The sequence below is a fragment of the Sphingobium chlorophenolicum genome (assembly GCF_000722875.1).
GTDB lineage: Bacteria > Pseudomonadota > Alphaproteobacteria > Sphingomonadales > Sphingomonadaceae > Sphingobium > Sphingobium chlorophenolicum.
Genome location: NZ_JFHR01000003.1, coordinates 1 through 113187 on the forward strand (window position 1 = coordinate 1; position 113187 = coordinate 113187).

Consider the following 113187-nt stretch of genomic DNA (forward strand, 5'->3'; position numbering starts at 1 on the left):
CTCGGGCGGGGACTGGCCGCAGTTCGAAAAGCAGATCGCCTCGCGCCTTCCTGCCGGCGTCGCGCTCGACCGTCTCTGGTTGATGCCGACCACAGGCACGAAACTCTATCGGTTCATCAATGGCGCTTGGCTGAGAACGGCAGAGGAATATTCGGCCACGCTAGCTGTAGCTGCTCGCAATCGGATGGGCTCCTGCTCGCAAACGGATCACCTTTCTGCTCGGATTAGCTGACAGTAAGCGCGCGCGCCTGCTCACGCTTTTCGATAATGTGCTCGCGATCTCCGTAAGCGTGGTCAGCAGGCCGTCTTGCGGTAGCGCCGGTAGCAGGGATGCTTGTCGCCTTTGACGAGGGCGCGGCGGTGCGGGAAGTTTTGGGTTCTACGACCAGTCATACGAGCACTCGTATGACTGGTCGGATGGAGGTGGTTGGCCGGGTGTCAGGCCGGCGCCGATGGTCGGACACGGAGAAGCTGGAGATCCTGGCGGAGGCGTTCCGACCGGGGGGTCGGGTCTGCGATGTCATCGCGCATCGCGAGGTATCGAGCAGCCTGATCTACACGTGGCGCAAGCAGCTGCGCGAAGGCAAGTTGGCCGGGGCGATGCCGTCGCTGCCGGTATTTGCCGAGGTACAGGTGGCGGAACTGACGCCGCCAGCGCCACAGCCGGCGCCATATCCATCGGGGCTCATCCAGATCGAGTTGCCGGGCGGCGTGCGGGTGAGTGTCGACGCAGGCGTGGATGCAGATGTGCTTGCACGGGTTTTGTCGGTGCTGCGATGAGCCCGGTGCCAGTGCCGTTGCCGACGCGGGTGTTCCTGGCGTGCGGCGTGACCGACATGCGCAAGGGGTTCGATGGCTTGGCGGTGCTGGTGCAGCAGGTGCTGGCGCAGAACCCGCATTCGGGTGGCTTGTTCGCGTTCCGTGGCAAGCGGGGGCATCTGGTCAAGCTGCTGTGGTTCGACGGCCAGGGGCTTTGCCTGTTTTCCAAGAGGCTCGACCGTGGCCGTTTCGTCTGGCCAGTGACAGCGACCGGCACGGTGACGCTGACGCCAGCGCAATTGTCGATGCTGCTGGAAGGCATCGACTGGCGGCGCCCCGAGCGGACGTTCACGCCGACGCTGGCAGGGTAGGAACGGCGGTTTTGCGCCACTTTCTCTCGCTCGCCGACCTGCAATCTGCTATGGAAACGGAGTGTCGGAAGCGCCTGTTTCCCCTGCTGATGCGACCGCGCGGATCGCCGCGCTGGAGGCTTCGCTCGCCCGGGCCAATGCCGCGCTTGCCGCCCGCGACCTGCTCATCGATACGCTGCGCGGACAGATCGCGCGGCTGCGGCGAATGCAGTTCGGCGCGTCGTCCGAAAAGCTGGGGCGCGAGATTGAGCAACTCGAACTGGCGCTGGAGGAACTCGAGACCGAGCGCGATGCGCCTGGGCCTGAGATGGTTGACCCTGGCGTGGCGGTTCGGCCGGTGCCCGTCCGCAGTCTGCCCGGACATCTGCCGCGCGAGGAGGTCGTCCACGAGCCGGCGTCGGGTGCCTGCACCTGCCCGGACTGTGGCGGTGCGTTGCGCGCGCTCGGCTTGGACACACACGAGATGCTCGACATTGTGCCGGTGCGCTGGCGCGTCGTGCGCAACGTCCGCCCCAAATACAGTTGCCGGGTATGCGAGAAGATTGTCCAGGCACCCGCACCGGTGAGCGCTGTGGCCAGAGGCAAGGCGACCTTCGCGACGCTGGCGCACGTCGTCGTCTCCAAGTTCGACCACCATCTGCCGCTCTACCGCCAGGCCGAAATGATGGCAGCGCAAGGTATCGACATCGACCGCTCGACATTGGCGAGCTGGACCGGACAGGCCGCAGCACTTCTCGACCCCATCGTCAGCCGCATCCGCGACGAGGTGCTCAAGGCCGACAAGATCCATGCCGACGACACGCCGGTGCCGGTGCTCGACCCCGGCCGGGGCAAGACCGCGACTGGCCGGTTATGGGTGTACGCGGCCGACGACCAGGCATCCGGCAGCACGGCGCCGCGCGCGACCTGGTATCGCTTCACGCCAGACCGCACCGCCGCGCACCCGCTGTCTCATCTCGCCGGCTTCCGCAACTTCCTGCAGGCGGATGCCTATGCCGGTTATGACGGACTGTATCGGGGTGGCGTCACCGAGGTGGCATGCTGGGCACATTTCCGGCGCAAGGTCTTCGACCTGCACGAACGGTCGCCTACACCGCTGACCACCGATATCCTCGAGCGGATCGGCACGCTTTACGCTGTCGAGGCCGAGGTCCGTGGCCAACCACCCGACGTGCGATGGCGAGCCCGACAGGAGAAAAGTCGACCGCTGGTCGACGCCTTGCGCGAGGTGCTCGACGCCAGCTTGCGCCGCCTGTCGTCGAGGTCCGACATGGCAAGGGCCATCGCCTATGGCACGAAACGCTGGCTAGCGCTGTCGCGCTTCCTGGGTGATGGTCGCCTGGAGATCGACAACAATATCGCGGAGCGTGCGCTGCGCGGTGTCGCGGTCGGACGCCGCAACTGGCTGTTCGCCGGTTCGCGCGCAGGCGGCGAGCGGGCCGCGGCCATCTACACCATCATCCAGACGTGCAAGGCGAACGGCGTCGACCCACCGGCGTATATCGCCGATGTCATCGCCAAGGTGGCCGGTGACTGGCCAGCCAGCCGCTGGGACGAACTCATGCCGTGGAACTGGTCCCCCGAACCTGCCAGACTGGCGGCATGAGCGTCGAGACCATCGCCCGCCTGCATATCATCCTCAACGACATCGAACCCGCCATCTGGCGCCGGGTCGACGTGCCGGCCACCGCCAGCCTCAAGATGCTCCACGACATCGTCCAGGCTGCGATGGGTTGGGAGGACTATCATCTGTGGCATTTCGAGGCCGCCGATCGGCGCTACGGCATCCCCGACCCAATGTGGCCGGAGAGCGGCATGACCGCTGCAAAGAACGTGAAGCTCGCGACGCTCATCAACCGGGGCGTGCGGGAGTTCGTCTATACCTACGACATGGGCGACGACTGGCGGCACACCATCACCGTCGAGACGGTCGGCCCCGGCGAACCCGACGTCAAATATCCGTGCTTCGTCGACGGGGAACGGCGCTGCCCGCCCGAAGATGTCGGCGGCTTGCCCGGGTTCGAGATGTTCCTCGATGCCATGGCCGACCCCGGCCACGAAGAACACGACCGCTTACGTGAATGGTATGGCGGCCCCTACAACGCCGACGACATCGACGAACGCTTCACCCGCCGCGCCGTCGCCGCCATCGCCATCCGCCGCCACGCCGGCAAACTCGCCTACCAAAAGAGCCGCACTCAATAGCAAGGCGGTCTGCTGCCCACGCTTACCGATCTCCCGCGGCTGCTCGCAATCAGCGCGCCGCGCTCACGCTTAGCGCTACTGACGGGAATGGTCAGAATCTGATCCCCTCAACCAACCGAGCTGCGGCCTGGCAGTTCGCGGTGGTGGCGCACCAAGCCCTGACTTCAAGGCCCGGGCTCCGAACACGACGACGTTGCGCCTCCGCATCGAGAGGGACGATAGCGGCGTAGAGGAGATCGGGCTCTTTCTGTCCGGGGCTTGCTGGCCTGAACTTCCGGAGAGTCACCCCATCGATGTTGAGCGTCGAGGGCGCGGCCGCGGAAAGGGGCCGGCGAGCCAGGCCGTTCCCGAACGAAATCTCCACCCGATAACCGTCCCCCTCGACCATGCGGCCGTCCACGTCGCCCTCCAGCTTAGTGGTTCGCGCCTGTCCCACGTCGAACGTGCAGCAGCCGGCGATCAGCAGGCGGTCGCCGGCCACATTGCGGGGGTGGATCGAATACTCGGTTCCGACGGGGCCGGAGAGCTCGGTGGGCCGCGGCTCCTTCTCGGAGCCGCGGTCGCACCCTGCCAGGGCGATGAAGGCCAAAAGCCATCCCGCCCCGGTAGAGGCTTTGCCTCGGTCAGCCATAGAACCCGACCAGCAGCGCCCGCTCGTCAGAGCATAGGCTCCGCTTGATCTGCCCAGGGTTGAGATAGGTCGTCATCAAGCATGGCCCTGTCGAACCATCGGTGCGGTGGTCCATTCCTTTCACGTGACCCATCTCATGCGTCATCGCGGACTGCCAGTCGATATGCTGGCCGATGTTGCTCGGCGTGATCGACGAACCGCAGATCAAATCGGTCGATTGCGCCGTGTCGCCCGTGTCGTAGTAGATGCGGTCGGTATTGACGTACACGGTCGCGTCGATCGCCTGCGCAGGCGCTGGCCCGGAATAGCCGTAAATGATGGTCCGCATGATCGCCGACATGCTGGAGCCGTCCTGGATGTTGATGAAATCCGGGTCCTCGGTCGCCGAGTAGTAAGTCGACGTGTAGTTCTGCGTCGTTCCGGTGAGCTGGAACGAGCGCCCTGCGGCGTTGATCGTGTCGACCGCGGCCTTGGTGTTGGCGTCGCAGGCGGCCGGAAGCGCATAGTTGATCTTCACACCCCGCGACCCGTTCGGGAAGTAATAGGGTTGCGGGATCGGCCCGGCGAACGCCGGTGCGGCGTTGGCGAGGGCAAGCACGCAGGCGAGCAGCGCAGATTTCCTGATCATTTTTCCTACTCCTTACTTCGTGGCAGCGGTGAGGGCGTCGAGGGTGGTGGCGGTCGGATATCCGCCGGTCGGAACCAGCGACTGTCCGTTCACCAGAAAGACGGGCACGACCTCGACGACACAGCTGGGGCACCGCGCGCTTCCACCCTGAGGAGCAAGCTCCTTTTCGTAGCGCGAGCGCGACGCGAGCAGGGCAACCGGCGCACCGTTCGCCAACGGATCCTCGTCGCTTGCCGAGAGCCGCCGCCCATCGGGCAGCTTACCGCTCGTCCGCCGAAGCTTGAGCGTGTCGCCCACCTTGGCCTTGCCCCTCAGCACCTGGTCGACGACCACCGACACAGAGGACGACGCACCGTCGTCGAGCTGCTCGGCTTCGTCGGTTCCCGAGACATGACCGATCACCACCGCTCCAGATCGAGATGCATCTCACGCTCGCGTTCGAGCAGGGGTTCCGGCTCGACGCCAAGCCGGTCACTGCCGACATCGTCGAGCAGGTGCTCAGCCGCGCGATTGACGACCTCGAGCCCACGCTGACCCGCAACGGCTACGACGCGACCGCGATCGCGCAGCAGTTCAACGCCAAGCCGTCGGAAGTGCGCGCGTTCCTGGCGGGCTCGCTCGACCCGGATCGCGGCCGCGAGCTGACCGAGCAGCTCCGGCAGGCGGGCGTGCCGGTGTGAGATACCCCGTGTTGCTCGGGATCATGGTAAGCGTGGCGTGAGGACCGCAGTTTATGCGGCTTGGGCTGTTGGCTGATCTGTCTGGGGCACCCAGTTCCACGGCATCAGCTCGTCCCAGCGGGTGGCGGGCCAGTCGCCGGCGACCCTGGCGATGACATCGGCGATATAGGCCTGCGGGTCGACGCCGTTGGCCTTGCAGGTCTGGATGACGGTGTAGATGGCGGCGGCTCGCTCGCCGCCTGCGCGCGAACCCGCGAACAGCCAGTTGCGCCTTCCCACGGCGACGCCGCGCAGGGCCCGCTCCGCGATGTTGTTGTCGATCTCCAGACGCCCGTCACCCAGGAAGCGGCACAGCGCCGGCCAGCGTTTGGTGCCATAGGCGATGGCTTTGGCCATGTCGGACTTGGGCGACAGGCGGCGAAGGGCAGCGTCGAGCACCTCGCGCAAGGCGTCGACCAGCGACTGGCTTCGTTCCTGTCGCGCTCGACGGCGTACATCCGGCGGCTGACCACGCACCTCCGCCTCGACGGCATAGAGCGCGCCGATGCGCTCTAGGATATCGGTGGTCAGCGGCGTGGAGAGGCGCTCGTGCAGGTCGAACACCTTGCGCCGGAAGTGTGCCCAGCATGCCACCTCTGTGACGCCACCGCGGTACAGGGCGTCATAGCCCGCATAGGCATCGGCCTGGAGAAAGCCGCGAAAGCCGGCGAGATGCGCCTGCGGGTGCGCCGCGGTGCGGTCGGGCGTGAAGCGATACCATGTTGCGGGCGGTGTCGTGCTGCCGGACGCCTGGTCGTCGGCGGCGTACACCCACAGCCGCCCGGTCGCGGTCTTGCCACGGCCGGGTTCGAGCACCGGCACCGGCGTGTCGTCGGCGTGGATCTTGTCGGCCTTGAGCACCTCGTCACGGATACGGCTGACCACCGGGTCGAGCAGTGCTGCAGCTTGCCCGGCCCAGCCCGCGAGCGTCGAGCGGTCGATCTCGAGCCCCTGCGCGGCCATCATCTCGGCCTGGCGGTACAACGGCAGATGGTGGTCGAACTTGGAGACGACGACGTGCGCCAGCGTCGCGAAGGTCGCCTTGCCCCGCGCCACAGCGCTGACCGGCGCGGGTGCCTGGACGATCTTCTCGCAAGACCCGCAGCTGTATTTGGGGCGGACGTTGCGCACGACCCGCCAGCGCACCGGCACGATGTCGAGCATCTCGTGCGCGTCCACGCCCAGCCGGCGCAGCGCACCACCGCAGTCCGGGCAGGTGCAGATACCGGACGCCGGCTCGTGGACGACCTCCTCGCGCGGCAGATGCTCCGGCAGACTGCGGACCGGTGCCAGGCGCGGCGCTACTCCAGGCACCGCAGTCTCGACTTCCGAAACATCCCGCTCCGTTTCCAGCTCTTCCAGCGCCAGCTCGAGCTGTTCGATCTCGCGGCCCAACTTCTCGGAGGAGGCACCGAACTGCATCCGCCGCAGTCGAGCGATCTGCCCGCGCAACGTGTCGATGAGCAGATCGCGGGCGGCGAGCGCGGCATTCGCCCGGGCGAGCGATGCCTCCAGTGCGGCGATCCGCGCGGTGGCATCAGCAGGGGAAACAGGCGCTTCCAGCACCCGCATTTCATAACAGATCACGCATCGACGGGCGAGAAAAAGCGTCGCAAAACCGCCGTTTTCACCCCGCCAGCGTCGGCGTGAACGTCCGCTCTGGGCGACGCCAGTCGATGCCCTCCAGCAGCATCGACAATTGTGCCGGCGTCAGCGTCACCGTGCCCGTCGCGGTCACCGGCCAGACGAACCGACCCCGGTCGAGCCGCTTGGAGAACAGGCACAGGCCTTGCCCATCGAACCACAGCAGCTTGACCAGATGACCCCGCTTGCCCCGGAACGCGAACAACGCGCCCGAGTGCGGGTTCTGGGCCAGCACCTGCTGCACCAGTACCGCCAGGCCATCGAACCCTTTGCGCATGTCGGTGACGCCACACGCCAGGAACACCCGCGTCGGCAACGGCGTGGGGCTCAACGCAGCACCGACAACACTCGCGCCAGCGCGCCGGCGTCCACCGACCCGTCCACGCTCACTCGGACGCCACCCGGAAATTCGATGCAGATGAGGCCAGACGTGGATGTCGCCGGCTGCGGCGCAGGTGCGGCGACATCGGCCACGCGCACCTCGGCGAATGCCGGCAGCGCAGGCGCGACCCCGCCCAGCTTGCCCAGCCGCGCCTGCTTGCGCCACGTATAGATCAGGCTGCTCGACACCTCGCGCCGGGCGATGACATCACGGACCCGCACGCCCGGCCGGAACGCCTCGGCCAGGATCTCCAGCTTCTCCGCGTCCGACCAGCTCCGTCGGCCCGATAGCCGGCCGACCACCTCCACACGACCAGTCGTACGAGCGCTCGTACGACCAGTCTCAGAACCGAAAACTTCCCGCACCGCCCGCGCCCTCGTCAAAGACGATAAGCATCCCGGCTACGGCCAAACGGGCAAGGCGGCCCTCAGGCCACGCTTACCATGCGCGCGACCGCGCTATGGATGCTTCCGTCGGCGGAGACCAGCTCGGCCGCGGTCAGCGTCAGGGTCTTCACGAAGGCATTTGCCTCCTGGGCAGTTGCACCGATGATGTGCATGACCTCTGTTGAGAGCTCGCCGATCGTCGTCGCGGTGCCATGGAGATCCGCTGGTGCCGAAATCGCTCGCACGTCTTCCTGTCGGAGGCGATAACCGCCGTCGATCAGATTGGCGACGGCCATGAAATGGGCCTCGTCAGCACCTTCGAAATAGGTGTGAGCGAAGCCGTAATTCTCGGGGCTGTGCGGCAGTCGATGCTCGTCGAGAAAATCGACAATGGCATGACCCGACTCGTCAGCTGGTGGCCTTTGCCGCATGTCCGTGGTCCGCTGTCTCGTGGTTTGAAGCCTCGGGTTCGGCCAGCGATGGTGGCGAACGGAAGCCCTCTGGCCCTAGAAATTCGTATTTGAGATATCGATCGGAGTCGATGCGCTCGAAAACCGCGTTGATGACAGCTTCCCTGGAGCCGAGGCCCAGACGATCCTGAAGTCGCTCTGCGATCGCTAATGCTACGGGCGACAGCGCCACGGTCGACCGCCGGTACCCCGCATTGTCTTCCCGCTCCTTTTTCAGGCGCATGGACCGCGTGCTTTTTTTGATCTCGGATGGGTCGCTGGGCATAAGCAAGCGTCATTCTGCCACTCGGACCCTTAGCGCAAGGTGATGTGACGGTAAGACGGGGCGGTACATTTCGAGACTGGTAGTGTCGACGACCGACTTCAGCCGGTCAGCCCAGTTCGACCGATGCCGCGTTCGGAGCCAGTCACTATCTCGGGGATGTCGGGATCGGAAAGGATTGCCGAGAAATACTCGAGGCTTTCGGTAACTGCGGTCGCGAACCTCGGGCTGTAGTACACCATCGGCTCGTGAAGGATGTCGACGGCGATATAGGCGCGGACAGGGTCGATCTGCAGGATATCAACAAACTGGTCGATCAGTCGCCCTGTGAAGGGCGTTTGGCCGGCTCGGATTTTGTTGACGAGGCTAAGGCTCTTGCCGAGGCGGCGAGCCATTTCGGCATTTGTCACTTTCTTCAGACGCCACTCAGCCATGAACAACGCGTGAAGACGTTGTTGCCGATCTTCGCAGACTGAAGCCTTTGTAGACTGGTGGTACATACTGCGACCCCCGTTAGGGGTCTAATACGCATCTATCCGTTCACGTTGTCAACCACCGCCACGCAGCGCGATTCATGACCTCTCCGTAAATGTTCCATGAAATGCGGCGAGTAGCCCGATAATGAAGGTGAGCCGAATTGGCGCAAGCGATCCGGATGCGTCGCCAGCATGGGCACGCGCGCGCTGAAACAGGTCATTCTGGTGCATCTGAATGCGTAACGTGACCCGAATCGGACCGGGGATGTCGGCATCTCGCGCCTCGTGAACAAAGGGGGCAGGATCACGGCAAACGACGAAATTCTCCAACCCCTTCATAGAGGTAGCGGAAACAGTCTCAAATCCGCATGTGGCCAATGAATGAATGCGCATCGCATCCACGGCGAGGCGGAACAGCGAGTGATCCACTTTGAAGGTATAAAGCGCCTGGGGCATATCGGACCGTACGACAAAGCGGCGGGTGTCGCCATCGGCCGCATAAAGCCGACCAGATGCGGTACGATGCGTAACCGGATCTCCTCCGGCAAGGCGCATCAACAAATAGTGTAATTCTTTTACACTGATCCAAGTCATACCGCCTTAGAATCCGCAGTAGGCGGGGCGTTGTTCCGGGCGACCAAGATGTACTTGGCGCGAGACAAATAGTGTAATTTTTTTCCATCTTGCGGGAGTCAGTTTCTTCCTCCCTTTTAAGGGTGACGCAGCAATCCGCTTCGTCTTTCAAGGGGAAAGAGCATGTCTGCACTTTCAATGCCGAAGGGTGGCCAGATCAATGGCGTCCTTCTCGGCCTGGCGATCATCGCGATGGTGATGGTCCTGGGCGCGTCGGCGGCGTTCGCCGGCGCCGATACGACGTTCAATACCGCGCTGACGAAGTTCACGGACTTCCTCGAGGGCTCGGGCGGCAAGATCATCACCGTCATGAGCCTGGCCGGCGGCATCGTCGCGCTGGCGTCGGGCCGCTTCAGCCTCGGCCAGGTGGCCGTTCCCGTCGCCGTCGGTGTCGGCGCGGGCACGGGTATCCCGATCGTCACCTCGACCGTCACCGCGACGATCTGAGGCGTCGGCTGGATCAACCGCTGGGAGGGCGGCTTAGCTTATGGACCGGTACACCATCCCTTCGCATCTCGACGACCCGGAGCTGATCGGCTTCTGGACGCTGGACGAGTTCCTCGCGATGGCGATCCCCTTCATCTGGGGGATCCTGTCGCAGCACGTCGTGATCGGATTGATGGTCTCGTTGCTCGGATGGTGGGGATTTCGGAAACTCAAAGCCGGCAAGGCCACGTCGTGGATTCTCCACATGGCCTACTGGCACCTGCCGTCGAGTTTTACCGGGCTGAAGGCGACGCCGCCCTCCCACCTTCGCGTGATGGTGGGCTAAATGGATTATTCTGTCGGTCTCGCGCAGTCGCAGCGCGTCCTCAAGCAGCGCAACATGCTCGGCATCGTCGCGCTGGTCCTCGCGGGCCTCGTGGTGCTGCTGTTCCTGGTCGGCGCGACCCGTGACCGGGAGATCGTCCTGCAGCCGATCGTCCGCTCCCCGTTGACGCTCTCGTCGAGCGGGGTCAGCGAGCAGTATCTGGAGATGGTCACGCGCGACACCGCGCTGATGACGCTCAACCGCTCGCCCGAAAATCTCGAATACTGGATGGACTCGATCCTGGCGATCGCCACGCCGGAAGCACATGGTTCGCTCAAGCGCGACCTGATGAAGATCCTCAACGAGCAGCGCGGATCGAGCATCAGCCAGTATTTCACGCTCGCCGGCATGAAGGTCGATCCCGAGAAACTGACCTCGGAAGTGACCGGCACGCTGCACACCGTCGTCGGCTCGAAGTCGGTCACCGCCGAGCCGAAGACCTTCCGCTTCTATTGGGCGTATCGCGGCCTGACCCTCCAGCTCAAGGGCTTCGGGATGGTCACCAAGGCCGACAAGGACGCCGCGGCAACCATCGGAGACGACGCATGACCGCCTGGGTCGCAGTCGGGCTGATCGGGGGCGGGACCGCCTTCGCATCGCGCCTGTGTTCGCTATCGCGCCTGATCGGGGCGGGGATGATCGTGGCGGGCGGCGTGGTCCTCGCCGCGCCGGCCTTCGCCGACGAGCATGTGCTGGCAAAGGACAACAGCGAGGTCGCCTGCACGATGTCGAAGTCGGGGCTGACCCGCGTCAGCCTCAAGGACGATCGCTTCGCCAGCGTCTCGAAGCTGACCACCGGGGTCGATACCGACGATTTCACCGTGGTCAATGAACCGACCCGGGGCGACATCTATGTGTCGGTCCCGGAAGCCTATTCGCGGCCGAACGTGTCGTTCTTCGGCACGACGTCGAAGGGTTATGTGTACAAATTCTCGTGCCGGCTCGCCGGCGACGACGCGCAGCAGGTGTTCGTCGAGAACAAGGATATCGGTGGCGCCGCGGAAACGCAGGTCGCGGCCGTCGCGGCATCGCCGCAGGAGGCGTCCGCCACGCTGGTCCAGGCGATGTTCCAGTCCGCGCCGCTCGAAGGGTTCGAGGTCAGGCCCGCGGTCACCGACCCGGTGATGATTGGCTCGCTCAAGGTCCAGATGGTCGCCGAGTATCGCGGCGCCAGCCTCGCAGGCCGCACGCTCAGGATCGAGAACCGGGGCAAGGTTCCGGTCGCGCTGGGCGAGGGAACGATCGCACCGTCGAACGCGATCGCGGTCTCGGTCGCCAACCCCAACCTCAAGCCCGGTGAAGCCACCACCGCCTATATCGTCACGCCTTCGGGCCTCGCCAACGGAGTGCGGCCATGAGCCTCAAGGACATCTTCCAGCGTAACCGTGCCAAGCAGCTCGATACCGAGCCGGAGGAGGGCGGGGACAGCGAGCTGATGGCCGGCAACGATGCCGTCCGCAAGAAGCAGCTGCTCTACCTCGGCTGTGGTGGCGCCGTCGCGCTGGTGCTGGGCTCCTGGTACGTCATGGGCGACGATGCCAAGCTGAAGCCGGTCGGCACCGACGGGAAGGAGGTGAAGATCACCACCGACGACATGGTCAACCGGAACATGTCGCAGCGTGAATGGCAGGCCGCATCCGAAGCGCAGATGCAGTCGATCAACAATCAGCTGAAGGGCGTCGACGGCCAGCGCGCGCAGATGGAGCAGTTGCAGGCGCAGATCGCCGCGCTCCAGGGCGAGAAGCAGTCGATGGCGAGCGATGGCCAGCGGGTCATGAGCGCCTATCAGCAGGAGAACGACCAGCTTCGCCAGCAGATCGCGCAGCGTAACGCCGCGCCGGCCGCGCCGGCTCCGACGCAGATGTATGGCCCCGGCCAGCCCAATTACCGCACTCCCGGCGCGCCGATGACGGCGGGCGAGGCGGCAGCGGCTGCGGTGTCGCAGTCGCGCTCGATCAAGCTGGTGTCGTTCGAGGGCGGCCCCTCGGGCACCGCGACTCGGATCTCGGGTGGCACGACCAGCTACACCGACAGCCCCAATTACCTGCCGCCCAACTCGATCGCGAAGGCGAAGGTCATCGTCGGCGTCGACGCCTCGGCGGGGGTGCAGTCGCAGACCGATCCGCTGCCGGTGATCCTGCGCATCACCGGCCCGGCGCGCTCGGTCTACCAGAACGGCAAGCTGCTCACGACGCGGATCGAAGGCTGCGTCATCAACGGCGCGGCGCGCGGCGATCTCTCTTCCGAGAAGGTCTATGTGAAGCTGCAGCGGATGACCTGTCCGCAGGCCAATGGCCGGTTCGCGGTGTCGGACGTGAAGGGCTTCATCAGCTTCGCCGGCAAGACCGGCGTGCGCGGCCGTGTCGTCAGTCGCGAGGGCTCCTTGGCGATGCAAGCTTTCTTTGCCGGGCTTGTAGGTGGTGCAGGCAATGCGCTGAACACTGCCTTCAACCAGCCACTCGCAACCTTCGAGACAGACGGCAAAGGAGGGATCAATCGCACCCCGAGCATCGGCAACGTCGGTTTGCGCGCTTTGGGCGGCGGCGCCGACGAGAGCGGTCGAACAGTTTCCAAATACCTGATCGAGCGCGCCGAACAGTACCAGCCCATCATCGAGATGCCGACCGGCATCGATGTCGAGATCGTCTTCCTCGAAGGCGTCTTCATCCAGAACTGAGCCCGGAAGGAGGCGGTCACATGGCAAATACTATCATGATCGGCGCGATGGCGGGGGCGGCGATGCTGCTGACCGGCTCGGCCGAAGCGCCGATCGGCGCGCAGGTCCAGGTCGCGCTGCAGAAGCGGCTTCCCAAGACCAAGGTCGATGCGATCGACTGCTCCAAGGTCGACGGGCTGTGCGAGGTCGTGGCGGGTGCGAACTTGTTCTACGTCGACAAGTCGGCGCGCTATCTCGTCATCGGCCGCGTCTATGACATGGAGACGCGGCAGGATCTGACCGCCGCCAAGCTGCTCGCGCTCAATCCCGATATGCTGGTGGGCGGCGCGGCGAAGGCCAATGCCACGCCCGATGCGCCCGAGGCCGGCGCGGCGCGGGCGGGTGCGCGAGTCACGACCCAGCCCGCCGTCGCCCGCACGCTCGATGTGACGCGGCTGTCGAGCAAGGGTGCGATCGCGTGGGGTTCGGGCACGCAGACGGTCACCGTCTTCTCCGATTTCCACTGCGGCTACTGCCGCGCGCTCAGTCAGGCGCTCGAGACGATGAACGTGCGCGTCATCGAGCGCCCGATCTCGGTGCTGGGAAGCCGCGAGATCGCCGACCAGGTGCTGTGCGCCCGCGATCGTCATGCGGCGGTCCGCGCGGCCTATGCGCAGAACCCGGTCCCGGCAGGCGCGAAGTGCGACACCAGCGGTCTCGATGAGAACGAGGCGTTCGCCAAGGCGCACGGCATCAACGGGACGCCCGTCATCGTCCGCTCCGACGGGGCGGTGATCGAGGGCTTCAAGCCCAAGGCCCAGCTCGTCGAATGGTTGAAGGGAGCCAAGTCGTGACCCGATCCGTGATCCGCCTGCCGGCCTGCCCGGTTTCCGACTATCGCCCGCACGCCCGCGCCAAGCGTATCGCCGCGCTGGCGATGACCGCGAGCCTGGGACTGCTCGCCAGCTGTACGACGCTGGGCACCAACATCTCGGGCAAGTTCGCGTGCGGCGCGCCCGAGGGTGGCAGCTGCTCGCCGGCGACCGTCATCGATGACAAGGCGCTGGCCGAGATCACTGGCGACAGTGGCTATCATCCCGCAGGACCGTACCAGGCACCCGCGCGCAACAGCGGTGGTACGCAGCGGATCGCCTATGCCTCGACGCCGGTGCCGGCGCAGGCGGCGGGGGTCGGGCCGCAGAAGGTCTTGCGGATCGTGTTCCCCTCGCATGTCGACGCGGCGGGGCGGTTCCACGAGACCGCGGTGGTGCAGGCGGTGGTCGACAACGGCCAGTGGCTCGCGGCGACCGATGGCCACGGCTCCGCGCTCGCCGCGACGCAGACGCTCAACGTCAGCCCCGAGATCCTCTCGCAGCTCGGCGCGCCGATCGCCGCGCTTCCCCCGGTGCCCGCCGAGGTCGCCCAGGTCGCCGCCCCGGCAGCGGCCGCAGGTGCGGCGAGCGCGGTCGGCGCACCGAGCGCGGCGGCGGTCGCGGCCGCGCGGGCCAAGGCGCGCGAGGCGGCTGCTGGCAAGGGTGTGCCGATCGCCGCGACGCAAAAGCCGGCGTCGCCCGAACTCGCGTCGAGCACGCCGGGCAACCGTCCCGCGACCTACTCGCCGCGTGTGGAGGACTGATCGTCATGGCGAAGACCGGCTTCATCGCGCGCCTGCTCGGCGATACGCGCGCACCCGACCAGGGCACGCCCTCGCACGGTGCGCCGATGCTGTCGCAGTGGCTGCCGTATCGCAGCTATGACGCGCGGCACGACCTGTTCTACCAGACCGACAGCATCGCGTTCGCGCTGGAACTCGCGCCATTGATGGGCGCGGACGAACGCACCGGCGAGATCATCGCGCAGATGCTGTCAGAGAGCGTCCCGCCCAGCGCGCGGGTTCAGCTGCTCGCATTCCAGAGCCCGCGCGTGGGCGCGCTGATCGCGCAATATGCGCTGCCGCGCTACAAGGCGGGCGGCATCCATCGCAAGATCGCCGAGCGCCGGTCGGCGTTCCTGCGCCACGGCGCTTGGGTGTCGATGTCGAAGGACGGGCCGTTTCACGTCCGCAACCATCGCATCTTCCTGTCGGTCTCGATCCGCAGCGGGAAGGCGACACCCGAGGAGCTGACCGGCGTTCGCGACAGCATCGTCTCGACGCTGCAGTCGATCGACATGCCGGCAACCCGGCTGAGGCCGGTCGATCTGATCGCGCTGATCGACGACATCACCGCGCCGGCGTTCGACGTCTCCGACCACGTTTCGGAATATTCCGACCTCGATCCGATCGCCGACCAATGCGTGCGGCGCGACGTCCAGACCGTCGTCCAGGCCGACCGCCTGCTGGTATCGGTCGAGCCGCTGCGCGCGGTGACGAACCTGTCGGGCGAGACGCAGTATCAGGAGATCCGGCCCGACACGTTCGACTATCGCTTCTTCTCGGTCAGGAACCTGCCGAACCGCTGGGCGCCGTGGGACGTGCAGAAGCTGATCGGCGACATGTTCTCCGACAAGCTGCGCCCGGGGTGCCCGACTCTCACGTCGCTATGCCTGTGCTACCAGGACGAACAGGCCGCCTCGTCTAAGGCCGGTTACAAGTTCATGCGTACGTCGAGCCTGGCGGACTCGAAGTCGGCGCGGCTGCTCCCGCAGCTGAAGGACCAGAGCCGCGAATGGGAGCATGTCACCCAGGAGCTGCGTCTCGGCAAGAAGCTGGTGCAGGCCTATTATGCGGTAGGCATCATCAGCCCGAAGGGGCAGGGGGACGCTAACGAGCGCACCGTCAAGTCGATGTACAAGGCGGCCGGGTGGGACCTGCTCGACGAGCGGTTCCTCCAGATCATGGCGTTCATGTCGTGTCTGCCGATGACGCTCGGCAACGGGCTCGACAGCGACCTGAAGCGCATGAAGCGGCTGCGCACGATGCTGACCTCGACCGCGGCGAATATGCTGCCGATCCAGGGCGAGTATCTCGGCGGGCATCTGCCGCACCTGATGTTCATCGGGCGGCGCGGCCAGCCCTTCTTCTGGTCGCCGTTCGAGAACAAGGCCGGCAACCACAATGTCGCGGTGTTCGGCAAGTCCGGCTCGGGCAAGTCGGTCGCGCTGCAGGAGCTGTGCGCGGCGTTCGCCGGCGTGGGCGCCAAGATCATCGTGATCGATGACGGCCGCTCGTTCGAGCATATGGCCAAGAGCCTGGGCGGCAACTTCGTCGAGTTTCGCCTGCGCGACGGGTTCAGCCTCAATCCGTTCTCGATGATCGACGAGACGCTGGTGGCGCAGGACGAGGATTATCTCGTCGACGCGCTGGCGATGCTCAAGTCGATCATCGGGCAGATGGGCCGTCACATCGACAAGCTCAACGACACCGAGCGCGGTCTGATCGATCGTGCGGTCAACCAGGTGTGGGAGGCCAAGGGCAGGGGAGGGTGCGTCGACGACGTGATCGAGGCGCTCGGCTCCGACGGCTCTGTGCAGGGGACGGATCTCGCGATCGCGATGTTCCCGTTCTCGGGAAAGGGCACCTACGGCAGCTTCTTCACCGGTGAGGCGTCGGTGGACATGTCGAACGCGCTAACGGTGTTCGAACTCTCGGACCTGTCGAGCCGCGAGGAACTGCGCTCGGTCGTGCTGACCGCGATCATGTTCATGTCGTCGCAGACCATGCGCCGCATGGACCGCCAGATCCCCAAGGCGCTGCTGATCGACGAGGCGTGGCAGATGCTGCGCGGTGGGTCGATGGCCGATTTCGTCGAGACCTACAGCCGAACCTGCCGCAAATATGGCGCCTCGCTCATCACCGCGACGCAGAGCCTCAACGACTATTACAAGTCGGAAGGGAGCCTCGCGGCGCTGGAGAACTCCGACTGGTCGGTCATCCTGATGCAGAAGCCCGACACGATCTCGGACTTCCAGAAGCACGGCCGCTTCGACATGGACCCCTACACCGAAAGCCTGCTGCGTTCGCTGAAGCGCAACGGCGCGGAATATTCCGACATCCTCATCAAGGGGCCGGAATCGATGGCGGTCGGGCGGCTCGTCCTCGATAAATATTCGGCGACGCTCTATTCCTCCAGCCCGCAGACCTTCGCCGATATCGAGCATCTGATCGACCTCGGCTGTTCGATGGACGAGGCGATCGAACGCGTCGCCTTCCCCGAGGAATATCGCGACAATCCTCCGGGCGAGCCCTGGGTGGAGGCGGCGGAATGAACGCCTTCACGCACGAGCGCGACTGGCGTACGCCGACCGCGACCGACTGGAAACGCACGGGCACGCGCGCGATCGGCGACGCCTGCTACATCCTGTTGCGGGTGTCGGGCTGGATGGCGATGACGCTGCTCGCGACCTTCGGCGTCGCGATCCTGTTCTTCCTGATGCTAGGCGACTTCACCGCGCTCGGCTTCTTCTCGCAGGTCGCCAACCTCGGCACGCGCTTCGTCGCGGCCGACCAGGCACGCCGCGCGGCGTTCGGCGACCAGCTGTTCGTCGTGTGGCTGGTCGCGTTCGGCATCGTCGCCGTGACCCGCGTGCGCCTGCTCGGCGCGATCATCACTTCCACGAAAGGCCCCCGTCATGGTTGATGTTCTCGATCGTCCCGAGGTCGCGTCCGCGGCGGTGCAACCGTCCGCTCCGGCCCCGGCACCCCGTGATGACGCTGCCGGTGCGGCACCGCGCCGTCCGGTCGCGGACAAGGTGGATCGCCGCAAGCCGCAGGGCCTGCCCGTCATCGCCTATGTCGCGGTCGCGCTGGCGGTCGCGGTACTGCTCTGGGGGGCGTGGGTGACCAAGCATCTCCTTGCCCCGCCCGCGACCGTGCCGATGGCGAGCGTCCGGCTCGAAGGCATCGTCTCGGAATATGTCCAGGCGCAGAGCCACAGTAACGGCCAGCCCCAACAGGTGGCCGCGCAGACCCAGGCCTTCATGTCCGCGCTCGACGACGAGATGAAGAAGGTCGGCGCGAGCGGCACCACCGTCCTCGTCGGCGAGGCGGTCCTCTCGAAGAACGTCCCCGATATCACCGACCAGATCCGCCGCGCGGTCTTCGCGCGCGTGCCGCTCCCCGCGGCCGCGCCGAACACCCCGGCCGGTCCCGCGGTCGGTGCGATGCTTCCCCAAGCCTCCGGGAACGTCGCGCCGGCCGCGCCAGGGGCGGCGGTCCCGACCGCTTCGCCGTTCGGGCCTGCGCCGGTCTCGCCGGTCGAGGCGACGGTCACCCAGTCCGCGCCGGGAGGGGTCGATGGCAGCGGCAACTGAGGCGCTGGCGCGGGTCGGTCATGCGGCTCCCACGGCGGTTGACGTCGCCGGGGACCGCGCGGCCCGCAAGGCGCTGATCGTCAAGCGGGTCCGCCAGTGGAGCGCGGTCGCGCTGCTCGGGATCGTGTGGGGCGGCTACAACTCGATCGCCGCGTGGCGCGAGACGCACGCCTTCATGATAAACGCGAGCGAGAGCCTCCCCAACTGGGCGTTCTTCATCCAGCGCGGCCGCGTGCCCGCCAAGGGCGACTATGTGTTCTTCGCGCCGCCCGAGGGCGAGCTGGTGCGCCGCCACTTCGGACCGGATTCGGGACCGTTCGGCAAGCGCGTGATCGGCGAGGCCGGGGCGCTGGTCGAGCATCGCGGGAAATGGGTCTATGTCGACGGCGTCCGCGTCGCGCACATGAAGCCGCGCTCGCGCTTCGGCGAGGTGCTGACGCCGGGACCGGTCGGGCGCGTTCCCGAGGGCTGCTATTATGTCGGCACCGCACACCCCGACGGGTTCGACAGCCGCTACGGCGAGATCGGCTTTGCCTGCGCGAAGCAGATCATCGGCACCGGGACGCCGATCCTGTGATCCGGCGCGCGGGCCTTTTCGGCGGAACCCTGGGCGTGGCGCTGGTCGCCTCGTCGTCCTGGCCGATCGTGCAGGGCGCGCTCGCAAAGGATCACGGCGTGATGGGCCAGACCTGGGCGATCGCCGAGCCGGATCTGCTGGCGACGATCGATACCCGGCTGAAGACGCTGCAGGCCAATGGCGGCATCGAGCGCATGCAGACGGCGCTGCGTGAAAAAACCGAGGAACGTGTCCGCAACCCGATCCCCGTCGCCGGCATCGGCGCGGTGCGCGAGAGCCGCAGCTGGACGTTCGACCCGACGATCGTGCTCGATCAGGACATCCAGGACCAGAAGGGCCGGCTCGTCGCGCGCGCCGGGCAGCGGGTCAATCCGCTGTCGTTCGTCGCGATGAAGACCGACCTCGTGTTTATCGACGGCCGCGACGATGCGCAGGTCGACTGGGCGCTGAAGCGGTGGACCGCGCAGAATGCCAAGATCATCTTCGTCGCCGGCTCGCCGTTCAACCGCATGGGCGAGAAGAAGCGCCGCTTCTTCTTCGACCAGCAGGGCAAGCTCACCAGCCATTTCGGGATCGCGCGCGTCCCCGCCGTGGTCGAACCGGCGGGCCAGGTGCTCAAGATCAGCGAGATCGAGATGTCGGGAGCGGGCGCATGATGTGGCTCGATATTCTCAGGACGCCGATGGCCGCGCCCGAGACGCCGGCCCTCAAGGCGATGCGGCTCGCGATCCTGTGGTCGGCGATCGGGCTGGCGATCGCCATCTGCGCGTTGCAGCCGCTGCGCGCGGTGCTCGGCGCCGGGGCAGGGGGCGCGCTTGCCGGACTGGTGCTGGCGCTGGTCGTGCTGGTGCCGGTGTATGTGATCGCCAAGAACCGGGCCGATAACGCTTTCCTTGACGCAAGCCTCGCGGCGCAGCCGGACGGGGAGGGCAGGGCATGACGACTGAGCGCATCAGCCTGATCGCGCGCTACGCGCTTCTGTGTGTCGCGGCAGTCGGCTTCGGGTGGACATATGTTCTCGCCATATTCGCGCTGTTCCCGGCCTGGATGTTCTTTCCCGTCGTCGCCTTGTCGATGGTCGTATCGATCGCGACCGTGGCGTTGCTCTCGAGCGTCCCTGCGCTGCTGTTCCTGTCCCGCGTGCATTGCGAGATCGAGTCCCTCGTACGAAGGCTTCTCGGGGGCCGTGCCGATCCGGTGACCGCCGCGTCGATCGGAAACGAAATCGATGTCGTCCTTGCCGAAAGCGGGCGGACGATATCGGTTGGCAAACGCCGTGCGCTGGTGCGCGCGCTGGCCGATCAGTCGATAAGCTTCGATGGACGCGACCGCGCCCGGATGGTGCCCCTGGTCATCGCTTTCTCCGAGGAGCCCGGCGCATGATCCGCCGCCTGCTCACCCTGCTCGGCATGATCGCCGCGTTCGCGCTGCTGCCGGCGCCGGCGAGCGCGCTCCCGGCCAACTGCACCGGCAAGTTCGTCAACCCGATCACCGACGTCTGCTGGTCGTGCCTGTTCCCGCTGTCGGTGGGCGGCGCGCACATCTGGCCGGGGAGCCGACCCGATACCAAGAACCCAAGCCTGCCGGTCTGTGCGTGCGGTTCGCCGATCCCGCGCATCGGCATCTCGATCGGCTTCTGGGAACCGGCGCGGCTCGTCGATGTGACCACCAAGCCGTGGTGCTTCCCGAATCTCGGCGGACTTCGCCTCAATCCGGGGCTCGATATCGGGCAGGGGCAGTATACCGGCCCGCTCATCAAGGGCGGCGCGACCCAGGCCAGCGCCAACTGGCAGGCGCATTATTACGTCTATCCCTTGCTCTACTGGATGGAGATCCTGACCGACTTCCTGTGTTTCGAACAGGCGTCGTTCGACGTCGCCTACATGACCGAGATCGATCCCTTGTGGAACGACGACGTGCTGACCACGCTCATCAACCCCGAGGTCGCACTGTTCAACAATCCGATCGCGGTCGCCGCCTGCGCGGCCGACTGCGTCGCGGCGAGCGCGAAGCTGCCGATCGACCCGATGTTCTGGTGCTCGGGCTGCAACGGCTCGATGTTCCCGATGAACGGCAACATCGCGGCGCACAATTCGCCGGTCCAGTCGTCGCGTCTCGCGGCCGAGCGGCTCCTGTTCAAGATGCACCGGCAGGGGCTGGCGTGGGGCACCGCGGGATCGAAGGCGCTCTGCAACAAGTACGTCATGCCGATCCTGAAGAAGTCGCAATACCGCATCCAGATGACCAATCCGACGCCCACGGTGAGCGGCAAATATGCCTGCTCGCCGATCGGCGCGACGACGCTCCCGCCCGACGCGGGCCGGGCCTTCCCCGTCAAGGGCGAGGACTTCGGCTACCTGCTCTGGCGCAAGCGCAACTGCTGCATGCTGTGAGGATCTGACATGAAGAAGTTCCTCCTTTCCGCGCTCGCCATCGCCTCGATCGGCACCGGCTGCGCCGTTCTCGCCCAGACCGTCGAGGGGCTCGATCTCGACGCGATCCGCGCGCGATCGGCCAAGTCCGAACAGGACGCGACCGCGCTCGTGAATGAGGTCGAGCGCCGCGGCGACGCGTTCCGCAAGGATGCGCAGACCGTGCAGGCGGTCGCGCTGGAACAGATGCGCACGATCGACAAGGCGAACCTGCCCAGGGGGCCGGCGGGCGCGGTCGACTTCGACGAGATGATCCAGGCCGCCTCGGCCAACCTCAAGGAGGCCCAAGGCACCGCGCCGCAGTTCATGGTGTTCGTGTCCACCTCGATGCCCGAACAGGCGCTGAAGCGGATCATCGCCGATACCTCGGCCGCTGGCGGCGTCGTGGTGTTCCGGGGCTTCCCCGGCAATTCGGGGAAGGCGTTCATCGCCGCGCTCTCCAAGGTGGTCGAGAAGGACCAGCAGTTCGCCTCGATCGGGATCGACCCGCGCCTGTTCCGAGCGTTCGACGTCACCGCGGTCCCGACGATGGTGGTCTCGTCGAGCGACTTCACGCCGTGCGACGGGCTCACCTGCAAGACGACGCCGCCTCCGTTCGATCGCATCGAGGGCAATGTCACCGTGCGCTACGCGCTGGAGACGTTCGCGGGCGAGAACGGCCCCGGCGCGCTGGTCGCGCGGACCGCGCTCGCCAACCTCGGCCGGAATCCCTGAGCCATGCGAGGGGGGCGCCTCCTCATCGGTCTCCTGGCGCCGGTCCTGGCAGCGCAGGCGCTCGCCCAGGCCCAGTCCACCCAGCAGGGCCAGCAGGGCCAGCAGGGCACCGGCGACTTCTACGGCCTGGGCGATTACACCTACTTCAGCGACACGACCCCCAAGCCTACCCCGACCCCCACACCCTCATCCGCGCCGGTTGCAAAGACGACGGTGACCAGTGTCGCCGAGCCGAGCGCGGCTCCCGCGCGGACCACCGCCAGCACCGCCCGCACGGTGCAGCCCGCGGCATCGAGCAATGCGGTCGCGGCCGAGCCGAGCGCGCAGTCGAGCAGTTCGACCTATACCTATCCCAAGGGGGATATGGCGGGCGCGCGCGCCGAGGCGAAGGCCCTGGCGACCCCAGCGCGACAGGCATCGGGCGGCATCATCTCCTCGACCGACCTTCCCTCGACGATCCCGGGCTTCAGCAGCGGCACCCAGCCCGGAGAAGCCTATGCCGACGATCCCGACGCGCTGATCGCGGCGGGTGGGTCTGCCGCTGGCGCGAACGAGGCATGGCAGCTCGTCACCGATCCGGGCCGCAAGGTCGTGACCGTGCCCGCCGGCGACCTCACGCGCGCGCAGGACGTGGAGAAGGACCCAAACAGCTATCTGGCCGGTCAGTCGGTGGGCGGCACGGAAAGCAGCTGCAAGCCACTGCCACCCAATGGCACCACCGATTATTATGAGGCGACCTGCAACAAGGGCGCGAAGGTCGAGGATACGCCGGCGACCTGCACCGGCAGGATGGACCCGGTGATCGTCGATACGTTGCGGTACTTCTACTACGGCGTACGTGACCAGAACGAAGGTAACGGGTTCGCCCGCAACAGCGTGATGCAGGCCAAGGTCAGTGCCGGCATTTGCCGGGTCGAGGCGGGGACGCCGCATATCTGCGATGCGCAGATCGAATTGGGGGCGGGCGGCGGCAACGTCGAAGACTATCGTCGCTGGTGCAAGAGCCTGTCCTCAATGCGCACCACCGCGCAGCTTTATTCGTGCTCGGCCGAAATCCCCCAGGCGGAGATCCCGGCGCACCAGAATTACGCGACCGGCACAGTGTATCTCAGGAAGGAAGGTACGCGCGAGATCACGCTAAAGCGCAACGAGGGAAGCTGTCCGGCGCTGGTGGCCGACACCGCCTGCACCGCGACGGGACCGGAGGTCTGCACCGAGGGGCCTGAGACGCGGATCATTGACGGTGTGTCGGTCACGGCATCGTGCTGGGCGTGGTCGCGCCCGTTCACCTGCCAGCGCATCACCCAGGCGTCCGATTGCAGCGATCTGGAGAACGGCGGAAAATGCACGTTCCTGCGTGACGAGTGCCTCGACGATCCGCAGGTTGGTGCGTGCCAGGTAACCACGAAGGTCTACAAATGTCCGGTTCCGTCGCCTCCGACGAACGATCCAAAGCAATATATCTGTGGTGACGACGTCTACTGCATCGACGGTGAGTGTGAGCCGGTCGAGCGCGAGGCATCGACCGAGTTCAAGGACGCCGTGGTCGGGCTGCACGCGCTGGGCCAGGCCAATGCCGAATTCGACCCTGATACGCTGACGCTGTTTTCGGGCAAGCGGCAGACCTGCCACAAGCCGGTGTTCGGGCTGGTCAACTGCTGCGCTGGCAAGGCGTCGGGCCTCATCACCACGGCTGCCGGCGCGGCCGCGATCGCGGGCGGGCCGGTGGCGATCGCCGCGCTCGCGACGCCATTCCTCACCATGTTTATGTGCTCGAACGACGAGAAGCTTCTCGACGTGCAGGACCGCATGGGGATGTGCCACAAGCTGGGCGACTATTGCTCGGACAAGGTGCTGGGCATCTGCACATCGAAATCGACGGCCTATTGCTGCTTCGAAAGCAAGCTGTCGCGCATCCTGCAGGAACAGGGACGCCCGCAGATCAACAAGCCGTGGGGCAGCGCCAAGAAGGAAACCTGCAAGGGGTTCACGCTCGACGAATTCTCGCGGCTCGACCTGTCGGTGATGGATTTCACCGAGGTCTATGCCGAGTTCGTCGACGCCGCGAAGCTGCCCGACGAGATCGAAACCTCGCGCCAGATCCAGGAGCGGATCAAGGCCTATTACGACGCGAAGAAGAGCAAATGACCGGCGTGACGCAACTGTCGGACCATCGTCCCTTTCCCGACCTGTCGGTCGCGGAATTTGCGGTCCTGATCGCGCTCCTGCGCGCCGGACCGCACCCGGCCGGGTTCCTTATCCCGACGCTCGACAGCTGGTTCGATACGAAGCTGTGCGTGGCCGATCTCGAACCGACGATCGCGCGGCTGATCCGCGCCAACCTCATCCTGCGCCGGGGCGAGACGCTCTACCCGCGCCGGCACGCCCGCAACCTCATCATCGGGGTGTACGGCAACCTGTTCCGCATCCTCGCCGACGACATGGCGCAGCTCGTGTCGCTCAAGGAGCCGTCGCTCCTCGGAACGCTCAAATCCTACCTCACCCGCCGCGAACAGGAAGATCGCGAAAAGCAGAAGAAGAAGGACGACTGACATGCGCAAGGCCCTGACCCTCGCTCTCATCCTCTCGGTCGCATCGCCCGTGCTGACGCCGGCGACGGCGCAGGAGCTGACGCCGCTGCCGGATTCGGTGTCGTCCACCCGCGATGCCGGTGACGACGGCCGCGATGGCGGTCAGGATAGCTATGGCAGCGCGGACGATCTCGGATCGGCCGACCGCGTCGCGGCGCAGACCGGCGACGACTTCTACTGCCGCGAACGGCGGCTCGGCACCTGGTTCTACTGCGACAAGCCCAAAGCCAAGCCCGCCGAGCAGCGGTCGGCGCAGCCCGCGCGGTCGTCGGCCGAGCAGCTTGCGGCGATCTCGAAACAGCTGGAGGAGTTGAAGGCGCGGGCGATCCTCGAGCCGACGCCCGAGAACATCAGCCACTATATCGCCTTCCAGCGCGAGCAGCTCGATCGCGCCTCGTCGTTCGCCGACATGTGGCAGCGCACGGTGTGGCAGAACCCCGACCTCGACTACACGCTCCAGCGCCCCGTCAGCCAGCTGGGCAAGCGAACCTGGCTCGACACGCGCAACGCCGATCGCGAGCGCGTGTTGTCGCAGATCTCCCAGCGGTACGGCGTGTTCTATTTCTACTCGTCGGCCTGCGCCGCGTGCGAGACCTTCGGGCCGATCATGCGCAGCGTCTCGGATCGCTTCGGCCTGACCGTCATGGCGATCTCGCTCGATGGCGGGCCGACCCGTGCCTTCCCGAACTACACGGTCGACACCGGGCAATACAAGGCGATGGGCATGCGCGGCCAGCAGGTGCCCGCGCTCGTCCTGTTCGACACCGTCACCAAGCAGCCGATGCCGATCGGCTACGGCGTGATGGCGGCCGACGAGGTGATGAACCGCATCTTCACACTGACCAGCGTCAAGCCCGGGAGTGACTTCTGATGGTCCGCTCGATCGTCCGCTTCTGCGCCGCGGTTCTCGCGCAGGCCAGCATGATCCTCGCGCTTGGCGGTCTCGTCGCGACGCCGGCGATGGCCGACGTCCAGGGCGAGATGAACAGCTATTTCAACAAGTCGGGCGCGGCCGCGAACGTGACCGGCCCGACCGCCTTCCAGGGGCAGTCGGCGGGCTATTACTCGGGTGGTTCGCTGTGGAGCCGCTTTCCGCAGAAGTCGATCAACCCGGTCAGCGTCGCGCTCCCCAGCGCGCGCGGCGGCTGCGGTGGCATCGACCTGTTCGCGGGGTCATTCTCGTTCATCAACGCCGACGAGATCGTGGCGATGCTCAAGGCGACCGCCAACAACGCGATCGGCTTCGCCTTCCAGCTCGCGATCGACAGCATCTCCGCGCAGATCGGCGGGGTGATGAAGGACATGAGCCAGCGCGTGCAGCAGCTGAACGCGTTCAACATGTCCTCCTGCGAGGCGGCGCAGCAGGCGGTCGGCTCGCTGTGGCCGGCGATGGACGGGGCGTCCTCGACGATCTGCCAGCAGGTCGGCGGGGCGAAGGGCTTCTTCTCCGACGCGGCCGCGGCGCGCCACGGCTGCACCAACAAGGGCGAGCGTGAGGATACGATCGCGCGTGCCGGCGACGACGCCGAGCTGGTCCAGTCGAAAAATTACACCTGGTATGCGCTCAATGCGAAAAGCGCGACCAAGCCGTCCCGGGAATATGCCGAGTTCCTCATGACGATGGTCGGCACGATCATCTACGACGCCACCAAGTCGGAAAGCAGCATGGGCGCGTTCCAGTTCATCGCGCCGGCAAGCTGGGACACCTATCAGGCGCTGCTCGACGGCACCGCCTCGGCACCAACCGACGTGTGGCAGTGCGACACGACCGACGACAAGGGGTGTCTGAAGCCCACGCCCACCAAGCTGAGCATCTCGACCAACGAGGCGCTGCGTACGCGCGTCCTGAAGGCGATGGACAGCATGTCGGGCAAGATCCGCTCCAACGCCGCGCTGTCGGGTGACGAGATCGCGCTGCTGGGCATGACGTCGATCCCGCTCTACAAGATCCTCGTCGTCAACGAGGCGGCGCACATGGGCCTCTCGGGCGGCGATCGCGCGACGCTCGCCGAGATGGTCGCGATCGACATGCTGATGTCGATGCTCGACCGGATGCTGGACACGATCTCGCAGGCGCAGGCGGGCGCGAAGTTCGTCTCGACCGACGAGTTCAAGGCGTGGCGCGCCCAGGTCGACAGCGTGAAGACCGAGCTGTCGCGGCGCAGCGAGAAGATGGCCGGGCAGATCTCCAATACCTACCGGGTGATCCAGTACACCCAGTTCATGGAATCCACCCTCAAGAACACCATGAGCCCGCAGTTGTCGGCTTCGCTCCGGTTCGGACGCGGCCTCAGCGCGCAGGGCTTGCGGTAAACGGCGGCAAGGGAGCGACGGCGATGGGCGGGCTCGAAGTCTTCACGATCGGCGGGGGCGAATACATCGTCAACGTCTTCAATGCGGTCGCGGCATGGACCGGGGGCGGGGGCTATCGCTCGATGCTCCAGGTCGTGATGGTGATGGGCTTCATCTACTCGCTGTTCGTCGTCGCCTTCTCGCTCGACTGGCGGGCGTGGTTCAACTGGTTCCTCCAGTCGACGCTTATCTACATGATGCTGATGGTCCCAACCGTCACGGTGAAGGTGACCGACCGGATCAACCCCGCGCTCGCGCCGGCCGTGGTCGACAATGTGCCGCTGGGGCTTGGGGTGATGGCCTCGTTCACCAGCCAGGTCGGCGACTGGATGACGCGGTCGGCCGAGACCGTGTTCGTCATGCCCAACGCGCTCGCGCTGACCAACAACGGCATGATCTACGGCGCGCGGCTGATGGACAAGGCGCGCACCTTCCAGATCACCGACAGCGTTTTCCGCGCCAACCTCGACGAGCACCTGAAGCAATGCACCTTCTATGACGTACTGCTCGGCTTCAAGGCGATGGACGACCTGACCAAGACCAATGACCTGTGGGCGTCGATCGGGCCGGGGTCGCCGGCGCGCAGCCAGCGCTGGATTACTTCCACCGGCCCCGGCACGACCGAGAATTCCATCATTCCGTGCAACGAGGCATATTCTCGCATGGATGCGCAGTGGCGGGCTGCCTACGACAAGGATCTGCTGCCGTTCGCGAAGAGCGCCTATCCCGGCATCGCCGACACGGTCGCGGCCCAGCGCATCCGCGATGACCTGCCGATCGTCGCGGCGCAGATGCACGGCAGTTCGACCGATGCCTATTCGTACCTCAAGCAGATCTCGATGATCGACGCGTTCCTGGCCGCGCGGGAGAGCTTCTCCGACGCCGGGTGGGACGCCTACGCCTCGCAGCGCGCGGATGCCCAGGCCAAGAACACCTACACCTCGATCGCGACGCAGGCGATGACCTGGGTGCCGCTCCTCGGCATCGTCCTGACGGTCGTGTTCTACGCGATGTTCCCGGTGCTTTTCCCGCTGTTCCTGTTCCCCAGGACCGGCCTGCAGACGCTCAAGGGCTATGCGACCGGGTTCTTCTATCTCGCCTCCTGGGGGCCGCTCTACGTCATCCTGCACATGTTCGTGATGAGCAGGGCGGCGAGCCTTTACCATGCGGCATCGCCGATCGGGCCGACGCTGCTGGTCTCCGACGGCATGGCGAGCGTCAATGAATCGATCTCGACGCTCGCCGGCTTCCTGATGATGAGCGTGCCGTTCATCGCGGGCGGGATGGCGCGCGGCGCGATGGCGATCGCGGGCCATGCGACCTCGATGCTGCAACCGGCGCACAGCGCGGCCGAGCAGGCGGCGACCGAGCGCACGACCGGCAACTATTCGTACGGCAACACCTCGTTCCAGAACCTGACGTCGGGCATGACCCAGGCGAACAAGTTCGACGATCAGCCCAAGTTCAATTCGGGCTATTCGGTCGGCACGTTCACGAACGCCGATGGCGGGGTGACATACGGCTTCGCGGACGGGACCAACGCGTTCGATACGCGCCAGGGCATCTCGAACCTCGCGTTCACGCCGACGCGGACCGCCGGGTTCGACAGCAGCATGAGCCGCGCGCTCTCGGACGGGCAGACGCACACCCAGTCGCTCCGCAGGGCGGCATCGCAATCCTGGAACGCTACGGCGACGACGGCGACGGATCTGTTGACGGCCGCTGAGCATCGGCGGGGGAGTTCGACCGAGACGGGGTCGGGGTTCAATAACAGCATCACCAGAATGACGGAGGCATCTCGGAGCCTTTCCACCGGGCTGACCAGTCGCTTTGGGCTTAGTGAGTCCGACAGTCAGAGTATAGCACGAGCGACCCAAATGACGGGAAGTGCGGATGCAGGCCTTTCGATTGCGGCGAAGTTGTGGAAGGTCGATACAAAAGCAGGCTTGGCAGCCAAGATCGCATCAATCGCCAGCGAGAATACGGACAGACGCATTTCGGGCGAACAGGCGTATTCTGAGCTCTCGGATTATCTTACTAAGGAGACGAATTCGACGCAGGCCCGGGCAGCACGCGACGAATTCATGCGTGAATCGAGCACGAGCGGAGATAGCGAGGTTCGGTCGCTGTCGCAGAAGCTCGGCGTCAGCGTCGGGGAGTCGCGGTCGGCGTCGTTGGAAGCAACTCGAGCCGAAGAGACGTTCCAGCGGGTCAGCAATGATGTGAGGGAGTCCTCGGCGCGGGGCTGGTCCCTCAACCGGAACGAGAGCCAGGAGTTTGTCGTGTATGCCCAGGAGCGGCTTCTCGGCGACGACACGCTGTCGCAGTTCGGGTGGACGCCGGGCATGGTCATGCCGCGCACGCCGCAACAGGAACAGGTGCGCGATATCCTGCTGGGCGAGTTCATGGAGCGCCGCGTCGCTTTGGTTCGCGACGAACTGGGTGTAAGCGTGCCTGAGCGCCTTTCCGGGCAATTGCATGGCCCTGCATCGGCGACGCCGGGTGCGGTACAACAATGGGGCAATCAGCGGGCAGCGGGTGTCAGGGCGCAAGGGCCAGATGTTTCGATCCGCGAGAGTTCGCGCGACCTTGACCTGGCCGGCAACGTCGCTGACGCGATTCCGAACGCGTCAGCGCGCATCACGCGTGGCGCATTCGAGGTCGGCAATGGTGTCGACGAGGCGAGAGGGACGGCGGGTCAGCTAGTTGACCATGTCCAAGAGCGCAATGACGCGTGGATCACGACGACACTTCCGGGTGTTGAGGGCGCGCGCAACTGGGTCCGTGACAATCTGGGCATAGGTGCTCGCACCAGCCATGTTTACGAAGTCCCTCGCGGTGAGCGAACGATGCTGCCGATTTCGGGGCGGCTGAGTTCGGGAATGGGTGGTCGGATCGATCCGGTCACGGGCGAGCCTGGACGGCATCACCGAGGGGTGGATATTGCAGCGCCAGCCGGGACGGAGATCCGCGCGCCTGCATCGGGTCAGGTCATTCGGAACGACTTCCAAGCCAACGGTGCCGGGAATTATGTGGTCCTGCAACACGGCGACGGCTCACAGAGCAAATACTTCCATATGCAGGACCGGTCTGGCTTCCAGGTAGGAAGTACGGTCGAGGCCGGGGCTGTGATTGGCCGCGTTGGCAGCACAGGGAAATCGACCGGGTCGCACCTTCATTATGAATTATGGAGGGATGGCGCTCCGGTCGATCCGAGGCGGTGGCAGTTGAGAAACTAATGGAAAGGAAAAAAGAAAACGATGAGGATTACGGCAATAATTGCCATCGCGGTCCACTTCGAATTCCCGTGACCCTCAACCACAGCCGAGTTTGACGGATAAGCCTCATCCATCAGCTCTCGGCCGTAAGGAGTGGACATATCATACATGTTCTGCGGATTGATGTAATAGGACGAAGGCGAGGGAGGGGACCCACCGATCGGATACCGATCCCAGTCCATTTGGCCAGTTTCGTGGTTCAACATGGCCGCTCCTTCCTTAATCCGTAGCTGACCGAGCTGGTCAGAATTAGGCTTGCAAAGCCTAGCATATCGGATTGAGTCTGACGAGGATTTTCACCCGCACTGACGGAGTGAAGCATGACGGAGCAGAGCGGCGCGAACCCGCGCACGGTCGAACGCTACGAGGCGCTGCTGCGCGATCATCTGCTGTTCTACGATGCGCTGCGTCTGCGCGAGCGCCGGCCGAGGAGCGCGGCGCAGCGCCAGTTTCAGGACGTGGCGTGGGGCAAGGCCCCGCCGGTAACCGATCACGAGTGCGCCTATGTCTGGCACCTGAAGGCGCGCGGGATCGCGCCGTTCAACACGCCGGCGCCGGCACCGCATATCGACGACGTGATGGCCGGATTCGACGTCGGCGCGCGGCCGGTTAGTGGCGACGTCGGCACGAAATGGGATAATGCCTGGCGCGAGTATCGTGGTGGCCGGGAGTTCTTCTAACCTGGGCACGATGAAGGAGCCGATCGATCTGCAACCGATATCGCCTGAGCGCCAAACAGGCCGCGGTGATGCGGGCGGTCGGATTCGAGCCGCCTTATCCCGAGGACGAGACCTACCCGGTGCCGCGCGAGATCTTCCCGACGGGCAAGAAGACAGCGCGCTACGGACTGGTCGTCAGGCGGGCAGGGGAGGGTAACCGTCCGCTCGAACCGGTCGCGATGGAATGGGGCTTCCCGACCAAGGTAGCGAGCAAGCGCGACCCGGCGGTCAAGCTGGACAAGTTCGTCACCAATGCGCGGAATCTCGCATCGTCGATGTGGAAGCCGTCGATCGCGAATCCCGATCGGCGCTGCCTGGTCCCGTTCACGCACTTCGCCGAGCCGCATCCCGACGGCGGGACGGGCGACGATGGCAAACCCCGCCAGATGTGGTTTTCGCTGCCCGACCAGCCCATCGCCTTCTTCGCCGGTCTGTGGCGGCCGACCGAGCGCGGCGATGCCTATGCCTTCTGCACCACCTCTCCCAACCCCACCGTCGATCCCTGGCATCCCAAGGCAATGCCGGCGATCCTTCACCCTCGCGATCTACGGCATGGCTCGACGGCAGCTATGAAGACGCCCTGAAGCTCGTCCGCCCCTACGAGGGCGAGATGAGCGCGCAGGAGGCAACTCCCGATGGCGGCGCGACGTGAACCGGGCTAAGGCCGGTCCAATCATTCACCACCGGGACGTGTTCATGACGACGACATCCGATCTGGCCGAACAGCTCTCCAATACCCATGGCCTCGCAAAGGCGGACGCCAGGAAGGTCATCGATGCGATCCTTGCGAACATCACCGCGGCTGTCGCGACCGGCGAGGAAGTCAGCCTCAACGGGTTCGGCAAGTTCAAGCTGAAGGACACCCCAGAGCGCCAGGGGCGCAACCCGTCGACGGGCGAGGCGATCACGATCGCGGCGTCACGCAAGCTGACGTTCGCGCCGGCGAAGGCGGTCCGCGATCGGATGAACGGCAAGTGATAAACGGGCCAGGGTTTTAGAACGCTGGCCTAAACTGAGGGGACTTCATGGCCGATACCGCAGCCGACTACCGCGCGAGGGCAGCGGCCGACCTTGCCGAGGCCCAGCAGCTCGTTCTGCCCCATGCTAGGGACCGTATGCTGCATTCGGCCGATCGCTGGTCGAAGATGGCTGATGCGGCCGATCGCCGTGTCCGGTAACGAAAGCACGACGGTCGCGCTCGACGTGGCTAACTGGTCAGCGGTCCAGGCAATGGTCGAGCGTCTCGACGACAGGGCTGTGATAGCGATCTACGAGCTGGCCGAAGGCGCTGGTCCGGTCGCGGACCTCGCGGCCGCACAGATGGAAAAACGCAACCTCGACTATTGAGCCAAGTTAAGAGTTCGGCCGCTGGTTAAGCCGCTGTTGCCAAGCCGGCACAAGCCACGTTCCTGTTGTTCCTGTCAGTTAGAGAAGACACGTTCTTCGCCAAGTAGACATGACACCGTCTGGTAGCAGCGGGGGCAGCGTGGAGCCATCCAAACAGCGCAGCGCTGCCCCCGCTGATGCGATGAACTTGCGGCTCCTGCCCCCGGACCCGCTGCGCCAGCAGCGGGCTCGGTCACGCCAGTTTTCGAGCGCTCGAGCTTTCCCGAAACTCCGTCTCCGACGCCGCATTTCGGGAAAAGGCAATCGGGAACATATTTCGGGAAAATCAGCCCCGGACCCGCAAGGCGTAGCCGGTTTGCGACCCAGGATCTCGATCGCCGTTCGTTTGAGGGGGCACCTCAAGGTTTGTCATATGGACAGCGGCAGTCGGAACAAATGGTCAACAAAGGCCTGAGCGTTGCCGCAAAGTATATTAAGTTTCGTGGGTTTGTGAGGTTGGACGAGTTGGAAGTTACCGGATCACCTCTCGTGATGTTTCACCCGCGGAGCTCGTAGTAGACGATCTGCCATCCATTCTTGGGACCGCGCCACTGGGTGATCTGAAAGCTATGGGCTTGTGCAGACCCGTCCAGGACGCGGCTACTCCACCGTAGCGTTTCATCGTAACTGCTTCCGGACGATAACGCACCCGCTATGCGCCGAATGGGCAGCTTGGCGGGGAGCCTGCGGATGCGTCGGCCATCGTTGCCGACAAAGATAACGTCTTCGGCCACGCTTCGTCTTGGAACAGCCAACCAGTCGACCTGTTTGCCGGCCTGCTCCTGTCGCAAAACAGACGCGATCTCTTTCGCATCGCTAACGGCTTGGATTTGGAGCTGTTCATTGGTGAGTTTTGCCGAGCACTCAGGTTCGATCGCTTGTAAACTTTCTGCCGCTAATGCCTTCGATCCATCCCGACGATAGTCGTCGATTTCCCAGCGCCACCCCTCAGCACTGTTCCGCCAAAGCGTCTTATATGATCCAACTCGATTTCCGCCATCGTACAGCCCGCCGATAACAACTGCCGACCCGCTCGGATCACAGGACGGAAAGACAAGTTCGGGTCTGCGCTCGGCATGGCTCTCGACACTCATCATTGTGAGCCACCACCTTCGGCTACTCTCGGCTGCTTGCAACATGCTGGCCACAGATGGAGAGCGCGCGGTTTCGGGCGCATGTTGTATTGGCCAGGGGTCGCTTTGTGGACCGAAACTGCGTGCCGCTGCCTGACGGCCACTGGCAAGTACAGCTTCCGAGTAGGCCCGCTCCGCCTCCAGCGCGGAATTCGGCGAACTTGCCGCTAGTAGAAGCGCGAAGATCATGGCGAAATCCTACTCCTCAATCAACGTGTCGAGCGATGTACGGGCATCTGCGCCGGATGGTTGAGCGCCCGATAGAGCGTGGCATGATGACACTTCAGCAGCTTCGCCGCTTCGCGCACCGATGTGCCTTCGCCGACGAGACGCTGTCCGAGCGCGATCTGGTCCGGAGTGAGCTTGGGCTTACGCCCGAACTTCACGCCGCGCGCCATGGCTGCCGCGCGGCCGGAACTGGTACGCTGGTGGATCAGCTCGCGCTCGAACTCCGCGATGCCGGCGAACACGGTGAGCACCATGCGTCCCGCAGGCGTGGTCGTGTCGGCCCAGGGCTCGGCGAGCGAGCGCAGCCCCGCTCCCGCCTCGTTCAGCTTCTCGGCGATGTCGAGCAGGTCGCGCGTCGACCGCGCTAGGCGATCGAGCCGGGTGACCACAACCACGTCGTCGTCGCGCAGCTGCTCCAGCATCCGGTCGAGTTCCGGTCGGGCGCGCTTGGCGCCGGACACCTTCTCCTCGAATGTCCGCCGGCATCCGGCCGCCTTCAGTGCCGTCTTTTGAAGCGTGAGATCCTGATCGTCGGTAGATACGCGCGCATAGCCGAGGAGCATGTCGCAGATGTGCATTGGAACACGGCTGATTAGCAACAGACATTTGCGACAGCGTCCGCCCTCGTGGCGTGACCGGTCAGGGCCGCTGTCGCGAAACTTGAGAGTTGCGCGACACCTCGCCCCTGCGACGCGGGACCGGTACGCTCCGGGTCGGGGGATGAGTCGATGGCCAGACGTGATCTGTTGACGGGCGACGAGCGCCGCGCGCTGTTCGGCGTGCCCCTCGACCATGCCTCGCTCGCCAAGCATTACACGGTTGCCGATGAGGACCGGCCACTGATCGAAGCGAAGCGCGGCGACGCCAACCGGCTCGGCTTCGCGCTGCACCTCGCCCTGCTGCGTCATCCCGGCTTCGGCATGCGCCACGACGAGGTCGTCCCCGACTTCCTGGTGCGGCATGTGGCCGCGCAGCTCGGCATCACGCCTGCGGTGGCCGAAGGTTACGCGCATCGCGCCCAGACCCGGCTCGAGCACGCCTGGGAGGCGATGGAGCGTTTGCGCCTGCGCGCGTTCGAGGCGGCCGACGTCCCCGGCGCGCTCGGCGCAGCCACCCGCGCGGCGGAAGCGACCGAACGGGGCAAGCCGATCGCCGCGGCAGTGCTGGGCCATTTGCGTGCTGCCCGGATCGTTCTGCCCGCGCCCGCCCGTATCGAGCGGATCGGGGTGGCGGGACGCGCCATGGCGCGCCGCCTCGCGGCCGACACGCTGGTCGATGCGCTCGGTCCGGAGCAGGTGGCGGGGCTGGATGCGTTGCTGATCGTGGACCAGGATCGCGGCACGACGCCGCTCGCGTGGCTGCGCGACACGTCGGACAGCCCGACCGCGCGCAATCTCGCCGGCATTCTCGCCCGGCTCGCGCATGTGCGTCGGCTCGGGCTCGACCCGGGCATTGCCGGCCGCATCCACGAGCACCGCTTCGAGCAGCTCGTGCGCGAAGGCCATGTCGCGCCCGCGTTCCTCCTGTCCGACTACTCGCTCCGCAGAAGGCGCGCGACACTCGCCGCAGCCGTCATCGACCTGGAAGCGCGGCTTGCGGACGCCGCGATCGAGATGTTCGGCAAGCAGACCGGCCTCCTGTTCGCCAGGGCCAGGGCCGCGCAGAAGCGCGGCATCGAGGCGACCACACGCGACGTGAACCGGCTCATGCGGCTGCTGGGCGCCACGGTCGGCGCGCTCCGGGTCGCGCGCGAGGACGGGTTGGACGTCTGGGCGGCGCTCGAAGACGGAGTGGGCTGGACGAGGCTTCTGGATGCCGAGGGCGAGGCGACCGCGATCGCCGACCTGACCCGTGACGAGCCGCTGATCCGCGCGGCGGGGCGCTACATGACGATGCGGCGCTACGCGCCCGCGTTTTTTGACGCGTTCCGGTTCAAGGCGGCAGGCTCGCGCGACGGCGTGCTCGGCGCGATCAAGGTCGTGCGCGCGCTGAACGCGACCGGGCGGCGAGCCGTGCCGGCCGATGCGCCCATGCCGTTTTCCAGAAAATGGAAGGCGGCGATCACCGAGGGCGGCGTCATCGACCGCCGTCGCTATGAAACCGCCACGGTCGCGACCGTGCGCGAGCGGCTCCAATCGGGCGACCTGTGGGTGGAGGGTACGCGCGAACACCTGCGCTTCGACAGCTATATGCTCCCGCCCGGCAAAGCGGCCGAGATCGCGCTCACGCTGCCGTTCGACACCGACGTCGGCCGCTACTTGGAGGGGCGCGCCAGGCTGCTCGACTGGCGGTTGCGCCGGTTCGCAGGCTCGCTGAAGCGCGGCACGCTTGACGGCGTGGAGCTGCGGGGCGGTGACCTCAGGGTCAGCCCGCTCGCGGCCGTAACGCCCGCTGCGGCCGACAGGCTGGACGCGGCCGTCGACCGGCTCATGCCCCGCGTGCGCATCACCGAGCTGCTCGCCGAGGTGGAAGCCCGCACCGGGTTCCTGTGCGCATTTCCGGAACTGCGCTCGGGCCGCGCCCACTCCAACCCGCAGGCCGTGCTCGCCGCGATCCTTGCAGACGCGACGAACCTCGGCATCGAGCGCATGGCCAACGCCAGCCAGGGCGTCACCTACGCCCAGCTCGCCTGGACGCATGGCTGGTACGTATCGGAAGAGAATTACGCGGCAGGGCTGCGCCATCTGGTGGACGCGCAAGCCGCGCTGCCGCTCACGCGCGTGTGGGGCGACGGCACCGCGTCGAGCTCGGACGGGCAGTTCTTCCGCTCGGGCAGGCGGGGCGCGGCCGGCAGCACCAACGCGCGCTACGACCGGGAGCCGGGGCAGAAGATCTACGCCCATGTCGCCGATACCTACGCGCCCTACCATGTCCGGCTGATCTCGGCGACCGCGGCGGAGGCGCCCTATGTGCTGGACGGGTTGGTCGCGCACGGCTGCGGCATCGAACCCGCGATCCACTACGCCGACACGGGCGGCGCGTCCGACCACGTGTTCGCGCTCGCGCACCTGCTCGGCTTCCGGTTCGTGCCCCGCCTGCGCGATCTAGCCGACCGCCGGCTCGGCCTGTTCCCGGGCACGGCCCGCCCTGAGGCGCTCGCGAAGATGATCGGGCGCCCGTTCAACATCGCTGCCATCCGCGAAAGCTGGGACGAGATCGTCCGGCTCGCCGCGTCCGTGAAGGCCGGCGTGGTGCTACCGTCGGTCATGCTGAAGAAGCTGGCCGCGTACCGTCGCCAGAACCGGCTCGACTTCGCGCTCCAGGAGCTGGGCCGGATCGAGCGCACGCTGTTCACGCTCGACTGGTTGGAATCCAGGGCGCTCCGCCAGCAGTGTCAGGCCGGGCTCAACAAGGGCGAGGCGCGTCACACGCTCGCCCAGGCCGTGTTCGTCCATAAACAGGGCCGCCTGCGCGATCCGCAATTCGAGAACCAGGCGCTGAAGGCGTCCGGGCTGACGCTGGTCACCGCCGCGATCGTGTACTGGAACACGCTCTACATGGGCCGTGCGGTCGAGCATCTGCGCGCCAGTGGCGAGCCCGCGCTCGACGAGCTGCTCGGCCATGTCGCCCCGCTTGGTTGGCGACACATCAGCCTCACCGGCGATTACCTCTGGCAGGATGCTGCTGCCGAGCTCGATCAAGACGGCTACCGCGCACTCAACATCGCCGGCGGACCCGGAGCCAAGGTGGCCTGAGCCGCCCTGTTCGCCACCTGTTCAGCTTACCGCTGTCCGTGCCACAAACCTTGAGGTGCCCCCAGCAAGGGGGACCAATGGGATAACAATCCGCTCTGAGCGGGTCGGTGACCGTTACCACGCAAGCCGATTGCGTCCCTGAGCCCGGCGCCAGCGTCGTGTTCCGAACCCAGGGCTACAAGAAAGGAATCGAGGCCGGCACCTTAAATTACCGCCACTGTCGAGAAAGACTAGACCAAGGAGTATGACTTCTCGGGCAATGGCCTGGTGGTGAGAATCGCCGTGAATCCGGTCACGCCGGTTCACGGTTTACCCGAGTAGCCGGGTATGACGCTTTGCCGTCGAGCTGGACGCCATCGAGCTGCTGTCGCCTAAGCCGGAATGAGCTGGACGCTTTTCATCGACGAATCCGGCCAGGATCAGCGTCATTCGCCCTATGAGGTGCTGACCGGCATTGCGGCCGAGGATCGTCGCGTGTGTTCGCCACGATCGTCCCGCGCGAGGCGCCGCGGCCCGAGCGCAGCGACGCGCTACGCAAGGACATGCGTTCCTGTTCGAGCGCTTCTACAATTTCCTGAACGGTCTTCCCAGCGATCCGATGGGCTATCTCGTGTTCGACGAACTCGATCGCAGCGCCACGCACATCCTGCTCGGCCAGGTGTCGAGCTATTTCGTGAACACGCGCAATGGCCGCAGCCGGTCGCGGCGCATCATTCCCGAGCCGTTCTTCGTCCATAGCGACCTGACGACGTTGATCCAGACCGCCGACATCGTCGCCTATGTCGTTAGCTGGGGGCTGCGCATCAGGCGGATGACGGCGCCGGCGCGCGACGAGCTGCGGCCGCTCGTCAACCTGGTCCATCAGCTCCAGTTTCAGCGCGAGACCGAAGGGGCGATCGGATCTACGGCATGAAGCTGATCGACGATCTGCGGCCGAAGCCCAGAGCCTGAAACGAAAGAAGGCAATGCACGCGTCACCGCGAACAAAGCCTCCAGAAACCCATTTGGTCGATTCGCCTCAACCTTCAATGACGGAAGCGGCGCTCTCGCAAGCCGCAATAGGCTTAGAGTGCCTGCTTACCCAGAGCCCCGCCGAAGGCGAGCCGGGTGGGTGTGCGGAACAAAACGGCACTCATTGACCCTAGATTAGTTGAAACCCTCACGTCCAGCCACTGGCAAATGGGCGCCGCAACTCAACGCCTTCAGGCTCCGGGCAGCTTCCTCGCTGCGTCGAGATGATTCCGGATTATTGGGATAGCGGCTTGAGCCTTGGCCCGTGCCCGCGCATCGGTCCCTTGCGCAGCATAAGCGCTATGGACCTTCAACGCTTCCTCATGCGCAGCGATCTGCCCTTGTCTGTACGCCAGATCGAACTCCCCCAACGGCGTGCTCTCCAATCGCTCAAGCATTTCCGACAAGGGCTCAGCCAGTGCCCCTTCGGCCTCGGCGGATATGGGGACGTTCAGCAGGCGGGCGTGCCCAGCAATGACGCGCGTGTGGAGGTCGACCATCCTCCGGGCGAACGAACGCGAGGCCTGGACCTGGGATCGGGCCAACGCAAGCCGGCTGGCATCGACCTCGTAACGGCTCAACGCATGAACTGCTCCGATATACTCGGAAGTCTTCACAGGCGGCGGGTTTGTGCTGATCCCAGATTGAACGGCGATCGCTGCCACGGGTGCGCCGAAGAATGCGATTGCGAGCGCACCTACAGCCGCTTCGATCGACTTTCGCATTGGTCTACTCCTCATACTACTTGGTTTTTGTGATTAGCGCGGGGCTGAGAGCCGTATCGTCTGCAGCGTTCCACCCAGAATTCAGTTAGCATCGTCGGTCGACTTCGTTTAAGAGAGCGTCGATGCGAGCAGCTAGCAGCGGGCGCGCGCGCGCATATTCGGTGTTGAACGAGGGCAGATCAGACCAGTCGAGAGCCGAAGCCGGTAACGAGGTTTTCGATGGCGGCTCGAGCCCAACGATCACGTCCGCCGTTTGAAGGTCTTCGGGCGCAAGCACGGTGAGCGCCTGCGCGTGCGTGTCTACACCCTCCAGCCGCAACGCGGCCGCCAGCGACGGGGAGACGTGCTCCTCGGGCGTAATGCCGCGAGAGCGGACCTCGATGACGATACCGCGCTCGGCTGCCCGCCGCTTCATCAGTTCGCGCGCAACCGCGCTCTTCACGCTACCATATTGGCAGACGAGAAGCACGCGGGCCGGACGACAGCGCGCCGCCACGCCTGTCGAGACAGTCGCGGCTGACGCTATGACGAGCGTCAGGAAGGCGCGGCGCGGAAACCGAAGCGGCAGTTCGCAAGTCATGCTAGGAGCCCGCCCCTGCTTCACGCCCGCGCTTAGCGCGGCAGGGCCAAGCCACGTCCATCGCCCGCTCGGCGCCCGCTGCCATGTGAACACTCTCAAAGTAGGTGTTTTCTTCGGCCCAGCGGAGATACGCGACGCGCAGCCTCTCACGGTCATACCGGGGCGCGGCACACACATCGCGCCGCGCCACGATCATCATGTCGAGCACACCTTGAAGGTAGGCCCCGCACGCTGGACTATTTGCGCGGCAGCTCGTGATGAGGTCGGCACCGTTCGCTTGCGTTGTCTTCTCTTGGGCTTGTAGCGGGGAGGTCAGCAGGACCGCCAGACACGCCCCGAGCCAATAGTGCCTCCTCATCATGTTCTCCTTCGGGTACGGTGGTCGCCAACGAGCAAGCTCCGCGTCACCAACTTCGTCGCGCACGCAGATAAAAGGCTGAGGGCACGCGCACGCGGACGCGATCGGTCAGTGCGATCGGCGCCTCGCTACGTAGCCCAGCATAAATGTCCTGGACCCGGGTCCGGGCGTGCCGCGTGATATCGGTTACCTGCGCGAGCACGGCCCAAGCGGCGCTCGGCTTGTATTCCCAAGCAGCATCTAGCGAGGGGTAGCGCCGGATCGTCTGGATTTCGTCGATTAGATAGCTGCGCTCGCGATAGCCGCTGTCCAGGCTCACCGTCCAAGTCGATTTCAGCCGCGGCAGATCATTTGTCAGCGTCACCGATCCCGAAAACGGTTCGTCCTCCGAGATCGGGCGCGGTCGCCCGGTTGTGGGATCGATCACCCGTGAGGAGATCACCTGACCGCGGGCCTTGAGCAGGCCGCCTTGCATGCCGAGCCGGGCGAGCGGCAGCGTGAGGTCGAGGATCGCCGTTTCGCGCCGGCCATTGCCGATGTTGCCCGGCGCGTTAAATCCTTCGACCGGAACCTGATCGATCACCTGCTGGAGCGCAGCATGCCGGAGCGTCAGCACGACGTCGCCGCTACCCCAGAACCGACGCTCAAATGCCGCCTCGAACACCCAGCGGCGTTCGGGCTCGAGCTTGGCATTCCCGGCGCTGACCACGCCGGTCGCCAGGTTCGCGGTCGCCACGAAGTCCGCGAAGTCGAGCTGGCCGACCTCGCGCTCGACCCGAGCGCGAACCTGAACCCTCTCGCTGGGCGACCAGGTGACGACCGCGCGCGGCTTGGGGAAGAAGAAGGACGCGGCGCTGTTGGTATCCCCCGTCTGGGAGATGGTGGAGGTCTCCACCCGCGCGCCCGCCTCAATGTGCCAGCGGGGACTGATCCGCCAGTTGGCGGTGGCGAAGCCCTCCGCGCGCCGCTCCTCGACGCGAACGCTGGCGTTGGGAAGCACGATCGGCCTCCCATCGAGCGTCAAGGCCGATGTGCCGTTCAGGAAGTTGAAGATCCCTTCGCCGCCGCCTTCGATGCTGAAGTCGGCTGAGCGCGTATAGGTAATGGTTCCGCGCAGGATGCTCTCCCCCGAGGTGCGGACCTGGGAGAAGTCGCTCAGCACCCGGTTCTGGTTCGAGCGGCTGTCATAGGTGCGCCGACGCAGCGATTGGACGACGACCATCTTGCCCTGAAGGCTCGGCCCAAGCCCGATGGTGTAATCCATGCCAACCTCGCCCCCGGTGCGGCGGTAGCGTTCGACGGTGGCGTCGGCGGGCCGATCCCGAGGCTGACGGTAATCATATCGCTCGGACTTGTCGGTCCCGGTCACGTCCAAGGCGGCGTTGAGATGGGCGAGCCCTCCGAATAGCGGCGACTGCGCGTTGCCGCGGACCTCCAACCCTTGATCGATGTCGGTCAGTCGGGCGCGCGCCTCGCGGAGCACTCGGCCCGCTCCGTCGCGCACTTGTCGAGAGCCATATCCGAACTCGCCGCCATCCTCGTCGTAGTAGCGCACCGAGCCCGACACCGACCCCTCGCCGTTCCGCCGCGAAGCGTCGAATTGGAGGGTCGGGCTGACCCGGCCGTCGCTATACGCGTTCACGGCGCCGGTGGCAGTCAGCTCGGTGCGTGCGGCGCTGCTCAGGACGATATTGGCGACGACGGTGCGGCCCTGCATGTCGATACCCGGCGTGCCGCCACGGATCAGGTCGATCCGGAGCACACTCGACGCCGGGATGCGCCTGAGGATGCCTTCCAGGCTGTCCGTCTTGGTCGAAGGCCGTTGCCCGTCGATCAAGACGTTCCCCGCCGTCCCGCCGAACCCGCGCAGGCTCTCCCCGCCATCGAACGCAAAGCCGGGCAACCGCGCGATCATGTCAAATGCCGTGTTGGGGCGCGCGGCCGCGAAGGACGCGGCAGGGAAGGATGTGACGCCCGGCTGCCCGCCAGCGGCTGCGGCGCCGTCCGGGGCGGCCGTTGTATCCTGTGCGAGCACCAAGGCGAGCCCGTAAACCCATGTCAACGTCATGCAGAACCAATGCGATCAGGGCGAGTAAATTGCCACTACCAGCAGCCGGACGCCGGGCCTGCCCCCCTTCAGGCCCGTGCGTCGCCGCCTCAATCGCCGTCTTCGTCGTGATCGCCTTCGGCACCGCCTCCCAGCACCTGGCCCTCAGGCGTAATGTACAGCCCGACCTTCTTGCCGGCCTTGTCCTTGCCTTCGAGCTCGTAGAGCGTGCTGCCGTCCGCCTTTCTGGTCACCAGCTCGGCTTCGCGGATGGACGCGAGCTGCGCACGCGCGGCGTTCATCGCCGCCGCCGGCACTTGGTTGAGCGGAATTTCCTTCTCCGTATGCTCGCCGATAAGGCGGTTCTCGTTCGCCTCATTGTTCTGCTGCGCTGCGAACGCCACGCCGGCAACCGCCAGCACGGCGGCACCGGCGCCGATCATGAGGTTCCGTTTGCTAGCCATGATCCGTTCCACTTTCTTCAGGGTCCAAGGGAGGTGAACGGACGGCGGCCTCGGCCCTTCAAGCCGTCGTCCGACCCGGATTGCCGCAGCGATTGACGATGGCCGCAGCTCCGGAGCCGCAAAGCCTATGCATCCTCGCCGTCGAGCACGCACCTTGTAGATTCACAAGCTACGATGGCTCGGTCCCCACGAGGTCAGACCCTCTTGCGGCGCCCCCGGCCGCAAATAACGAGCGGCTTCAGCGCGGAGATACCAGTGCCTAGGCTGCCTCATCAATTGCATGCGAAAATGCCTATAGCCGAGCTTTCAAAGGTCCGTTCAGCGCGGGCGGCTTGATCCCAGGCCCACATTCGTTGCCCGCCCTTCAACGTGGGCAGCCAGCGATACCCTCTTGACATACCTATACCACGCTATACCCGGACTATGTGATAAGTGTATCCTTGGTTTGGGCCGGGCTACGAATGGTTGAGCCAATCTAAGCAGCGCAAACGAGATACAAGGTGCGAGGTCAGTCATGAAGATTGCTCTCCTCTGGCGCGGGAGCGCGGCCGAATGGGCGGGACGGGTTCACGAAGCTCGCCAATGGCCAATCATCCAAGCTCTGCGTTCGATGGGCGCAGTCGCAGAACCGATGCTCTACGAGGACAGCATCGCTGACGCGGTTCGTGATAAATTGCTTTCGGTCGATTTGGTCCTCGTCTGGGTAAATCCTCTCGATCCCTCTGGCGATCGTACGACGCTTGACACCATGCTGCGCGCAGTTGCCGCGCGGGGGATTTCGGTCAGCGCGCATCCCGACGTGATTGCGAAAATCGGCGTCAAGGAAGTCTTGTATGCCACGCGAGAGATGGACTGGGGAAGCGATGTTGATCGCTATGCCGATGCCGAAAGTCTGAGCGCAGGTTTCCCCCGTCGCCTCTCGAGCGGCCCTCGCGTCCTGAAGCCGAACAAGGGAAATGGCGGCCAGAACGTCTGGCGCGTCGAGCTGCTCGCGGTCACGCCACCCCCGCTAAGCCCCGATGCGCTGGTGAGCGTCTTGGAGGCCGGCCTTACGAGCGTACCGAAACACATGACCCTTGGCGCTTTCCTTGATCGCTGGAGACCCTACCTTGAAAAAGGCGGCGTGTTGATTGATCAGGAGTACCACCCTCGTCTGAGCGAAGGCATGACCCGCTGCTACCTTTGCGGATCACAGGTGGTCGGGTTCGGCCACCAGCTTATCACCGCGCTGTTGACGCCTGTCGGCGAAAACAATCAGGCTGCCCTCCCGGCACCAGGACCACGCATCATGTTCAGTCCAGATGCGGACCGTTTCGCCGACTTGCGGGCGATGCTGGAAAACCGATGGATACCCGAATTGCAGCGGTTGCTCGCGATCACGGATGAGGAGCTTCCGCTTCTTTGGGATGCCGATTTCCTCCTGCGCCGCGGCGCGACGGATGCCGCTCGCGAGCACGTGCTCTGCGAGATCAACGCCAGCTCGGTAGCCCCATTTCCGGAGAGCGCCGTGCTGCCCCTTGCCGCCGCTGCGATCGGCCGCGCCGCTGGTGCTGCGCGCAGGCGAGGCACGCGTGACGCACCGCGATAATGTTTGAAGGAGAGGTCAAAGCGATGACGTTTGTCGATTACAATGGGTCGGCCCAGCGACGTGCAACTGCAATAGGTTCAGTCTTGGTGGCGCTCTGCGCACTGACCGGGTGCGGCAGTCCGGGCGATGTAGCGAACACGACGCAGGAGGATCAGTCGATCTCTCGCGACTTAGCCGAGTTGAACACAGTCGAAGATCCTCTGCTTCAGGGCAACGATATCGTTCTGCACGAATACGGCGACGATCGTGCCGCCCCCGTTGCTGCGCCAGTCCAAACCCTAGCTCCTACGAAGGCGGCGCCGAAGATGTTGTCGGGGGCGGCCATTCGGCGGGCTGTCGTTGGCCATGAACTCACGGACGGCGCGCACTGGGGGTGGAAGTTCAAGCCCAATGGGCGCTTGATCGCTGAGGAAAACGGCGAACAATCGTCACAGCGCTGGCGCATCCAAGGCGACAAGCTCTGCATCAACGCGGGATACGGGGAACTCTGCTATCGCGCGAGTCGTGACGGACGCTGGCTGCAGCTATGGCGGGACGGCGTTGTTGATATCGAAGCCGAACTGATCTGAGGTAACCCAGCACAAGTTACCTATCGGGCGTCCGTCGTTCCCGAGCACGCCTGACCACGCTGTGCATTGAGAAACAGCCAATCAACGTTCGTCCAATTGATCGCATCCATGAACGCTCCAACATAGCTGGCGGCACTGGCGCCAAAGTCGATATGGTAGGAGTGTTCATACATATCGAGTGCGAGCAAGGGTGTGCCCCCTGCAAGCGTGTGACAGTGATCGGGCGCCCATTGATTGATAAGCTTTCCATCTCGTGGGCACCATGTAAGCAGCACCCAGCCCGAACCGCCGCCCAGCGCTTTAGCGATGCTGGCGAACTCACTTCTCCAACGCTCGTAAGAGCCGAATTGTCCTTCTAGGGCGCCGCGTAACACCAAACTGGGCTCACTTTCGACTCCCAGACCATCGAAGAACAGTTCGTGCAATATCATGGAATTAGCTGCAACTAATTGCTCTCGCTTCAGTCCGTTAACGACGTATCCGGGTGTCGTCGCTAAGTCTATTTCGGCAAGCTGCTCGTCGATGAGATTCAGACGTTTGACCGCACCGCTGTAATTATTTTCGTAATGGCTGACGATCAGCCGCTCCGACATGCCTTTCACCTTTTGGGGATCGCAGCCCAGCGGTTTAATTTCATAAGGCATGTCAAGCTCCCTTCCCATCACCTAAGTTTCGTCGCCACGATGTCTGAGGCGTACCCGGTACCTTATCGCATGCCGCTCGCCGGGCTATTTCGAGGCAGGCGCGCCGTCGAGAGCCGTGGATCAGGCACCTTGATCACCGATGCTGTTGTCGCTTTGCCGGCCAGCAATCCTTCTATCTTGCCACAGTGATGATGCAGACGTTACACGATGTTGTCGAAGATAGATACACCTGTGCCGCAAGGGGCTACGAATGGAGGAATTAGGATGAGCCAGGTCGAGCATATTTCGCCGGCACAAGCTGCGGCTCCCTCGACCGAACAAGCGGAGCCTAGCCCTCCTGAGTTGAGCCACTTCGGTCTGTTCTGGCGATTTTTGAAGTTTGGGACCTTCGCCTTCGGGGGGCCCGTCGCGCAGATCGCCATGATTCGCCGCGAGCTGGTCGACGAGGAGCGCTGGATCTCGCGAGATCGCTTCAACAAGCTCCTCGCAGTCATGCAGGTGCTACCCGGGCCCGAGGCTCATGAGTTGTGCGTGCATCTTGGCATGCGCGCTAAGGGGCGGGTAGGCGGGCTGCTCGCCGGCCTCGGCTTCATGCTGCCGGGGTTCGTCTTGATGCTGTTGCTCGCCTGGGTTTACACGCGCCTTCCGATCGCCGGTACCTTTCTTGGTGCAGCGTTCCTTGGTGTCCAGGCAGCCGTCGTCGCGGTCATTGCGCGCGCGGTCCACCGGATCGGTGAGCACATTCTGCTCGATCCCTGGCTATGGGCGGCGGCGATCATCACGGCGCTTGCATCCATCGCCGGAGTGACTTTCTGGATTGTTCTACCAGCTGCGGGTATCGGCTACGCTCTGGCGGTGTCACGACGCTACGTGCTGGCAGGTGGGGTATTGGTTGCGGTCGCGATCGCAGCTGCAGCCGCTTATGCCGGAGCGGGGCCAGACCAAGCCGTGACGACCGTAACGCGAGGCCCCGCGCCAACCACGTTCGCGCTGTTCATCGCTGGGCTGAAAGGCGGACTACTGACGTTCGGAGGCGCCTACACCGCCATTCCGTTCGTCCGCGCCGACACGGTTGGCCGCGGCTGGATGAGCGATGCGCAATTTCTCGATGGGCTAGGATTGTCGGGGATCCTTCCAGCCCCACTTGTCATCTTCGCCACCTTCGTCGGATGGATCTGCGGCGGGTTACCTGGCGCCCTTGCCACCACGGTCGGGATGTTCCTGCCGGCTTTCGGGTTTTCGCTGGTCCTTTACGAGCGCTTGGAAACGATCGTGGAGCATCATCGCCTGCAGCTCGTTCTCACCGGTATCGCGGCAAGTGTCGTAGGATTTATTGTTGTCACGCTCCTAGATTTGGGACGAACCACGGCCGCGAAGACGCCGAACCTCGCGATCAGCGCTCTCATCTTCATCGGAGCACTTGTCCTGCTCTATCGCTGGAAGAGCAAGCTTGCGACCCCAGTCGCGCTCGCTATCGGGGCCGGGATCGGTCTTGTAGGCCTTCAGTAGCGCATCGATCGTCGGCGACTGCAAGCTCTGGGATTCAATGGCTCCCAAATTCCGGTCGAAGAAACAGGCCACGACGGTCGACGGCCATCAATATGACGCGTTTCCCGAGATCAACTGGCTATACGCCCGAGTAACCAACTGGCTGGAGGGCTCATTCAAGTCCCTCCAGCCAGACGATGTCGCAACAAAGGGGGAGTGGAACACGGAAAACACTTCGCCCTGACAAAGAAGGTGGTCGCTCAGCCTACCGGTCAGACGAGTACAATAGTTCTCTCATCGTGAACCTAGGCTGATCATAGCGGAAAGCGCGACACCACCGCAGAGAGCGTGGTGATAGTTGTTGACGACAGCGGGTCGGTTTCTAGCCGATCAAGAAGGTTCTTCGGCCCGACGGTGCGGGCCGTGGGGCTCCGGGGAATAATGCGCAGAGCAGCAATCGTGCCGCCCATCGGCAGCTCCTTGGCAACGCGATCGACCTTCGTACTCAGTGAACTATTGCCCTTGCTAACGATTTGCATTAGCAGGGTTAGAAAAGCTGGAGATAATCGTGCCCGTAGTAGCCGCCATGTTGCTCGCTGCGTCTGATGCTGTTGCTCGTGCCACGCCTGCGCTCGAAACACAGACAGTGGACGAAATTGTCGTTACCGCGGATCGACGCGGCGGCTTCGGCGCTGATCTGGTTCAAGTCGGCACGTTTCGCGGCGCACGGCTGATCGACGTCCCTCTGACGGTCAATGTGGTGCCGCGTGAGCTGCTCCGCGCCCAGGCGGCGCAAAGCGTCTATGATGCGCTCCGCAACACCGCGGGCGTCAGCCGCGCGCAGCTCAACGGGGCGACCTACGACAATGTCGCGATCCGCGGCATCCTGGTCGAGAACCGGACCAGCTACCGGCTGAACGGCATGCTGCCCGTCATCAACCTCGTCGACCTGCCGGTGGAGAACAAGGACCGCGTCGAGGTGCTGAAGGGCGTGGGCGCGCTCTACTACGGCTTCGCGCCGCCCTCGGGCATCGTCAACCTCGTCACCAAGCGCGCCGACCGCGATGTGACGGAGGCGACGTTGCAGGTGAACGAATATGCCGGGACCAATGCCGCGATCGACCTCGGCCGGCGCTTCGGCGACCGGGCGGGCCTGCGCTTCAACGGTGCGGCGGGGATCGTGGAGACGGGGATCGACCGCTTCTCCGGCGAGCGCTTCGTGGCGGCGCTGGCGGGCGACCTCGCGCCCACCGACCGGCTCAAGCTCGCCTTCGACGTGGAGCATGTGTCCAAGGACGTGACGGAGCCCGCCGCGCTCCAGCTGCTCCCGGCCGCGCAGGGGCGCGTGCCGGCGATCCCCGATCCGCGGACGAACTTCGGCGGGGAGAATCTTCGCTACGCCGCACACGCCACCAACTGGCTCGGCCGCGCCGATTGGCGGGCGTTCGACAGCCTGGTGCTGACCGCGGAATATGGCGAGGCGCGCACCGAGCGCGACCGCGATTTCGCCCAGCTGGAGAGCTATGGCGGCGCGAACGGGCAGGGGGTGCTTCGCATCTTTCCCACGCGCGACCAGCGCTACCGCAACCGGAACGCCCGCGCCGAGCTCGCCGCCGCCTTCTCGACCGGTCCGGTGCGACACAACCTCGTCGCCGGAGTGACGAGCAACTGGCGCTTCCAGAACGGTCGTAACGGCGCGTCCTTCACGGTCGCCCAGAGCTTCCTTGCACCGCGCGACGTGCAGCCGGTGGAGCCCACCCGCTTCACCGCCGCCCCGCTCCACATCCGCGACCTCGGTTACTACGTGACCGATCGGATGAGCTCGGGGCCGGTGGACCTGCTCGCAGGGCTGCGCCGATCCGAATATCGCAGCCGCGCCACTTCGGCGACCGGCATCACCACCCGGTTCGAGTTGTCGAAATGGACGCCGTCAGTTGGCCTGATCGTCAAGCCGACCGGGAAGCTGTCGCTTTACGTCACCTATATCGAAGGGCTGGAGGAGGGCGGCACCGCGCCGTCCAACGTCGTCAACGCCTTCGAGGTGCTGCCTCCCGCTGTCACTCGCCAATACGAGGCGGGCATCAAGGGCGAGCTGTTCCGCCGCGTCGTGCTCCAGCTGGCGGGGTTCCGCATCGAGCGGCGCTTTGCCTTCACCGACCTGACGGACAATGTCTTCAAGCTGGCCGGCGACACGCGTTATCAGGGCGTCGAGGCATCACTGTCGGGCGAGGTAACGCGCGCGCTGTCGGTCTACGCATCTGGCCAGTGGCTCGACGCGGAGATCCGCCGGTCGAATCAGGCCGCGCTTGTCGGCAACACGCCGGAGAACACGCCGGAATGGACGGCCAGCCTGTTTACCGAATATCGTCCGATCGAGCGGCTAGGGTTAGGTGCGGGCGTGTTCCATGTCGGCGCGCGCGCGGTGGACGCCGCCAACACCGCCTCGGTAGACGGCTACACGCTCTTCTCGGCCTCAGCGCGCTACACCTTAGCCGGCGCCACGCCGATGACGCTCCAGCTCAACGCCGACAACCTGTTCGACAAACGCCACTGGTCGGCCGCGGGAAACAACCTGCTCGGTGTCGGCTTGCCGCGTCAGGTCAAGCTGACCGCCCGGATCCCATTGTGACAACTCGCCACTTCCTCGTCCGGCTGCACCTCTGGTTCGGGCTGACGCTCGGGCTGGTCTGGGCGGTGCAGGGTTTGACGGGGGCGGCCCTGGTCTTTCATCGCGAACTGGATCGTTGGGGCGTGAAGATTACGTCGGGCCCGATGGCGCCGGTGGACCGGCTCATTGCTGCCGCCGAACGGCAGGCGGGCACGCCGGTGCGAATGCTTTCCGTCGCTGATTCGAAGGGCGGCATCCTGCAAGCCTCATACAAGGACGCGCACGGATACGATCGCAATGTTCGACTGGATGCCGCGTCGGCAAGAGTCGTGGACGACCGTTCCGGCGCGTCAGGTTGGCGCTGGGTCTACAACTTGCACGAAGAGTTGCTGCTTGGTGATCGCGCTTCGACGTTGGTTGGCCTGACGGGACTGTTCCTCGCCAGTATTGCCGCGACCGGTCTTTGGCTCGGCTGGCCGCGCCGCCGGGGCTCGCTTGCGGCGCTGACGCCATCGCAGTGGCAAGGGCGGCGGCAGAAATTGCGCAGCTGGCATCGCATGTGGGGACTCACCGCCGCAGCCGTGCTCATCATCGTTGCACTGAGTGGCGCGGCCACCGTACTACGTCCGCAGCTATGGTCGCTGTTACAGCGAACGACACCCTTTCGGCCGCCTTACAAGGCAGCCGGCCCGCTCCCAGAGCGTATGGTGACGGCTGGGGATGCCTGGAGTGCCGCACAGCGCGTCTTTCCGGATGGGCGCTTCGTTCGCGTGACGATGCCCGTTGCCGGTTCGCCCGCCTACTATGTCCGCGTGCTCCGACCCGGGGAGATACGCGCGTGGTCTGGCACTAGTAGCGTCGTGGTCGATGCTGGCTCTGGCCGGATCCTCGCGCGACATGACGCTCTAACGGCGCCTTGGCCCAATCGGCTATATGATGCCGTCTTCTCCCTCCATAACGGCGAAGCCGCCGGAGTTGTTGGCCGCCTCCTTGTCTTGCTGGCTGGGCTCGCGTTGCCCGTCCTATATGTCACGGGACTTCTCTCCTGGTGGCGCAGGCGCAAGATCAGGGTTGCCGGTTGAATTTCGTTGTTTGGGAAAGTGGTCGCAACCCGTCCATCAAGCGGGGCCGGCCTGGATGAGGCCGTTTGGTTGCCCTCCGCCGCTGGGCAGATACGGTAATAGAGAGCGGCGGAGGATTGGGCGTAAGTTATATATGTCGGCGACATGCTGTGAATAATTGGATCGAAAATGATGTTACCGAGTCATCGTCAACCCGAAACGTCCACTAATCCTTCTTCACATTAGTCTTGTTGATTGCGACCCGCATCGAACGGGCGAGAACGCGGGCATCGGCATTTGCCCAGAAATGAACGTAAAACAGCCGCGGCTCGTCTTCCAGCATGTGGTTATGGAGAGCCGTAACCTCAATGCCCTGCGAGCGCAGCGTCCGCAGCACCTCAGGAACCTCGCTCGCAATCAGTACGAGGTCGCCGGTGATCGCAGCCTTGCCGCCGCCCGTGGGTTGAAAATTGATTACGTTGGCGACGCCCATGGCCTGCGGGATGGCCATGCCGGCATCGGTCAGGCGTTCTGCCCGCGGAATGCCGAACTGGTAAGTGCCACCGGCAATCTTGCCCTTTGCTCCCATCAGGCGATCCAGAGACGCTAGATCGAGGCCCGGAAGTGTCGTCGCCGGGGCAGACGCTGGCTGCGGCCCGAGCGGAGTGCGGCTCAACGCGAGCGCTGCGCGCAGCCCCTGCGCGAGCTTAACCGGATCGCCGTGTGCCGCGATGTGCATGTACATAGTCGCCGGCGATGAGCGAAGCACGTGATTGTGCAGGGCAGTGATGGTGAAGCCACTCGCGAAGAGGCGAGCCAGAACAGGGTTCACCTCGGCATGCGTCAGAACGAGGTCGCCCATGATCATCACCTCATCGCCCATCGGCTGAAACGCCGCCCAAGAACCGAGCGCGAGGGCAGGTTTGATCGAGACGCCATCGAGGGTGACCGAAAGATCGCTCCGGGGAAACGAGAACCGGTGCACGCCATCTGCAGAGACCGTGCCGGGTCGACCAAGCGCCGCATCGACCTTGCTCCAGTCCGGCTCCGCCATCGCCGCGGTTGGCAGCGCTAGCGCCGCAAGCGCCATCACCGTCAACTTCTTGAACATAATCACTCCTCTATCATCAGTTGACCCGACATGGAAATGCCTCGCGCAATGCGAACGTCACGCCGGCTAGGCGAGGAAGGCTGCCTGTGGTCCGGTTTCTCCGGGCCCATGTAAGGTAGATTCTGCTGAGCTGGCCACGATTATAGCCCCGCCCACATATACCGTTGGCGTTACCGCCTTTCCCGAAAGCCGCAAGTGTATCGGCAACACCCTGGATATACGTATCGCACTGCCCGTCTGCCTTACCAGCCTCGGCTTGGCATCGCGCATAGAATTGATTGCCTGTCTCCCCAACTTGAGCGGCAACAGGTATCGACACCACAGCGTACGTCACGGCCGCCGCGACCGCAATCTCTCGAACCACCTAATGCCTCCTCAGGTCATTCCTATAAAAATACTCGTAGGCGATTTGCCATCACCGCTCACCGACATCCGGTGCTTTAGGGCGCGGTGGACAGGGAGCCATCTATATTGATCGTTAGACACCACAAAGCCCGTCACTCTGCCCTCAATCTCTAGGTCCTAACGCTGATTCGTAGCTTGCCGATCGATCTCGTTGCCATGCTGCGCGTGCGCCGTCTCGGTCAGACTGGTTCCCCCGCGGTCGGCAAGAACGGCCTCGGTAATCGATTTCGGTAGGGGCAGGGGGCGCTCGGTTCGTGATATGATCGGCAGCACGATCAGGAAATGAGTAAAATAGTAGGCGGCCGCGATCTGGCTGACCATGACGTATATCGGCTCCGCCGGTGAGCCGCCGCAGTAGCCCAACACCAGCACATCAACGACCAAAACCCAGAAGGCGATTCGGGCTTTTGGACGGAAATTGTTCGATCTGACCGGAGACGTATCTAGCCAGGGCAAGAAGAAAAGCAACAGGATCGAACCGGCCATCGCCAGCACACCCCAGAGTTTCGCCGGAAGAATGACATCAACCGTAAAGGCACGCAGAATCGCGTAAAAAGGCCAAAAGTACCACTCTGGAACAATCTCGGGGGGCGTCGAGAGCGGGTTAGCTTCGATGTAGTTCTCAGCCGGGACGAAAAGGTTGGGTGAAAAGAAGGTGAGGGCGGCGAACAGCAATAGGAATATACCCACCCCCACAGCGTCCTTGGCGGTATAGTAGGGGTGGAACGGCACGGTATCCTGCTCGCCCTTCACCTCCACGCCTGTCGGGTTGTTTGAACCCGGAATATGCAACGCCCAGATGTGCAGGATGATGACGCCTGCGATCACGAACGGCAACAGATAGTGGAGCGAGAAGAAGCGATTCAGCGCTGCATTATCTGGAGCATAGCCGCCCAGCAGCCACACGCGCAGCGTCTCGCCCACGCCCGGTATTGCGGAGAAAAAGCCGGTGATTACCTGGGCCCCCCAAAAGCTCATCTGCCCCCACGGGAGCACATAGCCCATGAAGGCGGCGGCCATCATCAACATTAAAATCACCACTCCGAGCAGCCAAACCACTTCCCGGGGCGCCTTGTACGACCCGTAGTATAGGCCGCGGAAAAGGTGGATGTAGACAACCGCGAAAAAGAAACTGGCTCCCGCGGCATGGCAATAACGCAAAAGCCACCCTTGGTTGACGTCGCGCATGATGTGTTCGACAGAACCGAAAGCCTGCGCGGCCGAAGGCGTGTAGTGCATCGCCAGAACGACGCCGGTGATGATCTGGATCGCCAGCGCCAGTCCGGCCAGAACTCCGAAATTCCAGAAATAGTTCAGGTTTCGTGGCACGGGGTAACCCGCGCCGACCGCATTATACACCAGCCGCGGCAGGGGCAGCCTTTCATCAATCCAGCGCATCAGTGGCTGCTTGGGCTCATAATGACTGGCCCAGGGAAAGCTCATCGTACGGCTCCTCGCCTTGCGCGACACACGCGGTGACCGCGACCCGGTTTGCAGCGCGATACAACTGCTATATAGTACGGTCAATCGGCGTGTAGGTGTTTCACTAATCGCCACACTGTCCTATGGGGATCTGTGGCTTGACCATTCAAAAGCCTGGCCTTGCCGACTGGACGCGCGCGGTGGTGGAGCTATTGGCTATCGCGGTTGGGGGATGGGCATTCTTCACGACTGAAGAACCAGTCCCGGCCACGCTGTTTTTGGGAGCAGGAGTTCTCGCCGGGGAACTGATAGGCCGAGCGGCTGAAAACTGGGTCAAGCGTCGACAGTCGCGCAGACCACAGCGCTGAGACCGTCGGAGGATGGTGAAAAGCACGGTTTTTGTGCGTAAAGTGGAGTTGCAATGCCCTCACCAGATCCCAACCCTTGGCTCCTCCTAATTCCTCAGCTTCCGGCAAAACCGGCTTATCTGCGGGTCAAGGTGTGGCGCCGGCTTCAGGTAATCGGCGCGGCGCCGCTCAAAAATGCCGTGCATGCGCTGCCTAACCGCGACGACACGCGAGGCTTGTTTGAAGAACTGCATCGGGAGATTCTGGCCAACGACGGTGAAGCCCTGATCCTCGAAGCGCGGCTGGTCGGCGGTCTGGGCGACGCAGCCCTTCGCGGCATGTTTGATGCCGCGCGGGATGCTGACTATGAGGAACTAGCTCGCGAGGCTCGTGTGCTAGCGGCGGGTGACGAGGTCACTCCGGCGGACGTCGGGCGACTGCGGAAACGCCTGGATGACGTAACCGCGATTGATTTCTTCGGCGCACACGGGCGCCAGGTCGCCGAGGCGGCGATCGTCGAGCTCGACCGTCTGTCGCATCAACATCCGGACGTCAGCGGACCTGGCGCGCCGGAATTAACCTCGGCGGAACTCAAAGGGCGCACATGGGTGACGCGCCGGCACGTCCACGTCGACCGTATCGCCTCGGCATGGTTGATCGGTCGCTTCATCGATCCGGCAGCGACGTTCAAATTTGTCGATGGCCGAAACTACGCTCCCGCTCCAGGCGAACTGCGGTTCGATATGTCCGGAGCCGAGTTCACGCACGAAGGAGACAGCTGCACTTTCGAAACTTTGGTGACGCGGTCCGATCTTGAAGCCGATCGCGCGCTGCAGGCGATCGGCGAGATCGTACATGATCTCGACATCGGGGATGCCCGCTACAACCGTCCGGAAACGGCAGGTGTTCAAGCGCTGATTTACGGCATTTGTGCGGGCAATGAGGATGACGAGGACCGCATCGCGAAAGGATCACTGCTGCTCGATGGGCTGTACGCCACCTTCTCGCAGCAACGAAGCGAAGTCTGACCGCGCTCCCGGAGATCCGAGCGGTGGCGTGCGACAAGCAGACCGGCGGAGAGGCCTGGGCCTGAACCAGCATCAACCGTCCATGGCGAGAGGAGAACGAACCGGCGCCATGCGGCTGCTGCTGATAGAGGATGACGCGGAAACCGGCAACGCCGTCGTCGCGGCGTTGCGCGCGCACGGTCACGCCGTCGATTGGGAGACCAACGGACAAGGCGGGCTCGATCGCGCCGCTACCGATGCTTACGCCTTGCTGGTCGTCGATCGCATGCTGCCCGGGATCGATGGACTCTCGCTCGTCGCCGAACTTCGCCAGCGACAAATCGCGGCTCCCGTGCTGATGCTCACCGCGCTCGGCTCGATCGAGCAACGGGTTGAAGGTCTCGAAGGGGGCGCTGACGACTATCTCGTCAAGCCCTTCGCGATCGCCGAGCTCCTGGCGCGCATCGAAGCGTTGCAGCGCCGCGCAGCCGGTCCGCCCAGCATCCTGTCGCTCGGCGATCTGACGCTCGACCGTCTCGCCCGCACGGTGCGGAGAGGCGACACGCCGATCGAGCTGATCCCGCGCGAGTTTCAGCTTCTCGAGCTCCTGATGCTCAACTCGCCCGCCGTGCTCACCCGCCTGATGCTATTGGAAACGGTGTGGAAGTTCCGGTTCGACCCCGGCAGAAACCTTGTCGAGAGCCATATCAGCCGGCTGCGGACCAAGATCGATCGGGGCGGCGATCCGCCCCTGATCCATACCGTGCGTGGAGAAGGCTATGCCGCTTGGAGTGAGTAGCCGGCTGCTGCGCTCGACGTTGGTCCGCGTCGTGGCGCTTAATGCGCTGCTGCTCGTCATCAGCATGGTCGCCGGCGCGCTCGGCGGCTGGCTCGCGACCCGCACGGTCGTCGAGCGACAGGCGCGGAGCCGCGTCGAGCTCGAGACACATGCGATCGCGCTCGAAGCGCAACGGGGAGGCTTGGATCGCGCGCTCGATATGATCCGCATCAGGGCGGAGCGGCCCGGGTCGCCCGAATATTATCTGATCGGGCCGGACGGCCGCAGGCTGATCGGCGACCTTCAAATCGTGCCGAAAGCGGCCGGTTGGCACTTTGTCGAGCAGCCTTCGCCGCAACCAGGCGTAGAGGGCGTGCATCTGCTGTCACTGACGCGGCGCCTTCCGGATGGCTCACTCCTTATCGTTGGGGAGGACATGGAGCGCAGCGACGCCATCCGCGACGCTGTTTTCGGGGCCATCCTGATCGCAGGCGGCATCGCGTTGGCGTTCGGTATCGTTGCCGGCCTCCTCGCCACCCGGCAGACCTTCCGGCAGATGCAGCGAATCAACGCGGCCGTCCGCGCGGTTGAGGGCGGCGATCTCTCGGCGCGGATCGGCGCGCCGGCCAACCCGCGCACCGATCTCGATCAGCTCGCGCTGGCGGTCGACCGGATGCTCGACCGGATTGACACGCTGGTCGCCACGATCCGCCGTGTGTCGGCCGAGGTCGCTCATGACCTACGAACGCCGCTCACGCGCGTGAGGCACGCGATCGAAACGGCGCTCGCGCAGCCTGACGACGAAAAGCGGACCGCGACCTTGGCACAGGCGATGGCCGGGCTGGACGACGCGCTTCGTCTGTTCAGCGCGGTGCTGGATCTTGCCGAGATCGATGCCGGCAAGGCGCGTGCGCGGTTCGAGCCGCTCGACCTGGCGGAGATCGTGGACCGGGTGGTGGATGCCTACCGTGCCGAAATCGAGGCCTCCAGCCGCCACATCTCGGTGAGCTCGGCTCGAGCGGCAGTGGTCGCCGGCGACGCCGATCTGCTGGCGCGCGCTCTCGCCAACCTGATCGAGAACGCGCTCAAATACTCCCGTGACGAAGCTCGGATAGACGTTTCGGTTTCCGAGCAGCCCGGCATGGTGACGATGGCGGTCGCGGACGACGGCCCTGGCGTGTCCGATGGCGAGGTCGCCGAGATGTTGCGCCCGTTCGGGCGCTTGGATCGAGCGCGGCGGGAATCCGGCAACGGTCTCGGCCTCGCGATCGCTGATGCCGTAGCTCGGCTGCACCGCGGAACGCTGGCGTTTGCGAGACTCCAGCCGGGTTTGGCCGTTGAGATCAGATTACCGCGCGAACCGGCGGCGACAGCGGTCGCCGACGCTCGCTTGTCCTGAACCGTTAGAACCTGACGGTTGCGGTAATCCCATACGTCCGCGGGTCCGCAGGTTGCCCGGCCACCAACCCGGTGTTGCCCGACTGCAGCGCGAGCAATTCGTAATAGTCATGGTCGAACAGGTTGCGGACCCAGCCGAAGATGTTGAGCCGGTCGTCGGCAGTGCGAAATCCCAGCCGGACGTTTTCGACTGAATAGCCGTCGACGTCGGTGTAACGAGAGCGCGTCGCATTTGACGAGAACTTGCTGCGCGCCGTGCCGTCAAACCCGAAGTAGGCGTTGCCCGCGGTGCTGACCGGCAGCGTGTATTCGAAGGCGTAGCTGGCCGACCATTTCGAGACGCCGGGAAGCCAGCTGCCCGACGCGTCGCAAAAAGGCGGGCTGAACCCGCCCGGCGTGCCCGGCGCGCTCGGCGTGCCGACGATATTGCCGTTCGCATCGACCGGCAGCACGGTGCCGCCCGACAGTTCCGGCGGGCACGGAGCATCTGGAAACCGTATGTAGCGTGCGTCGGTGAACGCGCCGTTGGCGTAGAGCGAGAACCTGTCGCTGGGCCTGAAGCTGAATTCGGCCTCAGCCCCGCGTGTGCGGACCTTGACCGCGTTGGCGAGATAGGCGAGCACGACACCGCCCGACTGGTTGTTCGTCACCGTCGTCTGGTAGTCCTTGATCTCGGTCCAGAACGCCGAAAGGTTGAGCGTCGCGCGACGATCGAAAAATTGCGACTTCAGGCCGATCTCGAAATGATCGATCTTCTCCGGGCGCACGGTGACGGCGTTCAGCACCGGCGCCCCGTTCGACAGGGGAAGGCCGTTCATGTTGATGCCCGCCGATTTGAACCCGTGCGCAAAGGTGGCATAGCTCATAACCTCACGGGCGACGTCGTAAGACACCGTCAGATCATAGGCCAGGTTCCATGAGTCGAACTTCTCGGCGTAGGATTGCGGCGGCAGGGTATTGCGCTGATCGCTGTTGAGCGTGGTGCTGCCGCTGCCCGTCGTCACAGTCGCGGAATAGGCTCCGTCCTTCTTGTCATAATTCAGGCGCACGCCCGGCAGGATGCGCAGCCGGTCGGAGACTTTCCAGGTCAGCTGCCCGAATATCGCCGCGCTGACGCTCTTGTACCGGATGTCGTTTTCCGAACGCAGCCCGTCGAGGATCGCCGGGTTGCAGGCGTTCGCGGCCGGCGGATTGCATCCGCTCGACCCGGCGGGCACGTTGCCGGGATTGAGCAGCCAGCGGCTCGCTGCCGACCCCTGTTCCTGCGCGCCCTCGGTGCGGAAGCGCTGCCAGAAATAAAAGCCGCCAGCGACGAAATCGAAACGCTCGCCATCGTAGGCGTAGCGTACCTCCTGGGTGACCTGGCGGTGACGCGACGGGTTGCCCGAGAAGGTCGTGATCGGCAGCCCGGTGAAGTCGCGGTCGCTGGACGGCAGCCAGTTCCACAGCCGCCAGGCGATGATCGAGGTGAGCGTGCCGGATCCCAGCTTCCAATCGGCGATCAACGATATCCCGGCCGAGTCTTGCCCTGCCTTCAACTCCGCGTCGAGGTCGGTGAGACGGTCGAACGCATTGGTGCTGGGCGGCGCATAGTCGAACGCAGCCGCCAGTGCGGCATACTGCCGGTTAAGCGAGCGCTGCGTCGCGCCGGTTCGCACATAGATCTGTGCGCCCGCTTCGGGCCGCTGTCGGCTGTAATCGCCGACCAGGCGTAGATCGAGATCGTCCGACGCGCGCCACAACAGCTGGCCGCGCAGGCTCAGATTGTCGCGCTCGTTGATCCAGCGCCGCGTCGCGACATTGTAGATGGTCCCGCGGCGCGATGTCGTCGAAAACGCGAAGCGGGCGGCCAGGTTTTCGGTCAACGGCCCGGAAACCGCACCCTTCGCCTGACGAAGTTCGAGATTGCCGAGCGATGCCTCGAGATAGGCTTCGGGCGTGAAGCTGGGCTTGCGAATGCCGACGTTGATCGCGCCGGCGGTCGTGTTCTTGCCGTAGAGCGTACCCTGCGGGCCGCGCAGCACCTCGACGCCCGCCACATCGAACAGGTCGGACACGGCCGTCGCGATTCGGCTGTAATAGACCTGGTCGATATAGATCCCGACGCCCTGTTCGAGGCCGTCGTTGGTCAGCCCGAGCGGCGCGCCCAGTCCGCGAATGTTGATCGCCGCGTTGCGCGAATTGGTGCCGTAATAGGTGAGCGACGGCTGAAGCTGGACGAGCTGCGAGACATTCTGGCTGCCCGATTTCGCGATCACCGAATCGGTCAGGACCGACACCGCGATCGGCACATCCTGCACCGACTCCTCGCGGCGGCGAGCGGTGACGGTAATGTCATTTCCCGTCTGGTCGGCGGGAGTGGGGGCGTCTGCTACCGACGAGGGTGCGGTCTGCGCTGACACGCACACGGGCGATGCGGCCGAAACAAGCAGCAGTACGCGCAGTGCTGTGTTCACCTTCCGCCTCCCATTCCTGCGTTATTGTCTATTGATTCAGTAGGAATTGGCGAGCAACTTAAACTTGGTGCCTGACAACCTCGACTGACGGGCAACGCTTCAACTGACGGATTGAGAGAGGCGGTGTCATTCAGCGTCTGCCGGTCGTCCTCCGCGCATCGTCGAGCGTCACTTATTCGCTATGTCCGCCTGTCTCGCTACCGGCGCGTTCCGCGATGAGCAGGTCAGCCGTGCCGTATTCGGCGAGGCGACGATCCGCGCTACGCCGCGCCTCGCCGTCACGCTGGGCGGCCGTTACCAGTACGACCGCCAGGACCGCGAAGGCGCGCTCGGCCCCTTCGTGGTCGACTGCCGCCGCAGCTTCGACGCTTTCCTCCCGCGCGTAAGCGTCGCTTAGAGGTCGCGCCGGACGTCCGGGTCGGCGTGCTGGCGTCGCGCGGCTACAACCCCGGCGGCACCACCATCTCCTTCGACACCGGCGCGCAGGACGTCTTCGGGGCGGAGCGGCTGTGGAACTACGAGCTGTTCCTGCGCGGGCGCACCCCGGACGGCCGGCTCTCCTTCAACGCCAACGCCTTTTTCGCCGACTATGAGGACGCGCAGCGCCCGACCACCACGCTCGGCCCCTCCGGGCTCCTCCAGACCGTGTTCGACGATGCGGAGGACGCCCGCGCCTACGGGCTGGAGCTTGAACTCGCCTTCCGGCCTTCGCCCCGCCTGTCGCTCCGCGGGGGCCTGGGCCTGCTAGAGACCGATCTCCGCCGCTTCTCCGTGTCGGCGGCAGGCGTTGAGGGTAACGATTTCCAGCGGTCGCCCGGCCTGACCGGCTTCCTCACCGCGAGCTGGACGCCCGTCGACCGCTTCACCCTTGACGCGCAAGGACGCTATGGCGGCGGCTACTACGGCGACGACGCCAACACCCGCGCCTTCCGCTCGGGCGACCTCGCCACGGTCGACGCAGGCGAGCTATCAGCTCGGCCCCGTCCGGCTTTTCGGCTTCGTCCGCAACCTCTTCGACGGGTTCCAGGTCACGCAGGTCTACTTTCCCGGTTTCGGCACGGTGAACGAGCCGCGACGCTACGGCGCTGGCGTCGAGGCGCGCTTCTGATGCCCGCGCGGCGGCTTCTCGCCCGGCTCCACGCCTGGATCGGGGCCGTCGCCGCGCCGGTCCTCCTCCTCGTCTGCCTGTCGGGCGCGGCGCTCGCCTTTGACGCGGAGCTGTTCCGGGCGCAGCATCCGTTCGTTCGGAGCGTCGACGGGGCCGCCGCCCGGGTCGCGGCGCCGCGCGTCGACGCTTGGCTCGCCGCCGCGAAGAGGGGTTATGGCCGCTCCTTCCAGCCGCTGGGCCTGTTCCTGCCCGACAGCCGCGTGGAGGTCGACACCGCCATGTTCTACGGCCTCCGCTCCGGCGCGGGCGGGCTTGAGGATACCGTGATCCTCGTCGTCGATCCCGCCACGGGCGCGTACCGCGGCGACTTCCTCTTGGACAGCGCCTGGGGCCACCAGCTCATCCACTTCCACCATCAGCTCTTTGCGGGCGAGGTCGGCGCGGCGATCGTCGCTCTGCTCGGCTTGCTGCTCGCCGCCTTTGCCGCGACCGGCCTTTACCTCTGGTGGCCGCGCCGAGGCTCCGCATGGCGCAAGGCGCGCCCGCCGCATTTGTCGGGCCGGCCGCTCGGTCGCTGGTACCGCATCCATGGCTGGATCGGCTTCTGGAGCGCGCTCCCCATCCTGTTCTTCGGCCTGACCGGCACGGCGGCGTCGCACTCCGGCTGGTTCGGCGGCCTGCTCGCGGGCCTGCCCTATGACGTTCCCGCCGCGCTCGCCCCCGCCTTCGCGAGCACCTGCGCCGGCCGCGTCACGACCGACGAGGCCGTCGCCGCCGCGAGCGCCGCATTACCCGGCCAGCGGCTCGCGACGGTCGGACTTCCGGACGGAACCGACCCCTATCGCCTTACCTTCAAGACCGCATCCCCGTTCGACCATGTCGAGGGCGACACGCTCGCCTTCGTCCACGCGACCTGTCCGGGCGTCGTCCGACCCATAGATGCCCGCCAGCACGGTCCGCGCGCGGCCATCGGCCAGGCGATGCTCTCGCTCCACGCCGGCCGTAGTCTCGGCCGGGCGGGCGACCCGCTCGTAGTCTTCGCTGGCCTCGCCGCCGCGGTCCTCGCCGGCTCCGGCCTCTACATTTGGGTCGCCCGCCATCTCACCTGCCGGCGAACAAGGCATTCGGGCAGGACGATGGCCTTTGAGTAGCCCCCTGGCATTCTAGGCGGTCGGAAGTGGCGAACGCTGCGAGGGTTCGGCGAGGTCGTATTAACGCAAAGAGCTCTGCGCGCCGATCAGCGGGTAAGCCGGCCAAAGCGGGTCGTCCGCCGCGACTGCGTTCTTGCTCGCTCGCCGCTGTGCGCTACAGAGTCGGTATTTCGGGCAGGGGGAGGGTGCGCATGAATGCTAAGGATCTGGCCAAGTCGGTCGCGCAGAGCCAGGGCTTGACGGAGGCGGCGGCGAAGAAGGTGGTAGACGCCGTCGTCGAGGCCGTGGCCGAGGCGGCCGCCGCCGGCGACGAGATCAACCTGCCGGGCTTCGGCAAGTTCAAGGTGAAGGATATGCCCGAGCGCGGTGGACGCAACCCGGCCACCGGTGAGGCGATCACGATCGCCGCATCGAAGAAGCTGATGTTCACGCCGGCCAAGGCGCTCAAGGACCGGCTGTAGCCGCAGGTGTCCGGCGGACGGCGCCGCGGGCAGGGTGGTTCCGGCGACCTGAAGGAGAAGCTCGCGCGCGTGCCTTGGGCCTCACGGGGCCGTGTGACGCCGATCTCCCGGCTGGCGCAGTCCATCGTGCCTGTCGGCAACAAGGAAGGCGTGCCGCAGGGCGATCTGTCGTTGCACATCCCGATTCAGGATCCCGCTCACGAGGACTGGGTGCTGGACATCCAGGGGACCGCCTTCCAGGCCGGCCGCGGCAAGCTCCTCACCTGCTGGCACGTCGTCGAGCAGCTCCGCTTTCGAGAGCGCGAGGCGTATATCTGGGCCAACAGCCGGCTGGGCGGGGTAGAGGCGCAGCGTCCGTACCCGTTCGCGGCGGCTCTCAAATACTATGACCCGCGCTTCGAGAATGGTGGCCCCGGCGTGGACGCCGGCGTGCTCATCTGCCCGGCCGTGAGCACCCCCGAATGTCCTTACGACGTGCCCCCTGTGACGTGGGGAGACTCGACAGGGGTAGGGGTGGGCGACCGCGTGCTGATCGGCGGCTTCCCGCTCGGGCGCGACCTGTTCTTCTCAAATCCGACGAACCGGGGCCTCGTGCAGCCCTCATTCTTCGACGGCATCATCAGTGCGGTAGTCCCGGCTCTGCAGCTCGGCGAGACCAGGCTGTTCCAGATCAGCTCGGTCGCGCTCGGCGGGATCAGCGGCGGTGTGGTCTGCGATCCTCGAACCGGCGCGGTGCTCGGCATGGTGACGAGCGGCCTGACGATCGGCGAGGTTGACCTGCCGATCACCTATGCCCTCCCGAGCGAAGTCCTTCAGCCGTTCGTCGACGCGATCAGCTTCGACGTCGGCGACGGCGAGCGCTGGCGATAGTAGGCTGCCGATCTTCGATGTTCCGTCGGGCCGCACCTTGCATTTCCGTCCCCGGAGGCTCACATCACATCCATGGCGACGCACCCTGACTCCGTCACGTCGAAGAACCGGAAACCGGCTGTTCTCGGTCGCAGCGCCGCGACCGGCCGCTTCGTCATGGCCCCGGTCGCGACCAAGAAGGGCACCGTGTCGGACAAGCAGATCACCGCCGCGGTGAAAAGCGTGCTCGCCAAGAAGAAGTAGATTGGCGGCGCCTGCGACGTCGGCCGACGACGTCTTCATCAACTGCCCCTTCGACGACGCGTTCGCGCCCACGTTCCGCGCGCTCATTTTCGCGATCATCGTCTGCGGCTTCCGGCCGCGCTCCGCGCGCGAGCTGGACGATGGCGGGCAGACCCGGATCGACAAGATCCTGAGCCTCATCGAGGAATGCCGCTACGGCGTGCACGATCTATCGCGCACCGAGCTCGACGCCGTCCACAACCTGCCGCGCTTCAACATGCCGCTCGAGTTGGGCCTGTTCCTGGGCGCGAAGCGCTACGGCGGCAAGCACCAGAAAGCCAAGCGCGTGCTGATCCTCGACGTGGAGCAGTACCGCTATCAGCGGTTCATCTCCGATCTCGCCGGCATGGACATTCACGAGCACGGCGGCGCTCCGATGCGAGCGCTGCAGGAAACGCGCGACTGGCTCGCCAACGTGTCGCGCCGCGAGCTGCCGAGCGCCGACCGGGTGCGGCGCGTATACGAGGCGTTCAGAGCCGATTTGCCGGACCTTGCGGCGGCGCTCGAGTTCGATCCCGACCGCATCCCATATGTCGACTTCGAGCGGCTTTTGGCGAGGTGGCTGTTGGAAGCGCCGGCCGCGGTCGGCGGCGCATAGGATCATCTAGCTCGTTACGCTATCAGAACGATAATATATCTTATGTAAAATGAGGTTTTCTCTGAGCGCGCCAATGAGTGAACAGATCGCGACGCCGTTCCCATCAGATTGCACGCTACATGCTTGTGCGGTAGCACCAATTTGAGCGAACAGCGCACTGCTGGCGTGGTCCTGGGCTAAGCCGCATGAACAATCGAGAGACGGAACTCACGTCAATTGCACTGGCGCGTCAAGCGCTGAATGTTTTGGACGATAACGGAAACGGATCAAGCCTGTTTGCCTGCAAGCTGGCGGAAGCGCTGGACCATGCCGAAGCCGATCGTGTCGGCGATCAAGTGCTAACACAGGACGTGAGCGCCGGTGCCAGCGGCTCAGCTCTTTTTAGGGTTGATGCTCATTCTCGTGAGTTGGTCGCTTCGGACGGGTCCCGTCTCGTGATCAACCCTGAAGCTATCGTGCAGGTTCGGGGGGTCGAGGCCACGACCACTGTGTCGCTGGTTGACGGCTCCGAGGTACGGATCAGCGGTGATCTTGCGCAAGTGGCGCCGGCTTTGGGCTTGCCATCTGTCGCCCTATCCCAATCCGTTGATTACGTCTCCGCGAGTACCGCACGTCACCAGTTGCGCAACCTCCTTGCGATCGTCTCCGCGATAACAAATCAAGTTCTCGACGAGGATCGACCCTTGATCGACAAGGCTCGGGATCTCGCCGCGCGGACTGCGATGCTGAGCAGCATCGGCGATCTTCTCCTGCAGCCGCAATCGCATTCTACGGATCTGCAGGTCCTTGTGTCTCGCCTCATGAACGTTGTCGGTGACAAGCGCTGCAAGGTAACTGGTCCATCAGTGCTGGTCGGTCCTGGCGCCGCGGTGACGCTTGGCCTGGCGCTTCACGAGCTGCACGTTCACTCATTCAGGACCGGGGCCTTGAGCAGCAGGAATGGCTACGTCGAGATCAGCTGGAGCGCCAACGATGTCGAGGCGTCTTACTTATGGCTGCAATGGGCCGATCGCGACGGACCGCAGATGAGGGCACCACTTTCAGCTTGGAGCGACCGCTTGCTAAGCGTGGCAACGCCGCGTCGTCTCGGTGGGCAATGCGGGATACAGGAGCTACCGTCCGGCCTCGTCTGGTCCCTCCATGCGCCACTAGAGCGCCTCGCCACCTGAAAGTCTGATTTGTTAGTGGCGTTCCTTCGATGCCTGGCTCGTCTGCTCCAGGAGCGCCTCAACTGCCGCGCTGCTGATCCGCTCCGCTGTCTTGAGCGCTGCGGCAGGCTTGAGGCTCACATTGACTGCGTCCGGACCGCTCACGTCGACGACGCCGTTGTTCGCGGTTGCTGCCGAGGCCTCATCATGGACCTCTTTCATCTCAATTCTCCTTTCCGCAACGATCAACGCTGGCAGGAGCACTCAGGTCCAAGAGCGGCCACGATCGGTCACGTTTGCCTGATTGCGGGGTCTACTCGTTCCCCGTCATCAAGGTTGACGTAAGGGATAGCTCTGGCCGAAGGCGATCTGGAGTAACCACCACAGTGGTCCCCGGACCCGCTGCATCCAGCACGCGGGCGCTAAAGTCGGGATCGACCCCGATCACGTCCGGCCCGAGATCGGGTACGACGGCCCTCCCCGAGCCTGGCAGGTCGAGGCGCAGCCAACGGCCGTCGACCTGCCGCTGGTAAGCGACCGGGCCCGTGACGTTGCCCGTCAACGTCACGGGCGCCGCCCCAATCTCCTTTCCGTCGCGAATGACCCGCACCTCACGATCAGTCGTGCTCACTACGACCGAAAGGGCAGCGGCACCTCTCTTCTCCGCCTTCCAGAGGGTAGGCTCGATCCGATCAGGCAGGAGCGGCGCCGCTTCCGTAGCCGCCATCACCGGCATCGTATCAAGCCGCGTGACGACCACCATCATGCCCAGTCGGCTTTCGGCGAAGAGCAAGCGCGCGAACGCCTCCGGCAGGCGGATGCAGCCGTGGGAGGCCGGATAGCCAGGAAGAGCGCCGCCGTGCAGCGCGATGCCGTCCCAGGTCAGGCGTTGCATGAACGGCATGGGCGCGTTGTTGTACAAGTTGGAGCGGTGGTCCGCTTCCTTCTGCAGGATTGTATAGACGCCCGGCGGTGTCTCGTGCCCGGGCCGACCGGACGACACCGTGGTGATGCCGATCGGTATGCCGTTGCGGTACACCGTCGCTCGCTGCGTCCTGAGGTTCACGACCATGATCATGGGACCGCTGGGTGCAACCTGCGGGGCCCAGAGATACTGGCCCGGTCGAAGCCGCGCCGCAGCTTGCGCCACGGTGCCGGCGGTCAGCGCAGGCGCTTCCGGCACGGACGCGAGCATAAGAAGGAAGGCAATAGACAACATGGAATGGACCATCGACCGAAGCCGGGTCGTGGCCTATCCGTATCTTCCCTCAGTCTACCGCGAAATCACCCCGTGCCGCGTGGGCGATCGCTCAGCGTGAGAGCGCGCCGAGCAGTTCGTGTCGGCGGAGCGGCTTTTCGAGAACAGCATTGAAACCGCTCGCGAGCGCCGCATCCTTCAGCCCGGCGCTGGGGTGTCCGGTGACCAGAACGGCTCGTCCGCACCAGCCACGTCGCTGCAGCGCCCGGAGAACGCCGATCCCATCCCCATCAGGCAGCTGGTAGTCCGCCACCAGCAGGCCTACGGAGGCGAGGTCGTCGCCCGCAACGCTCGCCTGCGCCGTGCCGTAGGCGCGCACGTCATACCCGCGCCAGTGCAGCAGCAGCTGTAACGATCGGCGGACGGCCTGGTCGTCCTCAACGATGACGGCGAGCGCTCGGGGGTTCTGTTCCATCGAGCCACCCTGCCCTCGTTATGGCGACAACGCTCTACGTAGATGTACGAGCTTCCCCTCCGAGGCCGGCCGCGAAGGCAAGCCGAAGCGCCTCGGACAAGCTGTGAACACCGAGCTTGGTCATGAGATTGGCCCGGTGCACCTCGACCGTCCTGGGCGAAATGCCGAGATCGAAGGCGATAGTTTTATTCGGCAGACCATCGGCAAGCCCGCGCAGAACGTCCTGCTCGCGGGGCGTCAGCGCGGCGATGCGCGTGGCAGCCTCCTGCGCCGAGGCAGCGGCCGCATCATGCCGGTCGAAGATCGCGAAACCGGCGGCGAGTGCGCGCAGCAGCGACGCCTTGTCGAACGGCTTTTCCAGAAAGTCGACAGCGCCCGCCTTCATCGCCTGAACGGCGATAGGCACGTCGCCATGTCCGGTCAGGATCACCACCGGCCAGCCGACGCCGCGCTGCGCCATCTGCTGCTGGACCTCAAGCCCGTCGATCTCGGGCATGCGGACGTCGAGCAGCACGCACCCAGGCTCCGCCGCTTTGACCTCCTTGAGGAAGGCTACGCCCGAGGCATGGCTCTGCACGTCGAAGCCCGAGGTGCGGAGCAGAAAGCCGACCGAGCGGCGGACGGCATCCTCATCATCGACAACATGGACGAGCCGGCGCTCGCTCATACCTCGTCCCCTTCCGACGCAGCCGGTAGCGTAAAGTAGAAGGCCGCGCCCTTGTCCGTGCCGGGCTCCGCCCAGATGCGTCCGCCATGCGCCTCCACGATGGTCCGGCAGATGGACAGGCCCAGGCCCATGCCGTCCTGCTTGCTCGACGTGAAGGCCTGAAAGAGCCGTGGTGCGATTGCTGGATCCAACCCCGGGCCTGTGTCCGTGATCCCGATACGCACATGAGCGCCGTCGCGGATCGTGGACGTCGTGATGTCGCTGACCTCGCCGTTGCCCAGCGCCTCCACCGCATTGCGGAGCAGATTGACGAGCACCTGCTGGATCTGGACGCGGTCTGCGAGCACATGACTGGCCGCCGGGTCGAGCGACACGAAACTGCGCACGCCGCGCTCGCGCGCGCCGGTAAGCCCGAGCCGGATCGCATCCTCAATGAGGGACGGTACAGGCTCGATGCGACGCTCGGTCTCGCCGCGGGCTACGAACTCGCGCAGCCGCCGCACGATGCGGCCGGCGCGGAGCGCCTCGTTGGCGGACTCGCCGACCGCCTCGGCCAGAAGCTCTCTGGGCGCATCCTCCGCGTCCAGCAGGTCACGCGCCGCCTCCAGGTAATTGGCGATCGCGGTCAGCGGCTGGTTCAGCTCGTGCGCGAGTGTCGAGGCCATGGTCCCCATCGCGCTCAACCGTGAAACATGGATCAGCTCGCCCTGCAACTCCTTCAACCGCAACTCGGCGCGTTGCTGGTCCGACAGGTCGCGGATGAAGCCGGTGAAGATCCTGCCGTTGGCGCCGTGAGCCTCCCCGACCGACAGCTCCATCGGGAACTCGGTGCCGTCCTTGCGCTGCCCGACGACGATGCGGCCGATGCCGATGATCCGTCGCTCGCCGGTCTCGAGATAATGACCGATGTAGCGATCGTGCCGCGCCCGGTGGTCGCCGGGCATCAGCAGGCTGACGTTGCGGCCGAGGACCTCTGTTTCCCCGTAGCCGAACAGGCGCTCGGCCGCGGCGCTGAACGACTGGATCAGCCCCCGCTCGTCGATCACGACCATGGCGTCCGGCACAGTCGCGAGCACCGAGCGCATATGCGCCTCGCTCTCGGCCAGCATGTGCTCGGCCGCGCGCCGCCCCGTGACGTCGGCGATCATCAGTCCGTAGCCGCGGAGCTTCTGGCCGTCGAACACGGGCGCGACCGTGATATCGGCGAGGAACTCCGAACCGTCCGCACGCTTGCACCAGTCTTCCAGCCGAACAGTGATGCTTGCGCCGGCTTGTGGCCATCGACCGCTCGCCGCTGGCCAGAAGGCGTCGATACTGCGCCCGACCGCTTCGCTCCTCGGCGTGCCGAGCAGCCGCTCCGCTCCCTCGCCCCAATAGGTCAGCGTTCCGTCGGGCGCCGCCAGCAACAGGGCGCGGTCGGTCACGCTCGCAACGAACAGCGCCAGGTCCTCCGCGGTCGCGGCGGGGGTGGTCTCGGCGTTGATCACTGCGTGTTCTCGATCTCGGATTCCAGCCAGCGGATGCGGCCCACGATGGCGACGAAGAAGGCGGTTGACCAGCCCAGCAGGATGATGCCGTTCGCACTTTCGATGGCGCCGAGCACCCGCCATCCCGGCGCAAGGACCACATCGCCATAGCCGACCGTCGTGTAGGACGCGGTCGAGAAGTAGAGGGCCGCTTCAAGAGAGGGCAACGCTCCGACGAACAGATAGAAGCCGGCATAGAGCCAAATCTCTATGCCATGCAGGACAAAGAGGCCGGTCGCCGCGCCCACGATAGCCAGGCCTTCCCATATCAGCCTCGCATCGGCCGGCCGCCGGCGCCGATGCAGGCGCAGCAGCAGCATCAGCGCGGCGATACCCATCAGGTGAACCGCGCACGTGATGGCGACCAGCATGGTGGCCGCGGCAAGTTCAACGAGGAGCTGCATCGGTGACGGTTGTCACGGGCGACAGCGAGATACTGCCGCCCGCGACGTTCTCGTCCTTCCCTGATCCTTTAGCGGTGGTGGACGAGCAGCAGGGGTACCCGGCACCGCTTCAGCATGCCCTGCGTCGCGCCACCGAAGATCGTCTCCATCGTGCGAGCGTGGCCATAAGCGCCCATGACGACCAGGTCATAGTGACCCATTTCGGCTTCGCACCGGAGCGCGACGTCCACCCGGTCGATGCCGATCGGCTCCCTCTTGATCACGGGTTCGATCCCATGCCGCGAGAGGTAGCGGGCCGCATCCTCGATCGGCGTGTCCATCGACTTGTCGTCGGCATAGTAGAGCGTGACGCAGCGGGCGAGCGACAGGAGCGGCATGGCCGCAGTCAGCGCCGCCTCCGCGTCCGGCGAGCCGTCCCAAGCGACGATCGCGCGACCCCGCACATCGAGCTTGCGAGAAGCCGGAGGTACGGCGAGCACGGGTTTGCCGGTGTGCACCAGCAGATCGCCGATCACGTCCCGCATGCGCGGGAGAAGCTTGCCGTCCTCGTCCGTGCTGAGCACGATCAGGTCCGTCATTCGCGCCCGAGCTTCGATCGTCTGCGACAGAAAGCCGGTCGTCTCTGTCCAGTCGAACGGGACGTCCTCGCGCTCGAGCCGCGCCCGCATCCGGACACCGTGAAGGGTCTCGCTCTCCTGCTCCTCGGCGAGCAGAAGGCCGCCGACGCCCATCGCCACATAGTCGCCCATCACCTCGGGGATGATCGTCAGGTCGAGACAGGTGAGATGCCCGCCCACCGCGCGCGCAACGTCGAGAGCCGACTGGTACCGGGCCTCCTGTCCTTCATCGCCGTGGATCAGCAGCAGGATGTTCTTCATGGGTTCCCTCCTCTAGCCTGGATCGATGCTAGGAGGGCGACCGCGGCGCCAATATCCGCAATGTTCCGGATGTCAGGCCGCGCGCTGGCGAAGGCACGCCTCGTCCTCGACGCGGAAATGCTTCACCGACAAGGTGATCAGGCCTCTGGCCTTGAGCTTGCTCAGCTCGCGGCTGACTGTCTCGAGCGAGAGCCCCAGAAGGTCGCCCATCTGCTGTCGGGTGAGGGGAAACGCGACGTTGTCCTCTGGCGATCGTTCCGCAAACTCGACTAGCAGGCTGGCAACCCGCTCACCGGCCGACTTGCGGCCGAGCAACAGCATCCATCGACGCGCCCTGTCGAGCTCGTCCAGGGCGCGCAGCAGCAGTGCATGCTCGACCTCCGGGTGGGTTGCGGCGAACTGCTCGAAGGCCGGTCGCCCCAAAACGCAAAGCCGGGTCTGTCCGAGCGCTGTGACGGAATAGCTGCTCCGTGTACCGAACGGCCTGCCGACCACGTCCCCCATGCCGGCAAGTCCCAGAATCTGCTCGCGTCCATCGGCGAGCGACGCGGTCAGCTTAAGGACTCCGGACACGACGAAGCCGACGAGCAGCGTGTCGTCATCCTCCCAGACCAGCGTCTCGCCGCGCGCGAGCGTGATCGGGCGGGCGAGCCGGTCGAACTCGCGTGCCGCCTCCGGCGAGAAGTTGCTGCAGAGCGAACGGCTGCGGGCAGCGCAGCCCATGCAACGCGATGAGAGTGTCGACTGAGCGGCGGCCAATTGCATCATACTTCCCTTCCCCACCGCCGATAAGGAGCTGCCGCGCCCTCGGGCATAAGGGATTGTACGAAGGTCCCGGGTTGTCGCAGGTCAAATCGAGACCGGGAGATCAGGGACTAGCCGCGGAGCTCACTTCGAGGAGTCTCCCATGCGCGCCTACCTGACCGCCGCCCTGTTCACCGCGGCATTGCTCACTCCCGGCATGGCCGCGGCGCAGACCGCCGCCGGCGACTGGCTGGTGCGCGTCCGCGGCATCGTGGTGTCGCCGACGGAGAGTTCCGGTGAGGTTTCCGGCCTTCCGGGCAGCCGGGTGGGCGTGACCGACAGCGTGATGCCCGAGGTTGATTTCACCTACATGGCGACCGACCACATCGGCGCGGAGCTGATCGTCGCCACGACGAAGCACAAGGCGACGGGGCGAGGCTCAATCGCCGCCATCGATACGGTTGCGAGTACGTGGGTGCTGCCGCCGACGCTGACCCTGCAATACCATCTCGCGCCCACCGGCAAGATCCGGCCCTATGTGGGCGCCGGCGTCAATTACACGGTCTTCTATGCCGAGAATGCCAGCGACGCACTGGAAGGCGCGCTCGGGTCGACGAAGGTGCGCATGAGCGACAGCGCCGGTTACGCACTGCAGGCGGGCGTCGATGTCGACATCGGGCCTCGCACCTTCCTGAACGTCGACGTCAAGTACATCGACATTGACACCACGGCCCGGCTGACCACCGCCGCGGGGACGAACCGTGTGCGTGTCAGCATCGATCCGCTGGTAATCGGCGTCGGCGTCGGCATGCGCTTCTAACGCCCTTTCTCCGGCCGAACTCAGCAGCCACGCCGGTTCCCCGACGTGGCCGCTTTTTTGCGCCCGAAGATCAGACTGCGCGGCTGAACCGCTGGACGTTGAGCGCCGAGTGCTCGTCGAACGCGCTAGCGACCAGGCGGGCGTAGGGCTTCCCCTCCGGGGTCAGCGCGAGCGTCGCGCCCGAGATCGTCACCAGGCCGCGCAGCACAAGATCTTCCAGCCGATCATGAGCCCTTCGGTCGAGCAGTCCACGAATGCCGAACGTCCGGTGCGCGATGTCCAGGTCCACCTGCCCGTCGCAGAGCAGCCGCTCGATCACCCAGCCGCGCGCACGATCAGTCGGCTGTAGCGTGACGCCTTTGACCCCGGCCAGCCCACCGGAGTTCACCATTTCGACATACCGACCGAGGTGCTTCCCGTTCTGTACGATGACGTTGCCCACCTGACTGATTGCGGAAGCACCGAGGCCGATCAGGGCATCGGCGTCGTCATCCGTGAAACCCTGAAAGTTGCGCCGGAGGCGACCGGCCGCCGCGGCTTCGGCGAGCGGGTCGTCGGGCCTGGCGTAGTGGTCGAAGCCGATTGTGGCAAAACCCTGCTCCTCGAGCATCTCATGAGCCAGCAGCGACTGCGTGAAGCGAGCATGCGCGTTCGGCAGCAGCGTGTCGTCGATCATGCGCTGGCGCGGCAGCATCCGGGGCATGTGCGCGTAGCCGAACATCGCCACACGGGAGGGTGCAAGCAACCGCGTCCGCGCAAGCGTGCATGCGATGTCATCCAGCGTCTGGCCGGGCAGTCCGTACATGAGGTCGAGATTGATGGCGGCAACACCGGCCGCGCGCAGCTCGGCCGCGCGGAGCGCCACCTCCCGGAACGGCTGTACTCGGTTGATCTGCTGCTGGATCCGCAGGGAAAAGGTTTGGGCGCCGAGGCTGGCCCGCGTGATACCGCAGCCGGCCAGCGTGCGGGCATAATCGGCGTCGAGACTACGCGGATCGAGTTCCGCAGCCCATTCGGCGGCAGGGTCGACCCGGAACGATCGCTGAAGCGCCGCGCAGATCCTACTGAACTCGGCTGCCGGCAGGGCATTGGGGCTGCCGCCGCCGAAGTGGACATGGGTGACGCAGCCGCGGACGAGCTGCGCTACCGTTTCAATCTCACTTAGCAGCGCCTCGACGTACCGGGTGACCCGGCTCGCGCGGCCGACGGCACCGGTGTTGCACCCGCAGTACCAGCAGATCGTCTCGCAAAAGGGAACGTGCAGGTAGAGCGAGAGCTTTGCGTCATCGGCCAGCGCTCCCAGCGCTTGCCGTTGTTCGGAAGCTCCCACCTTCCCGCTGAACGAAACTGCGGTTGGATAGCTGGTGTAGCGTGGCACACTCAGCGCGGCGAGGTCAGCATGGTAAGCGGTCATGAGCGTGCGATGACCGGCGACATTTGCCTGCGCCTTGACGATCGTCAAATGTCAGAGCCGCTACGTATAATGCCGGATCAACGCCCTTGCGGTTGGTCAACGGCAGCAGCCGAGTAGCGCGGCACCCCGTAGGCCTCGAGCAAAAGGAGGCGACGATGATCCATCTTCCGAACGACTGGTTTCTGTATCTCGCGGCAGGCGCCATGGGCCTTTTTATGCTGACCATGATGTTCGTGACCGTCAGCGAACGCCGGCATCCCTGATTGGGGCCTGGCCCACAAATGGTGATTGGCCGCGAGCCCTCCATCGGCCGGCGCTCGCGGCAGCAACCTAGTGGGACGCTCCGTCGAGCGCCTGTTCCAGCGTCATTCTTGCGCCCGGCGTGTATCGGCGAGCGCCCAGATACAGGAACGCCAGCTCTTCATAGTCCAGCAAGCGCCGGCAACCATCGAACAGGCAGCGAAGCATGTAGCTGAGCATGTCCGTTCGCGAGTCGTCGACACCCTTCTCTCGGAGCATCTCGCCGACATCCTCCGCGTGCATGCCGATCGCGACCTGCTCAAGAAGGATGCGTCGCAACATACCCGCCCCGACGCGGAGCTGTTCGCCCGCGAACACGCGGTCGAGAAACCTGCTGGTGATCTCGACATGCTTTCTGAAGCGGCTTTGGATCAGGTCGGCGATCGCACTACGCTCGTCATGGTCCGGTGCCTCCAGGAGGCGATCGGCGAGCGCTTCCACCCGGTCGCACATTTCTCTGATGTCGGCATGATCCGACAAAAGAGCTCCAACATCGACCTCGTCGATGACCTTGGACCTGCGCACGAAGGGCAGCACCTGCGAGAAAGGCTGTTCCACGGCAAAGCCTCCAGCTTTCTGGTCACTGCGTCCGGCTGCTATCCTCTTGCGAACGCCGCTGCAGCGCCGCCTGAGCCTGCGCGCGGTACCGACCGTCAGCGAGCATCGCGCACGCCTTGTCCGCGGCCTGGCGCACCCGCTCCAACTGCTCCCCGGCGTAAGAGGCATCCATGTCAGGCACGACGGAGTCGATTCGAATGTGCTCGGCCTGTCCCATACCCAGTCCACGCCAGAGATAGACGTCAAACACCTCTTTCAACGACAGTACCTGCCCCTGCTCGTTGAGCCAGGGGAGCGAGGCGCCTGACGTGCTGAACGACAGAAGTGGCTTTCCTGCGACCACCGACTGCCCGGAAGCAGCCTGCAGATCGCGGAAGGTGTAGCCCGCCCCCAGTACACGCTCGACATAGCCCTTCAGCATGGCCGGCGGCAGGCCGAACCAGATCGGGTAGACGAAGACGACAATGTCGCAGCGCTCCAGATGGGCTAGTTCGGCTGCGACGTCCGCTGCAGGCGACCAGCCGGGTTCAGTCGGACGCTCGCTGGTGCGCAGCACCGGGTCGAACCCCAATGCATAGAGATCGCGGACCTCGACGCTATGGTGGTTGGCTGCAACCGCCTCCCGATAGGCATCGACGATGGCGTGGTCGAACCCTTCAGGCGTCGGGTTGGCGAGCACAACGAGGTGACGGAACATCATGGCTTCACTCCAGTAGCGGTGGCCGGCTCAGGCGGCCTTGCGGCCCCAGTCACGGTTCAGCGCGAGCGCGCCCAGCGTGCAGGCGGCGCCCGACAGCAGGTACGCCCCCACGGCGATCAGCCCGAAGCGGCTGGCGAGGAACAGCGCCGCCAACGGTGCAAAGGCGGCACCGACGAACCAGGCCGCCGTCGCGGTGGTACCTGCACCCGTGTAGCGATGCCGGGGCGAGAAGCTGCCGTTGGTCGCGCCGGACGATTGCCCGAACGACAGCCCGAGCAGGACGAAACCGAGGATCATGTAGGTCCACTCGCCCGCCGGCCCGCGATCAAGGAGCTGCGGTGCGAACCCGCTGTACGCGCCGATCATCGCCGCCGACACGCCCAGCAGCACCCGCCGGCCGATCCGGTCGGCGATGGCCCCTGAAGCCGTGACCGCAAGGAGTCCGACGGCTGCACCCACCATTTCGATGGTCAGGAAGCGGATAGCGCTGCCCCCATTCAGCACCACCCAGGAGAGCGGGAAGACGGTGACGAGGTGAAATAGCGCAAAGCTGGCGAGCGCGGCGAAGGCGCCGAGCACCACGGTGCGCCCCTCCTCCCGGAACATCTGGGTAACGGGCGAGGGCTGCAGCTCTCGGCTTTCGAACAGCTCCTGGAACTCGGGCGTCGAGATGAGCCGAAGCCGGGCGAACAGCGCGACCACGTTGATAACAAAGGCGACGAAGAAGGGATAGCGCCAGCCCCAGTCGAGGAAGTCGCTCATCTTCAACGTGTTGAGCAGGAACGCGAACACGGCCGCGGCCACGAACAGGCCGATCGGTGCGCCGAGCTGCGGGATCATGGCGAACCAGCCGCGGCGGTTGGCCGGTGCGTTCAGCGACAGGAGCGCCGGCAGCCCGTCCCATGTGCCGCCCTGCGCGATCCCCTGCCCGATCCGGAAGAGCGCGAGCAGGGCCGCAGCGATCCAGCCGACCTGCGCATGGCCAGGCAGGAACGCCATGGCCGCGGTCGAGCCGCCCAGCAGGAACATGGCCACCGTCAGCTTGACCCCTCGCCCGTGCCTCCGATCCAGCCACAGGAACGCCATCGCGCCGAACGGGCGCGCGACAAAGGCCAGCGCGAAGATCGCGAAGGAGTAGAGCGTTCCCGTCACCGGGCTCACGTCGGGGAAGATCAGGCTTGGGAACACCAGCACCGACGCGATCGCGTAGACGAAGAAGTCGAAGAACTCGGTCGAGCGGCCGATGATGACGCCGACGGCGATGTCGCCCGGGCGAACGTCGTGCCGTTCGGCATTGATGAGGCTGGCGTCTCGCTCAAGTGCCGTCGAGTTCGCCGGGCCCAGGGTGCTGGCTACCATGCTTCCAAGTCCTTCAATCTGACGTCTTCTCGTAATCTCGGGCGACCGGCGAACCTTTGACTTTTGTCAAAGTCGAGAGGGCGGCGTGCCGGTTAGCGGACGGGCATGCTCAAGACAGGATCCAACCTCATGCGACGCGCTCTGCGCCTGCCACAGCGTCTGGCGATGCTGGCGCTGCCGGCACTGCTCGGCGGCTGCGACATGGTGGTCATGAACCCCACCGGCGACATCGCGGTCCAGCAGCGCGACCTGATCCTGTTCTCTACAGGCGTCATGCTGCTCATCATCGTGCCGGTCATGGTGCTGACCGTGGTGTTCGCGCGCAAGTACCGCCGCGGCAACGCGAACAAGACCTACGATCCGAGCTTCACCCACTCCACCACGCTGGAGCTGGTGATCTGGTCGTGCCCGCTGCTGATCATCATTGCGCTGAGCGCCGTGACCTGGACCAGCACGCACCTGCTCGATCCCTTCCGGCCGCTGGAGCGGATCTCGCCGGGCCGCCCGGTGCCCGCCGGCACCAAGCCGCTCGAGATCCAGGCTGTCGCGCTCGATTGGAAGTGGTTGTTCATCTATCCCGAGCAGGGCATCGCCACGGTGAACGAGCTGGCTCTGCCGGTGGACGTGCCGGTGCGCTTCTCCATCACCTCCAACGATCAGTTCAACACTTTCTACGTGCCGACGCTGGCAGGCATGATTTACGCCATGCCGGGCATGCGCTCCGAGCTGAATGCGGTCCTGAACAAGCCGGGAACGAGCGAGGGCTACTCCGCCAACTATTCCGGCGCAGGTTACTCCAACATGCGCTTCAAGATGCACGGGCAGTCGCCGGCAGACTTCGCACGTTGGGTGGCCGGAGTGAAGGCGCAAGGCGGCTCGCTTCCCACGGAGCGTTTCGTCGCCTTGGCGAAGCCGAGCGAGAAGGTGCCGGTGATGCGCTTCGCCGCCGTGCAGCCGCAGCTGTTCGATCGCATCGTCAACCGCTGCGTCGAGGCAGGCAAGCCGTGCATGATGGACGTGATGACGCGCGACATGGCGCGTGCCGGCGGCAACCCGCACGATCACCGCATGGGCGCCGGCATGCCGCCCGGCCGCGGCGCCGCGCCGATCATGGGTGAAAAGCCCACGCCCGCGCTCCAGAAGGCGCCCGAAGACAAGGGCTCAGGCCCGAATGTCACCAAGCCGGCGAAGCCCGGGAAGGCTCCAGGCCAGCTGAAGCCGGGCGACCAGCGCAACCGCGACCTTTCCGCCCTTCCCTCCTTCCTCCGCGGCGCCGCTGGCGCCGTGCGGGCCTGACCCCCGCGCGATCGGAACCACGATGAGCGACTCCATCCTCAAGACTATTTTCGGCCGGCTGACGTTTGAATCGTTCCCGATTCACGAGCCCATTCTGTTCGGCACCTTCATCGTCGTGTCGCTGCTGGGGCTCGGCATCGTCGGTGTGGTCACGCGCTATCGCCTGTGGGGCTATCTCTGGTCCGAATGGTTCACGAGCGTCGACCACAAGAAGGTCGGCATCATGTACATCATCCTAGGCATCGTCATGCTGCTGCGTGGCTTCGCCGACGCGCTGATGATGCGCGCGCAGCAGGCGATCGCGTTCGGCGCGAACGAGGGATACCTCCCGCCGCACCATTATGATCAGATCTTCACCGCGCACGGAACGATCATGATCTTCTTCGTGGCGATCCCGCTAGTGGTGGGCATCATCAACTACGTCATGCCGCTCCAGATCGGCGCGCGCGACGTGGCCTTCCCGTTCCTCAACAATCTTAGCTTCTGGCTCACGGTCGCGGGCGCGGTGCTGGTGATGATCTCGCTGTTCGTTGGCGAGTTCGCGCGCACCGGCTGGCTGTCCTATGCGCCGCTCGCCGGGCTGCAGTACAGTCCCGATACCGGCGTCGACTACTATCTCTGGGCGCTCCAGATCGCGGGCGTCGGAACGACGCTCAGCGCCATCAACATGGTCGCCACCGTCGTGAAGATGCGCGCGCCGGGCATGACCATGATGAAAATGCCGGTGTTCGTCTGGACCGCGCTCTGCTCCAACGTGCTGGCGATCGCGATCTTCCCGGCGCTCACCGCCGCCTTCTTCCTGCTGATGCTCGATCGCTACATCGGCACCGCGTTCTTCACCAACGACCTTGGCGGCGCGCCGATGATGTATTGGAACATGGTTTGGATCTGGGGCCACCCGGAGGTATACGTTCTGATCCTGCCGGCGTTCGGCATGTATTCCGAGATCACCTCCACCTTCTCGGGCAAGCCGCTCTTCGGCTACTCGTCAATGGTCTATGCCACGGTGGTCATCACCATCCTGTCGTACCTGGTCTGGCTGCACCACTTCTTCACCATGGGCGCGGGCCCCAGCGTCAACAGCTTCTTCGGGATCGCCACCATGGTGATCTCGATCCCGACGGGCGCCAAGGTCTTCAACTGGCTGTTCACCATGTACAAGGGAGACGTCCGCTTCGAGCTGCCGATGATGTGGGTGGTCGCCTTCATGCTGACCTTCGTCGTCGGCGGCATGACCGGCGTGCTGCTGGCGATCCCGCCCGCCGACTTCGTCTTCCACAACTCGCTGTTCCTGGTCGCGCACTTCCACAACACGATCATCGGCGGCGTGGTATTCGGCCTGTTCGCGGCGATGGTGTACTGGTTCCCCAAGGCGTTCGGCTTCAAGCTCGACGAGTTCTGGGGCAAGGTCGCCTTCTGGGGCTGGGTGATCGGTTACTGGGTCGCCTGGACGCCGATCTACATTGTCGGCCTGATGGGCGAGCCGCGCCGGGTCAACCACTTCGACGACCCCAGTATCCAGCCCTACTTCGTGATCGCGGCGATCGGCGCGCTCATCATCCTGGTCGGCATCCTCGGCTTCGTCATGAGCATCCTCGTCGGGTTCCTGAAGCGCGAGCAGCTCCGCGACACGACCGGCGATCCGTGGAACGGCCGGACGTTGGAATGGTCGACCAGCTCGCCTCCGCCGGCCTACAACTTCGCGATCACGCCGGTGGTCCACGCGCTCGACGCCTGGCACGACATGAAGGCACGCGGGTACGAGCGGCCCCGTGACGGCTTCCGGCCGGTCCACATGCCGCGCAACACTGGCACGGGCGTCATCCTCTCCGGCCTCGCTCTGGCGCTCGGCTTCGGCATGGTCTGGTACATGTGGTGGCTCGCCGCGCTCAGCTTCGCCGGCCTGCTGGCGGTCGCCATCGGCCACACCTTCAATCTCAATCGCGATTACTTCATCCCCGCGGACGAGGTGTCCCGCACAGAAAGCCAGCGGCAGCAGCTGCTGCTCGGCGCCGGAGCCTGACATGACGGACCACGCACTCGACCCTCGCGCGGCCAGCCCGACCTGGCACCTTGCCGAGCAGGAGGACCATGATCACGGCGGAGGCGGCGCCACGATCCTGGGCTTCTGGATCTACCTGATGAGCGATGCGCTCATCTTCGCCTCGCTGTTCGCGATGTTCGGCGTGGTGAGCACCAGCTATGCCGGCGGTCCGATCCCGCGCGAGATCTTCGACCTTAAGCTCGTCGCGCTCAACACCGCGCTGCTGCTTGCCTCCTCCATCACCTTCGGCGAAGCCATGCCGCACATGGAGGCCGGCCGGGTCGGGCAGACCCGGGCGTGGCTGGCGATCACGGGGCTGCTCGGCCTCGCCTTCCTCGGCATCGAGCTTTACGAGTTCGGGCAGCTGATCGCCGAAGGCGCGAGCCCGCAGCGCAGCGCCTTCCTATCGGCCTTCTTCACGCTGGTGGGCACGCACGGCGCCCACGTCGCGGTAGGCCTGATCTGGCTCACAGTCATGCTGATCCAGCTCGGGCAGCACGGCCTGTCGCTGCCGATGAAGCGGCGGCTGATCTGCCTGTCGATGTTCTGGCACTTCCTGGACATCATCTGGATCGGCGTTTTCACCTTCGTGTACCTGTATGGAGTGATCCGTTGAGCACCGAACCCTACGATCACGCGCTCCACGCGCACGGCGACACGATGGGTCACGGCAGCCGCCGCGGCCACCGGATCGGCTCGCTGCTGGCGATCATCCTCACGGTCGTGCCCTTCTGGCTTGTCATGTCGCAGCAGGGGCCCGCGCCGGGCTGGACCGCCGCGGTGATCTTCGCGCTCGCGCTGGTGCAGATCGTCGTCCATGTCGTCTGCTTCCTGCACCTGGACACCCGCTCCGAGGGCGGTTGGACGCTGCTGGCGTTCCTGTTCACCGCGGTCATCGTGGTGCTGACGATCGGTGGGTCGGTGTGGGTCATGTTCCACCTTAACACCAACATGATGCCGATGCCCGGCGGCATGACCGGCCCGGTTCGCTGAAGCGAGATTGGTGATGGGGCGGTCGCGTCCGGGTAGGCGCAAGCGCACCGCCCTCACGGTCCTGGCCGTGTTCGGTATCGTCCTCTTCAGCGCGCTCGGCATCTGGCAGGTCGAGCGCCGAAGCTGGAAGCTGGCGCTGATCGAAGCGGTGGACGCGCGCGTGCAGGCATCGCCCGTGTCTGCGCCGCCTCCGGCCGTTTGGCCATCGATCGAACGTGAGCGCCACGCCTATCTGCACGTCGTCGCGCGCGGTCGCTTCCTCCACGACCGCGAGACGCTGGTGCGGGCGGTGACGGACCTGGGCACGGGCTTCTGGGTGCTCACGCCGCTAGGCACCGACACCGGCTTCGTCGTGCTCGTCAACCGGGGCTATGTCCCCCCGGAGCGTGCGGTGCAGGCCACCCGGGCTCGCAACCTCCCGGCGCACGCGACCGTCACGGGTCTGCTCAGGACGTCGGAGCCTGGTGGTGCCTTTCTCCGCCGCAATGATCCCGTGGCAGATCGCTGGTTCTCCCGCGATGTCCAGGCGATCGCGGCTGCGCGCCAGCTCGTTCGCGTGGCGCCATACTTTATCGATGCCGACGCCGATGCCCGGCCGAAGCACGCTTGGCCGCGCGCCGGGCTTACCGTCATCCGCTTCCAGAACAATCACCTCGTCTATGCGCTGACCTGGTTCGGACTTGCCGGCCTGTGCCTCGTCGCCTTGGTGATCGTACGACGGACCCGCGCCTGAGATCGGCGACCAAGGGGCGGGTCAGCCGGTTCGCCGCCTCCGTAACATCCCCAATGCCGCGCCATCTCTGTTTGGGCGAGATACTTCGCGCACAACGGAGATCGACGATGGACAAGACGATGAGGGCCGCGGTCGTGCGCGGATTCGGCGAGCCGCTGGTGATTGAGGAAGTGGCCGTCCCCCGCCCCGGCCCCGGGCAGATTCTGGTGCAGGTCGCGGCCTGCGGAGTCTGTCACACCGATCTCCACGCTGCCGATGGCGATTGGCCGGTCAAGCCGGCGCCGCCGTTCATCCCGGGTCACGAGGGTGTCGGAACCGTCGTCGGCACCGGGTCCGGCGTCATCCACGTCAAGGAGGGCGATCGCGTCGGCGTGCCCTGGCTGTACTCCGCATGCGGCCACTGCCCGCATTGCCTGGGCGGCTGGGAAACGCTGTGCGAGAGCCAGCAGAACACCGGCTACTCGGTCAACGGCAGCTTCGCCGACTACGTGGTCGCCGATGCCGGCTATGTCGGGCACCTCCCCGATCGGGTGAGCTTCGCCGAGATTGCGCCGGTGCTATGCGCCGGCGTCACGGTCTACAAGGGACTGAAGGTCACCGACACCAAGCCGGGGGACTGGATGGTCGTGTCCGGCATCGGCGGCCTGGGCCATATGGCGGTCCAATATGCGGTCGCGATGGGCCTGCACGTGATCGCGGTCGATGTGGACGATGCCAAGCTGCGGCTGGCCGAACGGCTCGGGGCCGCGCTGACCGTGAACGCGGCTACCAGCGACCCGGTCGCCTTCGTCAAGCGGGCGATCGGCGGCGCGCATGGCGTGCTCGTAACCGCGGTCTCTACCACCGCCTTCGCACAGGGGCTTGGGATGGTGCGTCGGGGCGGGACCATGTCGCTGACCGGCCTGCCACCGGGCGACTTCCCGCTGTCGATCTTCGACACGGTGCTGAACGGCATCACCGTGCGCGGCTCCATCGTGGGAACCCGCCTCGACCTGCAGGAAGCGCTCGACTTCGCTGCACTCGGCAAGGTCCGCGCGACGGTCGAAACAGCGCCGTTGGAGCGCATCAACGACGTTTTCGATCGCATGCGGACAGGGTCGATCGAAGGACGCGTGGTGCTGGACATCAATGCCCAGGCGGCACCGCTGCAAGAGACCGACCTGGCGACCGCCGCCTGACCTGGGGAGAAAGCCGATGATCAAGGACATCTTGGCCATCGTCGATGACGGCGATCACGCACAAACCTTCCTGAAGACGGTTGCCGAGCTCGCGGCGGCTCGTGAAGCGACGCTGGAGGTCGCCGCGCTCACGCCCGCTCCGACAGCCTCGCCAGGGACCGCGCCGTTCGGAACGCTATACGTTCCTGAGTGGGTGTTGATGGGCGACGATCAGGCCAATGTCGAACGGGTGCGCGCTCATCTCGCCGCCGCCGGGTCATCGGCCGAGATCTTCGGCCTGCATGACGACATCGGCTGGCTTGCCGGCAATCTCAAACGAAGGCGGCAGGTGGCCGACCTGATCGCGATCGGCGCGCGCGAGACCTGGGCGAACCCGTGGCTGCGCAGACGCGTCGCAGAGACGCTCATCCGGGCCAGCGGAACCCCGCTGCTGATCCTGCCTGAAGAGCAGACGCTCAAACCTGTCCGTCGCGCAGTGCTCGGGTGGAAGGCCGGACCTGAGGCAACCCGTGCCATGCACACGCTGGTGCAGTTGGCTGACCCGGGCGCGCTGATCGATGTCGTGACGGTCGGCACGTCCCTGCACGCTTGCGAGGGCGAGCAGGAGGCGCACGCCGAAGTCAAACGACACCTGCTCCGGCACGGTTTCGACGCTCAGGGGCACTGGGTCGTCAACGACGACAAGAGCGAGGCGGAGACGCTGACTCTCTATGCGCAAGAAATCGGTGCCGATCTGATCGCGATCGGCGGGTTCGCTCATTCCCGCATCCGCGAGATCCTGCTCGGTGGGGTCACCGGCGACCTGCTCGAGCGCACCGAGACGCCGCTCGTGGTTGTTGGTTAGAGACACTTCCTCGCGTCGACAATGAGGCACAAACTGGCGCGACGACGTCTTCGCCCGAGGCGCGATTAACATTCGTTAAGCACTTTATCCTAACACTCTCGCATGCCTGACGTGACCCCCGGCTTTCATCCAGCCGGGACCAGAGACCGGCGATTGTTGTGGTGCACGGGCGCACCCGAAGCAACGGCCTGGACGCGTCCAGGCCGTTGCTTCTCGATCTCGGCGGCGAAGGCCGCTGGGGTGGCGTAGCCGAGCGACGAGTGCGGCCGCTCGGTGTTGTAGTCGTCGGCCCATGCCCGGACCACGGCGCGGGCATGGGCGAGGCTGAGGAACAGGGTCTCGTTGAGCAACTCGTCGCGCATGCGGCCGTTGAAGCTCTCGACATAGCCGTTCTGCATGGGGCGGCCCGGCGCGATGTAGTGCCACTCGACCTTTGCCTCGCCCGACCAGACCAGCACCGCGTTCGAGGTCAGCTCGGTGCCGTAGCACATTGGGAAGCGCTGGTTCGGGGGCCGCTATGGCCCTGATGAAGGCAAGGCCGCGAAGCGGCCGCAGGCTTCATCAGGGCAAGCCATGGTCGGTCAGCAGGTATCTAAAGTGAGGTTGTCGAGACAACACTTTGGAGGCCGACCGACCATGACCAAGCTCACCTCTACGCCTGCCGGCGCCGTGCTGGTAGCCATCGATATGTCCAAGAACCGGCAGGAGGTCCTTATCGAGCGACCGGAAGGCGGCCGGCGCCGGCGGATGACCGTCATGGCGACCAAGGAGGACTATGACGGCTTCGTCGAGCAGCTCGCTGCCATCGGTCGTCCCATCATCGTCGGGTTCGAGGCGACGGGTAATTACCATCGCACGCTGGCGCACCGGCTGCTGACGGCGGGGTTTGAGCTGCGCCTCATCTCGTCGGTCGCGCTCGCCCGAACACGCGAGGCGTTGCACAATGGCTGGGACAAGAACGACCCCAAGGACGCGCAGGTCATCCTCCACATGCTGCGGATCGGTGCGACGCAGCGCTATGTGGACCCGCTCGCCGCGGGCATCAATGACCTGCAGGAACTCTCGAAGACCCACGAGACGATCTCCAGGATGAAGACGCAGACCTGGCACCGGATCCTGACCCACTATCTGCCGCTGTACTTCCCCGAGATCGCCCGCTTCGCAGGTAACAGCCGGTCCGACTGGTTTCTCGCGCTCATCGAGCGGTTTCCGACGCCGGCCACCATCACGGCACTGGACCGCGAGGCGTTCTCGGCCGCGGCGTGGCCGCTCATCGGCCGCAAGGTCTCCAAGGCACGCCTCATCAACGACATCTACGAGACGGCGTTCGCCTCGACGGCACTGCCGGTGCCGGAGGACTCCGCCGCCGTCACCATGTTCCGCATGGTCATTGCACAGGGCCGCAGCCTCATCCACCAGCGCGACGAGATCGAGCGGCTGGCTCATGCGCGGCTCGCCGATGACGTCGACTACCAGCTGCTGCGCAACATTCCGGGCATCGGTCCGATCAATGCGCTGACCATCCTGGCCGAGGCCGGTGATCTGCGCCGCTTCAACCATCATCGCCAGTTCCTGAAGTTTTGCGGCCTCGATCTCGCGACCTGCCAGTCGGGCACGTTCCGCGGCCGCACCAGGCTGTCCAAATACGGCAACGCGCGCCTGCGCCGCACCTTCTGGATGGCTGCCCAGGTCGCCGCGCGTCAGCGCGACAACAGCTTCCGCGACAAGCTCGGACGATACATTGCCGGGCACGCGGACGATGCCGACCGTCGCCGCAAGGCGATGACGGCGCTCACCGCCAAGATGGCGCGCGTGGCTCACGCCGTCATCAAGACGGGAACAGAGTACCGGCCGTTCCTCGAACGGTCGGATGCCAGGTGGAAGGACCCCTCTCTGCAAGTGCCGTGAGGGCGCTCCTCGAGCGACCCTGTAGATAATGTTCGGGCCTTCCACCTGGGTGCGTATCTCGTTTTAAGGATGGTGAGGACCACGGTCGCCCCGGCGCCGCTGGATCCTGCGTTTGCTATGGCAGGGAGCGATCCCGTTGACGGTGGGAGCCATCTGGCTCAGATTGCATGCCGCGCCGATGGTTGTCGGCGCATCGATATCTGCTGGCCAAAACCCGCCGCTGCTTCCCGACATAGGACGTTATCGCTGACGATCATGCCTGGCCGACCACGCTCGGCGACCAGGTCGACCAGTTCGCGCACGACCCGCTTGCCGGAGATCGAGGTGTCCACCACCGCACGCAGGCATTCGCGCGTGACGTCGTCGACGATGTTGAGCACGCGGAACCGCCGGCCGGTGGCAAGCTGGTCATGCACGAAGTCCAGGCTCCAGCGCTGGTTGGGGAGCGCCAGCACCGGCCCAGGCGCCCGCGCGCCCACGGCGCGCCTTCGTCCCTTCCTGCGCCTGACCGTCAGCCCCTCCTCACGGTAGAGCCGCTGTGTCTTCTTGCGGTTGATGGTCACGCCATCGCGCCGCAGCAGGATGTGCAACCGCCGGTAGCCGAACCGGCGCCGCTGGCCGGCCAGATCGCGCAGCCGCGCCCGCAGGCCCTCGTCGCCCTCGCGACACGAGCGGTAGCGCATGCTCGTCCGGTCGGCCCCGATCACGGCGCAGGCGCGCCGCTCGCTCATCCCGAACCCAGCCTGCAACCGCGCGACCGCCTCCCGCTTGGCGGCCACGCTCACCACTTTTTTGCCAGCAGGTCTTTCAACCCCGCATTGTCCAGCATGGCGTCGGCCAGCAGCCGCTTGAGCCTGCCGTTCTCGTCCTCCAGCGCTCGTAGCCGCTTCGCCTCGGACACCTCCAGGCCGCCATACTTGGCCTTCCAGGCGTAGTAGGTCGCGCTCGACATGCCGTGCTTGCGGCACAGCTCCGTCACCACCGCGCCCGCCTCGGCCTCCTTCAGAATGCCGATGATCTGCTCGTCCGAAAACTGCTTCCGCTTCATTCCGTCCATCCCTTCGATGGGCCGGTTTCTAGTTCCACCTGGAGGAAAAAACGGGGGTCACGTCATGCCGAACGTGACCCTCTTGCAAATACTGAGGAAGGAGCTTGCGCAAGCGTCACTTCTCGCCATCGCCTATTTCATCGCAGCCTATGTAGCTGTCACCTACACGCGCGTGGGAGGCGGCGTTGCCCTTCTATGGTTCGCCACGCCGTTGCTGGCGGTCGATCTCCGTTATCGTCCGGAGCGCTCCTGGACGCTGAGGCTGGTGGGCTGTGCAATCGCAAGCGCCCTCGCGACCACCATCCACGGACTTGGCTTGCAGGTGGCCCTTCCATTCGCCCTGCTCGGCGTTGCGGAAGGGGCTGCGATCGCCTGGCTCATGCGGCGGGTCGAGCCGACGCCTCGTCACCTCACGTCCCTGCGCGAACTCGGCCTTTTGCTCCTGGTCGCTGGGCTCGCGGTCCCGGCCGCGACCGCGCTACCGGCAGGTCTTCTTGCGCATGGGGCCGCAGACCTTCCTGTTTGGCGCAACGCGTTCAACTGGTTCGTCGCCCATTCGCTGGGCACACTGACGGTCATGCCGATCGTCAAGCTGGTAATCGGCGGGGACGTCACGGCGTGGAGCAAGGCAGTGCGCCGGAGAGAGCTTTATGAGCTCGCGGCCCTAACCACGCTGCACGTCACGGTTGCGGTGCTCGTCTTCGCTCAGACGCAGCTGCCGCTCCTGTTCGTGCCGCTGCTTCCGTTGATGCTGATGGTCTTCCGGTTCGGCCGATTAGGCGCCGCCTTGGCGCTACTATTGCTGACGATCATCGGCTCGGTATGCACTGCTCGCGGGCTGGGACCTGTTGCGATGCCGGAGCTGAGTGCGGGCGGCAGAATCCAGCTTATCGAACTCTACCTTGCCGTCGCGACGCTGATGGCGCTTCCCGCGGCGACGGAGCTGAAGCGGCGGAAGATCCTTTTTTCGGAGGTGCAGGAGCAAGCCGCCCTTCACAAAATCATTACCGACCGCAGTGGCGACATCATCATGGCGGTCACTGCAGACGGCCGGATCAGCTTCGTATCTCCATCGCTGATGAAGATCGCCGGCTTTGCGCCCGAAGCAGTAGTCGGCAAACTTGCGCGTGAGATCGTCTCTCCTGAGGACGTGGAGCAGATCGTCGACGCGCACCGGCGCGCTATGCTTTCGCCGGACCAGACCATCATTTTCGAGTTCCGGGCGATGAAGGCGTCGGGAGAGATGGCATGGTTCGAAAGCCATGCCTGCGCCATTTCGGACGAGCATGGCCAGGCGAGCGGAACCGTGAACGTGGTGCGGGAGGTCTCGCGCCGCAAGGCGGTCGAGCTCGACCTCGCCCGCGCCGCTGCGACAGACGCGCTAACCGGTCTTCCAAATCGCCGTGGCCTAGAGATCGCTAGGGAGCGGCTCGCGCAGGCAGGCAAACCTGGGCAGCAGTTCCTCGCCCTCTTCGACATAGATCGCTTCAAGGCGGTGAACGACACGTTCGGTCACGCCTCGGGCGATGATGTACTTCGAACCTTCGCCTCTGTGCTCACAGCGAATACCCGCGGCACGGATGCAGTCGCACGCCTTGGTGGGGAAGAGTTCGCTGTGCTCTACTTAGATGTGAGGCTGGCCGAGGCACGCGCCGCGTGCGAACGTATTAGACTGCAGTTCGCCGCCGAGCGGCTCGCCCTGCCGGATGGCAGGCAGGTGGCCGCGACCGTAAGTGTCGGTCTCGCTCCGATCCCGGACGACGGTGATTTGGAAGGCGCGCTCATTGCAGCGGATCAGGCACTGTACCGTTCCAAGAATGCCGGAAGGAACATGCTTTCGTTAGCGGCTTGAATCGCGTGGCATCCAACGCCGACCTCACCCAGATTCAAAGCGCACCGATAAATCACCTCCGCCAGTTTCCGCAGACCGAGGCTCGGCATGAGCTTTTCCTGAGCCCGTCCGTGCCCGATGCAGCGCCGTAACGCGCTTCACCTGCGCTATGCTGCATCCCGCCAGCTCGGCCGTGCGCGCGATGCTCATCCCTGTCTCCCGCAGCCCAACAATGCGCCTGTGCAAGGCGATATCCGGCTTACGGCCGTTGTACCGCCCTGCTCGCTTGGCGAGCTCGATGCCCTCTCGCTGGCGCTCGCGCCGGGTCTCATAGTCGTCTCGTGCGGTCTGAAGCGCGACGCGCAGCAGCATGTCCTGCACCGCTTCGAGCACGATGCGCGCGACACCGGCGCTGTCAGCGACAAGCTCGGACAGATCGACGATGCCTGGCACGGCTAGCCGCGCGCCCTTCGCCCGGATCGTCGCCACCAGCAGTTCGGCTTCGGGTAATGGCAGACGGCTGATCCGGTCGATCTTCTCCGCAACCACCACCTCGCCCGGCTGCAGGTCAGCAACCATGCGTAAGAGCTCTGGCCGATCAGGCCGCGCGCCCGACGCCTTCTCGCGGTAAACCGCCGCGACGTAATAGCCTGCTGCGCGCGCACCGGTGACAATTGCTTCCTGCCGGGTCAGGTCCTGCTCGTCGGTGCTTACGCGCAGGTACACGCGCGCAGCGCGGATCGGGTTCGTCATGCTGGCTCCGTTCGGTACACCCGTAAGCGCCACCTCTGCCGACACCGGCTCCGATAAGCAAGGACCGAGTCTGTCGCGCCTAGCTAAGCAAGCCGGCTCTGCGTAGCCACTCACGGCCGAGATGAACGAGTCCGGTGCAGATGTGATCGCCGCTATATTCTACGGGCAAGGGTGATCGTCTGGTTGTGGCAGCTACGCGGGTTATCTGGTACGTAGACGGCTAAACGGGTCAGACGAGCGAGGTTGGTGCAGATGGAAGCACAGCGAGTCAAAATCGTAGATGGTGGCAAGCTGGTCATCCCGGCATCAATGCGGCGACAACTCGGAATTGGCACAGGCGATACCGTTCTAGTTGACGTCGACAACGGGGAGCTTCGGGTACGGTCGGTGACGCGGGCCATCGAGCGTGCCCGCGCCATCCTGCGCAAGCACATACCTGAAGGGTCAGGCTTGGCTGACGAACTGATCGCCGATCGGCGCCGCGAGGCCGAGCGTGAGTAGCAAGGTCGTCCTCGACGCGTCAGCGCTGCTCTGCCTGCTCAATGACGAGCCGGGCGCCGGCAGGGTAGTAGAAGTATTGACGCGTTCCGTGATGGGCACGACCAACCTCGCCGAGGTTGTGTCCAAACTGCGCGAGCGCGGCCTATCACTGGAGGAGGTGCGCGAGGCCCTGGGCGGCCTGCACCTAGACGTTCGTCCGTTGTCGCCTTCTCAGGCGATGATCATCGGCGACCTGCGGCCGGCGACGAAGCCGCTAGGCCTATCGGTTGGTGACCGGGCCTGTCTGGCGCTTGCCTTGGACCTAGATGCTGAGCTGTTTACGACTGACGCGGACCTCGCGAGCGCTGACGCAGGCGTCAGCATCACCGACGTACGTCGATCATCAGAGTGACCCACTTGCAGACGTCCGCGTGGCCTTCACATTCTCAACTACCAATACCCGTTTACCTTGGTGAAATGGCCGAATTCCAGCAAACCGTGCCGCCGCAGCTACGGTGACCTCCATCGCGCCAAAGCGACAATGTCGCGACGAAGGTCGGTTCGCCCGCTTGTTCGGTAGAGCGTCAAAGCTCGCTGTGCCGAAGTTGACCGCCGCGCTGCCGCGCCCACACGTAGCGCATACCGCCTGCACCCGACGGTCGTACAACCGACATGTCCACCAGCCTGTCGGACCAGCACGCTTGCCCGCAACCCGCCAGCCATGCTACTTGGCGCACCCGCACGAACGGACCTATAACGCCGTCAAAAAGAGGGCGTTACAGGATGCTAAGCACGAAGGTCAGGTCGCTAGCGAACTTCGCGTGGAGCGTCGCCGATTTGCTGCGCGGCGACTTCAAGCAGTTTGAATATGGCAAGATCATCCTGCCGTTCCTAGTGCTCCGCCGCCTCGACTGCATCCTGGAGTCCACCAAGGACGCGGTGCTCGCGACCGCCGGCGGGCTGCCCGACGGCATCGACGAGGCCACCAAGGACATGATTCTGTTCGAGGTGGCGGACGGGCCCAAGGTCTACAATACCTCCAGCCTGACGCTCGGGCGCATCAGGGGCCAGAACCCCGCCCAACTCCACGCCAACCTGCTCGATTACATCACCGGCTTCTCCGGCGGCGTGCGCGACATCTTTCTGGACAAGTTCCTCTTCACCGACACGCTCAAGCGCCTGAACGACGCGGGCATCCTCTGGCACGTGTTCGAGCGCTTTGCCCAGATCGACCTGCACAGCGACGAGGTCTCCAATCTGGAGATGGGCTACCTCTTCGAGGACCTGATCCGCCGCTTCTCGGAGATGTCCAACGAGACCGCGGGCGAGCACTTCACTCCGCGCGAGGTGGTCCGCCTAATCGTCGAGATGCTGATCGCCAACGACCGCCAGGCGTTCAGGCCCGGCATTATACGCACCGTCTACGATCCGGCGTGCGGCACGGGCGGGATGCTGTCGATCACCGAGGAGGAGATCAAAAAGCACAGCCCAGGCGTCCGCGTCGAGCTCTACGGCCAGGAGCTCAACCCCGAGTCCTACGCCATCTGCCGGTCGGATATGCTGGTAACGGGTCACGACCCCGAGCAGATCGCGTTCGGCAACACGCTTTCGGCCGACGCCCACAGGGGCCGGCGCTTCCACTACATGGTGTCGAACCCGCCATACGGGGTCGACTGGAAGAAGTACGCCGACGTCATCCGCGTGGAGGCCGAGAGCGGGGGCGACGGCAATCGCTTCGCCGCGGGCCTGCCGCGCATCTCCGACGGCCAGCTGCTCTTCCTCCAGCACATGGTCTCCAAGATGCGGGACGACGAGGAGGGCTCGCAGATCGGCATCGTCACGAACGGCTCGCCGCTGTTCACGGGCGGCGCCGGATCGGGCGAGAGCGAGATCCGCCGCTGGCTGCTCGCCGACGCCGACATGGTAGAGGCGATCGTCGCGCTGCCGACCGACATCTTCTACAACACCGGCATCCAGACCTACGTGTGGCTGCTCACCAACCGCAAGGAGGAGCGCCGTCGGGGCAAGGTCCAGCTGATCGACGCGTCGTCGCAGCGGTTCTGGTCGCCGATGCGCAAGAGCCTGGGATCCAAGCGGCGCGAGATTCCCGAGGAGGCCCGCCGCGACATTGTCACGATCTACGCGGACATGCTGAACGGCGGCAGCGAGCACTCCGACCACGCTAAGATCGTGCCCGTCGAGCAGCTTGGCTACCGCGAGGTGCGCGTGGAACGCCCCCTCCGGCTCGCCTTCCAGGCGACGCCGGTGCGCATCGCGGTCCTGATGGCGTCGAAGGCCATGCAGAAGCTGGAGGACGGCGCGCGGGCGGAGCTCGCCTCCTGCCTTCGCGAGCACCTCTCCACCGACCGCTTCCTCTCCCGGGACGAGGCCGACCGCGCGCTGAGCTCGGCGCTCGCGAGAGCCGGGCTGCGCATCGCGGTGCCGATCCGCAAGCTGATTCTGTCGTCGATCGCGGAACGCGACGACGCGGCCGAGATCGCGCGCGACGCAAAAGGCCGGCCGCAGCCCGACCCGGACCTTCGCGACCACGAGCTGGTTCCGCTGCTGGAGGACTGGCGGTCGTTCTTCGAGCGGGAGGTGGCCCCCCACGTTCCCGACGCCTGGGTCGACACCGACCATCGCGATCCGGCCGACAAGGAGGTCGGACGGGTCGGTTACGAGATCAACTTCAAAAGGTTCTTCGACCGCTACGCGCCGCCGCGCGAAGTCGCGCTCATCGACAAGGAACTCGCGACCAAGGAGCTGGAGATAGCCGACCTGCTCAGGGCATTGGCGGAATGACCGCCGCCCACAATCGGGTTCGCCTGAAGCACCTGGCGCAGGTCCGGTCGAGCAACGTGGACAAGGTAATCGACGACGATCAGACGCCGGTCCGCCTCTGCAACTACGTCGACGTCTACTACCGCGACAGGATCGACGAGACGATCGACTTCGCCGCCGGGTCCGCCACTTCTAAGGAGATCGAGAGGTTCGGCCTGCGCGCGGGCGACATCGTGATCACCAAGGACAGCGAAACTCCGTCCGACATAGCCGTTCCGGCGATCGTGGACGCCTCCGCGGAAGGCGTGGTGTGCGCTTATCACCTGGCGATTCTCCGTCCCGACCGTGCCATCGTCGATCCGCGGTTCCTGTTCTGGGCTTTGCGCTCGGCCCCCGTGCGGCAGGCGTTCGGCGTCCGTGCGCAGGGCGTGACCCGCTTCGGCCTGACGATCGGTGGCATCGGGTCTGTCGAGATCCCTTGTCCCCCGCTGAAGCGGCAGCAGGAGCTGGCGCGTCAACTCGACCGGCGGCTCGCTCTGACCGAGCGCCTGATAGACGCCAAGCGCGCGCAGGCGCAGCTGCTGCTCGAGAGGGAGGAGAGCACCTTCGCCGACGTGGTCTCCGGCCGCGATCGACCGGGCGAGAAGGCGCATTCCGGCGTGGAGTGGATCGGCGAGATGCCCGCCCACTGGACCGCGCCCAAGATGGTGCACGTCGCCCGGCAGGAGACCGGGCACACGCCCAGCCGCAAGGTGGACGAATATTGGTTGCCGGAGGCGTGCGTAATCCCCTGGTTCTCGCTTGCCGATGTCTGGCAGATCAGACAGGCGGGCAATATCGAGGTGACCGAGACGGCCGAGCGCATCAGCGAACTTGGCATGGCGAACTCGGCCGCGCGCCTGCTGCCCGCCGGCACTGTCATCCTCTCCCGAACCGCGTCGGTCGGCTTCCCGGCGATCCTCGGCGTGCCGATGGCGGTGACGCAGGACTTCGTTGGCTGGATCTGCGGCCCGCGCGTGCTGCCGCGCTACCTCTACTACGTCCTGAGGTCGATGAAGCCGGTGTTCCGCAGCCTGATGATCGGCTCGACCCACCAAACCATCTACATGCCCGACATCCGCTCCTTCAGGATGCCGCTGCCGCCGATCGACGAGCAGGCGGAGATCGCCGACAGGCTCGATCGGATCACCGGCGCTTTCAGGGGCGCGGCGGCGGAGATCCAGCGTTCGATCACCCTGCTGGCGGAGCGCCGGGACGCGGTGATCACCGCCGCGGTCACGGGGGACCGAGGCGACGCCGTCACGGTTGCGCACGAGACCGCCGTAACCAGCGCGGTGCCGGCGACCGCGCCCCGCGCCAGCGTGCGCACTATGGTCGCCGCTGAGATCATCTACCGGCACCGCACGGTGCTGCGGTTCGGCCGGGTCAAGCTGCAGAAGCTGCTCTACCTCTCCGAGGTCCACGTCGGCATTCACGAGGTCGCGGGGTCCTACCGGCGCGAGGCGGCGGGTCCGTTCGACGGCACCATGCTCGACCGCGTGGAGGCCGGGCTGCGGGAGAGCGCGCTCTACGACGGCTCGGGCGGGGACGGCGCAGCGGTGTCCTACCGACCGCTCGCGCTCGCCGGGCGCCATGACACGGACAGCATCGGTGCGGATCGCCTCGCCGCCCTGCGAGGGCTCGTCGACTTGGTGCGCGATCTCGATACCCGTGCCGCGGAAATGATCGCCACGCTCTACGCCGTCTGGAACGACGACCTGATCGACGGGCGGCAGGTCAGCGACGACGCGGTGATCGAGGGCGTGCTCGACGACTGGCACGCCGAGAAGCGCGCTAAGTTCACGGCGGCCGACCTGCACCACTGGCTGGCGTGGATGAAGCGCGTCGGGCTGACGCCGCGAGGAACTGGCCCGCGGACGATCCCGACGATGGAGGCCGACCTCTTCGCCGAGCGAAGAGAGTGAGCGGAGAGGAGAAACTCATGGGCGAGGGGCACGCCGCGTCGAAGGCGCACCAGGAGCACGTCCTGGAAAGCCACATGGTCGACACGCTGGTCGCCCGGCAGGGCTACGCGGAGCGGCCGCCAGAGGCGTTCGACCGCAGGCGCGCGCTCGACGTGGAGACAGTAGTCGGCTGGGTGAGGCGGACCCAGGCCGCGCAATGGGCCCGCCTGGAGGAGCAGTACGCCGGCACCGCCGAGGCCGAGTTCCTCAAGCAGCTCGAGGCCAACCTGAAGAGCGCCGGCACGCTCGGGGTGCTGCGTCGCGGAATCAAGCTCATCCCCGGCATTCGCTTTGCGCTCTGCCACTTTAAACCCGCGTCGGGGCTTAACGCCAAACTGCAGGCGCTCTACGAGAGCAACGTCCTCACCGTCATGCGGCAGGTGCGCTACAGCTCGCGGAGCGAGAACTCCATCGACGTTGTCGCCTTCGTCAACGGCATCCCGGTCGCCACGTTCGAGCTCAAGAACGAGCTGACCGGCTCCACCTTCAAGCACGCCGAGCAGCAGTATATGAAGGACCGTCCGGCGGCGGGCGAGCCGCTGCTGACGTTCAAGCGCGGCGCCATCGTCCACTTCGCCATAGACGGATCGAACGTGTCCATGACGACGCGGCTGATGAACGGGAGGACGCGATTTCTGCCGTTCAACCGGGGTCGCGCCGGGGGCGCCGGCAACGAGGATGTGCCGGGCGAGTTCCGCACCTCCTACATGTGGAGCGATGGTCCCGACGGCGCAGCCGTCCTGTCGCGAGACGTGCTGCTCGACGTGATCGGCAACTTCGTCCACCTCGACACCCAGGAGGTAGTGGCGCGCGACGGGGCGGTCGAGACGCGCGAGACCCTGATCTTCCCGCGCTTCCACCAGCTAGACGCCGTGCGCGCGATGATGGCCGACGCGCGCGACCACGGTGCCGGGCGCAACTACCTGGTCCAGCACTCGGCTGGCTCGGGCAAGTCAAACACAATCGCCTGGACCGCGCATCAGGCGATCACGCTGCACGACGGCGCCGACCAGCCGGTCTTCGACACGGCCGTCATCGTCACCGACCGCGTCGTGTTGGACCGCCAGCTCCAGCGCACCGTCGGACAGTTCGCGCAGACCGCCGGCGTGGTGAAGCAGATCGACGGCACCTCGCGCCAGCTGAAGGAGGCCATCGCCAGCGGCGCTCGCATCGTCGTCACCACAATCCAGAAGTTCTCGACCGAGCACCTGGCCACGCTGTCGGGCCAGGCCGGCAGGCGCTTCGCCGTCATCGTGGACGAGGCGCACGGCAGTCAGTCGGGCCGGAGCGCGCAGGCCCTCTCAGACGCGCTCTCTCGCGACGGCGCGACGGCGCCGACCGAGGTTGAGGACATCATCGCGCAGCACCAGGCGGCGCGCGGGCCCCAGCCGAACATCAGCTACTTTGCGTTCACCGCGACGCCGCGCAACGTCACGCTGGAGCGGTTCGGCAGACCGGGCGACGACGGACTGCCGCATCCGTTCCACCTCTACTCTATGCGCCAGGCGATCGAGGAGGGATTTATCCTCGACGTCCTCCAGAACTACATGACCTACAAGGCCTACTACCAGCTGGAGAAGGCCATCGAGGACGATCCCGAGCTGAACGGGCGCCGCGCCCAGCGCCGCGTCGCCCGCTTCGCCTCGCTGCACCCGGCCGCGCTCGGGCAGAAGGTGGAGGTAATCGTCGAGCACTTCCGCCGCCACGTCGCCGGCGAGCTCGACGGACAGGGCAAGGCCATGGTCGTGACCCAGAGCCGCGAGCACGCGCTGCGCTACTACCGCGAGATTCGCGAATACATCGAGGCGCACGACTACCATGACCTGCGGCCGCTGGTCGCGTTCTCGGGCGAGCTGCGGATCGACGACCAGACGTGGACCGAGGCTCAGGTCAACGGCTTCGGCGAGGCCGAGCTGCCGCGTCGCTTTGACGAGGAGTACCAGGTGCTCATCGTCGCGGAGAAGTATCAGACCGGCTTCGACCAGCCGAAGCTCTGCGCGATGTACGTCGACCGCAAGCTGGCCGGCCTGCAGGCGGTGCAGACGCTGTCCCGCCTGAACCGCACGCATCCCGGCAAGGAGCGGACCTATGTCCTCGACTTCCAGAACACCACGGAGGACGTCCAGACCGCCTTCGCGCCGTTCTTCGAGGCGACGGTCATCGAAGCCAACTCGGACCCGAACCAGATCTACGCGCTGGAAAGCCGGCTGCGCGCCTTCGGCATCCTGGACGCGGGCGAGATCGAGCGGTTCGCCGCGACCTTCTACAAGGGGCCGCTCGACGGGCACGACCGCGCCCGGCTCGAAGGACTGGTGCGCCAGGCGGTCGCCCGCTTCGAGGCTGAGGAGGAGGAGCGCCAGGTCGAATTTAGGCAGCTCGTGCGAAGCTACATGCGCTTCTACGCCTTCGTGTCGCAGGTCGTGCGCCTTGGCGACACCGAGCTAGAGAAGCTTTACGCCTTCGCGTCGTGGCTGGACCGGCTGCTGCCCGACCGCGAGATACCCGGCGACGTCGAGATCACCGACGAGATGGTCCGTCTCCAGGCGTTCCGCGTCGAAATGAAGGAGGAGGGCTCGGCCTCGCTGCCGGCCGGCACCGGCTCGCCCCTGTCGCCGATCACCGAGTTCGGCGCCAACCCTATGACAGAGGAGGAGAGCCGCTCGCTCTCCGAGATCATCCTTTCGTTCAACGAGCGCCACGGCGGCGACTTCAGCGAGGCCGACTTCATCCGCTTCGAGGCGGTCAACCGCGAGATCCTCGACGGAAATCTCGTCGAGATGATGCGCAACAACCCCGACGACGTGGTCTATGGGGCATTTCGCGAAATGTTTTTTCGCGGCGCGGTCCGCGCGTTCCAGCGCGACAACGAGCTTAAGAGCGTGATACTGACCGAGCCCGCGATGCGTGAGAAGGTGACCCGGCACTTCTTCCGTCGGGCGCAGCGCGCCATACGCGAGCACGGTCGGGCCGCTTAGGTGACAAAGGATCGGCCGGCAAATCATCCTTCACTTCTGCACGCTCTGTCGCCGCCAGCTCTCAACCGCCTTCGTAAGGTCGCTTGCGCTCGACCCGTCGGACCACTTGTCCCAGAAATCGATCGTGCCACTCAACGGCTCATTGCGAGGCTTCGAGATTCGAATTCTAGTCGGCAATAGGATGGCATCGCCGACCACAAGTGCCTCACCGGTATCAAGCACAGGAAGTAAATCGCTGAAGCCGCCAAGGCTGTCAGGGAGCAGGCGTCTGACGACGGACTGATCGTCACCGTTCGTGAGCCTCATGGCAATTAGATTACTGCACTGGCTGACCACGGTGCGGTTGACCTCCGACGGGCGCTGGCTGATCACCACCAAGCCAGTGCCGTACTTGCGCCCCTCCTTTGCGATGCGCCCGAAGATCGCGATCGCGTTTTCCGCGGCGCCTGACGTAACCTCCTGCGGGATGTAGAGGTGAGCTTCGTCGCAGAAGAGTGCGATCGGGTGCCTATCGCCGCTCGGCAGCCATTGCTGCACCGAAAAGGCCAGTCTCGCCACAAGGCCAACGATCAGCGGTAGAATGTCCGACGGCACCTCTGAAAAATCGATGACCTTGACACCGCCCGTACCGCCCTTGGCGGATCGGCCGCCCAGCAGTGTCGCAACCAGGTTATCAAGCCATCCGTAGTTTAGAGTTGCCTGATCGCTCGGGAAAAGAAACCCAAGCCTACGGTCTGTGGTCTTGCTTTCCAGACGTTGGATCAGGCGGCTCAGCTTTCCGTGAAAGTCGCCCTGCTTGTCGCCTCGTGAGCCGGCGACCATCTCGGTATTCAGTGCTTCGAGCCGTCGAAGCACGTCAGCGATCTCAAACGGCACCGGACTGTCGATGGTGAAGTTGGCGAGCACCTCATCGTGCTTGCCCTGCTGAAGGTATTGCCGCTTCGCCTCAGTGATGGATCGCGACATGAGCATGGCTTGGTTGGGTGCGTTCGCGTCCGACCGGTCGACGAACATGGACACGAGCGCATCGTAGGTCAGCAGCCAGTATGGGAGGTGCAAAACGCCTTCAGCCAGACCACGACATGCCTCAATATCCGCGGGGCCAGCAATGCGAAAGTGCTGAAATCCATCGCCGGCCATGGATCCATACTCGCCATGGATGTCGAAGACGATGGCGTTGGCGCTCGCGAGTTCTGCAACCTGCTCGAGCAGGCGTGCCGTGGTCCAAGACTTCCCCGATCCCGTGCTGCCGACGACCAGCGCGTGCCGCTGGAAGAGTTTGTTCCCGTTCAGTAAGGCTTCGGCGTTCGGATCCAGAGTGTAGGAACCGAGCGACAGGCGCTGCCCATCTCCCGACACCGCAGAGATCACCTGCATGAACCTGGTCAGCCGCTCGCCTTCGAGGGCAAAGCAGTTGGCGTCGATCTCGGGCACGGATTCCAGCGTGCGGCGGAACACGTTGGATTGCTGACCCAACCGCCCGACCAGCGTCCCAATCAGCGCAATGCGACACAGGTTGAGTTCTGGCGTGGCCTGCTCCGGCTCCTCCAGATCCAGCGCGTTAGCTTTCTGTTCAACGGCAGTGCGGGTGATCTTCTGGATTATGCCAACCAAGTGCTGGCCTGCGCGACTACTCTGGAGCGCTACCAGACGGTTGACCTGTAGCGTCCGGAGCGTCTCGACATCATCGACACGAACGACGACGGTCGCGGTGTCGACAGACTGGACGCGACCGAAAGTTTCGCCATCATCGTAGTTCAGGATCGTCACGCATCTGCTCCGAGTGCTGAATCGAGGAAGTTCGCCAGTGGCCAGATCGTCTGATCGGGGAAGCTAACGCCGGCAGGCTGTAGATGGGTGTAAGCGCGTGTCCCGACGCCCCCGTCTCCCTCTTCAAGTGCGAGGTACTTGCGACACCGGCCGCCACGGAGGAACGCCTTCGTCGTTTCCGAAAGACACTTGGTGATTACGATGATTGGCACAGAATCGACATCGCAGCGCTCGACCAGCTTCGTCTGAAGGTGCTGATCATTGAAACCATAGCCGACGCAGAAGTAGGCGCGGGCGCGTTCCAAAGCTGCATCGGAACAGGTGAAGATGGTCCGAAATGGCTCCAAATGAGCGAGCCTGTATTTGTCGATGCCGGGAGTAATCATCAGCGGCACATACCCGGCGGGCGTCTCGCGACAGCCTCTGACGCCGATAATCTGGTGGTCGGCGTCCTCGAACCAGTCCAGTGAGCCGTGCACCTTCCAGACGTTTACAACGCGACCGCTATCGCCTGTGGGTCGGGGCGCTTGCGCCTGAGTGCGGGTCTGAAGATACCCGGAAGTGAAGCCGCTGAAGTGGATGAGGCCCGCCGCGTCGGCAGCATATTCCGCCAGCCTATCGTAGTTCGGAGTGATGACATCGACAGTACGATGCGTGCTGCTGAACAGATGTCGATAGAAGCGCGACAACGGCAGGTATCGCCGATCGCTCAGCATCGCCCCAAAAACCTGCTCGTCATAGGGCAGGAGAAAGCTTCTTGTCGCATCGGCCACATAGCCGGTCTGACGGCCAGTAAGGCGTACGGCACCGAGGGCGCTTTCCAGGTCCGTGCCGCGCCGGAGTTCAGAATGGAAAGCACTCCATTGCGTCGCTTCATCAGCACTCGGTGTATCAACACCGGGCAGACGACCCAATTTGTCGGCCAGCAGCCACATACCTGGAACGCCATGCGCCGCGGACGCGCCGCTTCCTAAAATGATGACTGGCGCAAGCGCCAGTGCCTCCTGCGCGAACTCCAGCATGTGGTCGAAATCCGACCCGGTACTCATGACGACATGCCCCTATTACGGACCGCTATGGCGGCGGTACTATGCTCAATGGACCCTTAGCCGATGGTGATCCTATGCCCGCCCATGTGCCGAAAAGCTCGTTCGCGGCACGTGAGTAGAATGACCTGCATGCGCTCGGCCGCCCGGGTCAGGATGTCGGTCATGACTTCCAGACGGGCATCGTCCGAGTAGACCAGCGGGTCGTCAAGGATCAGCGACACCGGCTCGCCCTTCTCGAGCAGTAGGTCGGCGAACGCCAGTCTCGTGAGCACCGCCAGCTGCTCCTGCGTGCCGCGGCTGAGGTCGCCGCAGCCCTCGCTGACGCCGCTGCGCGCGATAGAGGTCAGCCCCAGCTCCTCGCTGAACGTGACGTCGCAGTCCGGCAGCACGCGGCGGACATACTGGACGGCGCGCCTCGTGACCGGTCCAAGGAACGTCCGCGACGCCGCCTCCTGCGCCTCATTCAGAGTGGTCCGCAAAAGTGCCAGCGCATCCGCCTCGGCTGTGAGACGCACTACCGTCTGCTCGGCCGCGGCTTCCTCTTCCCGGGCGGCGTCGACCTGGCCTGCCAGACCCTTCGCACCCTCGCTTGCGATCGTGGCCTCCAGGCCGGCGATCTGCTCGATGAGTGCCAGCCGGCGGTCGCCGGCACCGGCTGCTGCCTTGTAGATGTTCGCGAGCCTGAGCCTCAGCCGATCCAGGTCGAACGCGCCGACCGCCTGCTCGGCCGCGACCCGGTCGCGCAGGCGCTCCGCCAACTCCGCCTCGGCCGCCATCAGATCGGCTTCCAGGTCGGTCCGGCTCCGTGCGCCGGTGAGCGCTGCCAGCTGCGTCCGCGCGTTCGCCAGGTCACGAGCCGCGCCGGCCGCCTCGAGCCCTAGCTTCCGCGACGCCTCCTCGGCTGTACGGAGCTGCTCGACCGCCACGTTGTGCCGTCCGAGTGCGGAGCGCTCCTCCTCCGAGCGAAGGATCTGCGCGGCCTCGAGGCCGGGCACATCGACGGACGTGTCCTCTTCGGCCGTCTGATCGACTTCCTTCGCCAGAAGCGCGCGTAGGGCCGCGCCGCCTGTCGCCAGCCCGATCATCGGATCGGCGACGCACAGGGTGTCCACCTGCCGCTTCAGGCCCTTCACCGCCTCACCGGCCGACCTGGCGTTGTTGGCGCGCGCGACCGCGTCGGCATAGCTCGGGACGCCGAGCCAAGCCAACGCGGCCGCCAGCGCACCTTCGGCAGCCTTCAGCTCGGCCGCGGCCGAACCGGTGCCGGGCGGCACGACCCGTACCGTCGCGTGCCGGCCCACCTCGATCAGCGTTGCCGCGGTGACCTCGCGCGCCGCATCGCCCATCGGCTCGCCGTCAACAATGATCGGGGTGCCATCCAGGCTCGTCACCTCGACCCGAACCGCGCCCGCCGATACGACCGCGCGGGCCTCCACCACGGTCTTGTCGAGCCGGGCCAGCTCCTCCAGCTGCTCGGACGCGATCGCCTGGTCCGCGACATTCTGCTGCGTGGCCAGTTCGGCTTCGAGCGCGTCGAGGCTCGTCATCCGCTCCCGCGCACGCGCGATCGCCTCGAACCGCTGCCGGCGCGCGACTGCGGCGCGAGCCGTGCGGAGTGCCGCCTCGGCCGTGTTGCGGGCCTCGCGAGCACGGCACAGCGCGGTCCGCGCGTCCTCCTCGCTCCGGATCGCCTCGTCCCGCTCATCGCCGTGCTGTTCAACCGCGGCATTCGCGGCGGTATTGGCCGCCTCGGCCTTCTCAACCGTCGACTGTGCCGCGTCGATCGCGGCGATCTTCTCGGTCAGCCGCTCCACGGTGCCGTTCGCCGTGTCGTACCGCGCCTGGGCCGTAACCAGACGCTCGGCTGAGGACTCGGCAAGCTTCAGGTCGGCCGCGAGCCGGTCCCGCAGCGAGGCCTGCTCCTCGTCCCCCAACTCGCGCTCGATGCGACGTCGTGCGGCGCGCGCGTCCTCCAGTTCCGTGAGGGTCGCCTCGTGCGCCTGGGCGAGCGCCTCGACGCCGGCACGGTGCTCGCGCGCTGCGTTCAGCCTGTTCTCGGCCGCGGCGAGCCGACCCGTCGACCTGCCGCGGCTGCCGGTCCTGAGTTCGGCATAGGCCTCCTCGACCCGGGCACGGACGGTGTCGAAACGCCGCCCGCCAGTGATCGTGCCCACCTCGCCCTCCAGCGCGGTACGGACGTTATCGCGAACCAGCCGGTTGGGCGCGTCGACACGAAGGGCACTGGCCTGCTCGACCCAGAGCAGCCCGAGCGCGCCGCGCGTGTCGGGGTCGGTGCCGCGATTGTTGCCGCGCTCGAAGCCGAGCAGCGTCTGCAGCTGCTCCTCCGCCGCGTCACTCTCGAAGCGCCCGCGCGGGCCGGTAAGCTGCACCCTTTGCGAGCGAAGGAACTGCTTCTCCACCTGCCAGCGCTCGCCCGCCACCTCGAAGCCGACCGAGACCCTGGGCGCCACGTCGTCCCCGATCGGGCAGTAGGAGCGGGTCAGCTCCGTCCTGGCCGAGTGGCGAATGAACAGCGCCGCGCGCAGCGCTTCCAGCAGCGTCGACTTGCCCGTCTCGTTCGGCTCGACCACGACGTTCAGCCCTGGCTCGAAGCCCTCGAGCCTGAGCGGACGGCGAAAGCGGCGGAAGTTGTCCAGTTCGAGCGAGACGATCCTCACCGTGCGCCCTCCGTCGCCCGGATGGCCTCGACGTAGAGCCGCTCCAGCGCAGCGGCCGCAACGGGGTGGTCCGCACCGCCCGCGTCGACTCGTGCTTTCAATAACAATGTGGCCGTGGCCAGCGCGCCCTGGATGTCGATCGCAGCGATGTCGTCTTCGGTCGGTTGGGCGGTCAGGCTCGCATCGTCGACGTCGAGCCAACGCAGCGCATGGCTGAGTTCGTCCGAACAGGTGCGCCCGACCGCAACCCGGTCGGCGAGAGACAGCGTACCCGAAAGCACGAGCCTCACCAGGGTAAATGCCTGGTCCACCGACGCCCGCAGGGCTCGCAACTCGCGCTCGAAGTCGTCTAGATTGGCAAGTTTCCAATTCCGCTCGAGCCAGCGGAAACGCCCTGTCTCCACCGTTTCTATCGCTGGCGCGGCTCCGCGACGCACGTCGGCGACGATGACTCCACCCGGCTCATCGCGCCCGAACCTGTCCACCTCCGGCGTGCCGCTGTATGCGGCACGATCACCGATCGGCATGAAGCCGTGCCAGTCGCCCAGCGCCAGATAGTCGAGTCCGGAGCGCTGCGCGCGGTCGGGCGGGATCATGTTGTCGGCTTCGCCGCGCGCGCCGAAGTCGACGACCGAACCGTGCGCGAGCCCGATGCGAAGGGCACCATCCGGTGTCGCCATGCCGTCGAACGCACTTGTCGGGTCTTCGCGGGTACGCCGGTGCTCCAGCGGAGCGGGCAGCAGCCAAGCGCCATCCTCCATCTCGACCGGCTCGGGCGTGTCGACCACGCGCACGTTGGCCGGCGCCGCACGGCGCACGCGCGACCACAGGCCATCCGATCGGGCATGATCATGGTTGCCGGGCAGCAACCACCAGGTGCAGGGTGCCCGACCCATGCGGGTCACCGCCTGCACGACCTCGCGATCGGCTGGACCGGTGCTGTCAAACACGTCACCAGCGACCACGACGTGAACGGCGTCACGCTCCCGCGCGAGCGCGCCGATCCTGTCGATCGCATCAAAGCGCGCTTCGCCCAGCGCGGTCCTGACCTCCTGAGGAAAGCGGCCGAATGGCTTACCAAGCTGCCAGTCGGCCGTGTGGATCAGGCGCATGGGCGCTGCGGCGAGATTGTGGCATTTCCGGTCATGCTCAGCACTCTAACGCGGCGAACGATTGGGGAACAGGGCCGACTTACAACGGCTGATCACGCTGGCTCTGACGCTCGGCACTCGAGCAGCGGATTGTGACTACCGATGTGTCCATCCAATGCTTCAAAGGACCGCACAGCGAGCAGATCGCAGCCGTCGCGCGTGCCCGTGACTCGGACGCGACGGCCGGCAAGTTTACGCGCCCCGCTTGGCGCATCAAGACGCCACTCACCGCCATCGTCGGTCCGAAGGATCAGCGACCGCCCGTTCCGCAGCAGCAGTCCGACCAGATTGTGAGCAGTCCCGCGCGGCACCGCTGTTCAGGCCTTTAGGTCAAGGTGACGCAGCAGCGCCTGCCGGTTCGCGTCGTCGTCATCGTACAGGGTCAGCCAACTTGCGGCGAAGTCGTCCGAGTGTCGTTTCCAAGCGGCATAGGCGTCGTCGGGCGAAACGGTGATCCGCTCCGCCGCGAGTACGGCGACAAGGCGCTCCACGTCATCAGCAACCGACCTTCGGCGAGCCTGCTCGTCAAGGTCGGGCTTCAGACGGGCGTGGATTGGTTCCTCTGCGCTCTGCGCCGCCCCGGCTGAGTCAGACGCCGCTACAAGGCTGGTGTCCGAGGCGCTGCCGGTTTGGTCGCTTCCCATAGCTCCGGCCGACCGCTGGTCGAGCTCGGCGAGCCGCGTGTACTCCTCAACGGGCATGACCACGAGCAAGGCAACGCCGTCCCGCTCCACGGCGATCGCACCAGCCTCGGCCGCGGCCAGGCATGCACGCACCTGCGCCGGTGTGGTAGGAAAGGGGACGCTTCGCATCGCTACACCGTAGCATCGTGTATTCAGCCGAACGAGCCTCAGCAGAAGCAAATCCGCGAGACGGGTTTGCGGCGCGCACCACTCGTGCTTTCAGTATTTCTATCTCTGGCTCGACCTGCTGCAGGTAGGTCGGCAACATGGCCATTGTAGCCGAGGTAATCGGTGGATTGGGACACACCAGTGCTGGCGAGGATGACGCTTGAGGTCAGGGGTGGCCTCACACACTTTCCTGGCCTTGTGTCGAAGACGGTGAGCGTGACCTGCACAGACCCGCGGGACGTCGATCAACTCGCTGAGTTCGCCGATGCCGCACTATTTTTCTCCCGTCCCGATCAAGGTGACAAGTGCGGTCCCGACGCGAGAACATACCTACTTAGGATCGAGCTGGGCGAGCGATCACGAGCGCTGACCGTCGCTGATCCGATCAATGATAAGGAAGTGGCGCGGCTGATCCGTTTTGTGAGGGCGCTTGCCGCGGAGCGCGAGGGTCAATCTCCTCAGCGGTAGAAATTAGCCCCTTTCGTGAGAGCTTACCTGTCGCCAAGAGCCTGATCACATTTGCAGCCAAGCTGAGACTAGTCTCAACTATCTGAAATGAGTCTCACTTTCGTTGCAAAGTGACACTCGCGGTCGATGACGTCCCGATCATCCTGATGGACATGACGCTGATCCTGGAGGACGCCGGCTTTCGCTGTCATGAGGCGATGGACGGCGATACCGCGATCGTGCTGCTGGAGGAGCAGGCCGACAACACCATCCTGCTGTTCTCCGATGTCGAGATGCCGGGATCGATCAACGGCTTTGCGCTGGCGCGTCATGTCGCACAGCACTGGCCCTGGATCGAGATCGTGATCGCCAGCGGCAATATCCGTCCCAATCCGGGTGACATGCCCGAGAAGGCGACGTTCATCCCGAAGCCCTTCTCGGCTGCGATCGTCCACGAGCACCTCCGCAGGACGCTGCCTGACGGCAAGAAGCCCGCGCCGCTGAAGAATGCGGTGACGACGCCGGTTCAGCCGGGAGCCTGAGCCACCCCTGCCGAGGCGAGCAACTGCGCGTCGGTCGCGTCGCGGTTGTCGATCCACCATTTGGCGTCCGCGATGCCGAGCAGCGCCGCGCCGGTTTCGACGCTATCGAGAGGTTGATCCTTGCGCAGCAAGGCGATCCGTTTTGCGCGAATGGTCGTTGCCCAGCTGACCTGTCGTTCCGAGCCGTTGAGCGGCGCCAGCGACAGATGGGCAACGGCTTGTTGCGAGGCCGCGGCGTCGCGCTCGTTCTCTTCCTGGCGCTGCTTGCGGTAGCACGCGCCGCAGACCGTCGTGCGCAGCCAGGTGGCCTTGCGCTCCTGCTGCGACGCGAACCCGGCAATGAAATGGGTTTGCTCATGGCCGCAGGTGTGGGTGATGCGATGGTCCATGACGTTTAGCCTGTCATATGGGCCGGATTTGTTCCAGCGGGATTGAGTCGAGCCGTTCGGTTCCGGCGACCGATGCTCGCGGCATGAAGATGGCGATCACGACCCGAGTGGGCTGCTCATCACCAGCACGGTCGCGCGCGCGATCGGCGCCGGCGCTACGCCGGCTCTGAAGGGGGCGACCGCCCCCCACCGCAGCGACTTGGCGACGGGGCGATAGCTGACCGGATGGATGCCATCCCGGCTCGGTTGCGCCCGCAGCGGGATGACGGTGTCGCCGAAACGTGCCGCGATCGACGTGACAATGGATGACGCGCGCAGGTCGTAGGGGGCAAGCCAGGCCACCTTGACGGCGGTGGTTCGCCGCCTGAGCGCAAGAAGGTTGGTTGGGAGCGCCGGACTGGCGGCATCGTTCGACCCGAGTGCGATGAGGGCGACGGTGGCGGCCGAAGCGCCCCTCACCCGCCGCTCGATCTCGGCCGAACCGGCACCCACGCGCGCATGAACCTCGCAGCGTATGCCCTGTGCTGCCAATGCCTGCGCCGTGCCGACCGCGGTGCTGTCGCCCAGGATCAGGCAGAAGGGAATCATGGCCGACCAGCCTGATGGGCAAGCGGTTTTCGTGGAGTGGTCATGTCGCCGTAGGCAAGCAGCCCGAAGATGGCGACAGCACAGCCGGCGATGCCGAACGCTGCGCGTGCCAGCCCGATCAGCCGCGCCTTGCGACCCTTGCGAAGGTGGTTCCACCCTCGATCGAGCGAGGTACGCCAGGACAGCCAGCCATCGCCGATATCGCTCGCGCCGAACATCGCGATGGGGATCGCGACGGCCAGCATGATATGCCGGATGTCGGCGCGGGCGATCACGATGGCGAGAAAGGTCGCGACCAGAATGAACAGCGCGATGGCGTTGATGACGCTGTAGAGCGGGCGCAGCCGAAAGATCCGACGCGAGGGCGCAGCGAGGTAGCGCACGATCGGACGGCGGCAGGTGTCGCAGACCAGCATGTGCTGCCCCAGCGGCCAGCGGCGCATCGCCTCATGGCAATACGGGCATTCGGGCCGGGGCAGGCTGATCATATTCATGCGACGTGGCCGACCCTGATCGCATCGGGAAGTGCAGCCCGGATCACGTCGGCGACGTCGGGCACGCAGATCCAGTTGGAGAATCTCGGGTTCCAGATCGCCTTGCCCTTGCACAACGCGGAAAGAACCTCCCTGCCGATCTCATCGTCGCGCGCGGCCCGGAATGCGATGCGGCCATCTGGCAGTGTCCGCTCGACGATCCCGGCGCATACCTCGATAGGTGCGCCCGCCTTGACGGGAACCGCCTTGGCAGGGGGCGATACCTCCAAAACGGTGCATTCAACCGCTACCGATGTGGAGGGACTTTGCGCCGGATGAACAGTGACAGGCTCTGCCTCGACGTACGGCGGCAATTCCGGCACAGACGCGGCCTGGACGATGGGCATGTTGATCGGCCCAGACGGGTCGCCGGTATGAGACGTATCGGCGGCGTCCGTGCTGTCAGGAACGATGCCGAGGCGGGTATAGATATCGCCCTCCTGGACATGGTCGGCGATGAGCTGGTCGGCGATCTCGACCATCTGCGCGGCGGTGACGCCGGTCGAAAACATTCGTCCCAGGGGCGATGACCCGCCGAACGGCACCCAGGCTTTGTAAAGGTTGTCGCATTTGTAGATCGGCTCGTCGCTGCCGATTTTGGAACGGTCGATCATCGCGGTGGGCGGAACGGACACGAATACGCCGACCTCCGCGAACGCCCTGTCATGCCCTTTTCGCTTCAGCCACGCCTGCAGCACCTTGCGTTGTCGTTTGGCCTGTTCGACCGGATTGGGGATGTTCTGCGGCTGACGTTGCGAGCGATACCAGACCATCCATTCGCCATGCTCGTTCTTCGAGATCCGGCCAGAGTAGTTCTTGGATTCGAAGATCGAGGCGGTGCGCGACGCCCGCGACAGCAGGATATGATCGAACTGCGCGAACCCGCCCTGCCCGTCCGGCAGGCGCAGATCGTGGATAAGCAGGTTGCGGTCGTTGTCAGGCCCGAATTGGTGATCGAGCATATAGGCGGTCTCGCGCTCGCCCCGCATCCCCTGGCGATGGTTCCGCACCGTCGATCGCACGCGCTCGGGGAGAGCCGCGAACTCGTCGGACGCCATCACTTCGTCGGCAAATGCGATCTCGGCCGCGCGGGTCGATTTCTTGCGGATCATCGTTTCGGCGTTCCCGGATTTGGCTGCGGCAGCGGTTGAACCGCCTGCGCCGGTAGCGGCGCGGAGGCGGGAGGCACCATTGCGGGCGGCTTGGCCGGCACCAGCCTCGCCTCGAGCCGTGGCCGTGCATCCTCGATCAGCTTGCGGAACGCATCGAGCGTCGCCAGCGTGGTGATCTTGCCGATGTCGGTCGAGGCGTAGCTTCCACCGAGCGCACCCACGCCAAGGCCGAGCAACAGCCCACCGCCCACGACGCCGATATCCTTCTTGCGCGCCGACCCGCTGGCGACCGCTTCCTGGATGCCGGTGTTCACGTCGACCAGCGTCATCAGCACCTGGCTTTCGAGTGTCTTCGACTTGAGCCCGACCGCCCCGCCGAACACACCGCCGACCCCGCCCCCGCTCTCACGCGACTTGGCGTCGGAATAGACCACCTTCACCTCGATCAGATAATCCGCCTTGGTGACAGGCCGGGTTGTGGCAGTCCCGCCATTGATCGCGCGTTCGCGTTCGAGCGCGCTGAACGCCTCGCCGCGATCGGCGACGCGGAAGCAATTGGATCGCGCGATCATCAGCTTGACCAGTGGCAGCGCGTCGACGCGCGCGGTCGAACCGCCGTTCTGCATCTCCGCCATGCGCATGAGCGCCTGCAGTTGCGGCGACAGGCCATCGGCCGGGTTGGCGGCCTTCTCCTCAACCAGCGCGGCAACGCCGAGCGGCACCTGGCATTGCGGCACGGCGGTCGTCTCGTCGACGCCGGTGCCGCCCTGCCCCAGCTTCTGGGCGTGGGCCATTGAAGGTGTGACGGCCGCGAGCGCGGCCGTCACGACGAGCATGCGGGTGCGATCAAGCACCGGCGCCCGCCTTCTTCGCATGCGCTGCGGGATCGCAGATCCCGGCACGCTCCTCGTCCGCCGCAACTTTCTTCGCGGCTTCGTCACAGTCCTTGCAGTCGGGACAGTCCGCGCAGTCCTTGCATTTGCCGTTGTGAAGCGCGTGCGCGCGATAGCGCGCCTTCTTCGCCTCGACCTCGCGCGCGGCATCGGTGCCGGCATGACTTCCGGCGAAGCTCGCCATCGCGAGCAGGACCGGCGCCGACGACTGCGCGCTGGCGGCCGACGGCAAGGCCACGGAGAAGGCGGCAAGCCCCAGCGCGGCGATCATCTTCAGTTTCATCGTGTGTACTCCTTCCCTGGCCGTTTTCAGAAGAAACCGTTGCGTCGGCCGTCGCGACGGTCATCGTGGCGGGCGCTGCTGTCGCCCAGCGCCGAGCGCCGGACCTCCAGCTCAACCCCGTCCCCCTTGCGGCGAATGCGGACATCCTGCGGGGCGATGTTGTTGCGCTTCGCCCAGCGGTCTGCGTCGGCATCCGAGCCGAACTCGCCCATTTCCTCGAAATCCCAGTTGCTCATGTCTCCTGTCCCGGTTGATCGCCGTGCCGGCGCGCGGGGGCCGGTCCTGGCGGTGCGATGCGAAATCCCCGCGCGTGGATGAAGGACAGTGTCACTGGATCGAGGCCGGTTTGGCGGCGATGCGCCGGACCACGAGATTGCTGTCGGCCCCCAGACGAAGATCGAGCGTGTGCCCGACCCGTCGCGTGAACAGCATCACGCCGGCAACCTCGTCGTGCAGCGTGCCCCTGCCGAAGAAGGTCCGAGAATCTGCCCATTCGCGGCCGTGGATGAAGCGGACGCGATATTGGCCGAGCGGGGCTGGCACGGTGACACGCTCGAAGGCGCGGACATAGACCGACAGCCGGTTCTTCGCCGTCGCCGGATCGAGCAGCTGGACGATGCTATTGTCTGCCGCACCCTGAATGGTCAGGTGGCTTCTGACGGTTCGCAGGTCGACGCTGGAGGAGACGGCGACCGTTCCCGATTCCGGAAAACCGGTGTTCGTCCCCACGATTGACGCGAACAGGCTGGAGGTTGCGCGCTTGATCTGGCCCTGCCCGGCCCAGGCCGCAAGGACCAGTGCGATGGCAACACCGACGCCCAGCGCCTGCCAGTAAGGGGCCGGCGTGAAGCGCGGGCGGGGCCGCCATCGACCGCGCTGATAATCGTGGCCCCTGTTCCTGGCTTCGAACCACGACCCTTTCGATCCGCCAGATATCCAGCTCGCGCTCCCCAGCGGCACCGATTTCCTGAACCCGAAGCGGTTCAGCTCGACCCGTGCCTTGCGATCGTTCCATTGCGTCGCACCGGGATCGAGCCCCTGCCGCTTGCGGTAGCGATCGCGCATATAGTCGCGATCATCGATGCCCATCGACCACCTCCATCGACTGCGAGGGGAGAGCCAGGGGAAACACGTCCATTCTGGACAGCATCGCGTGATCGCGCAGCGAGGCCTCGACGGCGACAACCTCGCTCGAAGTCAGTCCAGGTTCGCGTCGTACGAACAGGATGGTCGACGCCGATCCTGCCAGCCAGCGCGCGATGGAGATCCTGGGCATCAGCCGGTCGTGGTCGGCGAAAGCGTGGGTCGCTCGTCGCACGCCGGCCAGCACGGTCATTCCCCAACGCAGGGCGTGACCGTTTCCAGAATCGTGTCCCGCCGCCTCTGCGACGGCTTCCGGCGGGAGATCCCGTATCAGATCGCGGACGGCCGAAAGGGTCGCACCAGGTTCATCGCCGGCATGCTGGATCGCGCGGAGCAGCACATAGCGCGAAGCGCAGGTGTAGCCCGAGCAAACGTCAGGATCGTCGGGAAGGAACGCTTCGATCGCGGACGAGCGTGCATAGTCGCTCGGATGGTCTGCGAAGAAGTCCCAGTTGCCGCGCGCGGGGTCGATCAGCTGGTCGCGGACCTGGTCGGCGAGTTCGGCGATCGCGTCGCCATCGCCGAATACCGCGAGCCGGCCCCCGTCACCGGCGCGGACCGCTTCAAGCGCCGCTGCCGTCAGATCCGCGGTTTCGGCGATCGTGAGGGTCGCGTGCGTCGGCTCGGGTTGGCGCCGGAAGCGAAAAGGGAAACTACCGTCCACCGGGCGTACCTTCGGTTGCGGGCGGAACGAAAATTCCACCATCGGTGTGGAGCGACGCGCTGACGATTCCGCATCCGACCGCCCAGGCGAAGGTGAAAGCCGCCACCACGGCCTCCAGGAGCCCCGCCTGACGCAGCCGGCGCGTCAGGGGGACGAGCACGCGCGGCGCGGTTGACCGTGGCTCCACGGGCTTCCTGCGGGCCTGTTGGAGATGCTCGGACGCGCCCTCGATCGCATCGCAGGGCGGCGTGTCGAGCCGCGAGGTCCGGCCGATGCGGGGAGCCCCGTGCATATAGTCGCGGTCGGCGAGGCTCATCGTGCTGGCTCGGGCCGGACCCGGAGGGCACGCAGCGCGCGGGTGAGCGGCAGGAGTAAGACGTAGGTCAGGCCGAATATCGCGGCCATCGCGAGCGTTTCGCCGCCCCAGTCGAGCGCATCGTCGCGCCGCGCGAGCTGGCTGCATTGCGCGAGCGTATGGGTGTCGAGATCGCAGGCGTGCCAATGTTTCGTGGCGATCACCTGATCCCAGGTCGGTGGCGACGTGGTCATGCTCATAGCTCCAGTCCGATGTCCTTTTCGGGGTAGGGAAGTTCGATTTCCGGCTTCTCGACGCCGATCCGCAGCGATGCGGCTGCAAGGGAGGGATCGTTCTTGAAATCGGGCGGCTGCCGCTCGACGGTTTGGCTGACGTCGGCGCTCGGCTCGCCCCCAACTTTCTCCGGTCCGCGATCGAGGTCGGGCGGCAGCGAGGGGTTGAACGTCTCGCCCGCGCCTGCTTTCGCCGCTGTGCCGGCAGCGCCGCGATCGGGATCGATCGTCAGCGCGCCGGTGGTTTCGAGCGCCGAGGTCTTGTTGCCCTCGTTGCGCTCGATCGCGGCGGTCAGCTTCTCGCGGTCGTCGGTGAACAGCTGGATGTCGTCGCGGACGCGCGTAACGGTGACGTTGAACAGGCGTTGGTTGGAGAGGTTAGATTCCTTGTGGCTCATCACCGCGATCGCGGTATCGGTGGTGATGCCCTGCGCCGCGTGCATGTTGAGCGCGTAGGCGAGGCTGATCCGCTCCATCATCGGATCGCCCGCCTTCAGCTCGTGGAGCGTGCCGTCGCTCGCCTCGACCCTGATCCCCGACGGGTCGGCCGAGACGACGCGGGCGATGTCGTTGTTGTTGAGGCCGCGGTCCTTGTCGTTCTGCGTCCAGCGGATCCTGTCGCCTTCGTGCAGCCGGATCTCCTCGCGCTGCGCGAGCTGCATCGCATCGGTCTTGTCGACCGGCGATATCTTCTGCGGATCGAAGGTCCGAACCCGGTTGCCGATCTGGACCTGGACGCGGCCCTTCGCGTCGACGCCGAGCACGTCATAGGTGCCGGGGCTGAGGCCGAGTTCGCGCATGGCATGGCGCAGGTCGATCACCTGGCCCGGCTTGTAGGTATGCGCGTAGCGCAGTTCCTCACGCGTGACGTTGACCTTGTCGAGGACGGGCGTAACGACGCCCTCGCCCTTCAGCGCCCCCTCTGCGGCGAGGCCGTCCTGGATGCGCACGTTGAGCTCGGCGCGGGCGACGCGGCCCGAGGAGAACATCGCGGTGGTCTCGCGCTGTTCGGTGGTTAGGCCCAGCCAGTGTTCGGCCGCGGCCTTCACATGCTCGGGGTTGGCGGTGACCTTGTCGCCGAGCATCGCCATCGCCTCGCGCACCTCGCCACGGTTGGTCAGCGCAGCGACGGTGCGCAGCTGCTCGGTGCGCTGGCGCAGATTCTCGTCCATCCGCGCCATCGTGATCCCGCCGGCCTGCGCGAGCGCGAACGCCTTGCCGGCGTCGACCGCGGTGATCTGCTGGCGATCGCCGATCATCAGGAAGCGATCGACGCCGAGCGCATTGGCGATGCCGACCAGGTGCTTCATCTGGTCGGAACCCACCATCGAGGCTTCGTCGAGGATCAGCGTCGTGCCGGCGAGCGCGTCGCGCGCGCCGTCATAGCCCGCTCCCTTCCCAGCGAGCGCGTGGCGGGCATAGCTGTGGACGAACGAGGAGACGGTGCGGCTCTCGATCCCGGCTTCCGCGCCGAGGCGATCGGCGGTCGCCTTCATGAGCGCGAGGCCGACCACCTTGCCGCC

At 65.3% G+C, this 113187-nt stretch carries 119 protein-coding genes and 4 pseudogenes (1 of these 123 only partly in view); 66 read left to right on the forward strand and 57 right to left on the reverse strand.

Going from position 1 to position 113187, the window contains the following annotated elements; all coding sequences use genetic code 11:
* The 5 genes and pseudogenes from BV95_RS22925 to BV95_RS02645 form a co-directional block, all read left to right on the forward strand.
* Nucleotides 1-130, forward strand: a pseudogene (locus BV95_RS22925) (phosphomannomutase); the annotation flags it as partial.
* A 287-nt stretch (nt 131-417) separates the two neighbouring features.
* Nucleotides 418-780: an IS66-like element accessory protein TnpA gene (tnpA, locus tag BV95_RS02630; protein WP_234703086.1), complete on the forward strand. Its 363-nt coding sequence runs from the start codon at nt 418-420 to the stop codon at nt 778-780.
* The gene (gene tnpB / locus BV95_RS02635; protein ID WP_037447084.1) at nt 777-1130 is read left to right on the forward strand and encodes an IS66 family insertion sequence element accessory protein TnpB; all 354 of its coding nucleotides are present in this window, start codon (nt 777-779) and stop codon (nt 1128-1130) included. The genes tnpA (BV95_RS02630) and tnpB (BV95_RS02635) overlap by 4 nt, the downstream gene beginning before the upstream one ends.
* Nucleotides 1131-1191: 61 nt before the next feature.
* Entirely contained in the window at nt 1192-2736 is a 1545-nt protein-coding gene (gene tnpC / locus BV95_RS02640) for an IS66 family transposase (protein ID WP_037447087.1), read from the forward strand.
* Nucleotides 2733-3335 carry a plasmid pRiA4b ORF-3 family protein gene (locus BV95_RS02645; RefSeq protein WP_037447092.1) on the forward strand — a complete coding sequence of 201 codons (603 nt, stop codon included), beginning with the start codon at nt 2733-2735 and terminating at the stop codon, nt 3333-3335. Before tnpC (BV95_RS02640) ends, BV95_RS02645 begins: the two co-directional genes overlap by 4 nt.
* Before the next feature lie 91 nt (nt 3336-3426).
* Here the strand turns inward: BV95_RS02645 and BV95_RS02650 are convergent, their stop codons facing one another.
* From BV95_RS02650 to BV95_RS02660, 3 genes are read right to left on the reverse strand one after another with little or no spacing between them, the layout of a single operon-like run.
* Nucleotides 3427-3924: a hypothetical protein gene (locus tag BV95_RS02650; RefSeq protein WP_037447094.1), complete on the reverse strand. Its 498-nt coding sequence runs from the start codon at nt 3922-3924 to the stop codon at nt 3427-3429.
* 34 nt (nt 3925-3958) lie between these two features.
* Complete coding sequence (locus BV95_RS02655; RefSeq protein WP_037447097.1) at nt 3959-4594, reverse strand: zinc metalloprotease; 636 nt, start codon at nt 4592-4594, stop codon at nt 3959-3961.
* Between the two features lie 12 nt (nt 4595-4606).
* The gene (locus tag BV95_RS02660; RefSeq protein WP_156028539.1) at nt 4607-4996 is read right to left on the reverse strand and encodes a hypothetical protein; all 390 of its coding nucleotides are present in this window, start codon (nt 4994-4996) and stop codon (nt 4607-4609) included.
* A 17-nt stretch (nt 4997-5013) separates the two neighbouring features.
* Between BV95_RS02660 and BV95_RS02665 the strand changes: the two genes are divergently transcribed.
* Complete coding sequence (locus tag BV95_RS02665; protein ID WP_037447101.1) at nt 5014-5274, forward strand: hypothetical protein; 261 nt, start codon at nt 5014-5016, stop codon at nt 5272-5274.
* Between the two features lie 51 nt (nt 5275-5325).
* On the opposite strand, the gene tnpC (BV95_RS02670) is transcribed toward BV95_RS02665, so the two are convergent.
* The 7 genes from tnpC (BV95_RS02670) to BV95_RS02700 all read right to left on the reverse strand — a co-directional run bounded on the left by tnpC (BV95_RS02670) (nt 5326) and on the right by BV95_RS02700 (nt 9527).
* Complete coding sequence (tnpC, locus tag BV95_RS02670) at nt 5326-6885, reverse strand: IS66 family transposase (protein WP_037447103.1); 1560 nt, start codon at nt 6883-6885, stop codon at nt 5326-5328.
* A gap of 55 nt (nt 6886-6940) precedes the next feature.
* A complete protein-coding gene (tnpB, locus tag BV95_RS02675; RefSeq protein ID WP_025292355.1) occupies nt 6941-7288 on the reverse strand; it encodes an IS66 family insertion sequence element accessory protein TnpB in 348 nt (115 codons plus the stop codon).
* Nucleotides 7285-7647 (reverse strand): IS66-like element accessory protein TnpA, encoded by a 363-nt coding sequence (gene tnpA / locus BV95_RS02680; RefSeq protein ID WP_037447109.1) that lies wholly within the window; start codon nt 7645-7647, stop codon nt 7285-7287. The genes tnpB (BV95_RS02675) and tnpA (BV95_RS02680) overlap by 4 nt, the downstream gene beginning before the upstream one ends.
* Nucleotides 7648-7766: 119 nt before the next feature.
* Entirely contained in the window at nt 7767-8156 is a 390-nt protein-coding gene (locus BV95_RS02685) for a hypothetical protein (protein WP_037447113.1), read from the reverse strand.
* On the reverse strand, nt 8134-8460 hold the full coding sequence (locus tag BV95_RS24225) for a hypothetical protein (RefSeq protein ID WP_051749592.1): 327 nt from the start codon (nt 8458-8460) through the stop codon (nt 8134-8136). Before BV95_RS24225 ends, BV95_RS02685 begins: the two co-directional genes overlap by 23 nt.
* 98 nt (nt 8461-8558) lie before the next feature.
* On the reverse strand, nt 8559-8891 hold the full coding sequence (locus BV95_RS02695) for a helix-turn-helix domain-containing protein (RefSeq protein WP_066782291.1): 333 nt from the start codon (nt 8889-8891) through the stop codon (nt 8559-8561).
* Between the two features lie 138 nt (nt 8892-9029).
* Nucleotides 9030-9527: a hypothetical protein gene (locus tag BV95_RS02700; RefSeq protein ID WP_037447119.1), complete on the reverse strand. Its 498-nt coding sequence runs from the start codon at nt 9525-9527 to the stop codon at nt 9030-9032.
* Between the two features lie 231 nt (nt 9528-9758).
* Here BV95_RS02700 and BV95_RS02705 point away from each other — a divergent pair, with 231 nt between their 5' ends.
* Genes BV95_RS02705 through BV95_RS02805 form a run of 21 tightly spaced genes read left to right on the forward strand, consistent with a single transcriptional unit; the run spans nt 9759 to nt 30188 of the window.
* Nucleotides 9759-10013 (forward strand): hypothetical protein, encoded by a 255-nt coding sequence (locus BV95_RS02705; RefSeq protein ID WP_371262956.1) that lies wholly within the window; start codon nt 9759-9761, stop codon nt 10011-10013.
* Nucleotides 10014-10053: 40 nt separating this feature from the next.
* On the forward strand, nt 10054-10338 hold the full coding sequence (gene traL, locus BV95_RS02710; RefSeq protein WP_007406330.1) for a type IV conjugative transfer system protein TraL: 285 nt from the start codon (nt 10054-10056) through the stop codon (nt 10336-10338).
* Entirely contained in the window at nt 10339-10926 is a 588-nt protein-coding gene (locus BV95_RS02715; protein ID WP_007406332.1) for a type IV conjugative transfer system protein TraE, read from the forward strand.
* Nucleotides 10923-11735, forward strand: a complete 813-nt coding sequence (locus BV95_RS02720) for a type-F conjugative transfer system secretin TraK (protein WP_007406304.1) — start codon at nt 10923-10925, stop codon at nt 11733-11735. The genes BV95_RS02715 and BV95_RS02720 overlap by 4 nt, the downstream gene beginning before the upstream one ends.
* A complete protein-coding gene (locus BV95_RS02725; protein WP_007406327.1) occupies nt 11732-13054 on the forward strand; it encodes a TraB/VirB10 family protein in 1323 nt (440 codons plus the stop codon). The genes BV95_RS02720 and BV95_RS02725 overlap by 4 nt, the downstream gene beginning before the upstream one ends.
* Nucleotides 13055-13074: 20 nt before the next feature.
* Nucleotides 13075-13887: a DsbC family protein gene (locus tag BV95_RS02730; RefSeq protein ID WP_037447124.1), complete on the forward strand. Its 813-nt coding sequence runs from the start codon at nt 13075-13077 to the stop codon at nt 13885-13887.
* On the forward strand, nt 13884-14669 hold the full coding sequence (locus tag BV95_RS02735) for a conjugal transfer protein (RefSeq protein ID WP_037447127.1): 786 nt from the start codon (nt 13884-13886) through the stop codon (nt 14667-14669). The genes BV95_RS02730 and BV95_RS02735 overlap by 4 nt, the downstream gene beginning before the upstream one ends.
* A 5-nt stretch (nt 14670-14674) precedes the next feature.
* Nucleotides 14675-17239, forward strand: a complete 2565-nt coding sequence (gene traC / locus BV95_RS02740; protein WP_037447129.1) for a type IV secretion system protein TraC — start codon at nt 14675-14677, stop codon at nt 17237-17239.
* A complete protein-coding gene (locus tag BV95_RS02745) occupies nt 17236-17610 on the forward strand; it encodes a hypothetical protein (RefSeq protein ID WP_024310622.1) in 375 nt (124 codons plus the stop codon). Before traC ends, BV95_RS02745 begins: the two co-directional genes overlap by 4 nt.
* The gene (locus BV95_RS02750; protein ID WP_024310621.1) at nt 17603-18283 is read left to right on the forward strand and encodes a TrbI F-type domain-containing protein; all 681 of its coding nucleotides are present in this window, start codon (nt 17603-17605) and stop codon (nt 18281-18283) included. Before BV95_RS02745 ends, BV95_RS02750 begins: the two co-directional genes overlap by 8 nt.
* Nucleotides 18267-18860 carry a S26 family signal peptidase gene (locus tag BV95_RS02755; RefSeq protein WP_024310620.1) on the forward strand — a complete coding sequence of 198 codons (594 nt, stop codon included), beginning with the start codon at nt 18267-18269 and terminating at the stop codon, nt 18858-18860. Before BV95_RS02750 ends, BV95_RS02755 begins: the two co-directional genes overlap by 17 nt.
* Complete coding sequence (traW, locus tag BV95_RS02760) at nt 18857-19516, forward strand: type-F conjugative transfer system protein TraW (RefSeq protein ID WP_024310619.1); 660 nt, start codon at nt 18857-18859, stop codon at nt 19514-19516. Before BV95_RS02755 ends, traW begins: the two co-directional genes overlap by 4 nt.
* On the forward strand, nt 19513-19800 hold the full coding sequence (locus BV95_RS02765) for a hypothetical protein (protein WP_007406328.1): 288 nt from the start codon (nt 19513-19515) through the stop codon (nt 19798-19800). The genes traW and BV95_RS02765 overlap by 4 nt, the downstream gene beginning before the upstream one ends.
* A complete protein-coding gene (locus BV95_RS02770; protein WP_007406338.1) occupies nt 19797-20243 on the forward strand; it encodes a hypothetical protein in 447 nt (148 codons plus the stop codon). The genes BV95_RS02765 and BV95_RS02770 overlap by 4 nt, the downstream gene beginning before the upstream one ends.
* The gene (gene traU / locus BV95_RS02775; protein ID WP_024310618.1) at nt 20240-21253 is read left to right on the forward strand and encodes a conjugal transfer pilus assembly protein TraU; all 1014 of its coding nucleotides are present in this window, start codon (nt 20240-20242) and stop codon (nt 21251-21253) included. The genes BV95_RS02770 and traU overlap by 4 nt, the downstream gene beginning before the upstream one ends.
* Before the next feature lie 9 nt (nt 21254-21262).
* Complete coding sequence (gene trbC / locus BV95_RS02780) at nt 21263-22006, forward strand: type-F conjugative transfer system pilin assembly protein TrbC (protein WP_024310617.1); 744 nt, start codon at nt 21263-21265, stop codon at nt 22004-22006.
* A 3-nt stretch (nt 22007-22009) separates the two neighbouring features.
* Nucleotides 22010-24154, forward strand: a complete 2145-nt coding sequence (locus tag BV95_RS02785; protein ID WP_037447137.1) for a conjugal transfer protein TraN — start codon at nt 22010-22012, stop codon at nt 24152-24154.
* Complete coding sequence (locus BV95_RS02790; RefSeq protein WP_037447140.1) at nt 24151-24558, forward strand: hypothetical protein; 408 nt, start codon at nt 24151-24153, stop codon at nt 24556-24558. Before BV95_RS02785 ends, BV95_RS02790 begins: the two co-directional genes overlap by 4 nt.
* Nucleotide 24559: 1 nt before the next feature.
* Entirely contained in the window at nt 24560-25468 is a 909-nt protein-coding gene (traF, locus tag BV95_RS02795; RefSeq protein ID WP_024310614.1) for a conjugal transfer protein TraF, read from the forward strand.
* Complete coding sequence (locus BV95_RS02800) at nt 25468-26910, forward strand: conjugal transfer protein TraH (RefSeq protein WP_037447143.1); 1443 nt, start codon at nt 25468-25470, stop codon at nt 26908-26910. Before traF ends, BV95_RS02800 begins: the two co-directional genes overlap by 1 nt.
* A 23-nt stretch (nt 26911-26933) precedes the next feature.
* A complete protein-coding gene (locus BV95_RS02805) occupies nt 26934-30188 on the forward strand; it encodes a conjugal transfer protein TraG N-terminal domain-containing protein (protein WP_037447147.1) in 3255 nt (1084 codons plus the stop codon).
* Here the strand turns inward: BV95_RS02805 and BV95_RS02810 are convergent.
* Nucleotides 30185-30433, reverse strand: a complete 249-nt coding sequence (locus BV95_RS02810) for a hypothetical protein (RefSeq protein ID WP_024310611.1) — start codon at nt 30431-30433, stop codon at nt 30185-30187. The two genes, BV95_RS02805 and BV95_RS02810, sit on opposite strands and share 4 nt — an antisense overlap.
* Nucleotides 30434-30547: 114 nt before the next feature.
* Between BV95_RS02810 and BV95_RS02815 the strand changes: the two genes are divergently transcribed.
* The 5 genes from BV95_RS02815 (at nt 30548) to BV95_RS02830 (ending at nt 32293) form a co-directional block, all read left to right on the forward strand.
* Nucleotides 30548-30907, forward strand: a complete 360-nt coding sequence (locus BV95_RS02815) for a hypothetical protein (protein ID WP_037447150.1) — start codon at nt 30548-30550, stop codon at nt 30905-30907.
* 68 nt (nt 30908-30975) lie between these two features.
* A complete protein-coding gene (locus tag BV95_RS02820; RefSeq protein WP_231902863.1) occupies nt 30976-31530 on the forward strand; it encodes an SOS response-associated peptidase family protein in 555 nt (184 codons plus the stop codon).
* Between the two features lie 112 nt (nt 31531-31642).
* Nucleotides 31643-31924: an HU family DNA-binding protein gene (locus tag BV95_RS02825; protein WP_010409234.1), complete on the forward strand. Its 282-nt coding sequence runs from the start codon at nt 31643-31645 to the stop codon at nt 31922-31924.
* A 47-nt stretch (nt 31925-31971) separates the two neighbouring features.
* Entirely contained in the window at nt 31972-32124 is a 153-nt protein-coding gene (locus tag BV95_RS23390) for a hypothetical protein (RefSeq protein WP_007406311.1), read from the forward strand.
* Nucleotides 32099-32293, forward strand: a complete 195-nt coding sequence (locus BV95_RS02830) for a hypothetical protein (protein WP_010409232.1) — start codon at nt 32099-32101, stop codon at nt 32291-32293. Before BV95_RS23390 ends, BV95_RS02830 begins: the two co-directional genes overlap by 26 nt.
* Nucleotides 32294-32829: 536 nt before the next feature.
* Here the strand turns inward: BV95_RS02830 and BV95_RS02835 are convergent.
* Both BV95_RS02835 and BV95_RS02840 read right to left on the reverse strand, forming a co-directional pair.
* Nucleotides 32830-33654 (reverse strand): hypothetical protein, encoded by an 825-nt coding sequence (locus BV95_RS02835; RefSeq protein ID WP_126014483.1) that lies wholly within the window; start codon nt 33652-33654, stop codon nt 32830-32832.
* A 20-nt stretch (nt 33655-33674) separates the two neighbouring features.
* A complete protein-coding gene (locus BV95_RS02840; protein WP_007406331.1) occupies nt 33675-34256 on the reverse strand; it encodes a recombinase family protein in 582 nt (193 codons plus the stop codon).
* 165 nt (nt 34257-34421) lie between these two features.
* Here BV95_RS02840 and BV95_RS02845 point away from each other — a divergent pair, with 165 nt between their 5' ends.
* Both BV95_RS02845 and BV95_RS22930 read left to right on the forward strand, forming a co-directional pair.
* Nucleotides 34422-37388, forward strand: a complete 2967-nt coding sequence (locus BV95_RS02845; RefSeq protein ID WP_037447159.1) for a Tn3 family transposase — start codon at nt 34422-34424, stop codon at nt 37386-37388.
* A 454-nt stretch (nt 37389-37842) separates the two neighbouring features.
* Nucleotides 37843-38301: a DUF3800 domain-containing protein gene (locus BV95_RS22930; RefSeq protein WP_197462273.1), complete on the forward strand. Its 459-nt coding sequence runs from the start codon at nt 37843-37845 to the stop codon at nt 38299-38301.
* A 289-nt stretch (nt 38302-38590) separates the two neighbouring features.
* On the opposite strand, the gene BV95_RS02855 is transcribed toward BV95_RS22930, so the two are convergent.
* The 5 genes from BV95_RS02855 to BV95_RS02875 all read right to left on the reverse strand — a co-directional run bounded on the left by BV95_RS02855 (nt 38591) and on the right by BV95_RS02875 (nt 42552).
* Nucleotides 38591-39124 (reverse strand): DUF4142 domain-containing protein, encoded by a 534-nt coding sequence (locus tag BV95_RS02855; RefSeq protein WP_037447162.1) that lies wholly within the window; start codon nt 39122-39124, stop codon nt 38591-38593.
* Nucleotides 39125-39209: 85 nt separating this feature from the next.
* Nucleotides 39210-39704 (reverse strand): arsenate reductase/protein-tyrosine-phosphatase family protein, encoded by a 495-nt coding sequence (locus tag BV95_RS02860; RefSeq protein WP_037447165.1) that lies wholly within the window; start codon nt 39702-39704, stop codon nt 39210-39212.
* 1 nt (nt 39705) lies between these two features.
* Nucleotides 39706-40065: a Rap1a/Tai family immunity protein gene (locus BV95_RS24895; RefSeq protein WP_062126610.1), complete on the reverse strand. Its 360-nt coding sequence runs from the start codon at nt 40063-40065 to the stop codon at nt 39706-39708.
* 43 nt (nt 40066-40108) lie between these two features.
* Nucleotides 40109-42130 carry a TonB-dependent receptor plug domain-containing protein gene (locus BV95_RS02870; protein ID WP_037447173.1) on the reverse strand — a complete coding sequence of 674 codons (2022 nt, stop codon included), beginning with the start codon at nt 42128-42130 and terminating at the stop codon, nt 40109-40111.
* Between the two features lie 89 nt (nt 42131-42219).
* Entirely contained in the window at nt 42220-42552 is a 333-nt protein-coding gene (locus BV95_RS02875; RefSeq protein WP_051749608.1) for a hypothetical protein, read from the reverse strand.
* A gap of 535 nt (nt 42553-43087) precedes the next feature.
* Between BV95_RS02875 and BV95_RS02880 the strand changes: the two genes are divergently transcribed.
* Nucleotides 43088-44161, forward strand: a complete 1074-nt coding sequence (locus BV95_RS02880) for a Cj0069 family protein (RefSeq protein ID WP_156028541.1) — start codon at nt 43088-43090, stop codon at nt 44159-44161.
* A 23-nt stretch (nt 44162-44184) separates the two neighbouring features.
* Nucleotides 44185-44730 (forward strand): hypothetical protein, encoded by a 546-nt coding sequence (locus BV95_RS22605; RefSeq protein WP_156028543.1) that lies wholly within the window; start codon nt 44185-44187, stop codon nt 44728-44730.
* A gap of 20 nt (nt 44731-44750) precedes the next feature.
* On the opposite strand, the gene BV95_RS02890 is transcribed toward BV95_RS22605, so the two are convergent.
* The gene (locus BV95_RS02890) at nt 44751-45374 is read right to left on the reverse strand and encodes a superoxide dismutase (protein ID WP_037447433.1); all 624 of its coding nucleotides are present in this window, start codon (nt 45372-45374) and stop codon (nt 44751-44753) included.
* Between the two features lie 264 nt (nt 45375-45638).
* On the opposite strand from BV95_RS02890, the gene chrA reads away from it, so the two are divergent.
* On the forward strand, nt 45639-46883 hold the full coding sequence (chrA, locus tag BV95_RS02895; protein WP_156028545.1) for a chromate efflux transporter: 1245 nt from the start codon (nt 45639-45641) through the stop codon (nt 46881-46883).
* Nucleotides 46884-47176: 293 nt separating this feature from the next.
* Here chrA and BV95_RS23395 read toward each other — a convergent pair whose 3' ends face one another.
* On the reverse strand, nt 47177-47332 hold the full coding sequence (locus BV95_RS23395; RefSeq protein ID WP_156028547.1) for a hypothetical protein: 156 nt from the start codon (nt 47330-47332) through the stop codon (nt 47177-47179).
* 176 nt (nt 47333-47508) lie between these two features.
* Here BV95_RS23395 and BV95_RS02905 point away from each other — a divergent pair, with 176 nt between their 5' ends.
* Together BV95_RS02905 and BV95_RS02910 are read left to right on the forward strand one after the other, a co-directional pair.
* Entirely contained in the window at nt 47509-49491 is a 1983-nt protein-coding gene (locus BV95_RS02905; protein WP_051749595.1) for a TonB-dependent siderophore receptor, read from the forward strand.
* Entirely contained in the window at nt 49488-50552 is a 1065-nt protein-coding gene (locus tag BV95_RS02910; RefSeq protein ID WP_037447182.1) for a PepSY-associated TM helix domain-containing protein, read from the forward strand. The genes BV95_RS02905 and BV95_RS02910 overlap by 4 nt, the downstream gene beginning before the upstream one ends.
* Nucleotides 50553-50757: 205 nt before the next feature.
* On the opposite strand, the gene BV95_RS02915 is transcribed toward BV95_RS02910, so the two are convergent.
* From BV95_RS02915 to BV95_RS02920, 3 genes are all read right to left on the reverse strand, one after another.
* On the reverse strand, nt 50758-51642 hold the full coding sequence (locus BV95_RS02915; protein WP_037447184.1) for a DUF1259 domain-containing protein: 885 nt from the start codon (nt 51640-51642) through the stop codon (nt 50758-50760).
* A 16-nt stretch (nt 51643-51658) separates the two neighbouring features.
* Complete coding sequence (locus tag BV95_RS24900) at nt 51659-52006, reverse strand: Rap1a/Tai family immunity protein (protein ID WP_367113874.1); 348 nt, start codon at nt 52004-52006, stop codon at nt 51659-51661.
* 158 nt (nt 52007-52164) lie between these two features.
* Nucleotides 52165-53490, reverse strand: a complete 1326-nt coding sequence (locus BV95_RS02920) for a cytochrome b (RefSeq protein WP_037447187.1) — start codon at nt 53488-53490, stop codon at nt 52165-52167.
* A 400-nt stretch (nt 53491-53890) separates the two neighbouring features.
* Between BV95_RS02920 and BV95_RS02925 the strand changes: the two genes are divergently transcribed.
* From BV95_RS02925 to BV95_RS22610, 3 genes are all read left to right on the forward strand, one after another.
* Nucleotides 53891-54844 carry a chromate resistance protein ChrB domain-containing protein gene (locus BV95_RS02925; protein ID WP_037447189.1) on the forward strand — a complete coding sequence of 318 codons (954 nt, stop codon included), beginning with the start codon at nt 53891-53893 and terminating at the stop codon, nt 54842-54844.
* 109 nt (nt 54845-54953) lie between these two features.
* Nucleotides 54954-55622, forward strand: coding sequence for a response regulator transcription factor (locus BV95_RS02930; protein ID WP_037447191.1), 669 nt, complete (start codon nt 54954-54956; stop codon nt 55620-55622).
* Nucleotides 55615-57000 (forward strand): sensor histidine kinase, encoded by a 1386-nt coding sequence (locus tag BV95_RS22610; protein WP_051749596.1) that lies wholly within the window; start codon nt 55615-55617, stop codon nt 56998-57000. Before BV95_RS02930 ends, BV95_RS22610 begins: the two co-directional genes overlap by 8 nt.
* Before the next feature lie 4 nt (nt 57001-57004).
* Here BV95_RS22610 and BV95_RS02940 read toward each other — a convergent pair whose 3' ends face one another.
* Entirely contained in the window at nt 57005-59455 is a 2451-nt protein-coding gene (locus BV95_RS02940; protein WP_037447194.1) for a TonB-dependent receptor domain-containing protein, read from the reverse strand.
* A 181-nt stretch (nt 59456-59636) separates the two neighbouring features.
* Between BV95_RS02940 and BV95_RS24705 the strand changes: the two genes are divergently transcribed.
* From BV95_RS24705 to BV95_RS02970, 7 genes are all read left to right on the forward strand, one after another.
* Nucleotides 59637-59852 carry a TonB-dependent receptor domain-containing protein gene (locus tag BV95_RS24705; RefSeq protein ID WP_051749597.1) on the forward strand — a complete coding sequence of 72 codons (216 nt, stop codon included), beginning with the start codon at nt 59637-59639 and terminating at the stop codon, nt 59850-59852.
* A complete protein-coding gene (locus tag BV95_RS24710) occupies nt 59804-61714 on the forward strand; it encodes a TonB-dependent receptor domain-containing protein (RefSeq protein WP_331711489.1) in 1911 nt (636 codons plus the stop codon). Before BV95_RS24705 ends, BV95_RS24710 begins: the two co-directional genes overlap by 49 nt.
* 191 nt (nt 61715-61905) lie before the next feature.
* A complete protein-coding gene (locus BV95_RS02950; RefSeq protein ID WP_037447197.1) occupies nt 61906-62175 on the forward strand; it encodes an HU family DNA-binding protein in 270 nt (89 codons plus the stop codon).
* 6 nt (nt 62176-62181) lie between these two features.
* Nucleotides 62182-63045, forward strand: coding sequence for a S1 family peptidase (locus tag BV95_RS02955; RefSeq protein ID WP_234703087.1), 864 nt, complete (start codon nt 62182-62184; stop codon nt 63043-63045).
* A gap of 72 nt (nt 63046-63117) precedes the next feature.
* Nucleotides 63118-63288, forward strand: a complete 171-nt coding sequence (locus tag BV95_RS02960; protein WP_231902866.1) for a hypothetical protein — start codon at nt 63118-63120, stop codon at nt 63286-63288.
* Between the two features lies 1 nt (nt 63289).
* Nucleotides 63290-63925 carry a hypothetical protein gene (locus tag BV95_RS02965; protein ID WP_037447200.1) on the forward strand — a complete coding sequence of 212 codons (636 nt, stop codon included), beginning with the start codon at nt 63290-63292 and terminating at the stop codon, nt 63923-63925.
* A gap of 185 nt (nt 63926-64110) precedes the next feature.
* Nucleotides 64111-65094 carry an HWE histidine kinase domain-containing protein gene (locus BV95_RS02970; protein ID WP_037447203.1) on the forward strand — a complete coding sequence of 328 codons (984 nt, stop codon included), beginning with the start codon at nt 64111-64113 and terminating at the stop codon, nt 65092-65094.
* A gap of 12 nt (nt 65095-65106) precedes the next feature.
* On the opposite strand, the gene BV95_RS02975 is transcribed toward BV95_RS02970, so the two are convergent.
* From BV95_RS02975 to BV95_RS03010, 8 genes are all read right to left on the reverse strand, one after another.
* Nucleotides 65107-65295 (reverse strand): hypothetical protein, encoded by a 189-nt coding sequence (locus tag BV95_RS02975; protein WP_037447206.1) that lies wholly within the window; start codon nt 65293-65295, stop codon nt 65107-65109.
* A gap of 91 nt (nt 65296-65386) precedes the next feature.
* A complete protein-coding gene (locus tag BV95_RS02980; protein WP_172708439.1) occupies nt 65387-66268 on the reverse strand; it encodes a L,D-transpeptidase family protein in 882 nt (293 codons plus the stop codon).
* A gap of 115 nt (nt 66269-66383) precedes the next feature.
* Complete coding sequence (locus tag BV95_RS02985) at nt 66384-66746, reverse strand: response regulator (RefSeq protein ID WP_037447209.1); 363 nt, start codon at nt 66744-66746, stop codon at nt 66384-66386.
* A 34-nt stretch (nt 66747-66780) separates the two neighbouring features.
* Nucleotides 66781-67413 (reverse strand): response regulator transcription factor, encoded by a 633-nt coding sequence (locus tag BV95_RS02990; protein ID WP_037447212.1) that lies wholly within the window; start codon nt 67411-67413, stop codon nt 66781-66783.
* Nucleotides 67410-68900, reverse strand: coding sequence for a PAS domain-containing sensor histidine kinase (locus BV95_RS02995; protein WP_234703088.1), 1491 nt, complete (start codon nt 68898-68900; stop codon nt 67410-67412). The genes BV95_RS02990 and BV95_RS02995 overlap by 4 nt, the downstream gene beginning before the upstream one ends.
* Nucleotides 68897-69310: an ion channel gene (locus tag BV95_RS03000; RefSeq protein ID WP_336945088.1), complete on the reverse strand. Its 414-nt coding sequence runs from the start codon at nt 69308-69310 to the stop codon at nt 68897-68899. Before BV95_RS03000 ends, BV95_RS02995 begins: the two co-directional genes overlap by 4 nt.
* Before the next feature lie 101 nt (nt 69311-69411).
* Nucleotides 69412-70221 carry a universal stress protein gene (locus BV95_RS03005; RefSeq protein WP_037447218.1) on the reverse strand — a complete coding sequence of 270 codons (810 nt, stop codon included), beginning with the start codon at nt 70219-70221 and terminating at the stop codon, nt 69412-69414.
* Between the two features lie 72 nt (nt 70222-70293).
* Nucleotides 70294-70986: a Crp/Fnr family transcriptional regulator gene (locus BV95_RS03010; RefSeq protein WP_037447455.1), complete on the reverse strand. Its 693-nt coding sequence runs from the start codon at nt 70984-70986 to the stop codon at nt 70294-70296.
* A gap of 142 nt (nt 70987-71128) precedes the next feature.
* Here BV95_RS03010 and BV95_RS03015 point away from each other — a divergent pair, with 142 nt between their 5' ends.
* The gene (locus tag BV95_RS03015; protein ID WP_037447221.1) at nt 71129-71785 is read left to right on the forward strand and encodes an OmpW/AlkL family protein; all 657 of its coding nucleotides are present in this window, start codon (nt 71129-71131) and stop codon (nt 71783-71785) included.
* Nucleotides 71786-71855: 70 nt separating this feature from the next.
* On the opposite strand, the gene hemN is transcribed toward BV95_RS03015, so the two are convergent.
* From hemN to BV95_RS03035, 4 genes are all read right to left on the reverse strand, one after another.
* Nucleotides 71856-73247 (reverse strand): oxygen-independent coproporphyrinogen III oxidase, encoded by a 1392-nt coding sequence (gene hemN, locus BV95_RS03020; protein WP_307724545.1) that lies wholly within the window; start codon nt 73245-73247, stop codon nt 71856-71858.
* 282 nt (nt 73248-73529) lie between these two features.
* A complete protein-coding gene (locus tag BV95_RS03025; RefSeq protein ID WP_037447224.1) occupies nt 73530-74057 on the reverse strand; it encodes a hypothetical protein in 528 nt (175 codons plus the stop codon).
* A 22-nt stretch (nt 74058-74079) separates the two neighbouring features.
* A complete protein-coding gene (locus BV95_RS03030; protein ID WP_051749601.1) occupies nt 74080-74757 on the reverse strand; it encodes an NAD(P)H-dependent oxidoreductase in 678 nt (225 codons plus the stop codon).
* 27 nt (nt 74758-74784) lie between these two features.
* Complete coding sequence (locus BV95_RS03035) at nt 74785-76116, reverse strand: MFS transporter (protein ID WP_037447225.1); 1332 nt, start codon at nt 76114-76116, stop codon at nt 74785-74787.
* A gap of 129 nt (nt 76117-76245) precedes the next feature.
* On the opposite strand from BV95_RS03035, the gene cyoA reads away from it, so the two are divergent.
* From cyoA to BV95_RS03070, 7 genes are all read left to right on the forward strand, one after another.
* Nucleotides 76246-77412 carry a ubiquinol oxidase subunit II gene (gene cyoA / locus BV95_RS03040; protein ID WP_037447463.1) on the forward strand — a complete coding sequence of 389 codons (1167 nt, stop codon included), beginning with the start codon at nt 76246-76248 and terminating at the stop codon, nt 77410-77412.
* A gap of 22 nt (nt 77413-77434) precedes the next feature.
* Nucleotides 77435-79435, forward strand: a complete 2001-nt coding sequence (cyoB, locus tag BV95_RS03045) for a cytochrome o ubiquinol oxidase subunit I (protein ID WP_037447228.1) — start codon at nt 77435-77437, stop codon at nt 79433-79435.
* A gap of 1 nt (nt 79436) precedes the next feature.
* Nucleotides 79437-80072 carry a cytochrome o ubiquinol oxidase subunit III gene (cyoC, locus tag BV95_RS03050; RefSeq protein ID WP_037447231.1) on the forward strand — a complete coding sequence of 212 codons (636 nt, stop codon included), beginning with the start codon at nt 79437-79439 and terminating at the stop codon, nt 80070-80072.
* Complete coding sequence (cyoD, locus tag BV95_RS03055; protein ID WP_037447234.1) at nt 80069-80449, forward strand: cytochrome o ubiquinol oxidase subunit IV; 381 nt, start codon at nt 80069-80071, stop codon at nt 80447-80449. The genes cyoC and cyoD overlap by 4 nt, the downstream gene beginning before the upstream one ends.
* Nucleotides 80450-80516: 67 nt before the next feature.
* On the forward strand, nt 80517-81182 hold the full coding sequence (locus BV95_RS03060) for an SURF1 family protein (RefSeq protein ID WP_322788196.1): 666 nt from the start codon (nt 80517-80519) through the stop codon (nt 81180-81182).
* A gap of 107 nt (nt 81183-81289) precedes the next feature.
* A complete protein-coding gene (gene adhP / locus BV95_RS03065; protein ID WP_037447237.1) occupies nt 81290-82360 on the forward strand; it encodes an alcohol dehydrogenase AdhP in 1071 nt (356 codons plus the stop codon).
* A gap of 16 nt (nt 82361-82376) precedes the next feature.
* The gene (locus BV95_RS03070; RefSeq protein ID WP_037447240.1) at nt 82377-83204 is read left to right on the forward strand and encodes a universal stress protein; all 828 of its coding nucleotides are present in this window, start codon (nt 82377-82379) and stop codon (nt 83202-83204) included.
* Nucleotides 83205-83329: 125 nt separating this feature from the next.
* Here BV95_RS03070 and BV95_RS03075 read toward each other — a convergent pair.
* Nucleotides 83330-83686: pseudogene (locus BV95_RS03075) on the reverse strand (integrase core domain-containing protein); the annotation flags it as partial.
* A 154-nt stretch (nt 83687-83840) separates the two neighbouring features.
* On the opposite strand from BV95_RS03075, the pseudogene BV95_RS03080 reads away from it, so the two are divergent.
* A pseudogene (locus BV95_RS03080) lies at nt 83841-85137 on the forward strand (IS110 family RNA-guided transposase).
* A gap of 214 nt (nt 85138-85351) precedes the next feature.
* On the opposite strand, the pseudogene BV95_RS22935 reads toward BV95_RS03080, so the two are convergent.
* Nucleotides 85352-86160, reverse strand: a pseudogene (locus BV95_RS22935) (IS3 family transposase); the annotation flags it as partial.
* 64 nt (nt 86161-86224) lie between these two features.
* Here BV95_RS22935 and BV95_RS03095 point away from each other — a divergent pair.
* Nucleotides 86225-88012 carry a sensor domain-containing diguanylate cyclase gene (locus BV95_RS03095; protein ID WP_037447245.1) on the forward strand — a complete coding sequence of 596 codons (1788 nt, stop codon included), beginning with the start codon at nt 86225-86227 and terminating at the stop codon, nt 88010-88012.
* Nucleotides 88013-88036: 24 nt separating this feature from the next.
* On the opposite strand, the gene BV95_RS03100 is transcribed toward BV95_RS03095, so the two are convergent.
* Nucleotides 88037-88744 (reverse strand): recombinase family protein, encoded by a 708-nt coding sequence (locus BV95_RS03100; protein WP_209308654.1) that lies wholly within the window; start codon nt 88742-88744, stop codon nt 88037-88039.
* Nucleotides 88745-88996: 252 nt separating this feature from the next.
* On the opposite strand from BV95_RS03100, the gene BV95_RS03105 reads away from it, so the two are divergent.
* From BV95_RS03105 to BV95_RS03125, 5 genes are all read left to right on the forward strand, one after another.
* Complete coding sequence (locus BV95_RS03105) at nt 88997-89245, forward strand: AbrB/MazE/SpoVT family DNA-binding domain-containing protein (protein ID WP_037447248.1); 249 nt, start codon at nt 88997-88999, stop codon at nt 89243-89245.
* Nucleotides 89238-89636, forward strand: a complete 399-nt coding sequence (locus BV95_RS03110) for a type II toxin-antitoxin system VapC family toxin (RefSeq protein ID WP_037447250.1) — start codon at nt 89238-89240, stop codon at nt 89634-89636. The genes BV95_RS03105 and BV95_RS03110 overlap by 8 nt, the downstream gene beginning before the upstream one ends.
* Before the next feature lie 371 nt (nt 89637-90007).
* Entirely contained in the window at nt 90008-92026 is a 2019-nt protein-coding gene (locus tag BV95_RS03115) for a type I restriction-modification system subunit M (protein ID WP_037447252.1), read from the forward strand.
* Nucleotides 92023-93969: a restriction endonuclease subunit S gene (locus BV95_RS22625; RefSeq protein ID WP_051749603.1), complete on the forward strand. Its 1947-nt coding sequence runs from the start codon at nt 92023-92025 to the stop codon at nt 93967-93969. The genes BV95_RS03115 and BV95_RS22625 overlap by 4 nt, the downstream gene beginning before the upstream one ends.
* A 17-nt stretch (nt 93970-93986) precedes the next feature.
* Nucleotides 93987-96983, forward strand: coding sequence for a type I restriction endonuclease subunit R (locus BV95_RS03125; RefSeq protein ID WP_037447255.1), 2997 nt, complete (start codon nt 93987-93989; stop codon nt 96981-96983).
* A gap of 30 nt (nt 96984-97013) precedes the next feature.
* Here the strand turns inward: BV95_RS03125 and BV95_RS03130 are convergent, their stop codons facing one another.
* From BV95_RS03130 to BV95_RS22630, 6 genes are all read right to left on the reverse strand, one after another.
* Nucleotides 97014-98753: an ATP-binding protein gene (locus tag BV95_RS03130; RefSeq protein WP_037447258.1), complete on the reverse strand. Its 1740-nt coding sequence runs from the start codon at nt 98751-98753 to the stop codon at nt 97014-97016.
* A complete protein-coding gene (locus BV95_RS03135; protein ID WP_051749604.1) occupies nt 98750-99802 on the reverse strand; it encodes an SIR2 family protein in 1053 nt (350 codons plus the stop codon). Before BV95_RS03135 ends, BV95_RS03130 begins: the two co-directional genes overlap by 4 nt.
* A gap of 56 nt (nt 99803-99858) precedes the next feature.
* Nucleotides 99859-102480 (reverse strand): AAA family ATPase, encoded by a 2622-nt coding sequence (locus tag BV95_RS03140; RefSeq protein ID WP_037447263.1) that lies wholly within the window; start codon nt 102478-102480, stop codon nt 99859-99861.
* Nucleotides 102477-103592, reverse strand: a complete 1116-nt coding sequence (locus BV95_RS03145) for a metallophosphoesterase family protein (protein ID WP_037447265.1) — start codon at nt 103590-103592, stop codon at nt 102477-102479. Before BV95_RS03145 ends, BV95_RS03140 begins: the two co-directional genes overlap by 4 nt.
* A 92-nt stretch (nt 103593-103684) precedes the next feature.
* Complete coding sequence (locus tag BV95_RS24500) at nt 103685-103942, reverse strand: DUF5818 domain-containing protein (RefSeq protein WP_234703089.1); 258 nt, start codon at nt 103940-103942, stop codon at nt 103685-103687.
* Between the two features lie 6 nt (nt 103943-103948).
* Nucleotides 103949-104443, reverse strand: a complete 495-nt coding sequence (locus BV95_RS22630; RefSeq protein ID WP_051749605.1) for a thioredoxin domain-containing protein — start codon at nt 104441-104443, stop codon at nt 103949-103951.
* 192 nt (nt 104444-104635) lie between these two features.
* On the opposite strand from BV95_RS22630, the gene BV95_RS24905 reads away from it, so the two are divergent.
* Nucleotides 104636-104950 carry a protealysin inhibitor emfourin gene (locus BV95_RS24905; protein ID WP_062791992.1) on the forward strand — a complete coding sequence of 105 codons (315 nt, stop codon included), beginning with the start codon at nt 104636-104638 and terminating at the stop codon, nt 104948-104950.
* Nucleotides 104951-105060: 110 nt separating this feature from the next.
* Nucleotides 105061-105471 (forward strand): response regulator, encoded by a 411-nt coding sequence (locus BV95_RS03160; RefSeq protein WP_037447270.1) that lies wholly within the window; start codon nt 105061-105063, stop codon nt 105469-105471.
* Here the strand turns inward: BV95_RS03160 and BV95_RS03165 are convergent.
* The 12 genes from BV95_RS03165 to mobF form a co-directional block, all read right to left on the reverse strand.
* Nucleotides 105456-105860, reverse strand: coding sequence for a hypothetical protein (locus BV95_RS03165; RefSeq protein WP_010409157.1), 405 nt, complete (start codon nt 105858-105860; stop codon nt 105456-105458). The two genes, BV95_RS03160 and BV95_RS03165, sit on opposite strands and share 16 nt — an antisense overlap.
* Nucleotides 105861-105956: 96 nt before the next feature.
* Entirely contained in the window at nt 105957-106448 is a 492-nt protein-coding gene (locus BV95_RS03170) for a hypothetical protein (protein ID WP_010409155.1), read from the reverse strand.
* On the reverse strand, nt 106445-106936 hold the full coding sequence (locus BV95_RS03175; RefSeq protein ID WP_116463088.1) for a hypothetical protein: 492 nt from the start codon (nt 106934-106936) through the stop codon (nt 106445-106447). The genes BV95_RS03170 and BV95_RS03175 overlap by 4 nt, the downstream gene beginning before the upstream one ends.
* A gap of 2 nt (nt 106937-106938) precedes the next feature.
* A complete protein-coding gene (locus BV95_RS03180) occupies nt 106939-108093 on the reverse strand; it encodes a nuclease-related domain-containing protein (protein ID WP_010409151.1) in 1155 nt (384 codons plus the stop codon).
* Nucleotides 108090-108968, reverse strand: a complete 879-nt coding sequence (locus tag BV95_RS03185; protein WP_196803787.1) for a CsgG/HfaB family protein — start codon at nt 108966-108968, stop codon at nt 108090-108092. Before BV95_RS03185 ends, BV95_RS03180 begins: the two co-directional genes overlap by 4 nt.
* Nucleotides 108940-109269, reverse strand: coding sequence for a hypothetical protein (locus BV95_RS03190; RefSeq protein ID WP_037447279.1), 330 nt, complete (start codon nt 109267-109269; stop codon nt 108940-108942). The genes BV95_RS03185 and BV95_RS03190 overlap by 29 nt, the downstream gene beginning before the upstream one ends.
* Before the next feature lie 26 nt (nt 109270-109295).
* Nucleotides 109296-109505, reverse strand: a complete 210-nt coding sequence (locus BV95_RS03195; protein WP_010409146.1) for a hypothetical protein — start codon at nt 109503-109505, stop codon at nt 109296-109298.
* Nucleotides 109506-109596: 91 nt separating this feature from the next.
* Complete coding sequence (locus BV95_RS03200; protein WP_037447284.1) at nt 109597-110358, reverse strand: hypothetical protein; 762 nt, start codon at nt 110356-110358, stop codon at nt 109597-109599.
* Complete coding sequence (locus tag BV95_RS03205) at nt 110345-111076, reverse strand: type IV secretion protein (RefSeq protein WP_035386407.1); 732 nt, start codon at nt 111074-111076, stop codon at nt 110345-110347. The genes BV95_RS03200 and BV95_RS03205 overlap by 14 nt, the downstream gene beginning before the upstream one ends.
* Nucleotides 111066-111392 (reverse strand): hypothetical protein, encoded by a 327-nt coding sequence (locus tag BV95_RS03210; protein ID WP_037447293.1) that lies wholly within the window; start codon nt 111390-111392, stop codon nt 111066-111068. Before BV95_RS03210 ends, BV95_RS03205 begins: the two co-directional genes overlap by 11 nt.
* Nucleotides 111389-111625, reverse strand: a complete 237-nt coding sequence (locus BV95_RS03215) for a hypothetical protein (RefSeq protein ID WP_037447296.1) — start codon at nt 111623-111625, stop codon at nt 111389-111391. Before BV95_RS03215 ends, BV95_RS03210 begins: the two co-directional genes overlap by 4 nt.
* Before the next feature lie 2 nt (nt 111626-111627).
* Nucleotides 111628-113187, reverse strand: the 3' portion of a protein-coding gene (gene mobF / locus BV95_RS03220) for a MobF family relaxase (protein WP_016509811.1). It continues 1515 nt past the right edge of the window; only the last 1560 of its 3075 coding nucleotides appear in the window; its start codon lies off the right edge, out of view — the gene reads right to left on this strand; the stop codon is at nt 111628-111630.

Coding starts and splice junctions, on each gene's coding strand:
- BV95_RS03170 (WP_010409155.1), bottom strand. CDS start 106,448: ATGATTCCCTTCTGCCTGATCCTGGGCGACAGCACCGCGGTCGGCACG.
- BV95_RS03190 (WP_037447279.1), bottom strand. CDS start 109,269: ATGAAACTGAAGATGATCGCCGCGCTGGGGCTTGCCGCCTTCTCCGTG.
- BV95_RS03015 (WP_037447221.1), top strand. CDS start 71,129: ATGCGCGCCTACCTGACCGCCGCCCTGTTCACCGCGGCATTGCTCACT.
- BV95_RS02925 (WP_037447189.1), top strand. CDS start 53,891: ATGCCCTCACCAGATCCCAACCCTTGGCTCCTCCTAATTCCTCAGCTT.
- BV95_RS02765 (WP_007406328.1), top strand. CDS start 19,513: ATGATGTGGCTCGATATTCTCAGGACGCCGATGGCCGCGCCCGAGACG.
- tnpB (WP_037447084.1), top strand. CDS start 777: ATGAGCCCGGTGCCAGTGCCGTTGCCGACGCGGGTGTTCCTGGCGTGC.
- tnpA (WP_234703086.1), top strand. CDS start 418: ATGGAGGTGGTTGGCCGGGTGTCAGGCCGGCGCCGATGGTCGGACACG.
- BV95_RS02870 (WP_037447173.1), bottom strand. CDS start 42,130: ATGACGTTGACATGGGTTTACGGGCTCGCCTTGGTGCTCGCACAGGAT.
- BV95_RS22630 (WP_051749605.1), bottom strand. CDS start 104,443: ATGCGAAGCGTCCCCTTTCCTACCACACCGGCGCAGGTGCGTGCATGC.
- BV95_RS02770 (WP_007406338.1), top strand. CDS start 19,797: ATGACGACTGAGCGCATCAGCCTGATCGCGCGCTACGCGCTTCTGTGT.
- BV95_RS02655 (WP_037447097.1), bottom strand. CDS start 4,594: ATGATCAGGAAATCTGCGCTGCTCGCCTGCGTGCTTGCCCTCGCCAAC.
- BV95_RS03030 (WP_051749601.1), bottom strand. CDS start 74,757: ATGATGTTCCGTCACCTCGTTGTGCTCGCCAACCCGACGCCTGAAGGG.
- BV95_RS02730 (WP_037447124.1), top strand. CDS start 13,075: ATGGCAAATACTATCATGATCGGCGCGATGGCGGGGGCGGCGATGCTG.
- BV95_RS02915 (WP_037447184.1), bottom strand. CDS start 51,642: ATGTTCAAGAAGTTGACGGTGATGGCGCTTGCGGCGCTAGCGCTGCCA.
- BV95_RS03175 (WP_116463088.1), bottom strand. CDS start 106,936: ATGATCAGCCTGCCCCGGCCCGAATGCCCGTATTGCCATGAGGCGATG.
- BV95_RS03115 (WP_037447252.1), top strand. CDS start 90,008: ATGCTAAGCACGAAGGTCAGGTCGCTAGCGAACTTCGCGTGGAGCGTC.
- BV95_RS02960 (WP_231902866.1), top strand. CDS start 63,118: ATGGCGACGCACCCTGACTCCGTCACGTCGAAGAACCGGAAACCGGCT.
- BV95_RS02695 (WP_066782291.1), bottom strand. CDS start 8,891: ATGGCTGAGTGGCGTCTGAAGAAAGTGACAAATGCCGAAATGGCTCGC.
- BV95_RS02980 (WP_172708439.1), bottom strand. CDS start 66,268: ATGCTCGCGTCCGTGCCGGAAGCGCCTGCGCTGACCGCCGGCACCGTG.
- BV95_RS02920 (WP_037447187.1), bottom strand. CDS start 53,490: ATGAGCTTTCCCTGGGCCAGTCATTATGAGCCCAAGCAGCCACTGATG.
- BV95_RS24705 (WP_051749597.1), top strand. CDS start 59,637: ATGTCCGCCTGTCTCGCTACCGGCGCGTTCCGCGATGAGCAGGTCAGC.
- BV95_RS02805 (WP_037447147.1), top strand. CDS start 26,934: ATGGGCGGGCTCGAAGTCTTCACGATCGGCGGGGGCGAATACATCGTC.
- BV95_RS03215 (WP_037447296.1), bottom strand. CDS start 111,625: ATGACCACGTCGCCACCGACCTGGGATCAGGTGATCGCCACGAAACAT.
- BV95_RS02715 (WP_007406332.1), top strand. CDS start 10,339: ATGGATTATTCTGTCGGTCTCGCGCAGTCGCAGCGCGTCCTCAAGCAG.
- BV95_RS03200 (WP_037447284.1), bottom strand. CDS start 110,358: ATGGGCATCGATGATCGCGACTATATGCGCGATCGCTACCGCAAGCGG.
- BV95_RS02855 (WP_037447162.1), bottom strand. CDS start 39,124: ATGCGAAAGTCGATCGAAGCGGCTGTAGGTGCGCTCGCAATCGCATTC.
- BV95_RS02845 (WP_037447159.1), top strand. CDS start 34,422: ATGGCCAGACGTGATCTGTTGACGGGCGACGAGCGCCGCGCGCTGTTC.
- traL (WP_007406330.1), top strand. CDS start 10,054: ATGGACCGGTACACCATCCCTTCGCATCTCGACGACCCGGAGCTGATC.
- BV95_RS24225 (WP_051749592.1), bottom strand. CDS start 8,460: ATGCCCAGCGACCCATCCGAGATCAAAAAAAGCACGCGGTCCATGCGC.
- BV95_RS02930 (WP_037447191.1), top strand. CDS start 54,954: ATGCGGCTGCTGCTGATAGAGGATGACGCGGAAACCGGCAACGCCGTC.
- BV95_RS02645 (WP_037447092.1), top strand. CDS start 2,733: ATGAGCGTCGAGACCATCGCCCGCCTGCATATCATCCTCAACGACATC.
- BV95_RS02665 (WP_037447101.1), top strand. CDS start 5,014: ATGCATCTCACGCTCGCGTTCGAGCAGGGGTTCCGGCTCGACGCCAAG.
- traF (WP_024310614.1), top strand. CDS start 24,560: ATGCGCAAGGCCCTGACCCTCGCTCTCATCCTCTCGGTCGCATCGCCC.
- BV95_RS03195 (WP_010409146.1), bottom strand. CDS start 109,505: ATGAGCAACTGGGATTTCGAGGAAATGGGCGAGTTCGGCTCGGATGCC.
- BV95_RS03165 (WP_010409157.1), bottom strand. CDS start 105,860: ATGGACCATCGCATCACCCACACCTGCGGCCATGAGCAAACCCATTTC.
- traU (WP_024310618.1), top strand. CDS start 20,240: ATGATCCGCCGCCTGCTCACCCTGCTCGGCATGATCGCCGCGTTCGCG.
- BV95_RS02970 (WP_037447203.1), top strand. CDS start 64,111: ATGAACAATCGAGAGACGGAACTCACGTCAATTGCACTGGCGCGTCAA.
- adhP (WP_037447237.1), top strand. CDS start 81,290: ATGGACAAGACGATGAGGGCCGCGGTCGTGCGCGGATTCGGCGAGCCG.
- BV95_RS22625 (WP_051749603.1), top strand. CDS start 92,023: ATGACCGCCGCCCACAATCGGGTTCGCCTGAAGCACCTGGCGCAGGTC.
- BV95_RS23395 (WP_156028547.1), bottom strand. CDS start 47,332: ATGGGCGGCACGATTGCTGCTCTGCGCATTATTCCCCGGAGCCCCACG.
- BV95_RS02725 (WP_007406327.1), top strand. CDS start 11,732: ATGAGCCTCAAGGACATCTTCCAGCGTAACCGTGCCAAGCAGCTCGAT.
- BV95_RS03005 (WP_037447218.1), bottom strand. CDS start 70,221: ATGAAGAACATCCTGCTGCTGATCCACGGCGATGAAGGACAGGAGGCC.
- BV95_RS03210 (WP_037447293.1), bottom strand. CDS start 111,392: ATGAGCCTCGCCGACCGCGACTATATGCACGGGGCTCCCCGCATCGGC.
- BV95_RS02875 (WP_051749608.1), bottom strand. CDS start 42,552: ATGATCGGCGCCGGTGCCGCCGTGCTGGCGGTTGCCGGCGTGGCGTTC.
- BV95_RS02685 (WP_037447113.1), bottom strand. CDS start 8,156: ATGCGGCAAAGGCCACCAGCTGACGAGTCGGGTCATGCCATTGTCGAT.
- BV95_RS22605 (WP_156028543.1), top strand. CDS start 44,185: ATGACGTTTGTCGATTACAATGGGTCGGCCCAGCGACGTGCAACTGCA.
- cyoA (WP_037447463.1), top strand. CDS start 76,246: ATGCGACGCGCTCTGCGCCTGCCACAGCGTCTGGCGATGCTGGCGCTG.
- BV95_RS02800 (WP_037447143.1), top strand. CDS start 25,468: ATGGTCCGCTCGATCGTCCGCTTCTGCGCCGCGGTTCTCGCGCAGGCC.
- BV95_RS02830 (WP_010409232.1), top strand. CDS start 32,099: ATGCGGCCGATCGCCGTGTCCGGTAACGAAAGCACGACGGTCGCGCTC.
- BV95_RS02840 (WP_007406331.1), bottom strand. CDS start 34,256: ATGCTCCTCGGCTATGCGCGCGTATCTACCGACGATCAGGATCTCACG.
- BV95_RS02790 (WP_037447140.1), top strand. CDS start 24,151: ATGACCGGCGTGACGCAACTGTCGGACCATCGTCCCTTTCCCGACCTG.
- BV95_RS24905 (WP_062791992.1), top strand. CDS start 104,636: ATGACGCTTGAGGTCAGGGGTGGCCTCACACACTTTCCTGGCCTTGTG.
- BV95_RS02835 (WP_126014483.1), bottom strand. CDS start 33,654: ATGATCTTCGCGCTTCTACTAGCGGCAAGTTCGCCGAATTCCGCGCTG.
- BV95_RS03135 (WP_051749604.1), bottom strand. CDS start 99,802: ATGAGTACCGGGTCGGATTTCGACCACATGCTGGAGTTCGCGCAGGAG.
- chrA (WP_156028545.1), top strand. CDS start 45,639: ATGAGCCAGGTCGAGCATATTTCGCCGGCACAAGCTGCGGCTCCCTCG.
- BV95_RS03010 (WP_037447455.1), bottom strand. CDS start 70,986: ATGCAATTGGCCGCCGCTCAGTCGACACTCTCATCGCGTTGCATGGGC.
- BV95_RS03180 (WP_010409151.1), bottom strand. CDS start 108,093: ATGATCCGCAAGAAATCGACCCGCGCGGCCGAGATCGCATTTGCCGAC.
- BV95_RS02705 (WP_371262956.1), top strand. CDS start 9,759: ATGGTGATGGTCCTGGGCGCGTCGGCGGCGTTCGCCGGCGCCGATACG.
- tnpC (WP_037447103.1), bottom strand. CDS start 6,885: ATGCGGGTGCTGGAAGCGCCTGTTTCCCCTGCTGATGCCACCGCGCGG.
- BV95_RS02890 (WP_037447433.1), bottom strand. CDS start 45,374: ATGCCTTATGAAATTAAACCGCTGGGCTGCGATCCCCAAAAGGTGAAA.
- BV95_RS02985 (WP_037447209.1), bottom strand. CDS start 66,746: ATGGAACAGAACCCCCGAGCGCTCGCCGTCATCGTTGAGGACGACCAG.
- BV95_RS02880 (WP_156028541.1), top strand. CDS start 43,088: ATGAAGATTGCTCTCCTCTGGCGCGGGAGCGCGGCCGAATGGGCGGGA.
- BV95_RS03070 (WP_037447240.1), top strand. CDS start 82,377: ATGATCAAGGACATCTTGGCCATCGTCGATGACGGCGATCACGCACAA.
- trbC (WP_024310617.1), top strand. CDS start 21,263: ATGAAGAAGTTCCTCCTTTCCGCGCTCGCCATCGCCTCGATCGGCACC.
- BV95_RS03035 (WP_037447225.1), bottom strand. CDS start 76,116: ATGGTAGCCAGCACCCTGGGCCCGGCGAACTCGACGGCACTTGAGCGA.
- BV95_RS03100 (WP_209308654.1), bottom strand. CDS start 88,744: ATGACGAACCCGATCCGCGCTGCGCGCGTGTACCTGCGCGTAAGCACC.
- BV95_RS02860 (WP_037447165.1), bottom strand. CDS start 39,704: ATGACTTGCGAACTGCCGCTTCGGTTTCCGCGCCGCGCCTTCCTGACG.
- BV95_RS03000 (WP_336945088.1), bottom strand. CDS start 69,310: ATGCTGGTCGCCATCACGTGCGCGGTTCACCTGATGGGTATCGCCGCG.
- BV95_RS03095 (WP_037447245.1), top strand. CDS start 86,225: ATGCCGAACGTGACCCTCTTGCAAATACTGAGGAAGGAGCTTGCGCAA.
- BV95_RS02820 (WP_231902863.1), top strand. CDS start 30,976: ATGCGGGCGGTCGGATTCGAGCCGCCTTATCCCGAGGACGAGACCTAC.
- traC (WP_037447129.1), top strand. CDS start 14,675: ATGGCGAAGACCGGCTTCATCGCGCGCCTGCTCGGCGATACGCGCGCA.
- BV95_RS02815 (WP_037447150.1), top strand. CDS start 30,548: ATGACGGAGCAGAGCGGCGCGAACCCGCGCACGGTCGAACGCTACGAG.
- BV95_RS02750 (WP_024310621.1), top strand. CDS start 17,603: ATGGTTGATGTTCTCGATCGTCCCGAGGTCGCGTCCGCGGCGGTGCAA.
- BV95_RS23390 (WP_007406311.1), top strand. CDS start 31,972: ATGGCCGATACCGCAGCCGACTACCGCGCGAGGGCAGCGGCCGACCTT.
- BV95_RS02990 (WP_037447212.1), bottom strand. CDS start 67,413: ATGAGCGAGCGCCGGCTCGTCCATGTTGTCGATGATGAGGATGCCGTC.
- BV95_RS24895 (WP_062126610.1), bottom strand. CDS start 40,065: ATGATGAGGAGGCACTATTGGCTCGGGGCGTGTCTGGCGGTCCTGCTG.
- BV95_RS02975 (WP_037447206.1), bottom strand. CDS start 65,295: ATGAAAGAGGTCCATGATGAGGCCTCGGCAGCAACCGCGAACAACGGC.
- BV95_RS03185 (WP_196803787.1), bottom strand. CDS start 108,968: ATGCGAAGAAGGCGGGCGCCGGTGCTTGATCGCACCCGCATGCTCGTC.
- BV95_RS02825 (WP_010409234.1), top strand. CDS start 31,643: ATGACGACGACATCCGATCTGGCCGAACAGCTCTCCAATACCCATGGC.
- cyoB (WP_037447228.1), top strand. CDS start 77,435: ATGAGCGACTCCATCCTCAAGACTATTTTCGGCCGGCTGACGTTTGAA.
- BV95_RS02700 (WP_037447119.1), bottom strand. CDS start 9,527: ATGACTTGGATCAGTGTAAAAGAATTACACTATTTGTTGATGCGCCTT.
- BV95_RS02745 (WP_024310622.1), top strand. CDS start 17,236: ATGAACGCCTTCACGCACGAGCGCGACTGGCGTACGCCGACCGCGACC.
- BV95_RS02950 (WP_037447197.1), top strand. CDS start 61,906: ATGAATGCTAAGGATCTGGCCAAGTCGGTCGCGCAGAGCCAGGGCTTG.
- BV95_RS03125 (WP_037447255.1), top strand. CDS start 93,987: ATGGGCGAGGGGCACGCCGCGTCGAAGGCGCACCAGGAGCACGTCCTG.
- cyoC (WP_037447231.1), top strand. CDS start 79,437: ATGACGGACCACGCACTCGACCCTCGCGCGGCCAGCCCGACCTGGCAC.
- BV95_RS02810 (WP_024310611.1), bottom strand. CDS start 30,433: ATGTTGAACCACGAAACTGGCCAAATGGACTGGGATCGGTATCCGATC.
- BV95_RS02755 (WP_024310620.1), top strand. CDS start 18,267: ATGGCAGCGGCAACTGAGGCGCTGGCGCGGGTCGGTCATGCGGCTCCC.
- BV95_RS03105 (WP_037447248.1), top strand. CDS start 88,997: ATGGAAGCACAGCGAGTCAAAATCGTAGATGGTGGCAAGCTGGTCATC.
- BV95_RS02785 (WP_037447137.1), top strand. CDS start 22,010: ATGCGAGGGGGGCGCCTCCTCATCGGTCTCCTGGCGCCGGTCCTGGCA.
- BV95_RS02720 (WP_007406304.1), top strand. CDS start 10,923: ATGACCGCCTGGGTCGCAGTCGGGCTGATCGGGGGCGGGACCGCCTTC.
- BV95_RS03145 (WP_037447265.1), bottom strand. CDS start 103,592: ATGCGCCTGATCCACACGGCCGACTGGCAGCTTGGTAAGCCATTCGGC.